Below are 115,343 nucleotides of genomic sequence, written 5' to 3' on the forward strand. Positions count from 1 at the left end.
TCAAACCATTATTTGGACTCTTGAACTTATGGGGTAATTTTCAAGAGTCCAAATAATGCTGCCTTAAATGGTTGGTTTAATCGTAACTAGTTCAATACCATACAAAATTTGTAATCACTAAACACAAATTTCGTCCAAAGTCTAAAATGATTATGAAGATTGATTTTATACAGGAATTTAAACAATATTACCTCTCTTAAAATATTTGACAACCACTTCACCAATCAATATAAGTTGGCATAATTATTGAAATATTTTCAATAAAACCAAAAGAATAAACATATAATACACCAGTAAAATATTATATGCTTAATTCTATTTTTTATGAACACGCCCATTAGAATACTTATATTATTACTATTTTCGTATTTAGTACCTGATACTTTATATGGTAAGGGAATAAATTTTATCACTGGAAGTTGGAGTGATATTCAGACCCTTGCTTTACAAAGCGAAAAACCTATTTTTGTTAAGGTTCATACTGATTGGTGTATTCCTTGCAAGGATATGGATTCAGCAATTTTCTCAGAAAATGAAGTTGGTACTTATTATAACGAACACTTTATTAACTTCATTATTGATGTTGATAGTCCAACAGGAACTCAGTTTAAAAATCAATATGAGGTTAATTTCATACCTGATTTATTATTTTTTGCACCTAATGGAACATTATTGTTTAGAAATAATAACCTGAATAATAAGATTCAATTACTTACTCTTGCTTATAGCGTTTTGCATCAATTCTCAATTAATAAAGAATTAAATGAGGGTTCCTCTAATATTGCAGAAAAGCCCCCTACTGCAATGAGTATCGAAATAATGCAAAAGCAGTTTGATTCAGGCTTTCAGGCTCAAAGTTTTTTACATGACTTTGCTTATGCCCTTGAAAATCATGCACTTCCTTATGAAGATGTCGTAAATAAATACCTATATAAAGAGCGAAAGAAAAAAAGCTTACTATCTGCTAAAAATCAAAAATTTATTTTTCACTTCTCAGAAAATGTACAAGTCCAAGCGTTGGATATATTGTTGCAGAACAAGTTATTTTTTGCAAAAACCTATGGGCTTCAAAATATTAATAGCAAAATTAAAAATACTTTATTCAATTCTACTTTACAGGCTGCATATAGTAAAAACTATCGTTTGTTTAAAAGAATAAAGTTATTAGCTAAAAAGGCATCTTTTAGTGATGAAACTAAATTTCTCTATATGCTTGATTCTAAATATTTTGAGTATTTAAAGGATTGGAAAAACTATATTGAAGTAACGTATAATTTCATGAATAAATATGATGATGACGATCCTATTTTCCTCAATAATCAAGCAATTTCAATACTTAAGATAACTGAAAATAAGGGAACATTGAAGGAAGCAAAAAAATGGACTGAAAAATCCATTTTTATAAATCCACAGGATTACAACTATCAAACCTATGCCTATATACTTTATAAACTGGGAGAAGTAAAGGCTGCTAAAGCAGCAGCTTATCGGGCTTCAAAGTTTAACCGAGGTAATCAACAAATAGAAAAAAAGGTAGTAATGCCTAAAACAGCTATCCCTAACACAAAGAATTACGTGAAAACTTAGCGGTTCTGTTTATTCTCATTAACACAACAGTCGGATAGTAGTATAGAATTTCTGGTTTCAGTTACTACCTGACTCATTTCTTTATATTCTGTATTTCAAATTGTTCAGGGTTTCTATAAATGCTTTCTTTTTTCGAGCAGATACATACACTTCTGAACCATCGCTTAGTTCTACAACTCCTTCCTTTTTGTATTTTGCAATATGTTTTAAATTAATTAGATGACTTCCATGTATTCGATAAAAATTAGAATTTACTAAAAGATCCTCGTAATACTTCAATGTCTTGGTGACTAGAATTTTTTTTCTATTTACTGTATGAAATACCGTACAATTGCCATCGGCTTCACACCTGATTATCTCTGAAATATCTACAAATGTGAGTCCATCGATACTCGGAAGTCCCAATTTTTGAAAGGCTTGTGTAGGTTTTGGAAGATTTTTAATAGCCACTGCATCGGAATTTCCCCTTCTTTTGAGATAGCGGTTCACCGCTTTTTGCAGTTCTAAAATATTAATTGGTTTCAACAAATAGTCTAATGCAGAAAATTTAATCGCTCTAATTGCATATTCATCGTAGGAAGTGGTGAATATCACTGCAAACTGTATATCTTCTATGCTTTCAAGGAGTTGGAAACCTTCATCAGCTGCGGGCATCCGTATGTCTAAGAAGACCAATTCTGGTTGATATTCCAGAATCATTTTTAAGCCTTTGGCAGGGGAATCTGCCAATCCAACTATTTCTACTTGTGGGCAATATTCGTTCAATAAATTTCGAAGGGTGTGGCGACTTCCCTCTTCATCATCTACAATTAAACTCCTAATCTGAGTCATGGAAATATTTTTTTTTGGTAACTATATTTTAAATATTTGTGCGGTGTTATAATCGAGGTTTGTACCCTGCTTTTTGCAGAAATACTTGTCCATCTTGCAGTTTCATTAATTCTGCAACCGTAATATCTGGATTTTTTTCCATAAACTTTCGTACTATTTGCCACCCGACCCATATAGCTGTCTTACCTGGAGATTCTGGGGGCATACCACTTGTAGTAGGGGCTTCGTTGAGAAATTTTTGAAATTCTCGGTATTTTGGGCTAAAAAGCCAGTCACCTTCTACAAAGAAATTCCACATCATGGGTTCACTTCCTTTACACCATTTTAATTGCTCTTGTGAATAACCAATTTTTAAACTATCGGGAGTATCGGGAAGCACTATGTCTAATAGATATAGCATTTTACCTTCTTGAATCATAAAATCAATCAAGAGGTTGTACTCATTTGATTGTGGATACAATTCCTGAAAGTATGCTTTTAGTGTATTTGGAATGATGTAAGGCTCTTCAAAACGCTGAGATAGATAGGTAGGGATACCAATGGACTTATAATAGGGGTAGTCTTTACCAAAATACATGTCCAAATTAATCGCCAAAATATTGCTGCCGTAAGTTGCTGCGGCAGGACCGAATTCTGCTATATGGGTATAGACTGTGGGGATTTGAACTTCTGGTAAATAATATTTTGTATATTGAAATGCTGTTGTAAATTCTTTTTTTAAACCTTCTAAATTTGGATACTTTACCATTGCAGTGTCATAAAGGCTTTGAATGTCTTTATTTTTTAGAAAAGGAATCATGGCATTTTGGTAACTTCTCGCACTATCTATTGCACCAAAGTTCATTAGCTTTTCCACATAAAAATTGAAGTAATTAGGGTATTTTTGGGACAATTCATCTAAACCCTTTTCATAATTTGTGGTGTCTATGTTAAACAAATCTTGCTCAAATCGTTTAAATGATAGGTTTACATCGATATTGGAAATATCAGGTTTTTCTTTGGTAGTTTGGCAAGCATTGAAGAAAACAGTAAAAATCAACAAACATATTAATAAGAAAAAATTGATGCTTGCTAAAACAGGCTTATAGGCATTTATACTCATGTAGAAATGTAATTTTAGTAATTAATGAATATTTTTAAGTCTAAACAAAACCAATATTTCATTTGAATAGTTGATTGAACATATTTAAACCATAAAAAAGATGCTATGAAAAAAATGACTTTCTTCTTTGTAGGTATTTTACTATTATTTAGCAATGTTCTTAACGCACAAAATTGGCGTTTTGGTTTAACATTGGCTCCTACGACCAACTGGCTTACCAATGAGAACAAAGATATTGAAACCAGTTCTAAGTTGAGTTTAGGTTATGGATTAATTGCAGATTACCAGTTTGATGAACGATATGCAGTTTCTACGGGTTTCTTTTTCAACAAGGCTGCGGCAAAGTTTACTCCTGAACCCCCAACCATTGGAGATACGAGTGAAATCAGCCTCAAAGTGCAATATGTGGAAATCCCATTGACTTTGAAGTTGAAAACCAATGAGTTTGGTTATCTGACTTATTTTGCCCAAGTGGGTTTGACTCCAGGTTTGGCATTGAATAGTCGCTACGACCAAGAAATTTCGGGAGGCGAAGACATCGTGAATGAGAAAGCAAAAAAGTTTGTAAATAACATCAATTTATCTGCAACGATTGGCGGTGGCTTGGAATATTCTATTTCAGAAACTACTTCTTTATTCGCAGGTTTATTTTTTCAAAATGGATTGCTCAATGTGATTGAAGACAATGATGGTGATAGGATGTCTTTTGGTAGTCTAAGTTTGCGGTTGGGAATATTCTTCTAATATTGCTGAGAAAATAACTTTACATTTTTTTGAAAACCTCTCTTTTCTCACCTTTTAAAAGAAAGACAAAGATTGTAAAGTTATTTTTTCTTTTGGACTTTGGACGAAAGAAGTAGGAAGCAAGATGCGAGATATAAAAAATTGATAATCAAAATCTTAACCTAATGATACAATTGATTGCAAATAATTGATTATCAATTAATTAAGTTTTTACTTTCTATATCTTTACCCCTTCGCTCAAAGTCTAATTTCCTTGTTCCTTGATGTATTTTTAAGTAAATGTTTTCCAGCCATTTAATTCAATTCCCCTTCTTACTCATACCTCAATTTCAATAAATTTCCAATTATTTCTCTTTGTCCAGAACTTTTTCTTCAATCTTAGTGTATAACTAACAATAAGTCTATTTTACAAGCAAACTCGTAACAATAAATATATGCGAATAGCGATTGCCCAGCAAAACTACCACATTGGCAACTTTGAAGCCAATTACCAAAAAATTCGTCAAGCAGTTCAAGCTGCAAAAGCACAAGGAGCGGATATCGTAGCCTTTCCAGAATTGGCAGTATGTGGTTATCCTCCTCGTGATTTTTTGGAGTTTCGAGATTTTATCAATAAGTGCCAAGGAGTTATTGAGAAATTGAAGGCAGATAGTGAGGGAATTGCAATTGTCGTTGGTGCGCCAAGTATCAATCCTGTGATTGAAGGAAAAGACCTCTTCAATTCGGCCTATTTTATTGCAGATGGTGAAGTACAGCACATTGCAAACAAGGCATTGCTACCAACCTACGATATTTTTGACGAGTATCGCTACTTTGAACCTGCCCATGAATTTTCGGTGGTAGAATACAAGGGCAAAAGAATTGCACTGACGATTTGTGAAGATATTTGGAATATTGCGAATGAAAATCCATTGTACAAAGTTTGCCCTATGGATAAATTGATTGGGCAAAAACCTGATTTTATGCTCAATATATCCGCATCTCCTTTTGCCTACAACCATTCTGAAGAACGCAGATTGGTAGTCGCTGCAAATGTGGAACGCTATAAGATTCCGATGATTTATGTCAATATGGTGGGCGCACAAACGGAGGTGATTTTTGATGGTGGTTCTTTGGTGATTGATGATGCGGGCAATACAATTGATGAAATGCCTTTCTTTGAAGAATGTATGCGGGTGTATGAACTTGCCCCTCTTTTCAATGCCAAGCGTGATGAGGCAAAGGACAAACTTCAAGTCAAAGAAAAAATGGACTTGATTCACCGTGCCTTGCTCTTGGGAATTCGTGATTATTTCGGAAAGTTGGGCTTCAAAAAGGCGATTTTGGGATTGTCGGGGGGCATTGATTCAGCACTAACCTTGGCTTTGGCGGCTGAGGCTTTGGGCAGTGAAAATGTGTATGCAGTGATGATGCCTTCCAAATTTTCTTCTGATCATTCCATCAGCGATTCGGAACAACTGGTGAAAAACCTGGGCTGCAAAGCTGACATCATTTCGATTGAAGATGCTTTCAATGCTTTTACCAAAACCCTTCAACCTCAGTTTGGCGATTTGCCCTTCAATGTAGCGGAAGAGAACATTCAGGCTCGTTCGAGAGCAGTGATTTTGATGGCTTTGTCGAATAAATTTGGCTATATTCTACTGAATACTTCGAATAAGAGTGAGGCAGCAGTGGGCTATGGCACATTGTATGGTGATATGGCTGGTGGTTTGTCGGTCATTGGCGATGTCTATAAAACAGATGTTTTTGCATTGTGTCACTACCTCAATCGAAACGGAGAAATCATTCCCGAAAACATCATCACCAAACCTCCTTCTGCCGAACTTCGACCCAACCAAAAAGATTCGGATTCTCTGCCTGACTACGATATTTTGGATGAAATTTTGTACCAATACATTGAAGAACGCCAAGGCCCGAATGAATTGATAGCAATGGGTTTTGATGAAAAACTAGTGCGCCGTATTTTGAAGCTCGTCAATACGAATGAATACAAACGCTACCAAACTCCTCCAATGCTTCGTGTTTCTTCAAAGGCATTTGGTATGGGAAGACGGATGCCGATTGTAGGGAAATATTTGTCGTGAAATGGCTGAATGGCTATACAACAGAACCATTCAACCAATAAATGGTTGTATTTGTCGCTTGAACCTACGAAGTCATTTTGCTTTCACAAAACCTCAACCATTCAACAATGAAACACCCTTTCACCGAGTACCTCCTTCAATGGGCAAAAGAAAATCCCCGAAACCTTCCGTGGAAAGACACCAAAGACCCCTACAAAATTTGGCTTTCTGAAATCATTCTCCAACAAACAAGAGTAGCACAGGGGAAACCATATTACGAAAAATTTGCTGCAACTTACCCAAAAGTAGAAGACTTGGCGAATGCTCCCGAAGATGAGGTGATGCGGATGTGGGAGGGTTTGGGTTATTATTCTAGGGCGAGAAATATGCACGCTGCTGCAAAGTATATTGCCTACGAATTGAAGGGAAAATTTCCTGATTCTCACAAAGAGATTCTGCAACTGAAAGGCGTAGGTGCTTACACGGCTGCTGCAATTGCTTCTTTTGCATTTGACCTACCGCATCCTGTAGTGGACGGCAATGTGTATCGAGTTTTATCGAGAAGGTTTGGTATCGAAACTCCAATTGACAGCACCGAAGGCAAAAAAGAATTTGCGCTATTGGCAGAAGAACTGCTGGACAAAGAAAATCCAAGTGTTTACAATCAAGCCATTATGGACTTTGGTTCACTTCAATGCACACCCAACAATCCCAACTGTGGCAACTGCCCATTGCAGGAAAACTGTGTGGCTTTTCACAAAGGTTTGATTTCCAAATTGCCGATTAAAGGCAATAAATTGAAGAAGACAACTCGTTATTTTCACTATTTGATGCTGCAATTGCCCAACGAAAAGTTTTTACTGCAAAAGCGGGTAGGAAAAGGTATTTGGAGAAACTTGTATCAATTCCCACTAATTGAAGGAAATCAACTCCTAGATTTGGAGGAATTAAGACAAACCGAAGAATGGAATCAGCTATTTATCAATCAAAAAACTACGGTTAAAAAAGCCTCCAAAACTTACAAACACTTATTAACCCACCAAACTATCTTCCTTCAATTTTTTGAGCTGCAATTGAAGGAAAGTCCTCCTACCCTATCGGATTGTATTGAAGTAGATGCTGCTGACTTTGACAACTATGCTTTTCCGAGAGTGATGAATCGTTTTTTGGAGGATAGGGAAAATCGAGAGTTGGGGCAGTTGGATATGTTTTCATAAAAAAACCCAACGTTCACAAACAATTACCTGCTATGGTGGTTATGACTCCTCAAATCCAATTTATATTTTCATGCACCTATCAAAAACCGACATCCAAAATACTCCTCGCATCAAGCGACTGAATATCATTAACTCCATTACTGGTGTAAAACCTGCAAACCTAATTGGTAGTATTTCCAATGACGGTCAGACCAATTTAGCCATTTTCAGTTCTGTGATACACTTGGGTAGCAATCCTGCACTTTTGGGATTCATTTCCAGACCTTCGGGAGATGTTCGCAGACATACACACGAAAATATTATCGCCAATGGATTTTATACCATCAATCATGTTCACCCTCATTTCATTGAAAAGGCACACTATACTTCTGTCAAATTTGAAGCCGAAGAATCGGAATTTAAAAAATGTCAGTTAACCGAAGAATGTTTATTTGACTTCAAAGCTCCTTTTGTAAAAGAGAGCAGGCTGAAAATAGGCATGAAATTTTTGGAGGAAATTCCTATCAAAGCCAACAATACTATTTTGGTAGTTGGAGAAGTTCAACACATTGTAGTTCAGGAGGAAGCGGTGGACAAAAAAGGTCATATTGATTTGAATCAATTGGATAGCGTAGGGATTTCTGGTCTGAACAGTTACTACAGATTGGAAAAGTTAGCCCAACTTCCTTATGCACGAATAGCAGAATTACCTGATTTTCAGTAATTTTCTGTTCACAGAATAATTATCAGCCAACAACCAGCACCCATTCTGTTCCTACTTTTCCTTCAATGTACAATGCGGCATCTGTCAAGTAAATATCATCGACTTCAAAATAATTCAAAACGCCATTCAAATTGGCGTAATCTTCAAAGTCAATATTTTTCATTTCACGCTCCAAAAAAGCAGGTAATTGTTGGAGTAGGTGATTCGCACCTTGTTCCATTTTTTCGTGAAGGAAATGTTCAAGGCTTTTTTTTGCCAAACGACTTCCCATTTGCAGCCACCTATCGTCCGACTCCAAGGAATAAGAAAAATCATTGATAGTTAGTTTTTTAGCAGCTTTGTCATACATAGGAACAAGTTGTAGATAAGCAACGCCTGCCAGTTTTTTGCTGAACATACCCCATTTTACATACGCATTGATTTTGGATTCTGCTACCAAGACATTGTTATCAGTTCCAAAACGAATGTAATCAATCGTCAGCCATTGTTTACCACCGTCAAACTCGAAATGTTTGTTTTCAAGGAGTTTAGACATGGCTTCAAAACCTATAATAGCAGTCGCATTTTCACGTTTTGGCAGGACTTGTAAATAGTTGTTAATCAAAAAATCAGGCAAAATACGAGTTCCTTCATAGCGGCTTTGGGCAGGCGCTCCAAAAATGGCTTCTGGTTGGACAGGTAAATTGAGGGTAATCTCTATATGATTGGTGGCAACCATAAACGATCCTACTTCCACTTTGTCTGCCTCCAATTTTACATCCAACCATGTATCAAAATCATCGTGCAAACTGATAGGTTCTCTGAGTATTTTCCACGCATCCTCCACATAAGAATGTACATTTAGTTCTTTTGCAACCCATTGATCTATCGAGTTTGCAAAGGTATTGACCTGATCCTGAATGAAAGGACTTAAAATTCCTGCCAAACCTATTTTTACCAAGACGACCTCCATAAAAGGTTTATGTGTCCATTCAAAAGTACCCGTCGTTTGGGTAAACAACTGCCAACCATTGTTTAAAATAGGCTTGAGACGGTAGTTTACTTCAATGTCAAACTCTGTTTTGTCGACTTGCGGTGTGTAAATATCAAAAACACCCAATAGTTGCTTTTTGAGTTTCATTTTTGCCCATACATGCAGGTGGGCTGTCAGCAACAAAAAACCATCTTGCCCTACGACTTTGATAGGAGCAGTTTTCGTTACCTTCAAATCAACCATATTGCCGCCCTGTTCGTCGTGCAAAAGTGTTTCTTGAAAATAGGCATTTGCCTGTTTTTCAACAACTTCAATAGGAACTTTGATTTGTAGATTCAATGGGCGTACATTTGATGGTGATTCGTCAATAGCAATTTGCAGATGGGATAATCAGCTTTTCCTCATAAAGTAAAAGCAAAAACCTTAGTCTCCCTACTAAAAACTTAGATGAACTCAAAGTTAAAAATAAAGGGCATTTTGGAGGCTATATTGTTGAAAAACTAATTGCTATCTAACTAATCACAAGTTCTGGTATAACTATAACATTGCCAAAAATTCTTCCTCACTCAAAATGGTAATCGTGTCAATCGTCTGTGCTTTCTTCAATTTCGAGCCTGCTTTTTCGCCTACTACCAGATAATTCAGCTTATTGCTGACGCTACTAATCAACTTACCACCATTGTCTTCCACCATTTTATGGGCATCACTTCGGGTAAACTGTTGAAGTGATCCTGTAAACAAAAATGTTTTTCCCTCCAATTTACCACCTACCGCTTTCACCTCTGTTTGCAGCTTTTTGGTGTTCACTCCAAAAGATTTGAGTGTTTCAATCAATTGCAAATTTTGCTCATTTTGAAAAAACTCGACAATATTGGCAGCTACTTTAGGGCCAATATCAGGAAGTTCCTGCAATTTTTCAATACTCCAATCCTTCAATTCCTCCACATCGTTGATGACTTCTGCCAACATTCGAGTAGTACTTCGCCCCACTTCACGAATCCCCAAACCAATCATCAAACGGTAAATTGGTTGATTTTTGGAGGCTTCAATACTGGCTTTCAAATTTTCGACCGAACGCTCGCCCCATTTATCCAATTGAAGAATACGGTCATAATCCAGTGTGTAAATACCTTCAATGTTTTGCAGTAAACCCTCTGCTACAAAACGCTTTACAATATCTTTTCCAAGTCCACGAATGTCCATTGCACTTTTAGAAACATAGTGAATGATGCGTTCTTCGACCTGTGCAGGACATTCTAAATTGATACACCGCCAAATGGCATCACCTTCGGGCTTCACCAATTTTGTACCACAAGAAGGGCAATTTTCGGGAAACAGAACAGGCTGTTCGCTGCCATTGCGGTCTTTTTCGACCACACCTGCAATGTATGGAATCACATCTCCTGCTCGTTGGACAATCACTGTATCTCCAATGCGAATGTCTTTTTCGGTGATATAATCCTCATTATGTAGAGAAGCATTGGAGATATTCGCCCCTGCCACATTTACGGTTTCCAATTTGGCAACGGGAGTTATTGCACCCGTCCTACCTACCTGATATTCAACATTCAATAATTTAGTTGTAGCAGCTTTGGCTTCAAATTTGAGCGCAATCGCCCAGCGAGGATGATGCCCTGTTGCACCCAGACGGTCTTGCAGTTTGTAGTCATTCACTTTGATGACCATTCCATCAATTTCATACGGATACGCATCTCGTTTTTCTCCCCATTCATTGCAGTAGGCCACCACGTCTTCAATATTTTGAAAAACATGGCTTTTGTCTTTTTCGTCCTTCAATGCGGTTTTGAAGCCCAGTTTATAAAGCAACCTCATGCTATCATCGTGGTTTTTCAAATCACCCAAATTTCCCAAAGCGTCTAAGCCGTCTGCTTTTGTTGCCAAACCTACTTGATAAATGAACCCTTCGAGTTTGCGCTCCATAACTTTTGAAGAATGTTTTTGACGAAGCGCACCTGCCGCCGAGTTTCGAGGATTTGCCAACAAATCTTCCCCATCGGCAGCCCGTTTTTCGTTGATTTCTTTGAATCGTTCTTTGTGAATGACTACTTCACCTCTCACTTCTGCTCGCACAATGCCGTATTGCGAAAAAGCTGCGGATAGAGGAATCGTGGGAATAGTACGAATGTTGTTGGTGATATCGTCTCCTGCTACGCCATTTCCACGAGTTGCGCCACGAACCAACTGATCGTTTTCATAGATGACGGCAATGCTCGCTCCATCAAATTTAGGTTCTACCGAATATTCAATTTGTTCTTCTTGAGCTAATTTCTTTACTGTTTCATCCCAATCCAGCAAATCCTGACTGCTGTATGCTTTGGCGAGTGAAAGCATGGGAATGAGGTGGTTGACGGTCGTGAAATCATCGGACAAACCTTGTGCTACTCTTTGGGTGGGTGAATCAGCAACAATGAGTTCGGGATAGTTGTCTTCAATGGCTTTGAGATAGTCAAACAAATAATCGTAGTCGGTGTCGGGAATAATGGAGGCTGCTTTGACGTAGTAGAGCCAATCGTGGTATTGTATGACTTCTCTGAGTTCTACTGCAATTCCAAACGCAACTTCTTGTTCGGGAATGGAGGATTTGTTGTGTTGTAGTAATTTTTGGGTAAGGTTTTGGAGTGCTTGGGTTTGTTTGGTATCGTACATATTTTTGTATTGTTGTTTTTTGTTTTGGTGTGTTGAGGTGTTAATATTTTGGGGTTTTCTATTGGATTTTTCAAAAAAAATAGCGTATTGCTATATAACTTATTTTTTTACTAAAACGTTCCTTTTCGTATTTCTTTTTTTGGAGAACGATTTGCTAACAAAAATACGGTTTTTCACTTCAAAATGCTATATTTAACTTTCAATCAAGGATATGAAAAAAAACAATAAATCAGTAGTTGTTGAAGAAATTCCTGCTTTGGGTTTGATATTTGCAGATGTGTTGGCAGTCGGAATATTGATTGGTTTGCTATTGCTTGCCTATTCTTTTTTCTTCAAATCTTCTCATTTACAGATGCTTAATACCCGTGCATATCAAAACATCTTGCTCAATGAATTTGAAGATGCTTTTGGAGCAGAGATAGCTTCTGGAAGTATTCACAATGAAATGGATGGAAATCAAATTCGATGGGGATTTCATTCTGATTTACTGTATGCAAATGGTTCGGAAGTATTGTCAGATGGAGGCAGGAGGATTTTGAATCTTTGCAGTAAGGCCTTACTGCAAATTCCTGATAGTTTGTATCAGCAGATTCAAGTGATTAGCTTTACAAAGGGTGGGCAATTACCTCAAGAAAGTTTACTCAGGAAAGGCGGTATGAATGACTATTTTGACTTGGCTGCAAAGCGGGCAAAGAATATATCAGGCTATTTGGTGGCAAATACAACAGGTGTTTCGGCTACACGCTTCAATAGTTCTATGCAGAGAATTGATTCCAATGCTTTGGATGACAGAAAAACAGAAATAGTGATTTATTTGCACTAATTTTCTTTCTTGCAGATGGTGAAGTAGAAGGTAGTGCCTTTATTGAGTTCGGATTCTAACCAAATTTTTCCGCCATGTTGCTCTACTATTTTTTTGCAAGTAGCCAAACCAATACCTGTACCTCCATATTCATACTTACTGTGTAGTTTTTTGAATAGCAAAAATATTTTATCGTTATGCTCAGGGGCTATGCCTATTCCATTGTCTGATACCGAAAATTGCCAGTGAGTGCCAAAATCGATTGCTGATATTTTTATAATTGGGGAAACGTTTGGATTTCGAAACTTAATGGCGTTGACAATTAAGTTTTGAAATAATTGAATCATCTTGGTTTGGTTGGCTGTAAAGTTTTGAGGAATATCTGAACATTCGATTATTGCATTTTGCTGATCAATTGATTGTTGAAGTCCTTGTATTATTTTTTGAAGCAATACGTCCATATCAAAAGTTGCCGCAGTATGAACTTGGGTATTTACCCGAGAATAATTCAGTAAATCATTGATTAGCAATTCCATATTCATTACAGATTGTTTAATAAATTGTAAAAATGAAAGTGCTTCCTCGTTTAAGTCTTCTGAATAACTCTCGGTTAGGACTTCAATCAGCCCCATAATGGTAAGCAATGGTTCTCGGAGGTCATGTGAAGCGATGTAGGCAAAATTTTCTAATTGTAAATTTGAATCAATGTATTTTTGCAGTTCTTTGTTTTTTTCGTCTAATTCTTTCGCTTTCTCCTTTAAGTCTAAGAGTGCTTTTTTCTTTTCCGTAATATCCTGAATCATTAACACTCGGTATCTTGCCTCGCCTAATTCATTTCTCACTGCAGCTAAAGACACATTCGCCCATATTATTGAGCCATCTTTGGTGATGTATCTTTTTTCAAAACTAGAATCTTTGCTATTTTGATGTTCAACATCCTTGAAACTTTCGGTGTGCTTTTGTGTATCCTCAGGATGCGTAATGTACATTGCGCTCATATTCTTCAATTCTTCAATTGAATATTGAAGCATTCGAGAGAATTTTTTATTTACGTGTGCCAGCAGGTATTCACCTGAATAATCATCAATTACTATACCTATGGGGCTTTCTTCAAATAAACTTCTAAACAAAGATTCGCTTCTCCGCAGTTCGGTTTCTGCTTTTATGCGTTTGGTAACATCCCTAAAACTCCAAACACGCCCTACTATTTTAGTTCCTATTCTTTGTGGCTGTGAATATCTTTCAAATATTCTTCCATCTTTAAAGTATAAAACATCAAAACTAATGGCTTCTGGATTGTCATACAGTTCCCTTACTTTGGAAATAAATTGTTCGGGATCTTTCAATTGAGAAAGTACATACGTCAAACCATCGGCTTCGTTTTTACCAAAAGCCAGCCCCAATGGCATCTTCCACATTTTGACAAACTGTTGGTTGAAGCGAACCATTTTTCCATGTCCATCTGCAATTAACAAACCATCGGCAGTACATTCAATAGTTGCTTCTAAAAGAGATAGAGATTGCGCTAGTCTTTCTGTTTGAATTCTATTTTCCTGCTCACGTTGCCTAATAAGCTCATCATTTATTGCACGTTCAAGTTCTGCCTCTACTCTATTGGCGCATACCTTCAATACCGTTGTAACTAAATCAATATTTTCTAAAGGAAGGGTATCTAAAACGGCAATATGACCAATACACATTTTTTTATCATTAAACAAAGGGATTCCGACATAACTTTGTATCCCCCACTTTACTAAGTCAATATCTTTGGGATAGAGTGTTTGTACTCTTTCAGGAAAAATTTTTATTCCTTGCGATAAGACGTGTTCACACGGAGTATGAAGTATTTCATATTCATAGTCTTTCACCAGTCCATCTGCTGCCCACAACGACTTGGCTCTCACACGATAGCTATCTCTTAGAAATTCACCAATTAGCACATATTTTGATCCAATATTTTTTGAAATACTTTCTACAACTGCATCAAAAAAACCAGCACCCTGTGCAAGGGCAATTTCATACAGGATATCAAACAATACATTTTTATCTGTATTTGACAACGAATCGAAAGAATTGGTAGATTGAAGCATAATTGATGTGTGTTAGATAACAAGAATTTGCAAGTATTATGCCACAATGAAAAGAAACATTCAATCTATGACATAACCGTTGAGCATAAAACGATTGCTTTGACTTAATGGATAATAAACATTTGTAGATAAAGGTCTAATCAATAATTCGTCCGCCACAATATCTTCTGCAATCAAAACAATTCTAATAGGATTATCCGCATTTTGAAGGGTAAATACATGGTCAGCACGCACCCAATCTTTGTAAATATCCAATCTTTCTTTGGGGTCAAAATATACTTGATCTACTTCTGCATTGTCAAGATTGAATTGTTTGTAACTAAAATCTGGAAATGCGGCGTATTTATCATCCGATTTTACCCAAACTGAGGCAATGTATTGCTGCCCTTCTTTGGCATTTGGAAGTTTTCCTTCAAAAAGCATCAATTCTCCTTTGGTTTCATGTATGGCTTTGTCGCCAAACAATGCGCCTGAGAAATTACCGTCCTCAAAACCTTGAATTACAACATTGTTCACACTATCTGTACTCCAATATTCTTGAGGTGTATTGAAGTGAAAAAGACTATCTTTTTGCGTTTCAAATATTTGCTTGGCATTTGATAGTTCATTATCAAATGCACTTAGCGGCAATTCATACAATGTTTCATTATCATTTTGGTAAATGAGTTTCGCCTTTTGAAGCAATCGCTGTTCGTCAGGCATAAAATTTTTGCCATGAGTGACAAGCAATAAGGGCTTATCATTTGGATATTCCTTCAAAATTTGTTTTTCAATAAGAGGATTGCTCATCAACTGCCCCATCTTCAATGATTGAAGAATAGAATACCTTCCCACAAAAATACTGTTCATGGGTAAGCCTGTTTGGTAGGACACTTTGCAGCCAAAGTACAATCCACCTGCGCCTCTTTCGCTTACATACAGTTTTTCAGAACCAATATTGAAGTAAGGAAAAACCATCATTGCCTGAAAGTCACTTACCTGATGACCTTTTTCTATCAAAATATCTTTGTAGTTGATTGTTTTGCCATAAAAATCATGGTTTTCTACATTGGTTTCTCTTGTATATTTTTGTTTACTTTTAATCAAATAATATCCTTCCATTGCCCATATCCCAAACGCTAAAAAAAGCATTGTTGCGGCAATCGTTTTAACTCCCTTGATGCTCATTCGCCTGAAAATCAAAAAGAAATAAAAAGCAGTATACACTGTAAAAACATAATAGAACACCCATGCAAACCTTCCTAATGAACGAAATTGTCGAAGTTGGGGCAGATAGTCCAATAAAAAAGCAAATCCTTGCTCAAATGGAATACACATTGAGTAGAGTAGCACAATCACCGAAGCCCAAATAGCAGTGGACAAATTGGCGGGCAAAACAGGGCGGAGCATTTTCGCCCATTGTCTTTTTACCACATATTTGAAGCCCTTGATAAGTGTGAATAGAACGGCCAAAACACTGATGAATCCTATATAGACATATCCTTCAAATTTAGGAGGATGGTTTTTGTAAAACAATTTCCAAAATTCCCCCAAAGGAGGATCTGTAGAAAATAAGATACTTCGGGGTTCGGCATGATAGAAAAAGAAACCAAACGGGGATGTATGTAAATCAGTTGTTGGGTCAGTGACTATTTGGAAAACTTTGAAGACTACAATGGGTACAATAGCACTGAGTATTAAAGAAACGAAGTGAGAAAGTTGGAGTTGTTTTCTAAAATATTTTTGGAGAAAATAAACAAGAGCATAGGCCAGTATAAATACTGCATCAATGAGTAGATAATAAGCATGTATGAATGCAAAAAACAATAGTGCGATTATCTGCAATACTGCCCATCGGTAAGGGTGTTTTGAATTTTCTTGCCGCAACAAAATATACCAGGAAAGCGGTATAACTGTCAAAATAGCAAGTGCATAATGCCCTAAAAAACGATGAAACTGAGGAGATAGGTGTGCAATTAATAACGCCGTTATCATGGCATACCATACAGGAAGTCGGTAATGACGCAAAATGAGGAATAAAAATAAAATACAAGGTATAATAGAGAAAATCATACACCAATTGACAATACCAATGGTATAACCTTCAATATTGACAATAGACTCATTGATCCAATGTAAGGGCATTGCTATCGAAGGCATTGCATCAACATACATCAAATAACTACCGAATGGATATCCCATTCCATTGAAATTCCACCTCCCACCATATTTAACATAATAAGCTGGGCCATAATAATTTTTGATCCCATCTCCATAGGGCGCAAAAAGATAGTCATTAGCATTCCAAATAATATCGCCCCAAAGCAGGAATGTGACTGCGAAAGAGCATAAGAGGAGAATGGAAATAGGATACTTTTCGAGTAGTTTCATAAAAAAAATGGTACCAAATAATTTTGAAGCTAAATTAGAAGCCAGATTTGGCAAGCAAGTTAAATAAAAAAGCGCATTTCCGAATTACGAAAATGCGCTTTTTTATCATCTATCAGATTCGATTATCCGATTGCTAGTCTTTTGAAGCCAGTAACTTTCAAACCTTTAGAAACTGATTGAAGGTATTCGCCAACAGTTTTGCTATTGTCCTTCACGAATTTTTGGTGAACCAAAGTATTGTCTTGATAGAATTTTTGGAGTTTTCCTTGAGCAATTCTATCCAATATTTTATCTGGTTTTCCTTCTGCACGAGCCTGTTCTCTACCAATTTCGAGTTCTTTTGCTTTGGTTTCCTCGTCTACATCACTTTCATCTACTGCAATGGGCTTCATCGCTGCTACTTGCATTGCCACATCTTTAGCTGCTCCAATGATATCCTCATTGCCAGTTTGATTCAACCCTACTAATACACCAATTTTGTTACCTGCATGGATGTAAGGCACTACCAAATCCGCTGATAGTTTTTCATAGTTAGAAACTTCAATTTTCTCCCCTATTTTACCTATTTGGTCAGTAAGGTTTTCTGCAATAGTTAAATTATTGAGAGATAAACTTAGCAATTCTTCAGTATTTGAAGGTGTATTCGCCAATGCTATATCAGCAATTTTGTTTGCAAAACTAACGAAGTCGTCATTTTTTGCTACAAAATCAGTTTCACAACTTAATACCAAAGTAATTCCTGATGTTCCATCATCTGAAACTTTAGCGATGGCAACACCTTCCGTAGCTTGACGGTCAGATCTTTTTGCAGCTACTTTTTGTCCTTGTTTACGAAGAACCTCAATAGCTACATCAAAGTCACCTCCTGCCTCTACTAGGGCTTTCTTACAATCCATCATACCAGCACCAGTCTGTTGTCTCAATTTATTGACATCTGATGCAGAGATCTTAACACCACTCATGGTTTGTTTCGATTTTATATTGATAAATATTATTTTCTATTGTAAAAGACTACATGATTTAGTCTTTCTTTTTTCTGCGTCCTCTTGTTCTTCTTCTTCTTGCTGAGTCTTGCTCACTAGCATCTCCACCAGATGAAGTTACAGAATCTTGTTCTCTATCACGCTCCAATAATCCTTCTCTAATTTTTTCTACGATATAGGAAATGATAACATTCACAGACTTAGAAGCATCATCGTTGGCAGGAATAGCGAAGTCAACAGTTGTTGGATCAGAGTTGGTATCAACCATGGCGAAAGTACTCAAGTTCAGCTTATGTGCTTCTGCTAAAGCGATGTGTTCGTGGCTAATATCAACAATAAAAAGTGCACTTGGAACACGATTCAAATTCGCAATACCACCCAATACACGCTCCAACTTATCTTTTTGTCTGCCCAACATTAAGCGTTCTTTCTTAGTCAATGCCTCAGCATTCTCAGTAAGTGTACGTTCAATGCCTTGCATTTTTTTGATGGACTTCTTGATAGTGGCAAAGTTGGTAAGCATACCTCCTAGCCATCTTTCAGTCACAAAAGGCATTTCAACACTTCGAGCAGCTTCTGCTACGATGTCTTTTGCCTGTTTTTTAGTGGCAACAAACAATATTTTTCTACCTGAGCGAGCAATAGATTTCACTGCTTTACCCGTTGCTATTAAAGCTTCGTTGGTCTTGTTCAGGTCAATAATGTGAATACCCTTGCGTTCCATAAAGATGTAAGGAAGCATTTTGGGATTCCACTTCTTTTTCAAATGTCCGAAGTGGACACCCGCATCCAACATTTGTTCATTAGGAATACCTTGCATAGTATATCTTGGATTTTATCGTTTACTAAATTGTGCTCTTTTACGTGCTTTTCGAAGACCTGGTTTTTTACGCTCAACTATGCGCGCATCTCTGGTCATCATATCTTCTGCTTTCAGTGCTGGTTTACAATCAGCATTTTCTTTAACTAAGGCACGAGAAATACTTAAAGCAATCGCTTCTGCTTGCCCTTTTACACCACCACCACGAACCGTGATTTTGAAATCGAATTTACCTTCTGTATTTGTCAATTTAAAAGGCACTACGATTAAATCCGATAAGTGAGGAACAGTAATGTATTCTTTATAGTCTTTGCCGTTGATAATAACCTTACCTGTACCATGTGATAAAAAAGCACGTGAAACAGACGATTTTCTTCGACCTACTGCATTTATCTGGCTCATAAAATATTGATTATTTACATTTTGAAATGGGTTAAATAAAATATCTTGACCATTTCAAATTGCTTGATTTAATGTTTAAAAAGTCATTTCTTTTGGTTGCTGTGCTTGGTGTGGATGTTCGGCATCTGTATAAATGAATAATTTCTTAATCATTTGACGACCAAGACGATTTTTCGGCAACATACCTCTGACCGCTTTTTCCATTACATCAGTAGGTTTGTGTTGCAACATTTCTTTGGCGGTGCGTCTTCTTTGTCCACCAGGATAGCCGCTATGTCTAATGTACTCTTTGGCGTTCATCTTATTACCTGTAAATCGAATTTTATCCGCATTCACAATAATCACATAATCACCATCATCAATATGAGGAGTATAAGAGGGTTTGTGTTTACCACGTAAAATAGTAGCAATACGAGTAGCCAAACGACCAACAATCATATCTTCTGCATCTACTATATACCACTCTCGTGTTACGTCCTCTTTTCGGGTTGAAACTGTTTTATAACTCAGTGTATTCACCGCATTCTATTTTTTGCTGTGAGAAAAATCTTTTTCTTAAAAATTGAGCGCAAAGATACTATTATAGCTCAAGATAAACAAGCATTCTTTATAAATTTATGTTGAATCAATTATTAAAACATTGGTTTACAGTCAAAATTTCGCACAGAAATTTTAGCCCCCTTGAAAAAAGGTTAAACATACTATTGTCATAGTTTATGCGTTTTATCAAAGTGCATTAAACCATGATTTAGTTGCATTATCAAACCATACTGATAGTACTAAAACCAAATGAATATTATGATACCTTTTCTCTACTTAAGTAACAAAGAAAAGTTAATTTTACAATCAATTGGCTATTTTTGAAACAAAGGGGAAGGCTAAATAAAGTGTGAGATTATTTTTCTTCATCACTCATTGTAGAAACCTTTTTACCCACTTATGCTTTATTTAGAAGTATTTTTTTTCAAAACCTTATTTTCTGTTTTAAACGATTCTAATGCTATGGCACGAAAAATCATTGTGTGCACACTTTGCTTAATAGTCACTAGTTCACTTGCTTTTGCTCAAAAAAAATGGATCCCCACTGATGTCCAGACATCTACTATCTTGGTTGAGCGGTTTAAATATCAAGACCCTAGTAATACTCTAACTGACATTGATGAGTTTTTTGAAGACGATAGAGATGATTTCATAGAAGAAACCAATGAAAATTTGGAAGCTTACAATGAAAAATTAGAGCCTGTTTTTAAAAAATATAAATACGGTTATAAACTAGTTGCAGTAGGAAAGATTGATGAGTTGTATCCAGACAAAAATGAATATCGCTACATCCTTCGAAGAGAAGCTTTTTTTGGAAACAAAAAAACCTTAAATCTTGACACAAAAAAAGTAGAAGACGATTCTTATTTTGCTTATCGATATTATTTCTATGATAGAAAAACAAAAGAATCTTATCCTTACTATTATTTTTCAGGTGACCAGTGGGAACAGTTGAAAAGAATTGTACATTGGCTCAATAAATCTGATAATCAGACTGTTTCAGGTCAGTAGGAATATTGAAGGAAAAATCAAATAACTAAATTTGTTTTGATTTCTCCCCATTTAAACTAAGAAGAATTAAAACCTCCAATTTTAGAAACCGTCCTCAAACAATCATTTCGAGGACGGTTTTATTTTTGTACTTTGTTAAGCCGAAACGCTATAATTTGGAGCTTCTTTCGTAATCTGAACATCATGTGGGTGGCTCTCCCGCAAACCTGCACTGGTAATTCTAATAAATCGAGCATCTTCTCGCAAGTTTTCAATAGTAGCCGTACCACAATATCCCATTCCTTGCTGCAAACCACCAATTAATTGAAATACAGTATCTTCCAATTTCCCTTTATATGCTACCCTGCCTTCAATACCTTCAGGTACTAACTTTTTAGCTCCTTCTTGAAAATACCTGTCTTTACTCCCTTTTTGCATTGCTCCAATAGAACCCATACCTCTGTAAACCTTATATTTACGTCCTTGATATAGTTCCGTAGCACCGGGGCTTTCCTCACAACCTGCAAAAATACTTCCCATCATACACGTTGCTGCACCCGCTGCAATCGCTTTCACCAAATCACCAGAATATTTGATACCTCCATCTGCAATGACAGGTATACCATAAGGTTTAGCCGCTTCAGCACAATCATATATAGCCGTAATTTGTGGAACACCTACACCTGCCACTATTCTCGTTGTGCAGATGGAACCAGGTCCAATGCCTACTTTCACTGCATCAGCCCCAGCTTCAATAAGCGCAACTGTACCGCTTGCCGTAGCCACATTCCCTGCAATCACTTGTAAGTCTGGAAAAGTATCTTTTACCTCCCTCACTGTTTGTAGTACTCCTTCTGAATGTCCATGTGCCGTATCTATCACAATTACATCTGCCTGTGATTCTGCTAATTTGGCAACGTGGTGTAAGGTATTTTTTCCTACTCCTACTGCTGCACCAACGAGCAAACGCCCATAAACATCTTTTGCAGCATGAGGATACTGAATTGCTTTTTCGATATCCTTAATGGTAATCAAGCCTTTGAGCTTCCCATTTTTATCTACAATCGGCAATTTCTCAATTTTATGCCGCATCAAAATACCCTTTGCTTCTTCTAAAGTAGTCCCTGCAGGTGCAGTAATGAGATGCTTGCTCGTCATTGCTTCTTGAATACTTTTGTTGTGGTCAGTTTCGAAGCGGATGTCTCGATTGGTGATAATGCCTACCAATATACCATTTTCATCGGTGATAGGTACGCCTGAAATTTTGTATTTGGCCATCAAATCATCAGCCTCAAATACTTTATGACTTGGCGACAGAAAGAATGGATCATTGATAACCACATTCTGGGAGCGTTTGACCATATCTATCTGCTCTGTTTGCGACTCAATAGACATATTTTTGTGTATAATACCAATACCTCCTTGTCGTGCCATTGCTACCGCCATTCGTGCCTCGGTGACAGTGTCCATACCTGCACTAATAATAGGTATGTTCAGACGAATTTTTGGAGTAAGCCACGTAGAAAGTTGGACATCTTTGGGGAGAACATGGGAGTGATCAGGAAGTAGTAAAACATCATCGAAGGTGAGTCCTTCTTTTATTAACTTGTACATCATTGTGAATTTTTTCAGCGATTTGCAAAAAAAATTCGTGCAAAGATAATAGATTTTTTGCCAATGAAAATCGAAATAACAGTGAAAATGAAAATTATAGCCAATAATTGTGCTTCTCTTGCTTCAATATCCAATAATTCTCAAAAAAACTAGAACTTCGCAACACAAACATGATTCAACAATATCAACAATTCAACAAATGAACCAAAAACAGAGTGGCTTAGACATAAATTTGGGAAATGAGTGTTCTAAAAATGCTTACAACTGGTCAAAAAAGACTTTTGAGAATAGAAAAGGAAAGGCTGGAGATTTGGCTTTAGACATTGAAGGTGGTTTTGCGAATATGCTACAATTTGGTAAAATGAGGATTGGGATTGCTTCTGATGGCATTGGCACAAAAATAGAATTAGCAGAACGCAGCCGTATATACGATACACTTGGCTACGATTTATTGGCAATGGTGGCCGATGACTTGGTAGCAGGTGGCTTTGAACCTACCAATATTTCTAATATCATTGATGTGGATTTACTCGATTATGACACAATTGATGCGCTTATGAAAGGTCTACACGATGCGTGTAATTTTGCAGGAGTAGCCATCTCAGGGGGTGAGATTGCAGAACTGGGCAATCGCATAAGTGGATATGGTGAGGGGATGCACTTTAATTGGTGTTCGACTGCTGTTGGAGTTTTGCATGAAAGTTTGCAGAAACCAATTGATGGCCAAAATATTGAAGTGGGTGATGCGGTGATTAGCTTGCAAAGTCGAGGCTTTCGCAGCAATGGTTTTTCGCTGATTCGTAGAATTATGCAACAGACCTATGGTGATTTGTGGCATGTTCAATCTTATGACGAGCAAACAACTTGGGGCGAAAAACTGCTAACTCCTTCTTTGGTTTTTTCACCTGCTATTATGAGTTTACTCAATGCGGGTTTCCAATTAAATGGAATTGCTCATATTACTGGTGGAGGCATTGCGGATAATTTTCAAAGGGTATTGAAAAAAGCAGGAGTAGGCGCAGAATTAGATAATTTGTTTCCTCCTCATTTGGTAATGCAAAGGCTTCAAAAATTGGGTGATGTCGATACGAACAAAGCTTATTTGTATTGGAATATGGGTAATGGGATGTTGATTGTCTTGCCACAAACTTCTGCGGATGAGGCTTTTTCTTTGCTGGGGGATAGTGGTTATAACGCACGCATTGCAGGACAAATCGTTGAAGGTAAATTCGTTCACATTGTTACGGATAGTGTCGATTTGAAGGAAACTTATTGAAAGGCAAATATTGATTTTCCATACCTTTGCAAACCAAAAGCAATCATTGGTTGTTTAAGCAATGTTGTTTATCTGATACAAAAAAATACATAGTAATGATAGGTTCAAAAAGAGTGGTAAGCATTTACACCGAAGCAACACCGAATCCAGAAACCATGAAATTCGTGTTGAATAAGATGTTGTATGCTCAAAATAGTGCTGATTTTCCTACTCGTGAGGATGCAGAGGGAGCTTCTGATTTGGCAATTGGCTTGTTTGATGAATTTCCGTATGTCAAAGGTGTTTTTATTATGAACAACTTTGTAACGGTTACGAAAACACCTACTACTGAATGGTTTGAGGTGGTTCCCGATATTCGAGAATATATCCGTCAATATGTAGAAGAGGAGGGTCATATAATTGATGAAAATGTACTTCGACAAAAACTAGCGGACAAACCAGGTGGCGACCCAAATGAAGTGAGTGTGGACGATTCTGAAATAGAAGTAAAAATCAAAGAATTGATTAAAACGTATGTGCAACCTGCGGTAGAAATGGACGGCGGCAGTATTGTATTTCGGTCTTACAATGAAGGCATCGTTTACTTGGGAATGCAGGGTTCTTGTAGTGGCTGCCCTTCTTCTACGGTAACACTCAAGGCGGGCATTGAAGGTCTGATGAAACGCATGATTCCAGAAATCATATCGGTCGAAGCTGAAATGATGTAATCAACAAATCCATTTTGAATGATAGAATGAGTGGATTTTGAAAAAAAATGAGCTCCACTCATTCATCATTAATACAAACAACCTTATGAACCCCAAAAAAGTAAAGATATTGATTGTTGATGATGAAGCGGATGTATTGGAATTTATGCGCTATAATCTCAAAAAAGAAGGATTCCAAGTATTTATTGCACCTGATGGCGTTGAGGCCATTAAGATTGCACAAAAAGAAATTCCGCATTTAGTTGTTTTGGATATTATGATGCCTGAAATGGACGGACTGCAAGCTTGTAAGGAATTACGGGCATTGCCAGAACTTCAACATACATTGATTACTTTTTTAACAGCTCGTAGCGAAGAGTTTACTCAAGTGATGGGTTTAGAAATCGGAGCAGATGATTACATTACCAAACCTGTAAAACCGAGATTGTTTATCAGCAAAGTAAAGTCACTCTTACGCCGTTATTCCAAGCAAGACACAGAAGATGTCATTGTTGTCAATGACATAGAAATTAATCGAGATACATTCACTATCAAAAAAGGAGATGAGATAATAGAACTGCCCCGCAAAGAATTTAAGTTGATTTATTTGCTTGCTTCTAAACCAGGCAAAGTTTTCACTCGTGAAAAAATTCTAACGAGTGTATGGGGAACAGATGTAATTGTCAATGACCGAACTATTGATGTACATATCAGAAAACTTCGTGAAAAAATCGGCAATGAATACATCAAAACTATCAAAGGAATAGGCTATAAATTTGAACTATAAGTATAAAATAAATCTCTCCAAACTAATATTTCCTCCCTTTATACTACCATTTGACAGGACAAATTGCATATATTTACGAGTCAAAGAGATTAACTTCAAATATATATAAAAGATAACTCCTTAGGTATGAAAACAATCAAGGGTCCTGCCATTTTTTTAGCACAATTTGTAGGTGATAAATCACCATTTGATACATTGGAAGGAATGTGTCGGTGGGCATCGGACTTGGGTTTTAAAGGTATTCAAATTCCCACTTGGGAAAAACACCTGATTGACCTACAATTGGCAGCTGAAAGCAAAACTTACTGCGATGAGTTAAAAGGTAAAGTGGCAGAGCATGGATTGGAAATCACCGAATTATCTACTCATCTTCAAGGACAGTTAATAGCTGTTCATCCTGCTTACAATGAAATGTTCGATGGTTTTGCAGACCCTTCTGTGCGAAATAATCCAAAGGCTCGGACTGAATGGGCAAAGCAACAACTCCTATGGGCAGCAAAAGCAAGTCAAAATTTAGGACTATATGCTCATGTAACCTTTTCGGGTTCATTGCTTTGGCATACTATATATCCTTGGCCTCAACGTCCCGCAGGTTTGGTAGAAACAGGCTTCAAAGAATTGGCGAATCGCTGGACACCTATCCTCAATACTTTTGACGAAGTTGGAGTAGATCTCTGTTATGAGTTGCATCCGGGTGAAGATCTGCACGATGGCATCACATTTGAGCGATTTTTAGAAGTCACCAACAACCATCCTCGTGCCAATATTCTATACGATCCGAGCCATTTTGTATTGCAGCAACTGGATTATTTGGCATTTATAGATATATACCATGAACGCATCAAGATGTTTCATGTCAAAGATGCTGAATTTAATCCTTCTGGAAGAGCAGGCGTATATGGAGGATACGAAAGTTGGATCAATCGCCCAGGACGTTTTCGTTCCTTAGGTGACGGACAGGTTGATTTTGTAGGCATATTTAGCAAACTAACCCAATATGATTTTGACGGATGGGCTGTAATGGAATGGGAATGTTGTTTGAAACATCCCGAAGATGGAGCAACAGAAGGAGCCATTTTTATTGCAGACCACATCATTCGTGTGACAGAAAGAGCCTTTGATGACTTTGCAGGCACGGGAGCGGATGAAGCAATAAATAAGAGAATATTAGGGATATAATAGTGATTAAATGAAAATGCAAGATGATTTCTACATAGGTTGGCAGCCCAAATCTCCTCATTCTTATACAAAAGCTATGAGTTTGTTTATTGGTTTTTTGCTCATTGTCGTACCTTTATCGGCGTTTTTATTGGTTAACAGTCAAAATAATTTTTCTACTGCCCGTTTTGAGTTTGGTAAAACGACTGAAATTGAAGGAATTTTGGTTAAAGATCCAGTTCCAATGTTAAAATTAGAGGCAAGCAAAACTTCTGATGGAAAAACCCATTATCAAAATATATTGTTGGTGGCTTTTGGAAAGCGAGGAGCTAAAGGTGATATCAGGAAGATGGAGCAAGAAAATGGCGATTTGCAGGGGAAACTTGTCCGACTAAAAGGAACGTTGATTTATGGAGATGGTAAAACTTTGTTGGAGTTGACTGAAGGAAAGGAGGCATTGTTGGATGTAAAAACAGTAGCAAACATCTTTATTTCGCAAGAAGAAAAATATGGTACAACCACATTGAAAGGTGAAATTATTGATCCAAAGTGTTATTTTGGTGTGATGAAACCTGGTGAGGGAAAAATACACCGTTCTTGTGCCATTCGCTGCATTTCGGGAGGTATTCCACCTGTATTGAGAATCAAAGATACCGAAGGAAATACGGATTATTGTCTTTTGGTGGGAAGCAACGGCGAGAACATAAATGATAAGATATTGGAGTACGTGGCAAGCCCAATTGAAATTAGCGGTCAGTTGTCAAAATTAGACGATTGGCTGCTGTTTAGAGTAGATTTTGATGCTGGTTTTAAACTTTTGTACTAAAAAAAAGCTTTAATTAGCATTGACGTTTAAATGACAAAATATAGATGATGTTGTTAAACCCATTCAATAGCACAAAAGTCTAACCAAAGTAGAAACAATATTTTTCTATCAAATTAAAAATAATAATCATTAACCAATAAACCTTTTAAAATATGTCAACAATCTTCAAACGTTTTCAGATATTTTCTTCGCTACTACTTGTAGCATGTTTGGCAATGTTCTTCAATGCTTGTGATACAACTACGGGTACAGACCCATGTGAAACAGTTAATTGTATCAATGGTGATTGTCTAGTTAGCGCAACAGGCGATCCTTTCTGTAATTGTAACCCTGGATTCAGTGGTCCTACTTGCGAAACAGTAGATGACCCTTGTTCTGCCGTTCAATGTCCGTCCAACGCTACTTGTTTGATAGACAGTGTCACAGGAGAGGCTTACTGTGAGTGTGACTTAGGCTATGAAGGGGATAATTGTGATGTTGAAATCAGAAGTAAATTCTTAGGTACTTACACAGGGAAAGTAACTTATACAGATGGAGATATTTTCACCGATTTTGCGCAAAGCGTCACCGTCACCGCAGACCCAAGCAATATTGAGCAGTTTTTCATCAACAATTTTGAAGACTACTCTATTCCTTCAGCCGAGCGTTTTTCTTTCTTGTCAAAAGTTAGACCGATTGACCAAAAAGCAAATACCTTTGAGATATTAAACAGCTACACCAAAGATTATATATTGGATGGCGTTCAATACAGAGTAAGATATAGTGGCACAGGTTTAGGAACAAGAAACGAGGCCAATGGACATATGGTCATTGAATACAAAGTAGAGGACATTAATCCATCTACAAATGTAGTGATTTCGTCTCTTACCAATATCTTGACTTTGACACCTCAATAAACAGTCGAAAGACTTTAGATAAAAAACAGTCGAAAGACTTTAGATAAAAGACAAAAGAAAGTGGATGTGTTTTCAATAACGCATCCACTTTTTTGTGGGTGTTAATGTTCAAAAAGTCAGTAAATAATAGCATATATTTTGTTAAAATGGTAAATTTGCTCATTGCTAACCAATTACTCTTTGAAATATGGCAACGACATCAAAACAATTTCAAATTTCAGCTATTTTAACATTCCTAATTGGCAGTATGCTGTTCTTCAATGCCTGCAAAAAAGATACAAATCCCTGCGAAGATGCAATATGTATAAACGGCAATTGTGCCGTAAACGCAGCAGGTGAAGCTGTTTGCAATTGCAACGAAGGATTTACTGGGCCAACCTGTGAGGAAATAGTTGATCCATGTTTGGACTTAACGTGTGTCAATGGGAACTGTGTAGTTGATTCTCAGGGCATGGCTTCCTGCAATTGCAACGAAGGATTTACTGGACCAACCTGTGAGGAAATAGTTGATCCATGTTTGGACTTAACGTGTGTCAATGGGAACTGTATAGTTGATTCTCAGGGCGTGGCTTCCTGCAATTGCGATGAAGGATTTACTGGACCAACCTGTGAGGAAATAGTTGATCCATGTTTGGACTTAACGTGTGTCAATGGGAACTGTGTAGTTGATTCTCAAGGCGTGGCTTCCTGCAATTGCGATGAAGGATTTACTGGACCAACCTGTGAGGAAATAGTTGATCCATGTTTGGACTTAACGTGTGTCAATGGGAACTGTATAGTTGATTCTCAGGGCGTGGCTTCCTGCAATTGCGATGAAGGATTTACTGGACCAACCTGTGAGGAAATAGTTGATCCATGTTTGACAGTTCAATGTCCTGATAATTCAACTTGTGAGATAGATAATGTAACAGGGAAGCCTATTGTATATGTAATATTGGGTATCAAGGGAATAACTGCGATATTGAAATCCGAAACAAATTCTTGGCGCTTACACAGGTAAAGTAAATTATACCAACGGAGATATTTTCACAGATTTCACTCAGAGTATAACTGTTACCACTGACCCAAGCAATATTGAGCAGTTTTTCATCAACAATTTCGAAGACTATTCTATTCCTTCTGCCGAGCGTTTTTCTTTTTTGGCAAAAGTCAGACCGATTGACCAAAAAGCAAATACCTTTGAGATATTAAACAGCTACACCAAAGATTATATATTGGATGGCGTTCAATACAGAGTAAGATATAGTGGCACAGGTTTAGGAACAAAAAACGAGACCAATGGACATATGGTCATTGAATACAAAGTAGAAGACATCAACCTAAGTACAGGTGCAGTGATTTCGTCTCTTACCAATATCTTGACTTTGACACCTCAATAAACAGTCGAAAGACTTTAGATAAAAGACAAAAGAAAGTGGATGTGTTTTTAATAGCGCATCCACTTTTTTTATTTTTCAGCTTCTTTCATATATGCCAAGTACTTTTTCACCGCTTTCTTTGCCTCGCCAAAGGTCATATATTCCACTCCATTTCGATGTTGGTAATAACTAATTTCATAGATTACTTTCCATTGCTTATACAAATCTTTATAAGCTTGCACCACCGAATAATTGGGATCATAAATATGAGCAGGTTCAGCCGCAACACCATTGATCTCAAGAATTTTAAAATTTTTACCTTTCTTCAAATCAATCATATTTTGGCACTTCAAATCGTAGCGACAAAAACTTATACCCTTCAATTGTAAACTAATCTGATCGAACACCTTTCGCAACTCATCGTCTATCAAATTATTGCCGTTTAAAAACATTGCACCTTTGCAGTGATTTCCAATTGCGCTCAACTCTACCTTTTCTCCTTTCAAAGGAATGGAATTAAGCAGCCCCTTTTCAGCTAAACTAGGTGACAATCTCTCAATTTGCAGTTTTGCACGAGGTTTTTTTTTCATCAACTCCAATACCGTACTTTGCCCATCTCCTTCAATCGTTAAAAACTCCTTGAGACAAATAGAACTCACCACACCTTGCGATTGATGTGGGTAACGATAGTGTAAAATAGCAGCTTCAATAGGATAGTCCACAAACTCTTGAATCAAAAAATCCAATTGATTCTTGTGGTGGTACTGCTGCAAGTCTTCATTGGAAACCAATTTTTCAACCAACAAACCACGCTCCCCCACATCGGGTTTGGCAATCAACGGAAACTCCAACTGTGCAGTGGTCAACCATTGCAGCACATCGGCGAAAGGCGTTTTTTGAGGAACAAAAACAGTAATAGGTCTATATTTCTCAGGAATTTGACGAATGATTTTGATTTTAGATTCCCCCAAAACACCGCCTGTTTCTATGGCAGGATTAGCGGCACTGAAAAAAAACAGTGATCTTGCCTTAATAGAAAAAAACAGCCAAAAAAAGACTACTGGAATATTAGTGAGATAAGCGGGATAATACTCCCAACTCGACCAACGAATGTAGAATAGAGAATTTTTGAAGCGTTGCCACATCGGTTTTTTCATTTTAACTGCGAATATTACGCTTTTTTTGAACTTTCTTTGCCTAAACATTGTAGTATTACCAGCAAGAAATTATCTTTGTGGTAGTTCTTACAACTGTTAGGAAATTGAGTTTATCCTAAACTCGTGCTTCACAGTTGGGCCCATAGCTCAGTTGGTTAGTAGCATCTGACTCATAATCAGAGGGTCCTAGGTTCGAGCCCTAGTGGGCCCACTCCTTTGATGAGTATATCCCCAAACTATTTTTCAAAAACAGTTTGGGGATTTTTTTTTTAGTAGCCCAAATCGCCCTACTCCCAACTTACCTCCATAAGTATATCATACACATCTACTTCAAAGTTTAGCCTGTTTGGTTTTTCCACTTCAAAATCATGAGGGCAGAAGGTAGTATATTTTATGGAACGACGGTAAAGGTTTTGTTTGTTCAGACAAAGCAATAAATACGCATCCTCATTCTTCACGCTTTTAGGCAGTCGTTCCGTCCAAGAATAAGCCCCTTGTTGCTGGTGATGTCCAAGATAACCTGTTCGACTGTTATAGATTTTACTGCCATCTCTAATACGAGAAATTTCAATGTAAATGTCTTTTGTGCCAACATCTGAATCATTACAAGTCGTTTGTATGTGTGTGATAATCATAACTGTAGTAGTATAGTTGCTATTCTAAATTTTTCTAACCGTAAGGTACGATTGCTAAAAATTGAAAGGAAGGATGTAATATTAAAGAAAAAAACGTACATCTCGAAATTTCTAAAGACACATATTAGGTACTTTTATTCACCCCATAATTTACCTAAATTTGTAGAGTAATAAATGCAACCCTATTTTCATTTTTTTAATCCAAAACCTTGATATCATATGAAAATCTTATCCCTTCTAATCACTTGTCTTAGTATATGGATACTCAACGCATCCGAGAGCTGCAATGCCAAACGAGAAGCAGAAGCTTCTAATAAAGTCAAGACTGAAGAAACAATAGATACAGCCAAAGACTGCATTGACAAATCAAAAATAGATAAAAATGGTTTGTGTACAATGGACTATACACCTGTTTGTGGCTGTGACCAAAAGACTTATTCCAATGCATGTGTAGCAGACAAAAACGGCGTAACTTCTTGGACATCGGGCGAATGTGGCAGTCTCAAAACAAGCGACTGTATTGACGAATCTAATATCGAAAAAAACGCCCCTTGTACCAAAGAATACCGCCCTGTTTGTGGATGCGACAACAAAACCTACTCTAATACTTGTATGGCTGAAAAATCGGGTCTATTGTCATGGATAGAAGGGGAATGTGGACAAAAAAAGGAGGATGAAGCCAATACCAAAGAATGTATTGACGAGTCGAAGATTGACAAGACCCGCCCTTGCACCAAAGAGTACCGCCCTGTTTGTGGCTGTGACGGTAAAACCTATCCTAATAAGTGCATAGCAGATAAAGCAGGTCTAATAAGATGGATAAATGGCCCTTGTAGTAAGTAATTGTGGGATAGCATTATGGTAAGCAAATAACCATATCACACATACAATTCTGCAATCTTACTTCACCTTGATATTTCGGGTATTTCTTTTTTCTTTGATCATCTCTTTGCCACGATTAAAAGCAACATAAATACCATAGGCTACAATACAAAGTAAGCCGAGGTAAAAGAGAGGAGTTAAAATTTTAAGAAAAATGACCATCACTACAATGATAACGCCGATATACAACAGTTTTTTAGATTCCATTTTTGTTTGTTGAAGGTTGTTAAGTTTATCCAAAGTATTTTGCAGCATTTCTTCCAATACTTCTACCTAAATAAATAACTATTCTCGAAATAAAGTTCCCATTTTTACTAAAAAAGCCTATCTTTTGAATTTATCTCTTTTTTGAACCTATGGAAGGACATGAAAACAAGTAAAATACAGCTTCAACTTGCTATAGAATACAAAGAAAAGTCTTCAAAGTTACAGTACCAAGCTGACTATCTATCGAGTCTAAAATTTTTGGATGAAGCAGCAGCAATTTTTCTTCAATACGAACAATGGGAAAGCTACATATCCACATTGGTTGATAGAGCTGGAGTCCATTTAAAGCTAATAAATACCCAAGATGCTTGGGAGGATTTAGAGGCGGCTTTGGTTATAAGCACTTCCAAGATAAGTCCAAAACATGAAATATTGAGAGATGTGTATAATGGCTATGGGGATCATTATTGTTATTTAGATAACTATCGAGTTGGACTTGATTATTATAACAAAGCTCTGGAAATAAGTGAATTTTGTCAGAAAAGAGATTTTGACCATCTTAGAATTTATGCAAATATTGGTACTTGTTGGGGATATGCAGGGCAATATCGAAAACAATTGGAAAACCTATACAATGCCCTTGATTTTATAGAAAACTTCCTTTCCCCTACCGAACAAAAAACACTCAAAGTACAGCAGGCATTTGCTCAACTTTACAACAATATCGCTTGGGTTCATGGTGAATTGGGTGATTTTGAGCAAAATTTAGAGTTTCACAAAAAAGCATTGGCGCTTAGAAAAATCATTCTACCTAAAAACCATCCTGAAATTGCCGCAAGTTATAGCAACATTGGAGGGTGTTATATGCTTATAAATGATTTTGAAAAACAACTTTTGTATTTTCAACAGGCACTTCGAATGTATAAAGAAGTTTTTGGTGACAACCATTACGATGTAGGGCGAATGTACAACAATTTAGGTGGCACCTACCAATCCGTAGAAGACTATGACAGGCAATTGTATTATTATCGCAAAGCCTTGAATATATACCTCCATCTTTTTGGTGAACAACATCCTTTCGTGGCAAGGTGTTACAGTAATATAGGGTACAATTATATCAACAAAGAGGAATACGAAAAAGCACTCCAAAACCTATTGAAAGCCAAACAAATTCGTACTGAATTGTTGGGTGCAGAACACTTCGAGATGGCAGCAATATATGATAAACTTGGTGAATGTTATAATGGTCTGAAGGAATGGGAAAAGAGTTGGGAATGTTACCAACAAGCCATTTACATCAAAGAAAAAACTGTTGGAAAACAGCACCCTATATTAGCGGAAACATATAACTTACTCGGAAATCATTATTTACAACAACAGGATTTCTCAAAAGCAATTCAACACTTTCAAGAGTCCATTGATAATCTGAGTGTTGGAAATTCAGGTAATAGCAAAAATATTGCTGATTTTCGACAACACCGTTTCAGCAAATTATTCCTTAGAGTGATTGTCAAGAAAGGAAAGACTTACTATAAGAAATACTTTCATGACAGCAATGACATCAATGATTTAAGAAGAGGAATTAAAACGCTAAAAATAGGGGTTCAATTACTGGATTATATTCGCACTAATTTTCAAATAGAATATTCTAAACTGGTAATATCCAAAAACGCCAATGAGATTTGTGAATACGCTCTTCAATCTGCCTTCATACTTTGGAAACAAACTGGCAACGGTGAGTATCTTGAAGAATGCTTTTATTTTTCTGAAAAAAATAGGGCAATGGTTTTATTGGAAGCATTGAAGGATACACAAGCAAAGTTGACTGCAAATATTCCTGCTGAATTATTAGAAGAAGAGAAAAATATTCGCATTGCATTGACTTTTGTAGAAAAAAAATTGCAGCAACTTCAATCAAAAACCAAACCCAATCAAACTGCAATCGTCCAATTACAGGAGCAGCTATTTAATCATCACCAAGTGTATGAAGACTTACTCGAAAAATATGAAACTGTCTATCCTGCATATTTCCAATTGAAGTTTAATATTGAAACAAGTAGCATTTCAGCAATTCAAAAGCATTTAAAAATTAAAAATACACTTATCCAATATTTTGTGGGGGAACAAGAAATATTCATTTTTTGCCTACAAAAAAATAGTGTTGGTCTAAAAACCGTTGCAAAACCTGCTCATTTTAAACACTTGATTGAACAACTACAACATTCAGTGGTATGGTCAGATGAAGATATATTTGTGGATACTGCAATAGAACTCTATAAATTATTAATTCAACCTATTGAAGACCAAATATCTAATTGCAGTCAATTGACAATTATTCGGAATGACACCCTTCATTTATTACCCTTCGATTTATTGATTTCACCTTCAATGCTACAACAAAGAAAATTCAATAAACTACCTTACCTAATCTGTAAGTATGAAATTATCTATCACTATTCTGCAACAACTTGGTTGTATTGTTTGCAAAAGCAGGCGCAGAGCATTATCCTCACAGACAATTTTTTAGGTCTTGCTCCGGTAAATTTTCATGAAGCAGAAAATATAGGACTTGCGATGGATACAAGCAAAGGAAAAAGTCAAATACTCAGAAGTTCTTCAGGACAGGAAGATTTGGTGAGTCTACCTAATACTGCTATTGAGGTAAAGGAAGTTTATAATTTATTTCACTACAGAAAACTGGATGCCAAAGCTTTTCTTTATAACGCTGCCTCCAAACAAATTTTATTCAAAGAAGCTCCAAACTATAAATATTTGTTGATTTCAACTCATGGTTTTGTACACAATAGTCGAAGTAATTTGTCAGGAATTTACCTATCAAAAAATTCAAATACCGAAAATATACAAGATGAAAATATATTAACAATTTCAGAAGCCTACAATTTGGATTTATCCGCTGATTTGGTGGTATTGAGTAGTTGTAGCAGCGGAGTAGGGGCATTTCAACAAGGAGAGGGCATCATGGCAATGAATCGAGGCTTTTTGTATGCAGGTGCTAATAATATAATTTTCACCCAATTCGATATTCCAGACGAAGCTAGTAGCCAATTAGTAAAACTACTATTTGAAGAAATATTAGCAGGGAAGTCTTATGCAAATGCATTGCGAAAAGCGAAGTTGACATTACTAAAAGAAGAAAATAACAGCCCGCAAGATTGGGCAGGATTTTCCTTGATTGGGTTATGATTGTATTCAATGATTGTTAAGAATCATTCAAATATGCATAGTTTTTCATTAGAAAATAGTAGCATCCATAAAAAAAACCAAAACTGCAAATTGCAGCTTTGGCTTTCATATTTCATAGACTAAAGAAAGTTATACCTTTGCAGGTTCTTTTCTAGTATAAGCAGATTTCATCTTCTCATACTCTTCTTTAGATCCAACTATGTTATCTTGGAATTCGATGCTGCCTGTACCTGCGGGAATCAAATGTCCTACAATTACATTTTCTTTCAATCCCTCCAAATTATCTTGTCTTGCAGCAATAGAAGCAGCACTCAAGACCTTAGTTGTTTCTTGGAAAGAAGCAGCAGATATCCAGCTGCTTGTACCCAATGAAGCTCTAGTAATACCTTGTAATACAGGTTTGGCAGTTGCCGCAATTGCATCTCGGTATTTCACTAAATCAAGGTCATTTCTTCGCAGATAAGAGTTTTCTTCTCTCAATTGACGCAGGGTAACAATTTGACCTGGTTTCAAACGATTGGATTTACCTGAGTCAGTCACGAATTTTTTATCAAAAATTCGGTCATTTTCTGCAATGAACTCAAACTTATCTACCGCTGTATTTTCCAAGAATCGAGTATCACCTGGATCCATGATGTTTACTTTACGCATCATTTGACGCACAATTACTTCAATGTGTTTATCGTTGATTCCCACACCTTGTAATCGGTAAACTTCTTGTACTTCGTTTACAATGTATTCCTGTACTGCAAAAGGACCTTTGATATTCAAAATATCAGCAGGAGTAATAGAACCATCCGAAAGTGGTGTACCTGCTCTTACAAAGTCATTTTCTTGAACAAGAATATGTTTTGATAACGAAACCATGTATTTCCGCTTCTGACCTTCTCGGGAAGTAATAATTACCTCTCGATTACCACGCTTGATTTTACCGAATGTAACTGCTCCGTCAATTTCGGAAACAACAGCAGGATTAGAAGGGTTACGCGCTTCAAACAATTCTGTTACTCTCGGAAGACCTCCCGTAATATCCTTCACTTTACTCAGTGTACGTGGTATTTTTACCAAAACCTTGCCTTTGTAAACAGGTTCATCGTTATTTACACTGATGTGTGAGCCTACTGGCAGGTTGTATGTTTTAACTTCATCACCATGAGCATGTTCTACTTGAATAGAAGGTATTTTTCGTTTATCCTTCGAATCAATAATTACTTTCTCTTTGTGTCCAGTTTGCTCATCAGCTTCCTCTCGAAAAGTAACCCCTTCGATAATATCTTCGAATATTACTTTACCTGCAAACTCCGATACAATTACCGCATTATAAGGGTCCCATTCACAAACAAGGTCATCTTTAGCGATTGTCTGTCCATCCTTTACAAAAAGTAATGCCCCATAAGGAATATTGTAATTAATCAATTGTTTGCCTGTTTCGGGATGTAGTATGCGAATTTCGCCTGTACGTCCCAACACAGTTGTTTTGGTCACTCCTCCTTCACTCACATATTCTACTGTTCGTACTTCGTCAAACTGTATAATACCACCAAACTTAGCAGCAAGGCGAGATTCGGTAGCGGTTGCTTTTGCAATACCACCAACGTGAAAAGTACGAAGTGTAAGCTGTGTACCAGGTTCTCCAATGGATTGTGCGGCAATAATTCCTACGGCATCTCCTCTTTGAGCAACTCGATTGTTTGCTAAGTTTCGACCATAACATTTCACACAAACACCTCTTGCAGTTTCACAAGTTAAAACCGAGCGAATTTCGATAGATTCTATACCCGTTTTTTCTTCGATATATTGAGCAATGTTTTCAGTGATATCTTCACCAGCTGTTACAATCAATCTTTCAGTAATTGGGTCATAAACATCATTCAATGCTACACGTCCCAAAATACGATCGTATAAAGGTTCTACAATATCTTCGTTGTCTTTCAATGCAGATATTTCAATTCCTCTCAATGTACCACAATCTTCTTCTGTGATAACAACATCCTGTGCCACATCCACCAAACGACGAGTCAAATATCCTGCATCTGCCGTTTTCAAAGCTGTATCAGCCAAACCTTTTCTTGCACCGTGTGTAGAGATAAAATATTCAAGTACAGATAATCCTTCCTTGAAATTAGCCAAAATTGGGTTCTCTACAATTTCTGGTCCTGCCGCACCTGATTTTCGAGGTTTGGCCATTAATCCCCTCAAACCCGCTAGCTGTCGAATCTGCTCTTTGGACCCCCTTGCTCCTGAGTGCATCATCATATACACTGCATTAAAACCTTGGTTATCAGAAGCCAGCTCATTCATCAAGCGACCACTTATTTGTGTTGTCAGACGTGTCCAAATATCAATTACCTGATTGTATCGTTCATTGTTGGTAATCAATCCCATCTCGTAATTCATCGCAACCTCATCCACTTCAGATTGAGCATTGTCAACCATTTTGGGCTTGCCAGTTGGATCTATTAAGTCTTTTATTCCGAATGATAGTCCACCTTTGAAAGACCATTGAAATCCCATACTTTTGATATTGTCTAGGAAATCGGCAGTTCGAGCAATACCAACAATACTCAATACACGATTAATAATCTTTCTTAGTGCTTTCTTGGTAAGCAATTCATCTACATATCCTACTTCCTCGGGAACTACTTGGTTGAATAAAACTCTTCCTACACTTGTTTCCACAAGTTGGTGTTTCATACTACCATTGCTTTGACGAATAGGTACCTTGACCTTAATTGCAGCATGTAATTCAACTGCTTGTTCATTGAAAGCAATGATTACTTCTTCTGGTGAATAAAAGGATTTTCCTTGTCCTTTTACAATTCTTTCAGGTGTAGTTGTACGAATTTTGGAGATGTAGTACAATCCTAATACCATATCTTGTGAAGGCACAGCAATGGTAGTACCACTTTGTGGATTCAAGATATTATGAGAAGACAACATTAGTAATTGAGCCTCTAAAATAGCGGCATTACTAAGCGGCACGTGTACCGCCATTTGGTCTCCATCAAAGTCAGCATTGAAGGCTGAACACACAAGTGGATGTAATCGAATTGCCTTACCTTCCACTAATTTAGGTTGAAATGCTTGTATAGATAACCTGTGCAAAGTTGGCGCACGGTTAAGCATTACAGGGTGTCCACGTAAAGTATTTTCTAATATATCCCAAATTGCAGGGTCTTTTTTATCTACTAGCTTTTTAGCAGATTTCACTGTTTTTACAATACCTCTTTCAATCAGTTTTCGGATTACAAATGGCTTGAACAATTCAGCCGCCATATCTTTAGGCAAGCCACATTCGTGCATCTTCAACTCAGGGCCTACTACAATTACAGAACGTCCTGAATAATCAACCCTTTTACCTAAAAGATTTTGACGAAATCGTCCTTGCTTACCTTTCAATACATCACTCAACGATTTAAGCGCACGACCACCTTCAGCTTTGACAGCATTTGACTTACGAGAGTTGTCAAAGAGCGAATCTACCGCCTCTTGCAACATTCTTTTCTCATTTCTCAAAATCACTTCCGGTGCTTTGATTTCAATCAGACGTTTCAAACGATTATTTCTAATGATAACCCGTCGATACAAATCATTCAAGTCAGAACTTGCAAAACGTCCGCCGTCCAAAGGCACCAATGGACGTAACTCAGGTGGAATAACAGGCAAATACTGAACAATCATCCATTCCGGAGAATTTTGCCTTTGTTCATTTGCATCTCGAAATGCCTCTACTACGCTTAATCTTTTGAGTGCCTCTGCTTTTCTTTGTTGAGAAGTTTCATTTGCAGCTTGATGTCTAAGATCATAAGACATTTTATCCAAATCAAGATTGGTCAACAAATCTTTAATTGCAGTTGCACCCATTTTGGCCACAAACTTTTCAGGATCGTGATCCTCTAAAAGTTGATTTTCTCTTGGAAGACTTTCTACATAATCTAGGTATTCTTCTTCAGTTAGCAAGTCCATTTTTTCAACTTGTCCTTCTAAAGCCCCTGGATTGATGACTATATATCTTTCATAATAAACAACGCTTTCCAATTTTTTGGAAGACAAACCTAATAAATAACCAATTTTATTAGGCAATGCCTTGAAATACCATATGTGTACTACAGGGACTACCAGCTTGATATGACCCATTCGCTCTCTTCTTACCTTCTTCTCCGTTACTTCTACGCCACATCTATCACACACAATTCCCTTATATCGAATTCGCTTATATTTTCCACAATAACATTCGTAATCTTTTACGGGGCCGAAAATTCGTTCGCAAAAGAGACCGTCTCTCTCAGGTTTATAAGTTCGATAATTAATCGTTTCTGGCTTCAACACTTCACCATACGAGCGTTCGAGTATCGTGTCAGGAGAAGATAAGCAGATGGTAATTGTCGAAAAATTACTTTTAATTTTGTGATCCTTTTTAAAGGGCATATTGCAAACCTCCGTTTTATATAGTTAATTCAAACTGTTTTCTAAAAAAAAATTATTCAAAGATAAGGTCAAGTGCCAAACCTCTCAATTCGTGTAACAGTACATTGAAGGATTCTGGGATACTTGGAGTTGGTAGATTATCTCCTTTTACTATTGCTTCATAAGCCTTCGCTCTACCTACAATATCATCTGATTTAATTGTAAGTAATTCTTGCAATATATGTGCTGCACCAAATGCTTCCAAAGCCCATACCTCCATTTCTCCAAAACGCTGACCTCCAAATTGTGCTTTACCACCCAAAGGTTGTTGTGTAATGAGAGAATAAGGACCTATTGAACGAGCGTGCATCTTATCATCCACCATATGTGCTAGTTTGAGCATATAAATTACTCCTACAGTAGCTTCTTGATGAAAACGATCACCAGTTTCACCATCATAAAGATGTGTCATACCAAATTCTGGTAAGCCTGCTTGTGTGATTTCATCACTAATCGTATCAACAGTTGGTCCATCAAAAATTGGACAAGCATATTTTTTACCCAATTTTAGACCTGCCCAGCCTAATACAGTTTCATATATTTGGCCAATATTCATCCTTGAAGGTACTCCCAATGGATTCAATACAATATCCATCGGTGTTCCATCCTCTAAAAATGGCATATCTTCAAGGCGAACTATTTTAGATACGATCCCCTTATTACCATGACGACCTGCCAATTTATCTCCAACCTTCAATTTGCGTTTTTTAGCCAAATAAACTTTAGCCAATTTCAATACACCTGCGGGTAATTCATCTCCTACACTTATGTTGAACTTCTCTCTTCTATAGCGTCCTACTTCTTCACTTACTTTAATGCTGTAGTTGTTCAACAACACCTTGATGTGATTATTAAGCTCTTCATCTTCTGTCCACCCCTCTGCCTTCACTTGAGAATAATCTAATCCTTTTAAAACAAGAGGAGTAAACTTTACACCTTCTTTAATGATTATCTCATTGTAAACATCTTTTACACCTGCTGAACGATAATTATTTAAGAGTGAGCTTATCTTGTCAAGCAATAAATCCTTCAATTTTGAAAGATGCTCTTTATGCTCTGTATCTAATTTGGTTATCGCTTCTTTTTCTCTTACTTTACTTTCCTTGGTCTTTTTCGCTCTTGCGAATAAACGTTTGTTAATAACTACTCCTTTTGTAGAAGGCGGTAGTTTAAGAGAAGCATCTTTTACGTCTCCTGCTTTATCCCCAAATATTGCTCTTAATAATTTTTCTTCAGGCGTTGGATCTGATTCTCCTTTAGGGGTAATCTTACCAATCAAGATATCCCCTTCCTTCACATTTGCACCGATACGGATAATACCATTTTCATCCAAATCTTTGGTTGCTTCTTCACTCACATTCGGAATATCATTGGTTAGTTCTTCTTCTCCTAACTTCGTATCCCTTACATCCATATCATACTCTTCAATATGAATAGAAGTGAATAAATCTTCTTTAACAACTCGCTCAGAAATCACAATTGCATCCTCAAAGTTATATCCTTTCCAAGGCATAAACGCAACCAATAAATTGCGTCCTAATGCCAACTCTCCTTGCTGCGTAGCATATCCTTCACAAAGAATTTGCCCAGAAACAACCTTGTCACCTTTTCTAACAATCGGTTTGAGATTGATACAAGTACCTTGATTTGTTCTTTTAAACTTAGTCAAATTGTAAGTGATAGAATCATCAGTAAAACTAATTAACCTATCAGTATCATTTCTATCATATCGGATAACAACCTTATTTGCATCTACATATTCTACAATACCATGCCCCTCTGCATTAATTAACATCCTAGAATCTTGAGCTACTTTTGCCTCCAATCCTGTTCCAACAATCGGGGCATCTGTTCGCAACAATGGCACTGCTTGACGTTGCATATTCGATCCCATCAAAGCACGGTTCGCATCATCGTTTTCCAAAAATGGAATTAGAGACGCAGAAACCCCTACAATTTGATTAGAAGCTACGTCAATATACTGCAATTGGTCAGGAGGTAGAACTGGGAATTCCCCCTGATGACGAGATTTAATTCTATCTTGGTTAAACTGCCCTTCTTCATCAAAACTTGAAGTAGCTTGACCAATAATTTTAGTATCTTCTTCTTCTGCCGATAGATAATCTACATCTTTCCTACCCATTCTTACATTTCCTTCCTCTACTCTTCTATATGGAGTCTCTAAAAACCCCATCTTGTTTACCTTAGCATGTACACATAGAGTAGAAATCAGCCCAATATTTGGTCCTTCTGGAGTTTCAATTGTACACAATCGTCCATAATGAGAATAGTGAACATCCCTAACTTCAAATCCTGCTCTCTCTCTTGATAAACCACCTGGTCCTAACGCAGAAATACGTCTTTTATGAGTAATTTCAGACAACGGATTAGTTTGGTCAAGAAATTGAGATAATTGACTTGTACCAAAAAACGAGTTAATAACAGATGACAAAGTACGAGCATTTATCAAATCCACAGGTGTAAACACCTCGTTATCTCGAACATTCATACGTTCACGAATCGTACGAGCCATACGTGCCAAACCAACACTAAACTGGCTATACAACTGTTCTCCAACTGTTCTTACCCTTCTATTACTTAAATGGTCAATATCATCAATATCCGCTTTTTGGTTGGTTAAGCGAATAAGATATTTAACCATTTCAATAATGTCCTCCTTAGTCAAAACACGGAGATCATTATTAGCCATATCTATCTTGAGCTTTCTATTGATTTTATATCGCCCTACTTCACCTAAATCATAGCGTTTGTCGGAGAAAAAGAGTTTATCAATAATTCCTCTAGCAGTTTCCTCATCTGGGGGATCAGAGCCTCTTAATTGTCGATAAATATGTTGAACCGCTTCAATTTCAGAGTTTGAAGTGTCCTTGTGCAACGTATTGTAAATAATCGCAAAGTCAGCTGATTTAGCTTCTTTTTGCAATACGATGGATTTCACTTCTGTTTCTAAAATATCTTCAATATTGTACTCATCTAAAATAGTATCTCTTTCAAGAATAACTTCATTTCTTTCTATAGAAACTACTTCACCAGTATCTTCATCAACAAAATCCTCAATCCAGCTTTTCAACACACGAGCGGCAAGCTTTCGACCTATGTTCGCTTCAAGTACATCTCGGCTTACTTCCACTTGGTCGGCAAGGTCAAATAACTCTAAAATAGCTTTATCTGTGTCGTACCCTATTGCTCTCAATAAGGTTGTTACTGGAAACTTTTTCTTTCTATCAATATACGCATACATTACGTTATTGATATCTGTTGCAAATTCTATCCATGCTCCCTTGAAAGGAATTACACGTGCAGAATACAACCGAGTTCCATTAGGATGCATACTTTGACTGAAGAATACGCCTGGCGATCGATGCAATTGTGAAACGACTATTCTTTCTGCACCATTTACCACAAAAGTTCCCTTTGGTGTCATGTAAGGGATATTTCCCAAGAAAACTTCTTGCTCAATTGTTTCAAAATCTACGTGTTCTTCATCATTACATGACAAACGTAACTTTGCCTTCAAAGGAACACTATAGGTTAATCCACGTTGCATACATTCTTCAATGCTATAACGGGGAGGATCTATATGGTAATCCAAAAATTTTAAATCAAAAATATTACGAGCATCACTAATAGGAAAGTTATCAGTAAATACCCGATACAGACCTTCGGAATTACGATCACCAGGAGCCGTTTCTAGTTGAAAAAATTCTTGAAAAGACTTTACCTGAATTTCAAGCAAGTCTGGATTTTCATGAGTTTGCTTGATTCTACCAAAATTAATGCGCTCTGTATAGGCAGTTATGGCTGAGGTCATATAAAAGGAACTTTACTTATGTTATGTGTTAATGTTGATAAAACACAAAAAAGGCATAGGGATTATGCACAATAATCCCAATGCCTATCTAAAGAAAATAGAATGAGAAAAGATATATGTCACTTTATCAATAAATTGAAATTTCCTTGTGAGAAAAGTGTGATAATATAACAAATTTGCATGGTTTTTGTTGTGACAAAAACCATGCAAAAATATATCAAGTGATTATTTAATTAAATTAAATAAAACACTACTTAACTTCTACTTCTGCACCAGCTTCTTCTAACTGTGCCTTTAAATCGGCAGCTTCTTCTTTAGAAACTCCTTCTTTAAGCGTTTGAGGTGCGCCATCAACTAAATCTTTGGCTTCTTTTAAACCCAATCCAGTTAGTGTTTTAACTAACTTCACCACGTTCAATTTTTTACCTCCAGCAGATTTAAGTATTACATCAAACTCTGTTTGCTCAGGAGCTGCTTCCCCTTCTCCACCACCACTTGGAGCTGCCATCGCCACTGCTGCTGCGGCAGGCTCAATACCGTATTCAGTTTTTAGAATACCTGCTAGTTCGTTTACTTCCTTCACAGTTAGGTTCACCAACTGCTCAGCAAATGCTTTTAAATCCGCCATTTTATTATATTTTTATGAAATTTCAAAAATTAAGATGATGTGCGTAACAATACAATATATATTAAAAATTGGAAGCTCTTATCCTTCTTTCTCTGAAAGTGTTTCGAGTATGCCCATAAGTTTCTGTCCTCCTGACTGCAATGCACCAATAACATTTTTTGCAGGAGACTGCAAAAGTCCAATAATCTCACCAAGTAACTCATCCTTAGATTTAAGTTTTGAAAGTGCATCTAGAGAATCATCTCCCATGAATATTGAACTATCAATATATGCTCCTTTCAAAATAGGACGTTCAGATGTTTTTCTAAATTCTTGAATAACTTTTGCAGGCAGATTAGAAACATCAGAGAAAAATAAGGCTGTAGGACCCTTCAAAGCATCATACAAACCTTCATATTGTTTTTCATTATCTCCTACTTGCTCCAATGCTTTTCGAATGAGTGTATTTTTAGCTACCTTCATTTCTATACCTCTCTCAAAACACAACCTTCGGAGATTATTTACTTCTTCTACAGATAAAGTTGAAGAATCAGCAACGTAGAAAAATGGTAATTCTTCAAACTTAGCCTTCAACAACTCTATTACTGCTGATTTATTTTTTTTTGTCATGACTTATACACCTTTTATAGATTTTACATCAACTGGAACACCAAGACCCATGGTGCTAGCCATATATATGCTCCTGAAATAAATACCTTTTGCAGTAGAAGGCTTCATTTTTGACAAAGTTTTGAGAACCTCAGAAGCATTTTCAGCCAATTTTTCTGGACTGAAAGAAACCCTTCCTATAGATGAATGAATGATTCCAAACTTATCTACTCTAAAAGATATTTTACCTTTTTTTACTTCTCCTACAGCTTCTCCTACATTCATGGTAATGGTTCCAGTTTTAGGGTTAGGCATTAAGCCTCTAGGCCCTAACACTCGTCCTAACTTACCTACTTTCGCCATTACATTAGGAGTAGCAATAACTACATCAAAATCAGTCCACCCACTTTGAATTTTATCGACATATTCATCTAACCCACAGTAATCTGCACCTGCTTGGTTAGCCTCTTCTTCTTTATCAGGAGAACACAATACTATAACTGTTTTGGATTTACCCGTTCCGTGAGGTAATGTTACTGTTCCTCTTAAAGCTTGATCTGGTTTCCGAGGATCTATTCCCAAACGAACATGAAGATCAATAGAAGAGTCAAATTTTGTAGTAGATACCTCTCTTACTAAGCTAGCCGCCTCTTGAATAGTATATAACTTATCATTTTCCAGCTTATCAAGAATCTGCTTTCTTTTTTTTGTGAGTTTCACGTCTAACTTTGATTATATAAATAATTATTAATTGTCTTTTTTAACCATTTTGACATACAATAAATGCATTGTCTTACTGGTTTTAATTCCTTAGGTTATTGTCTAATTAAGCTTCCCAAGGAGGAGTACCTTCGATTGTAATTCCCATACTCCTAGCTGTTCCTGCTACCATTTTCATAGCAGATTCAACTTTAAAAGCATTCAAATCAGGCATCTTAGTTTCTGCAATTTGCTTTACTTGATCCCAACTAACCTTACCGACCTTGTTTCTATTAGATTGAGCAGATCCGCTCTTTAGTCCTGCCGCCTCCAATAATAATATTGGAGCAGGTGGAGTCTTTACAATAAAATCAAAGGATTTATCTTTATAAACACTAATCACCACAGGCACAATCTGTCCCATCAAATCTTTTGTTCTAGCATTGAATGCTTTACAGAACATCATGATGTTAACCCCCTTAGAACCAAGTGCTGGTCCTACTGGAGGTGCGGGGTTAGCTTGTCCTCCTTTTATTTGTAATTTTATGAAAGTCTCTACTTGCTTTGCCATTATCTAAGATTGTTTTTCTACCTGACCAAAATTAAGTTCTACAGGCGTTCTTCTACCAAAAATTTTAACTATAACCTTCAACTTCTTTTTATCATCATATATCTCTTCAATCGCACCATTGAATCCATTGAAGGGTCCATCAATAATTTTAACAGTCTCTCCGACCAAGAAAGGTTCGTTCAACCTTTCACCTGCTTCCTGCATTTCATCTACTTTACCTAGAATCTTATTTACTTCTGATTTTCTAAGTGGAACAGGGTTTTCCTTTCCTAAAAAATGTATCACCCCATTCATACTTCTTACCGATTGTATAACATCTGAATTCAATTTAAATTCATCTGCCTCAAGAAGCATATATCCTGGATAAAAATTTCGTTCTGTAATTATTTTTTTGCCATTTCTAATCTGGTACACTTTTTCGGTAGGTACGAGCACTTGAATAATAACATCTTCCCATCCTGAGCGAATTATTTCGGCATCCAAATGCATTTTTATTTTGCGCTCTTTACCGCTAATAACTCTCAGCACATACCACTTTTTGTTACCTTTATTTTCCTCTGTGCTCATTATTTTGAAAGATGTTTGAAAAATTAGATTGGCGTTATAAGAATACAAAATATAAACAAAAGACAAATTCCCAACTATCCTTTGCCGATAGCAAAATTATCTGAAAATCTGATAAATGTAGTAAAGGATTCCATGGAAAAAGTTATTTTCAGGTTGAGCTCCAAAAATAAAGTCCATAAAAAATATCATGAATGCTACAATGAGCGAAGATATCAATACTACCATACTACTACTTTGCAATTCTTCCCAACTAGGCCATGTCACTTTATATAGTAACTCGTTAGCTGTTTCTTTAAAGTATGCTCTAACTTTTTCCATCAGAAAAGTAAATTTTGAAATAAAAGCACGGGCGGAAGGGCTCGAACCCTCGGCCTACGGTTTTGGAGACCGCCGCTCTACCAACTGAGCTACGCCCGTATCAGAAAAAATTTGGTAGTGCATAATAATAATGAAGCTACTTATTAGAAAGTACTTTCATTATTTATTATACACTACCAAGAAAAATATAACTTCATGAATGAAACAGCATAAAGCTATACCAATCAATATTATTTAATCAATGATTTCTGTTACCTGACCCGCACCTACAGTTCTACCACCTTCACGGATAGCGAAACGCAAGTTTAGTTCCATTGCAATAGGATAAATCAATTCTACTGTAATCGTGACATTATCACCAGGCATAACCATTTCTACACCTTCAGGAAGTGAGATTGAACCTGTTACATCCGTTGTTCTGAAGTAAAATTGAGGACGATAGTTGTTAAAAAATGGGGTATGACGCCCTCCCTCCTCTTTACTAAGCACATAAATTTCTGCTTTGAACTTAGTATGTGGTTTAACGCTACCAGGTTTGGCAATTACCATTCCTCTTTTTAACAGCTTCTTATCTATACCTCGCAACAGTAAGCCTGCATTATCACCAGCCTCACCTCTATCCAAAATTTTTCTAAACATCTCCACACCTGTACAAACAGTAGTCATAGGCTTAGTGTCTTTTGAAACCAAACCAACGATTTCAAGGGCATCTTGTGTATTTACCACACCTCTTTCAATTCTACCTGTTGCAACAGTTCCACGACCAGTGATAGAAAACACATCTTCGATAGGCATCAAGAATGGCAAATCAACTGCTCTTGGAGGTAAAGGTATATATTCGTCCACGGCAGCCATTAAAGCATTGATAGAGTCAATACCCTTAGCATCATCATTGAGTGCTGCTAAAGCAGATCCTTGAATAATTGGTGTTTCATCGCCATCAAATTGATAAAAATCTAATAACTCTCTTAATTCCATTTCTACCAATTCCAACAATTCTTCATCATCCACCAAATCCACTTTGTTCATAAACACAACAATCTTAGGCACTCCTACCTGACGTGCCAACAAGATGTGTTCACGGGTTTGAGGCATAGGACCGTCAGTAGCTGCACATACGAGAATAGCCCCGTCCATTTGAGCAGCACCTGTCACCATGTTTTTCACGTAGTCAGCGTGACCAGGACAATCAACGTGTGCGTAATGTCTATTCGCTGTTTGATACTCTACGTGAGCTGTATTAATTGTAATACCTCTCTCTTTTTCCTCAGGAGCCGCATCGATTGAATCATAATCTTTCACTTCAGCCAACCCTTGTGATGCCAGAACTTTAGTAATTGCAGCTGTTAAGGTAGTTTTTCCATGATCGACGTGTCCAATCGTACCAATATTTACGTGTGGCTTGCTACGGTCGAATTTTTCTTTAGCCATTTTTGATTCTCTTTTTTAAGAATTTTAAACCGAATTTATACAAACTTCTAAATATAGCAATTTACAAGAGCCAATGATGGGAATTGAACCCATGACCTCTTCCTTACCAAGGAAGCGCTCTACCCCTGAGCTACATCGGCAATTCAGTAAACTGAACAAAAAGAGCGGGAGACGAGACTCGAACCCGCGACCCTCAGCTTGGAAGGCTGATGCTCTACCAACTGAGCTACTCCCGCCTAATCGAAAAATTGAAATCTAATATTTCTAAAAAAGAATTTAGCTCTTTCAATCTCGAATTGTAAAGTTTTGAATGTGGGGAGAGCAGGATTCGAACCTACGTAGGCGTAGCCAACAGATTTACAGTCTGCCCCGTTTGACCGCTTCGGTATCCCCCCATTTGATGCCAAATAAAGTCAATGGGTTTTTTGCTTGCACAAAAAATCTCATTGACTTTATTTTCAGGTTATTAAGAATGCTTTTTAAAAGAACTGCTTTTATTTTATACCCTTTCTCTCGAAAAGGTGTGCAAAGATACAGAAACTTGAGCAAAAAAAACAAGTTTTATAAAAAAAACTTTCTCTTATTGTCCCCGCAGTTTTTCCTTATACCGTTTCAACTGCCTAGTGACGGACTCGATAGATAAATCTGCTGCCGTTTCAAATAATTTACTTCTTTCACTTGCGACTAATTGCATACGAGGTAAGTTTACCTTGATACGCACAACCTTATCTTTAATTTGACTACTTTTATTATCTAGAGTCAAATATACTTCTACATCTATAATCTGGTCATAAAAATGTTCTAATTTTGCAGTTTTCTTCTCAATAAACTCTATTAACTGCTCACTAGCTGTAAACTGAATTGCCTGAATGTGTATTCTCATAGGAATGTTTTTTATGAAAACTTCTGAAACGATTCATACTTTCCAAAACTATTTGATGATTGAATAAGTTCCAATATCAAAAAATATTGGAAAAAATGTACTTCTACCTTACAAGAAGTTTTCTAGTTAATTAAATAGGAAGATACATTGTTTGTGTTATTAAAATTATTTGACTATTCTCCTCGTGGATGCGCCATTTGATAGGCTCGTTTGAGTTTCTCAATCGAATTGTGTGTATAAATTTGTGTTGCTGCTAAACTTGAATGTCCTAATAATTCTTTTACCGCATACAAATCTGCCCCATTGTTCAGCAAATTTGTCGCAAATGAATGTCGCAACACGTGCGGACTTTTATGGGTATTAGTAACGATTGAAGACAAGTATTTGTTAACAAGATTGTAAACAAATTTAGGATAGAGTGCTTTACCTTTATCCGTGAGTAGAAGGATATTTTCTTGGCAATCAGGAAATTCTTTGATTCTGATTTGGAGATATTTTTGAAGCAAAGATTTGATTTCTTTACCAATTGGAAGCAAACGCTCTTTATTTCCTTTACCCAACACTTTTAACTGTTGATTGGGAAAATCTATTGCAGAAATGGTTAATCCAATTAATTCCGCTCTCCTCATACCTGTACCATATAATAGTTCAATAATTATATGATCTCTAATTTGATTAAATTCTGTAGCCTTACTTATCTTATTAAACAAGGATTGCATTTTTTCGTCTTCAACAAAGGAAGGGAGTCGGTGCGGAATTTTGGGGATTTGCACCCCTATACAGGGATTGCATTCTATGTATTCTTTTCTTTCCAAAAAATTATACATACTACTGACAGAACGCAGTTTACGGGTAATGCTGCTTGCTTTATAAGATTGATTAATCAGGGAAATAACCCAATATCTAATTTGTTTGTGTTGAACTTGAGTTAAATCTTCAATAGAATATTCTATTGTGAGAAAAGCGATAAATTGTTCAATATCTTTCTTATATGCTGTGAGGGTCAAAGAAGAACAACGTTTTTCGTATTCGAGATATTTTAGAAAATGGCTTTTGTGCATAAATGGGTATTTAGGATATTCTAAATTAAACAATAATTAGCATAATCACAACATTTTTTAAGTTGACATATCTCTTAATAAAAGGAAAAGCTAACTATATTCATATAATAGATTAATATTCAAACTCTTAATCTATTTTAAATTTTCATATCCCAACTACTTTAAAATCTCTCTCGAAATAACAATTTTCTGGATTTCAGAAGTTCCTTCTCCGATTGTACACAATTTTGAATCACGATAGAATTTTTCTACTGGAAACTCTTTTGTGTAACCATAACCTCCATAGATTTGGACTGCATCAGTAGCTACTTGAACCGCTACTTCCGAAGCATAGTACTTTGCCATTGCAGATTCAAGAGTTACTTTTTCATGTCTATTTTTCAGGTCGGCTGCTTGCATAATCAACAGTGCTGATGCTTCAATTTTGGTGGCCATATCTGCCAATTTGAAGGCAATGGCTTGAAAATTGGAAATCGGTTGCCCAAATTGATGCCGTTCTTTTGCATATTTTTTTGAAGCAAGGTAAGCTCCTTCTGCAATGCCTAATGACAAGGCCGCAATCGAAATTCGTCCACCATCCAATATCTTCATAGCTTGAACAAAGCCCTCACCTTCTTGACCTAACATACAGCTTTTATGGACTCTACAGTTGTCAAATATCACCTCTGCTGTTTCAGATGCCCTCATCCCCAACTTATTTTCTTTTTTTCCTCCAGATACGCCTGGAGTTGTTTTCTCAACAGCAAATGCGGTCATTCCATGTTTGTCTCCTACTTCACCTGTACGAACTATCACTACAATAATATCCGATGATTTTCCATGGGTTATCCAACATTTTGTACCGTTCAACACCCAATAATCACCATCCTTTACCGCAGTAGTTTTCATGCGAGCGGCATCAGAACCAGTATTAGGTTCAGTCAACCCCCAAGATCCTATCCATTCGGCAGTTGCTAACTTCGGCAACCATTTTTGTTTTTGCTCCTCATTGCCAAAAGTAAATATATGATTGGTACACAAAGAATTATGAGCAGCAACAGACAATCCAATAGATCCACAAACTTTCGAAACTTCTCGAATAACCGTTACATACTCAAAGTAACCCAAACCTGCCCCTCCGTATTCCTCCGGCACCAAGACTCCCATCATTCCCAACTCCCCCATACTTTTGAAAAGTTGAACAGGGAACTCTTGCGACTCGTCCCATTCCATTACATAAGGTCGAATATGTTTTTCACTAAAGTCGCGCACCATTGCTGCTATCATCTCCTGATTTTCGGATGGCGCAAAGTCTATCGAAGGTTGTTCTAATACTTCTTGCATATACATTCTATAATTGCTATATATTATTCAAATTCTGGACTATATAGTTCCACTGTTTCACATTGAAGAAACACAATTGGTAGTTGAGTAGTTTTGGAAATTGAATCGAAACTATATCATTTTATACAATTACAAACCAAATTCGTTCAATTTTGAATTAACGAACACTTAGATAAGGAGATAGTTTTTTGAACAAGGCATTATCCACCCCTGCAATATTCTGAATTTCATCAACTGATTGGAAATCACCTTTTTTTGTTCTTTTTTTAACAATATTGCTTGCCAATTTTTCGTCAATATAAGGATGCCGTTTCAGTGTAAACTCATCTGCAGTATTGATATTGATAGTAGTTATCTTTTCGGGAGAATTATTTGTCAAAAATCCCATTATCTCTACATACAAAATGGCATCCAATCCATATACTTCCTTCAATTGATCAGGATTCGTAAAACCACCCAACAAATCCCTATACTTCACAATTCGGCTGCTGAAAGAATTGCCAATTCCTTTTATTTTCTTCCAATCTTCAGCCGTTGCAGTATTGATATCAACAAGAACAGGCTCTTTCTCCTCAAATTGTTGGAAAGTCTTAGGACGTTCCTTTTTCTCGATACTTTCGTCCTTATTTGGTGCAATATCAGACGCTTGTTTTGCTTCAATTGTAATCAAATCCTCCAATCTTTCATAGTCATCTTCTGTAAAGCCATAGACCTTCTTAATATCCTCCTTTTCTCTAAAAACCATCCCTTTCTTCACAAAACCCACCAATGCTTTTGCAGCTTGGTGCGACAATCCCAATTGCCTGCCTTGTTCATAGCTTAATTTATTGGGATCAAAAGGAAATAATTTTACTTCAAACGTTTCTTTTGGATTATCAGATGGATTTTGATTATCCCATTTCTTCTCTTTTTTACCTTCAAAACCTTTACTGGATTCACCATCTCCTCTATCATTCACTTCTTCTTCAAAAATGGCAAAAGGAGCCAACCGCTTATAATCTTCGTCCGAAAAATCGTAAATCTTCTTCAAATCCTCCTTTTTCTTGAATCTTCCGCCCGCTTTTAGAAAGTTGGTTATCCGCAAGGCGATTTTATGACTCAATCCAAGTGTACGCCCCTGCTCATAAGTCAACTCATTAGGGTTAAAATCAAAAGAAGCTTTGGGGTATTCCTTTTCAGAAAAATGATTGCCATCTCCTTCCCATTCTCTCTTGCTACTATATTCACTATCATCTGATTGTGCCGCTACGGCAGCTTTAAACATGGCTATATCTGCCTGAAAATCCGAAAAATCTGTTGGCTCAGAATGAACAACATAAGGATAAGTATAGGGCAATAGCAACATAACCAAAATCAAGGACAACAATACCAACAAACCATTGCGTTCTCGTTTGGAAAAGGTAAAATAATCTTTGAGAAATTTTTTCATGGTCATTTTATTATTTACGCACTGCCTTCAATGCCTGTTCTACAACTTCCTTCAAATTCTCATATTCAAAAGAGCGTTCATAAAAGGCTTTGTAATTGGAGGGAGGATGTGAGAACAAGGTAGCAGGAATCGAACCCGTCCATTCTTCACTTACCTTGTCTATCCAACTGTTGGGATTACGTTCGTTCAACAGCCACACATCTTCACTCAAATCACGCTTAATCATGAAAGGCAATAACTTGGTAGAAAGCATATCTATAAAATCCAAGCTCACAAAAATGAGTTTTACCTTTTGATCAGCAAACTCATCGTGAACCTGCTCAAAATAAGGCATTTCCTTCACACAAGGCATACACCAAGTTGCCCAAAAATTGTAGATATACAAGGTATCATCAGTTGTTTTGATTCGTTCTTGAAATTCGGCAAAGTCCATCACCTCTGGCACTTTCATCGGTTTCTTTTTTCCAACCATCTCCGTTTTAGCATCTTCAGTTTTTGCAGATGTGGAATTATCGGGAGGAGTACAACCGTTCAATAGAGAAATACTGAAAAGTACACTAATGAGTAATCGTTTCATTCAATTTTATTTTTAATTTCAACAAAAATAAATAACCTTTGGTAAAACAAATCAATAACAAGCATAAATATGAATCAACGAAAGATTATTTTTATAACGGGAGCAACCGCAGGTATTGGAGAAGCAACTGCTCTACTTTTTGCCCAAAATGGTTGGGACTTAATCCTGACAGGACGGCGAAAGGAGCGTTTAGACAGTGTTGCACAAAAAATTGAAGCAACTTATGGCGTAAACGTTTTACCCTTGACTTTTGATGTGCGTGACAATACCGCTGTGCAGGATACTATTACAAATCTACCAAAAAAATGGCGCACTATTGATGTACTAGTCAACAATGCAGGTTTGGCAATGGGCAAAAGCAGTTTTGAAGAAGCAAACATTGAAGATTGGGAAATCATGATTGACACAAACATTAAGGGGCTTTTATACGTTAGTAGATTGATTAGTCCGATGATGATTCAAAACGGAAAAGGACACATCATCAACCTTAGTTCTACGGCAGGTTCACAGGTGTATGCAGGAGGGCATGTTTATTGTGCCACAAAACATGCTGTTGAAGCATTAAGTCAAGCAATGAGAATAGATTTATTGAAGCATGGTATCAAAGTAACCTCTATTCAACCAGGAATGGTCGAAACCGAGTTTTCAGTCGTGCGTTTCAAAGGAAATAAAGAACAAGCAGACGACGTCTACAAAAACTTAACACCCTTGGTAGCGGAAGACGTAGCAGAAACCATTTACTTCGCAGCAACTCGACCTGCCCATGTGAATATCAACGAAATCATGCTAACTTGCACCGCACAAGCCAACTCGTTTTACGTTCACAGAAAGCATTAATATTTTTTTTTCAAAAAAAAACAATTTATCTTTAAACTAAGAATCAAACTCAACATCTAAAAACGTAGATCATCAATACTAAACAAAAATTCAATTAACTTAAAAATCATAATACAATGAAAAAGATTTTGTCCATTTTAAGCGTATTTGCCATACTCTTTTCTACAAATATTTTCGCTCAAGATCAAGCATCTTCAACTGAAAAAGTATTTTTGCCTGGTAAAGTGAAAGTTTACAATGCTGCTGACTTCCAAATCAATCCTGAACAAGTTGCTCAAGAATTGACCAACATCATGACTACACAGCTATCCTTGAATGAACAGCAAAAACAAACTATTTACCAAATCAACTTGGAAACAGCTCAGGAAAGACTGACATTCAACAACCTACAAGATAATGACACCAATGCTTTTATAAGCGCAGTAATGGGTGTTTACCAAAATCGCAATGCTTCTATTGAAAGTGTACTGACGACCAAACAAAAATTGGACTTCAAACAAATGAAAGAAAGCATGATGTCGAGAAAAGTAGATGCTCAGTAAAGTACGATTTTAAACATATATTGAAAGGCTTTAACAGTTTTGAACTGTTAAAGCCTTTTTTCGTTTAATAAAAGAGTGTATTTTTAGCTTCTTCACTTCAAAATTTTTCATTTTTTCAACCTTAACATGCAGCCATTTATACCTCACTTCATTCAAGAACAGTATATCGCTCGTCACTTCAATGGTAGCATTGAAGGCTGTGTATTATTTGTCGACATATCAGGATTTACTCCTATGACCCAACAGCTCATGGACAAAGGACAAAAAGAAGGAGCAGAAATATTGTCCAATATCTTGAACTCCATTTTTGAAGTGATGGTCAAAGAAATCTACCATGCACAGGGTTTTATCACCCACTTTGCAGGAGATGCCTTCACCGCCATTTTTCCGATTCAAAAACCCAATACTCCAAAAAACACTGCCATTGCAGCCCTTCAATGCGCCCAAACTATTCAAGATTTTTTTCGAGAACATGGCAAACAATACTCCAAATATGGCCATTTTGATTTGCAGGTAAAAATCGGACTCTCTTACGGACAAACAGATTGGGGCATCGTAGGTGACGAATATATCATGGGGGTTCAGGCTTGCAAATTTTACTTCCGAGGCATTGCAATTAATCAAGCAACCTATGCCGAACAAAAGGCAAATAAAGGGGAAACCATACTGAGTCAAAATTTTAAGGCAACATTGAAGAAAACGCCTCTCATCGGTAGCTTTATTGAAGCCGATATTTTTCGTTTTGAAGGATTTGAAGGATTTGAAGGTCATAACAACACGATATTTTCTAAATCTCACCCACCCCAATTACCCGACATCAACAGCGATATTCTCGACCGATTCATTCCGAGTGAAATCATAACTTTTCGTGAGAAAGGAGAGTTCCGCAACATTATTTCCGTTTTTATTTCCTTCAAAAATATTCACACACATCAAGAACTCAACACCTTTGCTTCCATTGTGTTGAAGCACATCATTCGCTACAAAGGCGACCTCAAAGAAATTGACTTTGGGGATAAAGGAGCCTTAATGATAGGATTTTTTGGTGCACCAGTTGCCTACGAAAATGACCTTGCAAGAGCATTGCATTTTGTGGAAGAAGTCAAAAATGAAGTCAAGGAATGGGAAATTTTGAATAAGCTGCAATTTCGCATGGGCATCACCACAGGAAAAGTCTATGCGGGAATCATTGGTGGAAAATACCGATGTGAATATACTTGTTTGGGTGACATCGTGAACATGGCCGCTCGTATCACCATGCAAGCCCAATGGCAAGAAATTTGGGTTCAAGAAAACATTGCCGCACACCCCAATTTTACCTTTCGAAAAAAGGGTGTATTTTCCTACAAAGGATTTAACACCCCAATTGCAACCTACGAATATCTTGGAAGTGCCGAAAACAAAACTGTTCAACAAAACAATATGCCCATCATTGGACAGGGGGATACGTTGAAGTTACTGAGCAACCGAATTGCACCTATTTTTGAAAGGAAACCTAGTGGAATTACCTATATTTTTGGAGAAGCAGGAATCGGAAAAACCCGCTTGGCCTATGCTTTGAAGGAAAAAACATTTTCAACTACACAATGGATACACATCACAGCCGACCCCATTCTTCAAAAGCCTTTTCAGCCGTTCAAAGATATGCTTGCAGCACATTTTAGATTTCCAAAATCACAAAATCCATCAGCAAAAAAAGACCATTTTGATACCGCCATTCAGTCTTTAGTACTCCAACTCAACCAAAACATTGCATCTTTAGAGCTTCAAAATCAACCACACGAACCCTTATTTTACACACTCAATGATGCCAAAAGTGAATTATTGAGAACCAAATCTATTCTCGCATCACAAATTGGAATCACCTATTCAGAAGAAAACCTAATGCAGCAATTGGACGCAAAGGGTAGATACGAAAATACCATTTTAGCCATTCAAAATTTTCTCAAAGTCTTATCATTGCTTCAACCATTGGTGATACACTTAGAAGACAGTCAATGGCTGGATAATGATTCCATTGCTTTACTACAAAAACTGGTCAACAATTTGGAAAGTTACCCTATCGCCCTATTGAGTACAGCTCGCTACAAAGACGATGGAAGTCAGGCACTTTTACCCTTCAAAAACTTGTCAAATCACATTATAGAATTGACCTATTTGCAGCCCAAACAAGTGAAAGCCTTAGCCGAAACACAGTTGAACCAACACAACAACAATGGTTGGATTCCTTTGAGTAAGCCACTTTTGAAAGTATTGGTAGAACGCTCCAAAGGCAATCCTTTTTTTGTAGAACAGTTACTGCGGTTTTTTGGCGAAAACCAATGGCTGCAAAACCGTACTGGAACTTGGCAACTTACCCAACAGGTTGACAGTGTTCCAGATAGCATTCAAGCATTGCTGATGGCACGCATTGACCGCCTTTCCAAACAGGTAAAAGAAGTGACAAAAGTAGCTGCTGTTTTGGGGCGAGAGTTTGACATTCAGTTATTATCAGCCATACTTCATCGCAACGTTTTGGCAGAAACCAAAGTTGCCGAAACCGAACAAATATGGCATTTGTTACAAGGAGTAAAAGGCATTTTTAGGCATACCTTGTTGAGAGACATGGCGTATGATATGCAATTGAAGGAACGTTTACGGCAATTACATCAATTGGCAGCAGTGGCAATGGAAGGGCTTTACTCTAAGAATCATGAAGAAAAATATGCCGATATTGCTTTTCACTATGAAAAAGCCGAAACCACTATCAAATCCATTGAGTACCTCGAAAAAGCAGGTATGTACGCCCAAGAAAATTTTCAGAACCAACAGGCTTTAGACCTTTTTGAGCGTTTGTTGAAACAACTTCAAAATCTGAAAGACCCCGATTTGACATGGAAAATACTCTTGAAAAAAGCGGCGGTTCTTCGGACAATTGGCAAATGGGATGCCGCCCAAGAAGTCTATGAAGATGCAATGGAACTGGCAAGAATGTTCAAAAATGAAGCCTATATAATCGAAATTCAATTCAATCTTGCCCGAATTTTCAGTTTGCAGGGAAAGTATCAAACCTCATTGAATCTTTACCAACAAATCCTAACTGCCTATAAATCCACCAACAACAAAACACAGATTGCCAATACTATAGGCTATATGGGCGTGGTGCATATCAATCTTTCGGAGTATGAGAAAGCGGCCAAATGTTTTCAACAGCAAATTAGCTTGGCAAGTGAATTGGGCGATGAAAAAAACCATGCAACGGCTTTGGGAAACCTCGGCAGTCTTTTCAATCAAATTGGCAATCATGAAGCGGCAATGGACTGTTATCGAAAAAGCTACGAACTATTTGAAAAAATAGGCTCCCCACAAAATGCGGCCATGAATCTCGCCAATATGGGAACGATTGCCACGGTTAAGGATGATTATGATTCGGCAATGGATTACTACCAAAAAAGCCTCAAAAGATTCGAAAAAACTGGCTATCAACATGGAATAGCTTACACGATTGTTAACATCGGATATACATTTATGCAAAAAGGTTTGTACAATGAAGCTTTTTCCTATTATGAGAAAAGTTTGCGCCTATCTTTACAAATGAAAGACCGCCGATTGCAGGCTTTTGCAGAAGGAAATATAGGAATGGTGCATTACCATAAAAACAATTGCGAACTGGCCTTGCCCTATTTAGACAAAGCTATTGAAGGACATCACCACATTGGCTTCAAATATTCTCTAGCAGAATGGTACTGGGCAAAAGCATTGTGTTTGTATGAGTTGATGACATATTCACGGGCGTTGGATTGGGTGAAACAGTCTATAGATATCAGCCGAGAGATTACAAGAACGGACATGTTGTTTAAAGCACAATTATTGAAGGGAAAAATACACTTCAAAATGGGTGAACAAATCACTGCAACGGCACAATTGCAGACTCTGCTGGACAATAGTGAGGAAGAGGAAGAAAAGGCTTTTATTCATTTTGAACTTTGGCAAATGTATGAACAACAAGTTCTTCAACAAAAAAAGGCTTCCAAAGCAAGGAACACTTCGGAAGCCTCTAATCTAACCCACAAAGAAAAAAGTATGCTGTCAATAATGGCAGAAAACCACCATCAAAAAGCCCTACATTTGTTTCAGCAGTTGTTTGCAATCAAAGCCAAACAAGAATTTGAAGGAAAAATAAACCTGCTGAAAGCGTCCTAATTTGGGCGTTTTTCTTTGGAGTCTTTGATTTTTTGCGATTCTTTAGCCAATGCTTGGACATTGAGCATATCGCCAATGAGCAAAGGTTGATAATGCTCACTTTTGAGGGAATTTGGAGAAGGATAAAAATTATTGTTCAAAGAATTGAAAGAAGAGGTTATCATGAATTTTAAGGTTTGGTTTATGCTGACTAAGATACAATAATTTTGCGGATTTTGCAATAGTAAAAACGCAAAAATTGGTGCATTTCTAATTTTTTAGAAAATCCTCAATAACTGCTGCCAGTCTATCAGGTCGTGGACTAAAAATATCGTGGTCATTTTCCTCCAATATTTCAAGTCGCAAATCAGGCACTAGTTTTTGCATATAAGGGATGGCTTCGCTTGGAAAAAGACTGCCTTCTTTTCCTCCTTTCACCAACATCACTGGGCAGGTAATCTGCTCAAAATCACCAGCGGCCTCCGTATATTCTCCTTCATTCACCAATCCATCTATGGCAATTTCTGAAATGGCTCTATCTGCATGTTTTCGTACCATTACAGCCCAATTCTCATTGAATGGGGGGAAATAAGGTGCGTAATCACCCATAATTAGCCCTTTCACCTTGTCCTGTATAGTCGCAGCTACCCTGACTCCAACAGTACTCCCTATGGAGTAACCAAATAAATAACAATTGTTTATGTTCAGCTCACGCATTACTGCCAAAACATCGGAGGCATGGTCGTCCAATGTATAACCCGATTTTGGAGAATCACTTTTGCCTCGTCCTCTGAGACTTACAATGATATGATGGTGCAATAATTTTCCATATAGAGCCTCCTCAATTTCTTCGGCAGAATTAGTCGCACCGGGAATGATGATTAAGGGAATATTGTTTTCTTGACGGTTGAACTCAATGCAGTGGATTTTGGCATTTGTATTGTCGATAAAGTGTTCTTGTTTTGTCATGATTAAGAAGTTATTATAATTTTAGATGAGCTTTGTATTTCAGCACATTAACAGAGATGTGAAAAGAAAAGTTCCTTTTAGATACAATCCTTTCACAACCTTCAAGTCCTTTTCTCCACTTTCTTCAAACATCGAAAATTATGTAGGTTTTAGCATAGTGTAACTTTACGATAACTTAATGTAAGCTTAACCTTCATATCATAGCTTTTCTCTTACTTTGCACGTCTAATAAGCTGAATTACAATGACGATTTTTTTCTATCAATTGTAATAAGTTTATTTTGAATTATTTATTGAAATAAAATCATAAACATGAATTTTCACAAAAGGCTTTTAGTCCTTTTAATAGCCCTATTTTTCAGTGCTAATTGTTTTGCTCAAAAAGCTCATATTTCAGGAAAAGTAACCGAAAAAACGGCAGCGAACGAAGAAGCAGTTCCATTTGCAACGGTTTCTATTGCAGGAACAACATTGGGTAGCACTACTGACTTTGACGGTGCTTATTCCATTGAAGTTGATGCAGGCACACACCGAGTTGTTTTTAGTTTTGTAGGATTCAAACCCGACACTCTGAATATTACTGTTGCAGAAGGACAAAACCTCACTCTCAATCACGCTTTATCCCAAGAAAATATTCAAATCGAAACTGTGACAGTGAAAGAGAAGGCAAACCGAGAAAGTCAAACGATGAATTTGATTGACCGAAAAAATGCCACGGCTTTGACCCAAAACATTGGTGCAAAAGAGTTGAGTAAAAAAGGGGTGTCGAATGTAGTTGAAGGATTGAAAAAAGTAGCAGGTATTTCAGTTATCGGCAACAAGTATTTTTTGGTGCGAGGCATGGACGACCGATACAACAATGCGCTACTCAATGGACTACCGATTGCTTCCCCTGACCCTGATAAAAAGGTGATTCCTCTCGATATTTTCCCCACCGATATTGTCGAAAACCTTTCCATCTTCAAATCGTATTCACCTCAGTATTATGGAGACGTAGCTGGAGGAACAGTTGCCATCAAAACCAAAGAATATCCGAGTACAAAAACATTGAAGTTGGGCATTGGCGCAGGCTTCAATTCGGTGACAACAGGTAAAAACTTCTTGAGTTCGCCAAGTATTAGTGGCAGTTACTTGGGATTTAGCAAAGATGGACGACAAGCCCCTGCTTCAATTAGCGATATTGCTTCTTATGACAGCCGCAGAGATGGATTATCATTTGACAACAGCAGCAATGGCGTTTACAAAAAAGCCCCAGTAAGCAACAGTTTTGACTTGCTTTTTGGCAATTTCTTCTCCACTGGCAATGATTCTGGCTTGGGTGTTTTGTTGTCCGTAGCCTATGACAATGACTACAGCATCAAAGAAGGAATGTATCGTTTGGTGAACCGACAAGGAGACATTCGCATTGACTATGACTATATCAACTACAGTTTTTCGACCAATACTTCTGCATTGGCGAGCATGACCTATAAGTTCAACGACCGCCACAAAATCACCCTCAATGGGATTTTGGTGAACAGTTCTTCAGATAATTCAAGAGATGCCTATGGCAATCACTTCGATTATTCAAGTCCACTGTTTAGCCGCCGATTTACCTACAATCAAAACACCTTATTGACAGGTCAATTGGGAGGAACACATGATTTATTGAAGGGCAACCGTTTGAAATTGAATTGGTCACAAACCTACAATGTTGCCAAATCAGAAGAACCCGATAGACGACAATTTGTGTTTTTGGATACCGACAACAAAGGGCGAATCTTTAATGACATTGACGTAAACGAAAATCACCGATTTTACAGCAATTTAGAAGAAACTGAAATGGCGAGTAAAGTTGAAGCAGTGTATGATGTAATTCAATACGAAGGAACAGACAAAGCAAAATTGCAGGTGACATTGGGTGGAAACCTAAAATCAAAAGAAAGGGATTTTGACTACCGCCAATTCAACTACAACCTCAAAAACTTTGATCAAGGAGGTTTGGATGTAGATGCGGTTGATACGTACTTAAGTCAATCCAATCACAGTGATGGTGCTTTCTATCTTGACGAAAGAGATGACCCCGCTTCTGCCAATACTTCAAAACTGGATGTTTGGGCAGCCTACTTTTTGGGTGATTACGATTTGATTCCCAATCGCTTGAAGTTGTTGGCGGGTGCACGTTACGAAAGTGCAGAACAGAGCATTGAGTTTAAAAACCAGCAGCAGCCGAGCATCACCGAAAAACCAACCTTGAACGAAGCATACCTTTTGCCTTCTTTGAGCTTCAAATTTACACCAAGCGAAAAGCAAGTTTGGTGGCTTACTGCAAGTCAAACGATTTCACGCCCTGGCTTCAAAGAATTGGCTCCGTTTGAGTATGTAGAATTTTTTGCAGGAGAGCGTACAATTGGTAATCCACTTTTGCAGAACGGCAAAAACTACAATTTCGACTTGAGATATGAGTTGTATCCGACTCGTGGCGAATTGGTTTCGATTTCTGCTTTTGGGAAATACCTTCAAGACCCAATTGAACGCCTCAACATTGCCGCTTCAAGTGGTCGTTTGCAGTCTTTCACCAACATCGAAAGTGCAACTTTGGCGGGTGTTGAATTGGAGTTGAGCAAAAAACTGAACTTTTTGAGCAGCGAAGATTTTACCAATACTTGGACGGCTGGTTTAAATGCTACTTACTTGTATTCTCAAATCAAGATTAATGAAGCCAACAAACTCTTATTGCCTCAAGGTGAAGTAAGTGTGGTGGTGACAAATCCTGACCGAGCATTGCAGGGCGCATCTCCTTACTTGGTCAATTTTGACTTGAGTTACCAAAAACGCAGCGAAAAGTGGAATACAAATGCTACGCTTGTTTACAATGTATTCGGCAAACGTATTCACTCAGTGGGTGTAAAAGCTCCAAATTCAGATGGCGGTTTGGGTGATATTTATGAATTGCCTGTTCACCGATTGGATTTAATCGTGAAAAATGAACTCAATAAAAACATTGGGATTGACCTCAGTGTGAAAAACTTATTGAATCCAAGTACCCGATTGCAGCAAGATACAGATGCGGGTACAATTGAATTGGACAATTACAAAACAGGCATTTCGGCAGGCATCAAATTGTCATACAATTTTTAGAACAGATAAACATAAGTTATCGAACACCGTTTATACCAAGTGTTCGATAACTTATTTTATAACACAAAGTTTATATTCTCTTAACATTGAAAGTTTATTTTTGTGTGTCTTCATAAACATCACAAGACATTCACTCTCTAATATTTAGAATTACATTTTATTATTTTATTATCATAATTAAATTTTTAATTACAATGTTTACAAATAACAACTTTGTAACCAAATGGTCAGGTGTATTCTTGTTTCTCGCATTTTTGGCAGTGGGTTTCTCTGCCTGTACGAAAGAAGACGATACGCCAAGTACTAAAATTTCCGTTGCCTGTGGAGGCGATGTGACAAGTGCTACAAACAATGTCACGATTGCGATTCCCACCGTTTCGGGTGCTTCTGGTAATTTTACGATTACCAATGATGTAACCAATAGTAGTGATGCAAGTGGCGTATATGACAACGGTACCACAACAGTAACGTACACTGTAACAGACGATACTACTGGCGAAACTGCTACTTGTAGTTTTGATGTAACGATTGACAATGGCTTGACTATCACAGATGAAACTATCAATGGAACTTCTTTCCGCAAAGTAGTCGGTACATTGGCTGGCAATTTCACCATGACTGCCGATCAAAACTGGTTGATTTCTGGGGGTATTTTTGTTGACAATGGCGCAACTTTAAATATTGAAGCAGGTACAACTGTGTATGCTGCTGACGATGGCACTACTCCTTTTATTGCCATTCAAAGAGGTGGTAAAATCATGGCACAAGGCACAAAAACAGCTCCTATTGTATTGACTTCTATCAAAGACTTAAGCGGGATTGCTAGCCCTGGTGATTGGGGTGGTCTTATCGTAAATGGCTACGCTACTGTAAACATCGGTGAAGGTGTTGGTGAAGGTGGTACAGGTACGTATGGCTGTGACAACACCAACTGCAATGATGCGGATAACTCTGGTGTGATTCGCTATGTACGTGTAGAATATGCGGGTAAAATTTTGGGTACTGACAATGAATTGAACGGATTTTCCTTCAATGGTGTGGGTAGTGGTACAACCGTAGAGTATGTTCAAGCCTACAAAGGTTCTGATGATGGTTTTGAATTTTTTGGTGGTACAGTGAATGTAAAATATGCTGTTTCTTCAGGAAGTGAAGACGATTCTTTCGATTGGACATTCGGTTGGACAGGAAAAGGTCAGTTTTGGGTAGCCCATCAATTTGGTGTAGCTGGTGATAGAGGTCTTGAAGCAGACAATAATGGTGATGACAATGTTGCTTCTCCTTACTCCAACCCAACATTGTCGAATGTGACTCTTGTTGGTTTTGATGATGGTGATGCTTCAAACACAGGTATGCGTTTGCGTGAAGGTACAAAAGGTAAAATCTACAATGCGATTGTAACAGGTTTCCCTAAATACGGTATTCGTGTATCGAACTCTGATAAAGATGCAGCAAGTACTGTCACTACTGACAACATGACAAATGGTTCATTGGTGGTCAAAAATTCTGTTTTGGCAGGCAATGGCACACCTTGGAAAGATGCTCCTGTTTTTGAAAACGATGCAACCAATACTGTTTTGGCAGGTATGGGTGGCTTGGTTGGCTATGTAGGAACAATTTCTGAAAACGCTAAAGATCCTGGCACTTTAGATTCTTGGTTTTCACCTGGTTCTTTTATTGGAGCGGTGAGAAGCACAGAAGATTGGACTGCGGGGTGGACAAGACAATAATAAGATACAAATCACTTCTTCAACTTGGTTGAGAGAAGAAAAAAAGTACTTTCACTAACCCCAAAATAAATGCGAGTTGCCTTTGATTAGGTGGCTCGCATTTTTTTTATTTCGTTAAGCTTTGAACAAGAAGGTTTAATGAAAAAGAAGCTTGTATTGTGTGAAAATTTGGATTTCGCTATTACTCAACAAAGTCAAGTGTACTTCCTTTCAATTGTGAGTTCTTGTTCAAAGCTACAAAATAAGGATTCACCATCTTCAATTCCGTTTCAGGGTGTAGATGGCTTTAGGTTTATTCCTTTTTGTCAAATTGGAGTATCATTTTCTTCTTGATAATCAGGATTGGGCATCTTCAACTCAATTAGTTGAGTAGTCCAGTCGCTTGTAGAATCTGGCCGTTTTAGTTTTCTTGTAGGAGGAACACCTCTTGTATCTTCACCTCCTCTTGTCCTTCGAGTAGAAGGCATAGGCAGTTCATCTTGCCTCAATATTTGAACCTCAAAAGTGTGGGTGCTGATAATGAGTTGTAGATAATGCGTTTCGGCTTTCCAGTTGTAGTGCTGAATAAAAGCAGATTGGGTATCAGGTATATGTTGACCGCCAACTGCAAAAACCGATTGACCAGCAGGCAATTCCACAACCCCTCCCTCCAAAAATTCAGGCTCTATGCTGAAATCCTGCGCCAAATAGACCAAAGCACAGTAATAATCCCTGTTTGTATTGTTTTGAAGGCGAATACGAATTTCTGCCATACGGTCATTGGTCCCATTCTCTCTTCCCGTGTAATCAATTTGCACCTTGCCATCTTTTACCTCTAAACTTTCTTCTGAACCATCTGCTTGTTTGCTAAAAATCTCTACTTCAAAAGGCGGATTTGGTTGAATATTGCTGTGTGGATTCTCCAAATTTTTGATAGCAGTCCATCGGGCAATGTATTTCAAATAACTGAGTAGCTGTTCTATAGCCGTTTCATCGTATCCTTCAATGTTGGCGGTAATCGGTAAATCATTGAAGGGAAGGCGAATGGCAAAACTATGGTTGCACACATTCACAAAATAATCTGCAAAGTGAGGTTCGTCCACCCATTGCAGAAAAGAAAAATCGTTGTCAGCCGCATGGACATATTCCTTCAATGCTGCAATAACCGTTTCCTCTCCCATACAATAGACATTCAAAGGATTGGCAATCAAACCTGTGACTTTGACCTTGTAGGTGAACAATTCATCCAATTGCATTGTTTCTGAAAAACTGAGTTTGGTATAATCCAACTGCACATCGTGAATTTGAGCCTGTTCGATGGCTTTTTCCTCCACATTCAACAGTTCGATTTTAAGGTGTGGATTGCTTGCCGAAATACCATTGATAGCTCCCTTACCCAATATCCAACTGTACTCATGCACGTTGTAAACAATTGAATCATACTCTTTTTGATGCTGGGTAATGCCTCCCAAAAAAGACTGAAAAGCAAGACCATTTCCGAGTTCATTTCCTTTGGTGTATAGTTGAGGCGTTTGTTTGTAACTGCCCTGAATCTTCAATCGCAACACACTTATCAACTCTTGGTAGCTGATGTCGCCCTTCGTTTGGCGCAACAAAGCCACCAAACCGCTCGTGAAAATCCCCTTCGTTTCTCCGTTACCCCTCACCTCATAGGCAGACTGTTTGTTTTCGCAAGCCGCCAACTGAATGTGATTGCCCTGCGGCAAGACTTCTCCCAAAGCTGCGGCATTTCGGACAGATTCCTCCGAGGTGGTTTCTGCAAAAAGAAAGTCTTCCCATTCTCTGCTGCCAATATCGGCTGCCCGCCTAAAGCTACGAGCAGTGAGTTTGTCCCTTGTGTTGGTGCCTGAATTGCAACAATCAAAAATGGTGATGATTTGTGCCTTGGTTTTTTGGTAGAGTTGGTGAATCATGTAGCGCAGTTCTTTGTCTGCCAAAAAACTACTGGGCTGACTGACCCGACTTTCATGACACACCAAGACTTCCAATTTGTTGTCTTCTTCATGTAGTCTGAAAGCAGGGTGAGCGTCTTCTTGTGCGCCGTGTCCCGAGAAGTAAAAAAGGCAGATGTCGTTTTCGGTGGCTTGACCCAAATGTTCGTTGAAGCGTTGGACAATGTTTTCTTTGGTGGCATTTTCATTGTGTAGTTCTTCAACGCACAATTTGCGGTTTTGTGCTTCTGCAGCTTCGGTGAGGTAGCCTTGTAGGTTGTTGGCATCGTTGATGCAGCCGTTTAGTCCTCTGATGTAGGCGTAGTTGTTGATGGCGACAAATAGGGCATAGATGGAGATGGTTTGGTTTGGCATTTGTTTGACTGTTTTTTTAATGAGTTTTTAAGTGTTTATTTAATTTTCTTGCCATTGTTGAAAGCTCCTGAAAAACAACAATCTAAAACCAATAGCAGATGTTTACAAGACAAAGTCTCAAGGGCTGCATAGAGTTCATTCATGGAGATGAATGCTTGCGCTATCTCGTTTTCATCTGCATCGGCAGGGAGTAAATATCCCTGTGGTAAATCTTCTTCATTGTCAATTGCCACACCATACCCTGCAATAGTAGAAGAAGACTCTATCGTTTTCTCCTACTATTGCAGGTAGTTCACCCAACAAGGTTCTCAATTCATGGACTTTGGCATTTGGGTAGATTGAAGTTTTCTGATTGTAACGTTTTGCTGTGATAATAAAAAAGCCACTGAAAAAGCTTATGTTTAAAGTACGAACCAAACAAGTGCAAATTCAATGGCATCTCAAATTAACAAAAATTGTACGATTGTATTACCGATTTTGGAAAATAAATACGATTCATTTTTAAACGACCCAAAAATAGCTCGCCAAATAATTAGCGAAATATGGGCAACAAGCCCCGAGTTATTTCCTGCACAAATGACTAAAGGTTATGTGCTTAACGGCAAAACTCGGCCGTCGAAAAAAATGAATATCCAAATGCGAAAAATAAAAGTAGCGGGACAAAATTATCAAATACGCCCAAGTTTCATTCTGCCTTATTGCAGAGCGAAGACGTATATAGCTTCTAAAGGCTTGTTCTTAAAGCGGTTCGGTGTTCCTTTCTGGGCATTGGCATTTGCTTTTGGATACAATGCGATGTGGTGGTACCGCCTCTATAATTGTTTTAGTGATTATAGCATTGTAGGCACAACCATCCATGACCCAGAAAAATTACCTTCCGATATTTTAGCAGATGAACACCATGTAAAAATACAAGGTAAAAAAGCTTATGTGGCTACAACTGTGGGACAAAACTGTTTTTTAGGTATGGAAGTTTCTTCTGGCGCAGATGCGGATTCTTTGGAAGAAGCTTATGGTGTATTCAAACAAGAAGCAGAGGATGTGTCATCTGACTACCAACCTAATACAGTAAATACAGATGGGTGGACAGCTACACAGAACGCATGGCAAAAACTCTATCCAAATATTCAAGTCATTGAATGTTTCTTACACGCCTTTCTAAAAATTAGAGACAGAGCTACAAAAAAGATTCAAGACTATTTCAATACAGCAGCAGATAAGGTGTGGGAGGCTTATCGAACTACTTCAAAAAGACAATTCGCACAACATATAAGAAGGCTTCGGGAATGGACAGCTAAGAATGTGCCTTCCTGCCCCATGAAAGATAATATTCTTAAACTCTGTAAAAAGAAAAACAAGTGGTTAGCACATTTTGACTTTCCCAAAGCACACAAAACCTCCAACATGATAGATAGTGCTTGAACGATAAGGCACAAATATTTGATATTGATTAAAATAAAGAGCTTTTTTTGCTTGAATTTTATAGTAGAAATTATTATCTTAGCAATTGCAATATTTGTATAATGTTAATTACGAATCAAATGATGATTTGTCTGTCTATGAGATTCGTGTAAAAAAGTATTACTATCTGATGCGTAAAGAATTTGAAGCACAATTACAATTGGATTCGATTCCTATTGGAGAGGTAGAAATAGATATGCGAAGCCGTCATGAGCTACCTCAACTATTAGCAGGATTACAGCATATTTTCACGAATGAAGCACTTCGAACAGCCGTTCTGAAAGTTTTATCTGAGGCTATTTTGTCAGAAAAAAAAAGCGACGGGTCGTTTGGGAATGAGTTTATGGGAATTATTTGTTTTGGGTTGTTGCCGTCTAAATTTAAATATAGATTATGATAATCTACATGATTTATCGAATAATCACCATTCACTTCGAGGGATATTAGGTGTAGCAACGAGAGGTTATCTACCGAATGTAAAACATTATTGTTTGCAAACAATTAAAGATAATGTTGGTTTCTTACTGAAGATAACCTTAATGAAATCAATAAAATAATAGTTAATGAAGGTCATCAATTAAAAAAAAAGGAAGGTAAAATTTTAGAGTTGAATCTCAAAGCAGATTCGTTTGTAGTAGAACGTCATATTCATTTTCCAACCGATATCCGTTTATTGTGGGATTGTGTACATAAATGTATTGGTTTTATAAAGCTGTTAAAAAGCGTAGTAGACATATCAGGATTACGTAATTATAAATCAATACGTAAAAAAATAAAAAGATTATATACGCTTACAGCAAGAATACATAAACGAAAAGGTAATAATTATATAAAACGCCTTCAAGATTCGACAGAGGAGTATTTGGCAGCAACCTATCCTTTATTAAAGAAAGTGAATGATTTAGTAGAAGCTTTGAGTGAAATAATTGATTCAAAACCTCACTTAGCAACAAAGTTAGAAAGCTTGAAATATTATCGAGATATGTTAAAAAAACATATCGATTTGGTGGATAGACGTATTCTACAAGGCGAACAAATTCCTCATTCGGAAAAGGTATTTTCCATTTTTGAACCTGAAACGGAGTGGTTGAAGAAGGGCAAGGCGCACCCAAATGTAGAATTGGGGCATAATGTGTTGATTGTAACTGACCAATTTCACTTTATTGTTTATCACAAAGTAGCTGTAAAAGAACAAGATAAGGATTTAGTGATTCCATTAGGGAAGGAATTACAGGAACGCTTCAAAGAAAAGTGCAAATTGTATAGTATTAGTTTTGATAAAGGTTTCTGGCTGAAATCAAATAAGGAAGCGATGGAAAAAATATTCGATATAGTTGTGATGCCTAAAAAAGGAAAACCAACTATTGCTGAGAAAGAGGCGTACCATAGATAACTACAAAACTTATAAGCGTAAACATAGTGCAGTAGAATCAAATATTAATGAATTGGAACAGGGTGGTTTGGATAAAGTAGCGGATAAGGGCTTGGATGGCTTCAAGAAATATGTGGCATGGGGAGTATTGGCTTACAATTTAAAGCGATTGGGCAGATTGTGCATGGAGCAGCAAAAAGCGAAAGCCAAGAAACTGCAAAAAGCGAAAAAACGAAAGCTCAAAAAAGCCTCTTGAGTTTCAAAATAGGCTTTTCTTTATAAATTGTTGATAAATAAGATTTTAACGTATTTCATAGGGGATTGTCTGCTCCGAAATGAGCGCAATGCAATGTATATCAGTAATTTAGAAAGAAATTGCCTCAAAACTCAAAAAAACATTCTCATAGATGTTTTTTTTTAATCTGTTTTTAATAAAAAAGCCTGTTTTCGTTCAGGCACTAGATAGATCCATGAGGGCAATGAATAGACATGCCAACAACTCCCAAATGTTTCATGGAGATATACTTAGCACTACTCATAATTTCAGAGCTTTTGCCCTTCTTCATAATTTTTCACCCTCTTGTTTACAGGCTTGGGATGAATCAGCTGTCTTAATCAGTCCTGCGGCAAGACTCAACGGATTTGTCTATCATCATGACTGGTTACAGAATTTGTTAATCGCGGCTTCGTTAGGAGGATATCGAAATCACAGCAATCCGTTATAATCAGGAAGTTTTATAGCCATGAACTTTTTGATTCAAGACCTCTGCCAATATAGTGGCATCATCGACAGCCGTTTGAAGTGGCGTAACGTGTTGATAGTCGTTGATACCGATGATGAAGGCGTGGGAGGTGGTGAAATTGGGCATTGGTGGTCTATTTTTTTGAATGATAGCTCACTAGCGGTGGGTTTCGAAACCCACCGCTAGTGAGCAGTTAGGTAGTAGATGTCACCGAACCTTCCAGGTGTCGGCGAATCGTATCGCTTGTTTCTAAACTGTCGTCACATAATGTCCATGCACATATTCGGTATCGGTGATTTTTAGCCAATCCCCCACTTTCTCCAAAACTTTCACACGATTGCCTCTATCCAATTGACGACTAACATCATAATCCATGCTTGGCCCTGTTCTGACATTGAGGCGGTTGGCATTGATGATGCCTTGTTCATTGTTGAGGATGGTGAGGTAATTGGCGTGAACAAAACGCTCTGTACCGATTTCCGCCCAGCGGTCGTGCCAACGGTAAATCAGCACTTTATTGCCTTCTGAAAGTGTGTCAACTTTCGCATAAGCGGTGCTTGGTCCACTCCGCACATTGAGTTTTTGGGCATTGACAGTGGCTTCGAGAATTGGCGGTGGTGGCGGTGGTGGAATGCCTGCAATGCTTACGGCTTTGAGCGCATTCACCCGCCCATGTCCCATTTTTTTAGAATGTCCGTTTACATAACCTTCAAGGTCTAAATTGAGGTCGGTTACTTTGTCGGTAGTCAATTGAAGTATGTTTTTTACATCTTTGGCAGTCAGATTGTTGTTGGCTGTCAATAGCAATCCACAAATCCCAGCAATCAATGGGCAGGAACTCGATGTGCCACCAAACCATGAGGTATAGTGATGACCTTCGGGAAGGGTGAAAACTTGTGAGGGGTTTTCGTTGAGGTCGGGAGCAACGGAGGCTGTGGTAATGGTGGCAAAACCATCGCCTCCACTTGAAGGAGCTGCAATGCTTACGTTTTTGCCGTAGAAAGAATAGTTGGCGGGAGTGTCTAAACTCGTTGAAGCTGCTACACATATCACATTGGGGTCTGCTGCAAAATTGCTTACCTCAACGGCTCTCCAACTTGTATGCGGATTGGCATTGCCCGCTGCAAAACAGACAATACACCCTTTGCCATTGCGCCCATTGGTGCTAACTTCTCTCAGTGTATTTTGCATCAAAGTGCTGATATTGAAGCCTGCGGGCCAACCCCAACTGCAACTGATAATGTCTGCGCCGTTGTTCATCGCATATTCAAACCATTTTTTTGCATCCAAATCCGAAACCACTCTTGACCACTGAATGGGCATCAAGCGGGCATTGGGGCAAGCACCCAATGCTCCAAAACTATTGAGTGCGCCTACTGCCACACCTGCACAGGAGGTGCCGTGTGTTTCGCCTAAAAAACGGGCAGTTGGGTCTGCATCGTTGTTGTTGAAGTCGTAGGGGTTTCTGATTTTTGTGCCATCTCCTTTAAGGTTGGGATGTTGGAGATCAAAAGCTCCATCAATCACTGCAATAACAATGTTTTTATCCCCCAAAGCGGGTTTTCCAATTTTGTCTAAATATGCCCATGCTTCGACTACTTTGGCATCTGCTCCTTTTTTGAAGTAAGTTTGGGAGAAGATACCTACACCGCCATTTGCCCAATAGTAGCGGTCAGGGCCTTCATTTTCTAAGTGCCATTGTTCTTTGAAGAGTTTTGAAGTGGGAGGAACAAAAGCATGTTCTACCAATTCCTTCAAAAAATCGGGTTCGGCTACGGCTACTTCTGCTTCGTTTTGTAGGGCAAGGGCAACTTTTAGGGGATTGGCAGATGCTGGGGTAAGTTGGGTGATGAACTCATTGTCTGCAATGGTTTCGATGATGTTGAGGTGATGCGATTCGAGGAGGACGAGATTGGAGGCTTTATCGGAATCAGTCGAGAAAATAACGTGTACAACGCCTGTGGGAATCAAAGGACTTTTTGCCTCGTTTACATAGAACACATGTGTTCCTACGCTGACATTTGGTGTTTGTCGGGCTTCATCTAATGCTGCTTCTACATCGTTTGATACACCTCTTGAAGCGGGCTCTGGGCTAACTTCAACAAGGGTAAAAGCTCCCATTTTTTCAGTTTTGGGAGCATCTACATTTCGACTTTTGGGCAATTCTTCGCCATTTTTTGTTTTGACGGCATAAGTTGTTAGGCTTTTTTGGAAGGTGACGGGCTGTCCTCCGTAGTTTAAGGTTAGTTCGTTCATTTATTTTTATGGTTGTTTAGTGGTTTTTGATTGTATGGATGGTTTTAGATTGATTGAATTAATTTTATAGGTTAAGTAAATCAATGAAGTTATCAATTCCTTCCTACAACCTCAGGTAGCCTCAGACCAGCAAATGCCAGTCTTAAAAGCTACCCAAGCATAGGAGGCAATCAGCCATAATAATTACTAACAGATTTTTCATCAATATGTGTGGCTGTAAATATCTTATTCTCTTACTGCAAACCTAAAGCAAATAACATTCTCTGTCAATATAACTTTAGTTACTATTTGCTATACATACTTCCAGTACTTATTGATGGCTTCAGTGCGGTTATTGACCTTCAACTTCCTGTAAATGCGGTGAATGTGTTGTTTGACCGTTCCCTCGCTAATTTGAGGCTTCAATTGATTCGCAATTTCTTTGTATAAAAGCCCTTGTGACAAAAGATGCAATATTTGCCGTTCCCTGTTAGAGATTTTTTCCATCAAGCTATCTGCAGGTTGAAAGCTTCTCGTTATTTTTCGGGCAATGTTGCGACTCATTGGAGAACCACCTGCTATCAGCTCTCGGACTCCTTCAATGACCCCTTCTGTACCTTCATTTTTGAGGATATAACCCAATGCGCCTCCTTTTAAGGATGCAAATACAAATTTTGAATTTTCGTGATTCGTGAACATTAAAAAAGGGATGTGAGGTGCTTTTTGGCGTAGCTGTACCATGCAATCAATGCCATTCATCTGCGGCAATTCAATTCCCATCACAACTACATCAGGTGAATCCTTCCATAGTTTTTGCAGAGCATTTTCTGCATTCGTATAGGTGCTCACCAATTGAAGGTCACTTGTGTTGTAAACGGCTTTGGTCAAGCTGTTCATCCAGTTATTTGTGTGTTCTACAATGCTGATTTTTATAGTGTTGTTTACCATAGTAGTATATTTTTTTTCTGTTTGACCATTGGTTGGGTGGTCAAATAGGGTAAAGTGATTGGAATAGTCGTGTGTATGCATCTTGCTTATGGATAAAGACGCTTCTCCGTATTGTTCTATAGTTTACAGTCGCTTAATTGCAGGTTATGTTGTGTGTGTGTGCAATTTTTTAGTGTAATGTTATGAGCTTTTTCTTCTTCCATTTTATAGCTACAATACATACGGGTTTTCAAGTATTTTCCGTAAGTCTGGCATCACACCGATATGCCCTGTCATGCCATTCCCTTGTGGAGTACCTGTTGAAGGATTGCTTAGTAAAAAGCGTACTTCGTATGAAGAAAGCGTGCGCCGTCTTTTGCGCTTATAATAGCATTGCAGAAGAATGGCAGCTCCTGCAATGATGGCAGAGGCAGCACTTGTTCCCCCAAAAGCTGTGGTGAAATCATCGGCTGCGGTAAAGGAGTCTCGTCCAGAAAGCCTTCCGTCTCCGCCTGTAGTAGCCACATTCTCTCCCCAAGCATAGCAGTCCACTCGATTGCCAAAATTGCTAGAGCCTTTCCTGTCATGCTCGTCATAAGCAGGAGGCTCTGCTCTCGCTGCACCTACTATGATGGCTCCTGAGTCTTCAAAATGAAAGCGGTGTGCTTGATTGAGTCTATGGCAGCCCGATGAATCGTGCCATTCATCTAGGTCATACCCTCCGTTTCCTGCTGCTTCTACCACCACTATTCCCAAATCGCAGGCAAGTTGAATGGCGCAAAAATCGGAATCATCTACTTCTACGGGATAGTCACCTCGTTGTACTTCTAATAACAGCACATCTCCTTTCCTTATTTTTCCATCATGCAGTTCTTCCAGTACCTTGCCAATCGCATCTGCTACATATCCAGGTTCTCCCGAATGATAGTGAGAAGCCAGCTTGACATATTGAAGAGAAGGAGCTATCCCGACTATTCCCATCGCATTATCGGCTGCTGCTACAACTCCCAATGTGTTTGTACCATGTGCGCCTTGATACCCATTGATGCCATCTGCATTTGTATGAACGATAAGACTGGGATGGGCTGCAGATAAATCTTGGTGGGGAAGTTTCCAACCCTGCTCTAAATCTATAAGCCCAACTCCCTGACCTTCAATTTTTTCTATTTCCCATACCCATTTAGCGTCAATTCCTTTTGGCGCAGCATCCCAATACAATTGTTTGGCATAATGGGGATCATTGCGGTAATATACCTCTGCATCATACGCCAAGAGTTCTTTGTAGGCTAAATCCACCTCTTGAAGTTCGCCAAACAATCCCGCTATTTTGGTCAAATCCTGTTTGGTGTTTTTGTAGTCCAATCGCCAATAATTAGACAAACTTCTCAGAGGTTTTAGTCCCGACCTTTGGACGATGAAGGGCGGAAGTTTTACTTCTTTGGCTCTATCCTCCAGCTGTTTTAGCTTATCCATTGAGATGCTACTTACCTGTCTTTGTATAGATTTGGGCTTGTATTCTCCTGTCAATAAATCATACAATCCCTTTAGTTGGTATTTTTGGGCAAAATCAAGTAAATTGTTTCCTTCAAAATACGCATATTCGTAAGCAAATCTTAGGATAATGCAACCGCTAAAAGGTCTGCTTTTTAGTGCTTTTGATTTTAGAGGAGTCTTGGAGCGAAGATATTTTTTTTTCATTGTGGTTGATTTTTGGATATGTGAATGGGTTGATAGGATTAATTGACAGTGATGCTTAGATACCCAGTGGCAGAATTAGACCAGCAGTCACATTCTGTGCCTTTCACTTGAAATACAAACCGATACAATGTAGTACCTTGATTTTCATTGGGGCCAGCACTCACTTCAATGTACCTTTGCTGACTGCCAATAGCAGCTAAAGGATTGGAGGAACCAATATAGGTTTGAAGGTCTATTAAATCTAAGGAATCAACAGGAGGCAAATTGGGGTCGTTGGGCAGGCCGCTTATAATTGCCAAGGAAGTCTCTTCAATTGCAACATGGCTTATTAACCCGCTAAAGGCCCAATATTGCTCCAAATCTATCTTACCTGTTTTCCCCCTACTGATTTCGGTCGAAACATTGGCATCAATCGCAATAAATTTGTCTTTTTCAGTAGGGTCAAAACCCGAATCAGGAGTCTGTGCAGAGTTGATAGGCAATTCGTCCAATTTCTTTTCTACTTTTTCGAGCATTTCTTTTACTTCTTCAATTGCCTTATTGGACTCACTAATGGATGTTTGCGATTTTTGAAGGAAAAATAAGGTGATAAAAAGTAAAAGTACGATGGCGATAAAAGGGGTTTTTGAATTCATCGGTAAATAAATTTAATGATTGTATGAATGTTGATGATGGTTCAAAGCTATTATTAAATCTATTTTCTATCAATAAGATGTTTTTGTATTTATCAAGTTTTGCTTACCTTGTAAAGAAAATTAAATAAAATACAAATATCTAAAAATCAATTAATTGGACAAAAAACCTATTTGCATGTAGTCAAGAAAATCATTATTTCATTTTATAATTTTTTTTTCAATGAACAGCAGTCGCCTCATTCAATTACTAGAAGACCTTAGCAGAAAAGAATTACGAGAATTGCAACAATTCATTCATTGTGAGTTTTTTCACTCCAATAGAAGGCAATATGAAAAGGTACTGCAGCTTTTTCTATCACTTATTTCTCCAAGATTTAAAATACTAAAGCCTGATAGAAGGGAATTGGCTGTTGAGTTATTTGGAGAAAGTGACGATAGCGATAGAAATTTGAGCCTCCATATTTCTCAGGCAATTGATTTGGTTCAAAAATACATGGTTCAAAAATAGACTTGTTCGGCTCGATAATCAGTGAATAATAAATTATTGAAAATATTTAATGATTTATTATTTTATGCTTAAAACACTCATAAACAAATGTTTTGAAAAAGAGTCCTATATTTTGATTATAACAAATGTTTTTCAAGAGGAAAATAATTGCACACAACAAATCACTTTTCACATAACTCTATCATAATCAAATCCGTACAAGTCTAATACCAAAGTCAAGACACGACGAGGTTTGAATCAGCTTTACTGAATACCTTAGAGAATAGAGGTTTATCTGGTCTTTTTGATCAATTGAAGTCTAAACTACAGCGGGATTTATCCAGAGAAACAAAAAAAGGTGGCCGCCATTTTTACACCAGCTTCCACATTGCGGATATCAGCTTGGAGGTCAAACGCATACGCGACAAAACATTGACATACAACAATGTGGACTTAGAAGTAGCCATATCCAATTTGGATTTGTTTTTTCTAATCAATCAATTGAATTATGCCTGCAATGTGGTAAATACCCGCCGTATTCTACAAGCACCCAAATACGAATTTCCACTTTTGGAAAAAATTGTAGATAAGCTGCCCAGTACGCCTTATTTCGACTTACCCCTTATTGAAGTATATTGGAATAGTTACAAAATGTTGTTTACAGACAATAAAGCTTATTATTCTACTCTCAAACTACTCTTATTCAATCATTACCATGTTTTGATCAAATACCATCAAATCAATTTATTCAATCACTTACAAAACTACTGTATCCAAAAAATAAACAGTGGAGACTCTACCTACTATGCTGAACTTTGGGAAATATCCATCTTCCGTTTAGAAAACGGTCTGATAAAAGAACTCTCTCCTGCTTCCTACAAAAACCTCATTACAACAGGGGTCATGCTCGCTTTGCAACAAGAAAATACAGATTTTGCAGCCGTTCTTCAATTTATCGAAAACTATACTGAAAAACTTCCTATAGAATATCGAGAAGAAGCTCAAACCTATGCCCAATCTTACATCGCTTTTTACCAAAATCATTTTCAAGTAGTTCCTCAAAAACTAATTGTCAACCAAGAACCGCTTACCCTCTATAAATTTGAAGATATTTTTTATCAAATAGACGCTCGGCGGTTGTTAGTTATGACCTATTTCTGCTTAGAGGAAGAAGATAACTTTGATAAATTATGCAGCAATCAAAGCGTATTTTTGAGTGAACGTAGAGAATTAATTCCAGAATTGGAATTGGAAAAAAACCGCCAATTCCTTGTAATCATCAAAAGACTTTTTTGGATTCATGGCAGTCGAATGGAAAGAACAGAACAGTTGCAACAGCTAAAAAAGGAAATAGAAGAAGCTGAAAATATCTCGGATAGAATTTGGCTGCTGAAGCAAGTAGAGGCGAAATCGAAATAGTCACTTTACAACTATTTTGCCCCCAGCCAATTCTCCACAATCTTCACCCCATGTTCCGTCAAAACCGATTCGGGGTGAAACTGTACCCCCCTCACATCATACTCCCGATGCCGAATACCCATTACCCGATTTTCATCATCCACCGCTGTCACCTTCAATTCCTCCGTCACCGTTTCGGCATCAATCATCCACGAATGATAGCGGGCAACTGTAAACCGATTCGGAACACCTTCAAAAAGTAATTCATCTTCATCCTTCACAATATTCGGAGTCGCAATACCATGCAAAACTTCATCCATGTTCACCAACTTTGCCCCAAACACTTCGCCAATCGCCTGATGCCCCAAACATACACCCATAATACTTTTGGTCGGTGCATATTTCCGAATCAAATCCATCATAATTCCCGCTTCTTCGGGAATACCAGGACCAGGCGACAACAAAATTTTATCGTATTGGACTACTTCCTCCAATTCGATTTTGTCATTGCGGACGATGTCCATATCACCACCATATCCCAAAGCTCGAATGATGTGAACGAGATTGTAAACAAAAGAATCGTAATTGTCCAATACCAAGATTTTCATGCTTTTTTGTTTTGAATTTGAACTTAAAATTTGAACTTGAATTTTTCAAATCCCCTCCGCCATCACAATTGCCTTCCGCAAAGCTCCCAATTTGTTGTTCACCTCCTCCAATTCCTTTTGCGGCACAGATTTCGTGACAATCCCTGCCCCAGCTTGATAATACAAATGATTGTTTTTGCTCAAAAAAGAGCGAATCATAATGGCTTGATTGAAGCTACCATTGAAGCCCATAAAACCGATGCAGCCTCCATAATAACCTCGATTGTTACCCTCATATCGGTCGATCAATTCCATTGCCTTGTGTTTGGGCGCACCCGAAAGCGTACCTGCGGGAAATGTGTCTGCCACCAATTGAAGGGAAGTCGTACCAGGATGAATTTTGGCAGTGACTTTGGAAACCAAGTGAATAACGTGCGAAAAATACTGTACTTCCTTGTAGGTTTCTACCGTCACCTCATCCCCATTTCTACTCAAATCGTTTCTCGCCAAATCCACCAACATGACGTGTTCCGAATTTTCCTTTGGGTCTTCTAATAAGCGCAAAGCCGCCTCTGCATCTGCTGCATCGTCACCTGTGCGTTTGAACGTACCTGCAATTGGGTGAATTTCGGCAGTATCGTTGTGAATCACCAATTGCGCTTCGGGTGATGAACCAAAAATTTTGAAGCTACCATAGTCGAAGTAAAACAGGTAAGGGGAAGGATTGATAGACCGCAAGGCTCTATACACATTGAATTCATCCCCCCTAAATCCCTGAGAAAATCGGCGAGACAAAACGATTTGAAAAACATCACCTCTTTGGCAATGATCTTTGCCTTTTTGTATGATATCCAAAAATTCGGCATCCGTCAAATTCACCCCCTCCTCAGCATGTGTATTGAAGCCAAAGTAGGGAATGTTTTGGTTTTTGATGATAGACTGTACTTCCTTCAATTGAGAAGGTACGTTTTTATCGTATTGATGCTCAAAAATATACAGTTCGTTTTTGAAGTGATTGATGGCAATGACTACTTGATAAACTTGGTACAATACATCAGGTATGCTTCGGCTATCACCTTTAAAACTCCCAATTTCGATGTCTTCAAAATAACGCACCGCATCGTAGCTGCAATACCCAAAAATGCCGTTGGTAATAAAATCATACTGATTTTCAACATGTTCAAAACTGTTCACAAAACCATCTAACAAACCCACCAAAGTTTCACGCTCGGCTGCAACGGTTTGACTGCTCCCATCGGGAAATGCCTGTGTCACCTGCCCTTCTCCCACTTCAAATCGTGCGATGGGCTGACAGCAGATGTACGAAAAACTGTTTTCTTTGGCATGATAATCCGTACTTTCCAACAACAAACTATTGGCATAACGATCCCGCAATCTGAGGTAAATACTCACAGGTGTTACCGTATCTGCCAACATTTGAATATGGGTAGTTTTGGCTTTGAAGATTTTTTTGGTTGACATAATTTTTTGATTTTTTTTTTTGAACACAGTGGCACGAAGGCACAGAGATTTTTAATCACTTGGTTTTGAAAATACAAACGTTAGTAACAGTCCAAAAGTAAGTTTTGGACTGTTGTCTTTCTACTTATGTCTTTCGTCCAAAGTCCAAATTGTTTGTTGCCAATAATTCTAAAATCTTGCTTCTTGCATCTTGCATCTTGCTTCTTGCATCTTGCATCTTGCATCTTGCATCTAAAGTCTAATAAACCAATTTCTGCAAACCTGCAATATCTCTCACCTCCATCAAGGTTTTTTGTGCTTCCTTTCGAATGTTAGCAGAAGCTGCAAAAATTTGCGCTACAACTTCCGCTCGATTGGCCTCCAATTCTGCTTTGCGGTTTTTGACATCGTTGGTAAGTTGAACAACTACATCCGCCACTGCATTTTTGAGATCACCATATCGCCGATTGCCGCTGTTGTAGAGGTCAAGGTAGTGGGCGTACGTTTCAGTTGCACCCGAAGCCTTCATCAGTTCAAAAAGGTTTTTCACTCCTGCGCTCATTTCTTCTCCCATTCCGTCACCTGTATCTGTCACCGCCGAGCGAATCTTTTTGCGGATAGACTTTTCGGGTTCGAGCATGGCGATGTAGTGTTTCTCACCCAAACTTTTGCTCATTTTTTTGGTCGGGTCTGCCAAAGAAAGCAGCTTGGGTACTTCGGTAAACAAAGGCTCTGGCGGATAGAAATAGCGTTTTTTGAGGCGTTTGTTGAAGCGAATCGCAATGTTTCTAGACAACTCCAAATGCTGTTCTTGGTCCTTACCGACAGGAACCAATTGTGCTTTGTAAATGAGAATATCCGCCGCCTGCAAAACTGGATAATTAAACAAACCTGCCGAAACAAATGCTTCTTTGTCTGTATCGCCCAATTGTTGTGTTTTGTCTTTGAACTGTGTCATTCGGCTCAACTCACCATAGGAGGTGAAATTGCTCAAAATCCAGCACAATTCGGTGTGTTCAGGAATGAGCGACTGAATGAATACATTGTTGATATTCACCCCACACGCTATCAGATCCATACACAAATTGATGGTACGGTCGTGCAGCTCTTTAGCTTTGTAGGGCATCGTCATAGCATGATAATCAACAACTCCATAAAAACATTGGTAGTTTTCTTGAAGTTTGATCCAGTTTTGAACTGCTCCAAAATAGTTCCCCAAATGAATATCGCCTGTGGGTTGGATGCAGGACAATATTCGCTTTTTGGTTTCTGTACCTTCCTTTGAAGGAGGATTTTCTGTTGTTTGCGTTTTAGTGGACATTGTTTATATTTTTTGATTTTAGTTATTTTTTTTGCAACCAGATGAAATAAAAAAGGCTCGTTGTGGGAACAACGAGCCTTTCGGATCTACATCAAACAATACATAAGACGTTGGTTCACACAGTTATTGAAGTCTGTATGTGCCACCACCAAGTATTATTTGTATTTTGTATCATCGATTTTTTTTTATTTTGTGCTGCAATAATAAGCGATTTTCAGTAAAGCAACAAATTTTTTTACCGATTCAGTTCCCGCCTACAAGAAAGGTTGTTTGACAAAATCTGTGAAATGGGACTTCATTAGTTTATCGTCTGAAAAGATTACATCCGCATTTTATTGAAGATTAATTTTTTACGAAATTATCCAAGTCTTTTATAGAATCCACAAAAATTGTAAAAAAAGCAAAAAAAGAAGGCACCTCCCCTTGCGGAAAGATGCCTTATAAATATGCAACCACTCACTCTTTTTTGTTGTTAAAAAACCAGAAAGGTGTATTTTCTTTTTGTGTGTTCTCTCTGATTTTCGTTTTGCAGCAAAACTTGTTTTGTATTGCTGCCGTTTGATAGTTTGGACTATGGGCTTCAATGGGCGTTTAAAAAGAATTAATTTTTTTTTTGAAAAGATTGTATTTCGTCAATTGTAGCCATTACTTGCTCTTTTACTATTCATTATACAATGAATTTAAAAAAAGTAATTTAAGCAGTGTTACTTATCTTTGTTGGCTTTTTCACCTAATACAAACAATTATCATGTTCAACTGGTTTTTTCGCCTCGTATTCAGACTTTTTGGTTGGAAAGTAGACCCCAACTTACCCGAAGGTGCACACAATTCGGTGATGCTTGCTGCTCCACACACCAGCAATTGGGACTTTCCGTTTACCATTGCAGCTTTCGACATCTTGAATGTGGCAGTGCGATTTACGGTCAAAAAAGAATTGAATTTCTTCCCTCTTGGATGGATACTCAATTCACTGGGAGCAATATGGGTCGATCGAAGTCCGAAGAAAGAAGGGGAAAAACGCCGCAGTATGGTAGATGTCATGACAGAACTTTTTGAAGACAGGGATAAGTTGGTTGTTTTAGTGACTCCCGAAGGCACTCGAAGCAAACAAACTATGTGGAAAACAGGGTTTTACCATGTAGCCATGAACGCCAACGTGCCAATTGCGCTCGGATATATCGATTTCAAAACAAAGATTGCAGGAGTTGGAAAGGTCATTTATCCGAGTGGCAATATGGAAAAAGACATGCGTGAAATCATGGAGTTTTACAACACCATTAACCCAAAAATCCCTGCAAATTTCAGTGTAGATGTTCGGTATTTTGGAGAAGGAGAAAGAGTTGCTGCTCAATAAAAAACTATGCAAAAGATTTCAATATACCAACACCAAACCTCCAATAGAAAGTCCCGCTCCCGTTCCAACCAACAATAGCTTGTCTCCCCTCACAATTCGCTTGGATTCAATGGCATCGTACAATGCCATCGGAATACTTGCTGCAATGCAGTTGCCATGCGTTTCGAGGTGTGAAAAAAACTGACTATCCTTCAATTGCAGCAACCTACGTCCCATTTTTAGACCAGCTTTGCTTGCTTGATGTGGAATACATAGGTCAAGGTTTTTTACTTCAAAATCAAGCGGTTCAAATAAGTTTTTCACAAAAGGTGGAGTGATTTGCATCACCAATCGCAGCAATTCACGCCCTTTCATTTGGAAAGTAAACTGCTCGTCTGCAATGGTTTTGTTGCGCCCATGTGCCACATTGCCGCCCGCCCAGACGATAGTATTTTCCACCCCTTTCGCAAAGGTCTGCATATTGGCGTTCAAAATTGCAGAAGACTCTCCTTCAAGTGACAAACCTACAATGGCAGCCGCTGCGCCATCTCCGAGCAAAGTGGAACTTTCCCAGTCTTTGTAATTCAATGACTTGGATGCAATTTCACTGCTCACAATCGCAACTCGTCGGTAACGCTGACCATCTAACAAACAACTCACCACATCCAAAGCTGTGATAAAACTCAAGCAAGTCGAATCAATATCAAAACAAGGAATACCCGCCTCCAATTTCTCCATTTCCTTTGGAATCCAACAAGCTCGATGCGGAATCGGATAATCAAAAGATGCTCCTGCACTGACAATCAAATCCAAGTCTTCAAACACCAAATTCGCTTTCATCAATGCTTCCTGCAATGCCTGTACGCCCATATAAGCCCCTGTTTCAAAAGTAGCATAATGCCGATATTCAACGCCCGAATGTTTACAAATCCAGCCTTTTGGAATTTGATGTGCCTCCTCCAGTTCTGTAGCAGAAACTCGATGCGTGGGCAAATATTTACCCATTCCAAGAATTTTTAGGGGTTTTATCATGGTTTTTATTTACAGATTTTTTGGCTATTAAAATACAAAGTTTTTGTATTTTGTTAGGACTATGGAGCATTTTGATAAAACAACCATACACACCTTATCGTTCCCCGATACCTTCAATGGACAGTACGCCAAACGCTTGCTGCTGCCATTGATAGAGAAAGGAACACTTCCGTTTTTTGCCAATGTAGATGGTAAAATTGAGTTGTTGAAGGTAGCGGGTGAGTTCATTCCCATCAGTATCACCGAACCAAGGGCAAAGGTCAAAAATTCCTATGTTTGTTCACCCATTACCCACTACGTTGATTATGGTTTTCGAGAAATTGACATCGAATTTCCGAACCGTCCGATTCTCAATAAATGCTGTAAATCGGTGCTTTGGTGCTTCAAAACCGCATTTATTCGCCCAAGTTTTGACAAGGTGGTGATGGTCAACAACTGGCTGCTTTCGACCAATTTGTATCCCAATCTTTCGCCTGCTGACATTGAAGCCATCAACCAATTTTTGATAGCTCGTTTTCCTGAACATGCTATTATTTACCGCTCGGTCAATCCGTTTTTGAATGGAGAACTGTTGCAGACCTTATCGGATGCAGGTTTTGATAAAATTTTGAGCCGACAAGTGTATATGATTGACCCGAAAAAAGGGATTTACCGTAAAAAGAAAGCCTACAAAATTGACCTTGCTTTGCAGCGAAAAACTACTGACCTCCAATGGTTCGATGCTTCTCACATTTCCCTTCAAGACCTTCCCCGCATCAAGGCTTTGTATGACGACCTCTACCTCGAAAAATATGCTGAATACAATCCTCAATTGACACTTGATTTTTTTGAATCTGCATTGCAGCAAAAGTGGTTGAATATGTCGATATTGAAGGATAAAAATACCGATAAAATTGAAGCGGTGATAGGTTATTTCAATCGAAATGGGGTGATGACAACGCCTTTGATTGGCTACAACCGCAGTTTGCCCCAAAAAATAGGTTTGTACCGACTGATTACCCTGCAAATCATTGAAGAGGCGGTTCGTAATGGCTATTTGCTACACATGAGTTCGGGGGCTTCTCACTTCAAAAAAATAAGAGGTGGTGAACCTTTTTTGGAGTACAATATGGTTTATTCATTACATTTGCCCCTTGTTCGTCGTACACCGTGGAAAGCTTTTAAGGGGTTGACCAAATATTTGGCAGTGCCTATTTTTGAACGGTTTGAACTGTGATACCGTTGAAGTGTTGGTTCTAATTGTTAGAAAAATGGAGAATTGAGAAAAGATTATAGTGGTGAAGAAGATTACCTTAAATTGTGGTTAAAATCATAACAAGAAATTAAAATTAGCAAAATGAAACAATATAGAGACAATGGAGCGATAGGGGCTTTGTTGGATGAATACGAAAAGACTATTATTGACCTTCAAAAGGTGATTCGCCCCATTTCTAACGAATATTTGGTGGAGATTGTCGACCCTAACACAGATGATCCTGACTGCAAATCTATCCACACAATTTTGACGCATGTGGTGCGATCGGGTTATGGTTATGCTGTGACTATCAGGAGGTTTCTTGGAGAAAAAATTTCCATTGAATTACCTAAAGTTGATTCTATTGAAGGTTTTGAAATTGCACTGAACGATATGTTTCGGTACAACGAAAAACTATTTGAAGATTACCCCAATATCTCACTCTATGAACACGACAACGACAAAAAGATTTTGGTAAGTTGGGGACAACGTTTTGATGTCGAACAATTGTTTGAACACGCTATTGTTCATGTATTGAGACATAGAAGACAGATCGAAAGGTTTTTAATAAAACTATCCAATTAATACATAAATGGAAGATATAGAAAATATTGAGTTAACTTTTTTGAGTTTAAATGATTATCAAGAGCTGAAAGAAGCCATGATTGAATCTTATACGACTATGCCAAATTCCTATTGGGAACAGCATCAGATCAAATCATTGATCAGTCGTTTTCCTGAAGGACAAGTAGTGATTAAAATCAACCATCAAATTGCAGGATGTGCTTTGTCGATTATCGTGGATTACAGCAAATTTGATGACTACCACACTTATCAAGAAATAACGGGCAATGATACATTCAATACCCATGCGGCAAATGGTGATATACTGTATGGGATTGATATTTTTGTGAAACCAGAATTTCGAGGTTTGCGGCTGGGACGAAGGTTGTACGATTACCGAAAAGAACTATGCGAACGCCTCAATCTTAAAGGAGTAGCATTTGGAGGAAGGATACCGAATTACCACAAATATGCCCATGAACTTTCGCCTAAGCAGTATATTGAAAAAGTAAAAAGAAAGGAAATTCACGACCCTGTTTTGAATTTTCAAATATCCAATGATTTTCATCCTGCAAAAATTATCAAAAACTACCTCGAAGGAGATGCTTCTTCAAAGGACTACGCCGTATTACTAGAGTGGAAAAATATTTACTATGAAAAGCAGGTCAAAAAAGCCGCTATCACCAAAACCGTTGTGCGTTTGGGATTGATTCAATGGCAAATGCGTCCTTACAAAAACTTAGAGGATTTGCTGCAACAGGCCGAATTTTTTATTGATGCAGTGTCTGGCTATCGGTCTGATTTTGCCTTATTTCCAGAGTTTTTCAATGCTCCATTGATGGCAGAAAACAACCATTTGAGTGAGTCTGATGCCATTCGAGAACTTGCTCGTCACACTGAAAGTATTGTGCAGCAATTTTCAAAATTTGCCATCTCTTATAACATCAACATCATTACGGGAAGTATGCCTGAGATATCGAATGACCGCCTCTACAATGTCGGCTATTTGTGTAAAAGAGATGGCAGTGTAGAACGCTATGAAAAACTACACGTTACGCCCGATGAATCCAAAGTCTGGGGCATGGAAGGGGGTACAAAACTGCATACGTTTGATACCGACTGTGGAAAGATTGGCATTTTGATTTGTTATGATGTGGAGTTTCCCGAATTGAGTAGATTGCTTGCCGATGAGGGAATGGATATTTTGTTTGTGCCGTTTTTGACCGACACCCAAAATGGCTATTCTCGGGTTCGCAACTGCGCTCAAGCCAGAGCTATTGAAAATGAGTGTTATGTGGCCATTGCAGGAAGTGTGGGCAACTTGCCAAAGGTACACAATATGGATATTCAATTTGCTCAATCTATGGTGTTTACTCCTTGCGATTTTGCTTTTCCCGCCAATGGCATTAAAGCGGAAGCGACAACGAATACCGAAATGATTTTGATAGCAGATGTGGACATTGATTTGTTGAGGGAACTCAATCAGTTTGGCAGTGTTCGGAATTTGAAGGATAGACGCAAGGATATTTTTGAGTTGAAGAAGAGGTAAAATCAATTTTAGGTAGGTTTGTTGGATTACTTGAACAGCGATTGTTGGTTGTATGAGATATTTATCTAGCCCAATTGGACGAAACAGGTCAAATTGTGTGATCACAAAGTTATGGTGCAAGTGGCAATAGAGATGATGATAACGGTTCTTCTTTTGTCTATACCTCCGATAATCACTTACTGGTTTTTGCTCATACTTTCAACAATCCACTGGCTTATTACCCAGAATGGTTGCTGCTAAAAATCAATCTGGAAAGTGGAGATATAGTTTGGCAGAAACAAATAGGCGACGATGCCCATACAAGTTTCAAGATACTTGGTAGGGGACATATTGTGGACACAATATTATGGCGGAAATCTCAGCCATTTCACCTTGCTCAATGATGTGCTGGAATTGCCCGATGGAGGTTTGGCCATCACAGGAACGATTGTTCACCACAATTCAGAAGATATTTATTTGGTAAGAACAGATACCAATGGTCTCCTCACTTCAATCAACCCTCTCCAAAACCTTCAATTTAACTTCAATATTTTAACCAATCCCAACCAAGGTGTTTTCCAATTGAGCATTGCAGAAAATACAACTGAAGAATTAACCCTCACTATCTTTGATACCACAGGCAAAACCTTTTCAAAACAGACCATTCACCCACTTTCCAAAAACTTGGACTTGTCGCATTTGCCGAAAGGAATCTACTTTTTGCAGCTAAATGATGGGCTGCAATTTGGAGTGAAGCGGTTGGTGATAGATTAATAGAATTAAAAAAATACTGCATAAACAAAAACCTCGTTCAAAACAATCTCTTGTTTCGAAGGAGGTTTCTTTTTTCAATAGTAACAACTCTGTTTGGCAGTGTCTATTTTTCTCTCTCCTCTATTCGTTTCTCTATTCAAATTCCAAAATCCAGTAGAATAAAGAAAACTTCTGAGCTTCTGTGCCACCGTATTCAATCACTGCTCCAACTGTTGGCAAAGCTTCCACACAAAAAACTCTGCACCTCAGCGTCTCTGCGTTCAATTTCAAACCCTGTGCAGAAAAAATTCTCTGTGCCTACGAGTCTCTGTGTTCAATCACCGTTTGAACTGTTGTCAAAATTGGAAATTGTTGGCAAAGTTTTACACTTACTGCTTCACCACCTTAGCCCTCACATTACCTTCACCCGTTTCCATCGAAACAAAGTACCAACCTACAGGATAAGTCCTCAAATCCAATTGAGTCGTATTTTCTCCTTGTACTACCTCAATCGTTTGACGGTACAACATACGTCCACTGTAATCGTAAAGCACGATGTCAATTGTTTCGGATTGTGATTTGAAAAGGATATTCACAAAATCTTGGGTCGGAACGGGGAACATTCTCTGAACGGTCAATAAAGTAGATTCTCCGATAATTTGCGAACCCAAATCACCCTTTGCTCCGCCACCATTTGATAATACAGTTACAGCCTCATCATCTTCCACAGCCGAAGCACCATTTCCATTTTCAGGAGTAGAGTCAATATCGTTTTCATTGGCAGCAATTACCTCCGCATAAGCGGTTACGTCAGTACCAGAATTGAGTGTAAACAAGGTCAATTGAAGCGTAGCCGTTTCACCAGGCTGCAAAGTGCCGATGTTCCAAGTTTGAAACCAAAGATTGTAACTGCCTTTGCTTTCTATTTTGCTGGTAAACGCCATGCCTTGAGGTACAGAGAAATCAACGACTACGCCCGAGGCTGCTGCTGCGCCATTGTTGGCAATATCCAAAGTAAAAGTCACATTTGTCCACGGTGCAAGATTGTTGTTGCTTGCGGTCATCGTTGCCTCCAAATCAATGTCTGTACTTCCCGCCAAAATCAAAGTTGCTTTGGCCTCATCGTCTTCATTTGGCGTTTGATTGGTATTGTTGCCAGGCGTAGAGTCCGAATCATCTGGACTTGCAGTTTGAACCTGTGCAAAGTAGTTAATTGGAGTAGTGAAAGTACCTACCATTACATCAATGTTCAAAACAGCCGTTTCGCCACTATCCAAATTGCCGATAGACCAAGTACCATCGTTGTTGTATGTACCTTTTGCAGTAGTCGCTTCAATCAAAGTCAATTCACTTGGCATTTGGTCTTCAACGGTGACACCTATTGCATTGGCAACCCCTTTATTTACCACCGTAATCGTGTAAGTGCGTTGGTCGCCCGCTTCTGCGGTGCTGCTACTAAAGGTTGTACTCAGTTCAATATCCACATAATCAATAGTTGTGTCGGGTAAAATCACCACACTGTCTTCGTCGTCTTCTTGTGGAGTCGTTCCAGAATTGTTGTCGGGCGTAGAATCCACATCGTTTTCATTGGCGGTTTTGACCTGTGAGAAGTTGGTCATTGGCAATACAATCACATCTACGGTGACATTGATGGTCAAAGATGCTGTCACACCTACTCCCAAATTGCCGATGTTCCAAATTCCTGTTGCATTGTTGTAAGTTCCTTTTGAAGCCGTTGCACCTATGAAGGTTAGATTTGAAGGCAATATATCTTCAACTGTTACGCCTGTTGCTTGAACCGTTCCATTGTTTACAATCGTCAAGGTATAAGCAATGGCATCTCCTGCCTTTGCAGTGCTGACGCTTGCGGTTTTGCTGAGAGCCAAGTCAATATCGTTATTATTGCTTCCTGCGGGAATGATGGTCACAGAATCTTCGTCGTCTTCTATAGGGATACCTGCACTATTGTTGGGTGTAGAATCGAAGTCGTTTTCATTAACAGCTTTCACTTGTGCAAAGTTGGAAATCGCAGCACTGTTGTTCAAGACAAACAGGGTAATATCGACTGTCGCTGTGGCACCTGCATTGAGGTTTCCAACCGTCCAAACACCTGCCCACAAATTGAAGTTTCCTTGTGATTCGTTTTTGCTAGTAAACGCCATGCCACTCGGCAAAGAGTTAGCTACTTGAACGCCTGTTGCAGTTGCAGGGCCGTTGTTGGTGACAGTAATCGTGTAAGTTACATTTTGGTATAAATTAAATTCACTCACATTGCAGCTGATGTCCAGTTCTAAGTCAATGTCAGTAGGGGCTACGGTAGGCGAAATCGTCACGCTTGATTCATCGTCTTCGCTTGGTGTTTGACTGCTGTTATTACCAGGCGTAGAATCTATATCGTCAGGGCTGACAGTTTGAACTTGTGCAAAATAAGTGAGGGGTGTGACAATCGCATCTACGGTGATTTCCAAGATTAAAATGGCAGATTCACCACTCAATAACGTACCAACTGTCCATACACCACTTGCGTAAGAACCCGTTGCAGTAGAACTTCCCTGCAATGACAAACCACTCGGTAGTACATCTTCAACAGTAACGTTCAAAGCATCCGATGCACCATTATTTACAAGCGTCAAGGTCAAAGTCACAGCATCTCCCGCATCTGCAATGCTCACATTGGAGGCAACTGTCAATTCCAAATCAATCGGTGCGGGTGCAAGAGTCGTATAGGCTTCATCATCCTCATTATCAGTTTGACCGACATCATTGCCGGGTGTAGAATCGGGGTCATTATCGGGATTAGCGGTCATTACCTGTGCAAAATAAGACACTCCCCCTGCCAAGCCAAGTGTTGAAACAGTCAAAGTCAAAGTTGCTGTTTCGCCACTGTTCATATCACCCACTGTCCATACACCTTCTGTATAAGAGCCCATTGAAGCACTTGAAGCATTGAGAATCAAGCCAACAGGGAATACATCTTCTACCGCAATGCCTGTTGCATTGGCTGCTCCTGTATTTTCTAAGGTCAATTCTATTTCTTGAACATGAGGGTCAGAAGTAGCAAGGGTATTGACCGTCAATTCCATGTCGACCATTGGTTGAGTAATGATGATTCCTCCTTCGTCGTCTTCGTTTGGCGTTTGGTCGGTATTGTTGCCCGGTGTTGAATCGGCATCATTGTTAGGGTTGGCTGTTTGGACTTGTGCGAAATAGTTGATAGAGTTGGTGAAAATATCCACGATTACATCAATATTCAAAATTGCCGTTGCTCCACTGTCCAAATCTCCAACTGTCCAAGTTCCACCAGAATAAGAACCCACTACGGTCGTTGCTTCAACAAAGTTCAATTCACTGGGGAATACATCTGCAATGGTTACTCCCGTAGCGTCTGCATCCCCGTTGTTCGTAAGCGTTAAGGTCAAAGTCGCTGCATTTCCTGGGTTGGCACTACCAATGCTTGATTCAACCGTCAATTCCAAATCTACTGTTGGTTGGCTAATCGTTACCGCCGTTTCGTCGTCTTCATTGTCGCTTTGGTTGCTGTCATTGCCGGGCGTAGAATCGGTATCGCTTGGGCTTGCCGTTTCTATTTGAGCAAAATACGTAACAGGAGCAGTCAATGTTCCTACGGTTACGTCTATCTCCAAAGTCGCAAATTCTCCATTGTTCAAGTTGCCCACTGTCCAAGTATTGCCTGAATAAGAACCCATTGAAGGAGTTGCTCCTGCAAAGGTCAATCCACTCGGAAGTACATCTTCAATGGTAATCCCCGTTGCATTAGCAGGACCAGCATTCGCAACGGTCAGCGTCAAAGTCCGTGTATCACCAGCATTGGCCGACGGATTATCCACCACTGCGTTTAGCGTCAAATCTGCCACATTTGCCGTTCCATCAGTTGATATGGTCACGCTCGAAATATCGTCTTCATTTGGATCGTAGTTACTTGGAGTAGAATCAACATCGGGAACATTGGAGGTACGAGCCTCGCAGGTGTAGATATGTGTACCTGGTTGAATGACCGCAGCAGTAATTTCCATCGTTTGTGTTTCAAAAGGAGGAATATCACCAATTACCCAAACTCCCAAAGCATCCAAAAAATAGCCCATTGAGAGTGTACTACTTATGTAAGTAAACTCATTCACAGGAAGAATCGCTCTGATTTTGGTATTGTAGCCCACCGTAGGGCCTTTGTTTTCTACGTGCAGAATATACGTGACATTGCTGCCAACAGGAACAACGCTAGATTGGCCTGGTGCCAACTCTAAAAACAACTCTAAGTCTATTTGCAAACCTATCACATCTAAACTTTTCATGTCGTCTTCTGTCGTCACACCGTTGTCAGGCGTAGAGTCCACATCTGTTTGATTGGTGGCGATGACCTCCGCCGTTGCAGAAATAGTACCGCCCACAACCACTTCCACATTGATGAGCAAAGAACGGGTCACATTTTTGGCAAGGTTGCCGATGTTCCACACGCCTGTTACAGGGTTATAGGTAGTTTGGTCATTGGTATTGCTGACGTACTCCACATAATCTGTTGGCAATGGAAAATCAACTTTTACTCCTGTTGCATCTCCTGGCCCTTTGTTGGTGGCACTCAAAATATAGGAAAACTCTTGTCCAGCATTGGTTTCGGTGTGGTTGGCAGTAAGAGAAAGTTCGATATCGACATCTTGATTGGTGTTTCCGCCACCTCCACCTCCGCCGCCAGTGCTACCCGAACCGTAGGTAATAGTTACGCTTGCCTCATCGTCTTCTGCGGGAATCTGTGTGTTGTTGTTGGCAGGAGCAGAATCGATGTCTGTTTCATTGGCAGTTTCTACCTCTGCAAATAAGGTGAGGTCGATGTTCACATTCAGTACAAAAAGCGACAAAGTCAAAGTAGCACTTTGACCACTTCCCAATGTGCCTACATTCCACATGCTTGTCCACACCTCGTAGTTTCCTTGTGATGCTGTGGAACTCGTAAATGCCAAGCCGCTTGGAAAAGGAGCATAAACGGTGACACCTGTTGCTGCATCGGGCCCGTTGTTGGTAAGAGTTAAGGTAAAGTCGTTGTTGGTAAAAACCGTGTAGGCAGTTGGATTGGCGGTCATGCTCAGTTCCAAATCTATGCTATTCAACGCTGCAATGGGATTTGGGATAGGATTTACTGCATTGATTTGGTGTGTCATAAAAATCATTGCAACGATACACCACACACGGAGTACTTGAGTGAAAATAGAAGAGTGCTTCATGAACTTAGATTTAATAATATTTGAATAAAATTAAAATGTTAACAATTGTATTTTAACTTCAACTGTTAATTATGCTTTTGTATTCAAATCGGGAAAGTTCGTGTGGGGGCACTTACTAAGTGGATAAATTGGGGGTTGTTGGTCTTACTTTTTTTATGGTTGGTTTTCGAGCTACGGTTTGATGATGGAAAGGTTACAAATTTGTTGCCAAAGTGTGAGTACTTGACTAAATAGATTTGATTGAAGTAGAAGTTTAGTTGAAGATAAAACACAATTAACTTGGAATATCAAGATATGATTTTCATGTATTTGAAGGGAAATTGAAAAATATTATTTATGGAAAAAGAGGAGCACCATGCTCCAGATTCAAGTTCATTTGTTCTACACGAAATTTAATGGCTTCAATTGGTTCGGGATAACCAATAAAATAATGTTTCGTTTCATAATTTTCTACCAAATTTGCTCTATTGTTTTAACTTTTTAGTTGGTTGATTGGTTCAGCTTTGTTTCTATCAAAATGAATAATAGGCTGTATTTCAAAAGCGAAAACTTTTATATTCAATCCATTCCAACCGTTGCCAAAGTCTGCAACTGTTGGCAAGGTTTCCATTATAGCGAAAACTTTGGCAACGATTTCCAATCTTGCCAACAGTTGAAGCGGTCTGAAGTGGAAAAGGAACTTTGTGAATCTGTTTTTCCTATATGAAAGATGTGGGTTTAGTGTGTGTTTTAGCATTTTAATACAACAAACTAACAAACCCTGCTTTTTCCTTCAATATTCCACTACCTATTGTTTGATATTGAAAGAAATAGGCATAAATTCCCATCGGTTGAGTTTCAAAATCAAGCATTCCATCCCAAGATTGAAAGCTATCTGTGGTTTCAAATACCTTTTTGCCCCATCGGTTGTAAATAGTTAATTGAAGAAACTCAAAGCCTTTTCCTTCAATATGAAAAACATCGTTGTACCCATCTTGATTGGGGGTAAAAGCTGTGGGAATAGCGATTTGAATGGGAATAGGTAAAACTTCTACAAAAATAGCATTGATTTTAGTGCATCCATAGGCATCTGTTAGGGTGACTTCATACAAAGTGTTTTCTAAAGGACTTGCAGAAGGAGTTTGGAGTGATGGATTGTTGAGGGACTGCATTGGTGTCCATTGGTAGGAAATGGCATCTGAGGTGTTTAAGACAACCTGTTCGCCTATTTCAATAGTGATAGTATCTAATGAAAAATCATTTGTTCCGCACACCATTTCGTCTTCTATACAGATGTTAATAGGTGGGTTTATGCCCCCTACATCATTGGTGAGAATTCCTGGACTACCAATCCGTTGAGGGCTGTCAAAAGCTTCCAAATAAGATTGAAAATCTCCTTCTACTGTTTTTGTAGAAAATAAAATATCAGTAAAACTACAATCCGTCAATACTCCTTCATTATCGGTTTTAAGCAAAAATATGGAACTGCTCAAGTTATCTTCCTTTTGAGTTCCTACTAAAAAAATATCTCCATTTTGTGCTATTGAGAGAGAAGATGTCGTAGTAGCAGTCATTTGGTTGTGGAGTTGAGGATAGGCTTTTGCCCATAAAATATTTGCGTTGCTGTCTATTTTCATCAAAAATACATCTTGGTTTTTGGGTATCTGGCTAGAAGGGGATTCCATATAACCCGCTACAATGAAGCTTTCTTTATTGGCATCTGCAAAAAGAATATCCGTCGCTACTTCATGGTTTGGGGTGCTAAATGTTTTGGTGTGTTTTTCTCTCAATGGCTGAATAACAAAACTTAAAGAGGAGGAATCTTCAACTGTATTAATATAAATGTCTTTGCTACCATTTCCATAAGAAGTGCTATAACCTACATTAATATATAGAGAGGGTTTTTGAAAAGACGGTAAACCTATACTACGGTACAAAATATCTTCTCCTTCCCCCCCCATTACAACATAATCATTCCATCCCCAAATAAAAGCATCCATATTTTCGGGTTTCAATGGGTCATAAGTAGTACCTATACGGATAAAGTTTCTATCATCATCATTGATGAAACTACTAATTTTATAAAAATAAGGAATATCAAGGGAGGGGTTGTTATCTTGAAAAAAAAATGTCAAAGGAAAACCTGAGCCAGCAGTAAGTGGATTCCCTAAAGAATCTACATAAAAAGTAGCAGCAGTAAGATTGGGACCTTGGTAGTTTACTAAAGCAGTCATTCCTATTTTGGTAGTTTCATTAAAAGGACTATCACTAATGTCCATGACTTCTTCTTCGAAAATGCTTCCAAATATTTTTTCCCACAATATATTTCCATTTTTATCAGTGTTCAATACATAAGCATTTTTTAAAGTAACATCTTCCGTATTGAGGGCTTGGTGAGTAGTAGCACAAAGTATCAATTGATTTTCCGTCCTTTCCAATACGCCTACATTGGCTTCAGGCGCTATTAAACTGCCATATTTTTTCGTCCACAAGGTTTTGCCATCCATATTCGTTTTGATAACGATGATTTGGGTATTTCCTGTTGAGATATTTGTACTTGTACCTGTGATGATTAAATGATTGTCTGATGTGATAAGTAAACTGGTTCCTCTTTCTATTTCATTGGAGGAAAAAGTTCTAAAAAAAGTTTCTTGGGCGAAAAGAGAATAACTATTAGATATTAAACAAAATAACATTAAACAAAACAGATTATTAATCAAATACTTAGGATTATTTACTATTCTTTTTTGAAGGGATAAAAAGAGGTGAAAATTCACTGAGGTTAAAATTATTAATAAAAGAGTAATCATAGTAATTGGTTTTTCAAAAAGTTGTTTGCTTATGTCAAAAGGCAAAATAAGGAAGTGGTGCTGAAAAAGTATTTGTATGAGGCTTTTTATTCTTTGATTGGAACTGTGATATGATTGCTGAACATTCACCTTCTTCTATGCAAAATACTTGAAGTATATTTCACTCAACTTAGCATTATAGCTTTCCTTTAAGAACTTTCGGATAGCATCTTTGATATAATCAATCTTAGACAATGCTTTCAAAATTACTTCATCATTAAAAAACAATATCCATTCAGGTTTAAGTTCTCCTTCAAAATTCTCGGGGTCTAATATCCATTGAACTATAAGAGGTAAATCATTATTTTCAGTTAAAAAAGAATACTGTTTTTTACTTACATTATTGTAAAATATTATTCTTACCAAGAAATTGAGATAATTCCATGGGCGGAGGTCATTAGCCTTAAAAGGAAGCCCTAGTTCATTTAAATGTCCGTCATTAATATACTTAAAAGTCTTTTCACTATTCTCTAAAAAAAGAGAAAAGTAGTCATATTCTTGATATTCTATTGCCCCTAATTTAACTGCCATGAAATAAAATTCTCTATCAAAATTTTCTTTTAGTTCTTTATTGATATAATCTAAAAATAAGTGTTGATAATTTTTATGAATAATACTCCAAAAAGGTAGAATTTGAATTGCATAAGCTATACACTTTTCTCTTGGACTTATCCTTTCTAATATTCTTTTAATTAATTTTTCAGAAGTAATTCTGAAGGTGGGCTTTGATTTGATAATAGCTGAGCAGACTTGTTTAACAGGTTTTTCAATCCAAATGTTATCATTTATAGCAAACTCAATTAATCTACTAATATTATCCTCTGAAAATAAATACATTTGCTTTTTGAAAAAACTTATTGAATATTTATCTTGCTGTAAATGGACAGGGTCACTTACAGTAATATGGTCAAATATTGATTGGATTAATACATTTAGTTCTTTTTTATTAATAGTATCAAGTTTAGCATAAGATAAAATTAATAGTAAGGTTCGATACATATCTCTATACCTAAACTTAAAATACTGACTATTATTTATTTGTTCGTATAGAATTTCATTCTTGTAAATTTTTCTTCCCCAAAATTTAACTATTGTGTGGTTAGATTTAAAAAAGGTTTCACTATAATCGATTATTTTTTTCAACTCACCTTCCATAAAATTTAAGAAGACAACTTTATACCTCTCTAATAAGTCATATAAAGTCTCAGGATTAGTATGAAGTATAGCTGCAATTAGGTGCAAACTATGAAATTCATGAATTTTTTGTTCATATTTATTGTCTGTCATATAACTCACAATTAACCCTTCCCAATATTTTATTGCTATCTTTTTAAAATCAGATAATTCATCTTCAAAAAGTAGATTTGTCGTATAAAAAACAAATAATACAGAAAATGCTTCATCTATTTTTCCAATATTGTACGGACCTGATTCTGTACCTCCTCTTATATATCTCTCGTATGTATTTTTTACTTTGTCCAAATTATTATCTATGATATTGCTTGTCTCAACAAATAAATCTCTATTTTTAATACTAATTAAGACATCTTTTACTTGCTTCTCAACAGGTAATTTTTGAATAATCGCATCAATATCTATTTGATTTATTTCTTCTAATATTACATCTCTAATATCCTTGCCAACTTCACTTGTATAGAGCGTACCATTAACAAATCTTTTCAGTTTCACTATATTGTATTTGCAAATAAAATATAATATATAATTTTCTTCTAACCAACTATCTCTACTTAATTTTTTCAAAATAAAATAAGCCTCATTAAAATTTCCAACTTTAAAATGTCCATAAGATTCTCTCAAATCATGGTTATTAAAATGATTAGTAGCTAATTTTATAGAGAGGTTTTGTTTTAAATTGGTTAGCAAGTTATTAAAATCAAGGCGATAGTAAAGACATTTAATGCAATCACAAGTCTTATCAGAAAATAATACAACTCTATTATGATTCTCATTAGAATCATCGTTTTTTCTCCTAATGCAATGAATATTGCTATCATTTAAATGTTTGAATATTGATTTTATTTTCACTTCAAAAGACCTATCATTCTTTTTCATGCACTTTTCATATAGAGTATTTTTATATGTTATTCTGCCTTTTTTAGTTCCAACTTTTGTTAAAAATTCAATTAACTTTTCATTTTTAGTTTCTAAATGAAAACCTTCGGTATATTTAGCATATGAGTGTCTTGAAGTATTTCTTACTGTACCTTTGAATGGAGTTAATTGCACAAGAAATCTTGGAGGTATAGATGGCAAATATTTGAACCTTTGCAGAGAGGCGTACATACTATCATGTATATGTAGTTGGTTATTATCATCACTATACTTGTCGTAAAGACGAATTAATTCTAAAAAATTCAACGTTTGTTGCCCCTTACTATCTAAATTTTCTTTTCCATATTTTCCTATAAATTTTAAATATTCTTCAATTTCATTATTATACCGCAAAGGCTGTATCCCTTTATTTTTTAAATATTCTTTTCGTTGATAGGAAAGTTCGTCTAAACAGAGAAGATAGGCAGGCTGAAAATCTCCTTGTAAAATATGCCGTATTCGTTGAATAATTGTTTTTAGGTTATTATCACTGAATGAAAAACCTACAAACAATACAACTTTCGAAGCAAAAATGCCTCTAATAAAGCTTTCTATGAGTGGAAAATTTTTAGAGTAATCAATATAATCTTCTTCTGTTAAAACCATATTTAATTCCTCTAAATCTCCATGCATTTTTATAAGAAGATTTGAGGTCGCAGAATAGGGTAAGTCTTTATCTTTCTTAACAATATAATATGAAGAAGCATCCTCTTTTACTGCCTGTTCTAATAAATCATCATAATTAGTAGTTATAATATGCAAAGGGTTTAATTTCACAATAGCTTTGTGAATTGAGTTAAAGTGAGTTTGTTTATATTTTAGAATACTTCGGATTTTTTCATTGTATTCTTTTATAGTTCTATCATTTTTATACAATTGAGGAATCACTTGATAATCGTTTTCCCAATCTTCTATATCACTATCTTCTTTTAGTTCCTTAACCAATTCTCCCCACATAGGGACTCCTGAGTCTTTGGATATTCCAGCCCCAGCAAATATTACTAACTTACCGCTTAACTGTGCTTTTTGAAGTTTTTCAATACTTGATAAAAAACTCTTTCCCAACTGAGGAGGAGAATCGTAATATTTAATTTCCTGAATAATCCATTCTTGTTCTTTCTTCCATGCAGATTGCTCTAAACTATTCTTATTTAACCATTTCCAGTTCGTTTTTTGTTCAATTTGCTTATCAATAATTTCAATATCATCATCAAATAGAAAAACTTTATAAATGGTAGTGGCAGGTATTTCTGGTAACCAATCTGTTTCCTTTATAAAATCATAACTTGCTCTCTCTAAATTAATGTTAAAAGCTTTTTTTAATCCTTTTTTGAACTTATCGAATTCAAACCTTGCTCCAAATTTAGTCCACCAAAACTGACTCTTACCTTCATGCTCAATTACAAGGTATTTATCATTATTCTCTATAATTGCTATTCCTATATGTGACATATTCTAAAGTTTTTGTAAAAAATGAACCTTTACTTAGTGTAACTAATACACGAAGTAAAAGGTTCTATATTTGCTAACTTTTTTTTACAAAAACAAAAAAACTCCCTCAAAATGCTGTCACACTTCAAGGGAGTTCTTTCAATAAAATCATCATACTCTATCCGTTCCAACTGTTGTCAATATCTCCGACCGTTGACAAAGTTTCCACTCCAATCAAAAAATCTCTCCGCCTCCTCGTCTCTCCGTTCAAAATTCTACATCAAGTGCAGAAAAACACCTGACTCTGTCACCTCGAATTACTGCTTCACAATCTTCCCCCTCACACTCCCCTCCTCCGTCTCCAAAGAAACAAAGTAAGCCCCAACAGGAAAAGGAGTCAAATCCAAATCCGTTGTGTTATCGCCCTGTGCCACCTCACGAGTTTGGTGATAAAGGATGCGACCATTGTAGTCGTAGAGGTAAATGTCGACCGTTTCGGCTTTGGAGGTGAAGAGGATGTTGACCACGTCTGTCGTTGGGACGGGGTAGAGTCGGTAAACTGTAAGCAAAGAAGATTCGCCAACGATGTCTGCGACCAAATCGTTTTTGCCGCCTCCACCGCCGTTTGACAAAGTAGTGGCAGCCTCGTCATCTTCGACAGCCGACGAACCGTTGCCGTTGGCGGGCGTAGAATCAATGTCCGTTTCGTTGGCGGCAATCACTTCCGCAAAAGCGGTGATGTCGGTGCCAGGATTGAGCGTGAACAAGGTCAATTGAAGCATAGCCGTTTCGTTGGGTTGGAGGATGCCGATGTTCCATTCTTGCGTCCAAAGGTTGTAATTCCCGATGCTCTCGAATTTGGAGGTGAACGCCATGCCATTGGGGATTTGGAAGTCGACGACTACGCCCGAAGCTGCGGCTGCTCCGTTGTTGGTTACTTCTAAGGTAAAGTCCACGTTTGTCCACGGAACCACGTTGGGATTGCTTGCCGTTAAAGTGGCTTCTAAGTCAATGTCGGTACTGCCTTCAGGACTGATAGAAGTGCTGTCTTCGTCGTCTTCATTCGGTGTTTGATTCGAGTCATTGCCAGGCGTAGAATCCACATCATCGGGACTTGCGGTCATGACCTGTGCAAAGTTGGTAATCGTTGAAGGAATATTGTTGACGGTGGCGTTGATGTCCAAAGTTGCGGTTTCATTGGCGGCTACATTGCCGATAGTCCAAGTGCCGTTTGTGGAATTGTATGTGCCTTTTGAAGCCGTTGAAGTATTGAAGGTCAAGCCGCTGGGAAGTTGGTCGGCTACGGTTACACCGATGGCATCCGCAGGGCCTTTGTTGGTGACGCTGATGGTGTAAACGATTTGGTCGTTTACGCTTGCGGTACTTTTGCTGGCGGTTTGGGTCAATTCCAAATCCACAAAATTGCTACTGTTGTCGGGCAAGACCACCACGCTGTCCTCATCGTCCTCTTGTGGCGTTGTGCCGTTGTTGCTGTCGGGCGTAGAGTCCACATCGGTTTCGTTGGCGGTTTTGACCTGTGCGAAATTGGTCATTGGCAATGCGATGGCATCAACTGTAACGTTGATGTTGAGGGAAGCGGCTGCTCCGATTCCGAGCGAGCCAATATTCCAAATTCCCGTTCCATCGTTGTAGCTGCCTTTTGAAGCGGTCGAACTATTGAAGGTCAAATTGGAGGGCAAAATGTCTTCAACGGTTACACCTGTTGCAGCCGTTGTTCCGTTGTTTACGACCGTTATTTGATAGGTGAAATTGTCACCTGCTTGTGCCGAACTGACGCTTGCAGTTTTGCTCAATGCCAAGTCAATTTGGTTGTTGCTGCTGCCTGCAGGAATAATCGTTACAGAACCTTCGTCGTCTTCGGTCGGCACGCCTGAACTGTTGTTGGGCGTAGAATCGGAGTCGTTTTCGTTGGCGGCTTTCACCTGTGCAAAATTGGTAATAGCAGCACTGTTGTTCAGCGTAAACAATACAATGTCAAGGGTTGCAGTTGCCCCTGCATTGAGACTACCAACTGTCCAAAGTCCTCCCCAAAAATTGAAGTTCCCTTGTGATTCGGTTTTGCTGGTGAATGCCAAACCTGCGGGAAGTGCATTTGCTACCGTGATGCCTGTTGCAGTAGCGGGGCCCTTGTTGGTGACAGAAACCGTGTAGGTAATGTTTTGGTAGAGGTTGAATTCGCTGACGTTGCAGACAATATCGAGTTCTAAGTCAATGTTATTGCCTGTTGCTGGCGGATTGACTGTTGCAGCAGCTTCGTCGTCCTCGTTTGGCGTATTGTTGGTGTCATTTCCTACGGTCGAATCGGGGTCAGTTTTGTCGGAAGTTTCGACTTGTGCAAAGTTGGTGATGGCTGCGGCGATGTTGACTACGGTGACATTGATGGTCAAAGTTTCGCTACTGCCATTCGTGAGCGTGCCGATTGTCCAAAGTCCTGTATTGCTGTTGTAGCTTCCCAAACTTGCAGAAGAAGTATTGAAGGTCAAGCCACTCGGCAAGAGGTCTTCAACGCTTACATTTCCAGCATTGGCAGGACCATTGTTGGTAATCGTTAAAGTATAAGAAAAAGAATCTCCAATGTCTGCGTTCGCAACACTTGCAGTTTTGGTGAGCTGCAAGTCTGCAAAGTCGTTGTTGCCGCTTGGCAAAACGGTGACACTTGCCATATCGTCTTCACTCAATACGCCATTGTTAGGTGTAGAATCCACATCTGTTTGGGTCGTTGAAGTGACTTCTCCTGTCGCTGCAATCACGCCTTCTGCAATGACCTGCACATTGACCAACAAGGTTCGGGTAACATTGGCGTTGAGGTTGCCGATGTTCCATTCTCCTGTGTTGGCATTGTAGGTCGTTTGGTTGTTGGTGCTGTTCAAAAATTGAAGGAAAGCGGTTGGTATTGGAAAAGCCGCTTTTACATTGGTCGCATTGCCAGGGCCTTTGTTGGTGACATTGAGTGTATAGGAAAACTGGTCGCCTATTGCAGCTTCTGAAACGCTTGCATTCAAAGTGAGTTCGATGTCCACGTTTTGATTGCCGCCTACACCACTTGTGATGGTTGCAGCAGCTTCGTCGTCTTCAATTGGCGTTTGTGTGGTATTGTTGTCGGGAGTCGAATCCACATCTGTTTCATTTGCAGCTTTTACTTGCGCCAATAACGTGAGGTTTGCAGTGGTATTCAACACAAAAAGGTTCAAATCCAAAGTTGCACTTTCGCCACTCGGCAAGGTGCCGACATTCCAAATTTTCGTCCAAACGACATAATTTCCCTGCGATACAGTCGAACTCGTATAAGCCAATTGGCTTGGAAAAGGTACAGAAACGGTCACTCCCGTTGCAGTATCGTCGCCATTGTTGGTAAGTGTAAGTGTGAAAAGGTTGTTGGTAAAAATGGTGTACTGCAATGGGTTGGCGGTCATGCTCAATTCCAAGTCTATGCCATTTGAAGTGCCGTTGTTTACTTCAATGGAATAACTCGCTGTGCTTGCAATCGGATGTCCATCTCCATCACTCAAATCAACGGTGACATTGTAGTTATTGGCGGCATTGAAGGAGTGCGAAGGCATGGCATCTGTACTGGTATTTCCATCGCCAAAATCCCATAAGTAATTGACTTGTGGTGCGGTGGCAATGATAGGGTTGCTTGCCGTAAAAATCACATTTTGACCCACTGTGGCAGGGTTGGAACTTGCCGAAATGGTCGTAGCGGCTACGGTGCTGCAATCGGGCAAAACAGTAATGGAATCTCGTCCACTCAATCCGCTTGGGTCAGTGACGGTCAAAACAATCGCATAACCATAAAACTCACCGTCACAACCTACGGGCGTAACCGTTGTGGTGGTTGTAGGGTTGTTGTCTATAGGTTCAGGATGGCTATGGTTGGCGTGCAATAAGAAGGTTTGCCAAGCATAAGTCAGTTGGTTGTTGGAACTTTCGGCATCATTCACATTGGCAGCTAAGGTGTAAACCGTTGGTGCGGTCATCGAAAACAAAGAACCATCCGCAACGCTGGTAATCGCTACGTTTGGTGCAGTGTTGTTGATATTGATATTTGTCGTGGTTGAATTAGAGAGGTTTTGATTGTCTGTCACCATCAACTTTGCTGTGAAAGCCGTTGGAGTGGCAGAGGTGTAAGTGTGGTTAGGATTAGGGATAGTGCTGGCTCCGCCGTCACAGCCGAGTGCATAGGTGACGGCAGCGGTGAATAGTGTCCAGCTGGTTGTGGTTGCTTCTGAGGCAGTTGCATCTGAAAAGTAAAAACCTACTCGGCGTGCAGGGGCGGTTAGTCCTTGCATTTGGTCGCCAGCATTGTAGGCAAATATGACTGCTTGACTGCTATTGCCTACAATGGTGGCAATTTTTGAGGCAGTGGGTGCAGGCGTTCCCCACGTTAGGGTACTTGCAGCTTTGGCAATGGTTTGATTGCCAGTCAATGCAGATGCAATAAAATGGTTTGAGTTCGCAATGGTTAGTTGCGTTTGGTTATTGATTGAGCCATAGGTTGAAGTACTTGTGCTCGTCATTTTCATATCGTCAAACAAAAACGGCTCCCATACAAGGACGGGAACGGGGGTATCTCGAAATTTGGTGTTTACATCGGACGAATTGCAGGTAGAACTAATCACTACTAAGTTTTTGCCATTGGCATTGCTCGTTTGAGAAGTGGGTGCGCTAACAACAGTAACGGTATGTCCCAATGCTTCTAAACGTTTTTTTGCAGCAGCATCGCCATTGTTTAAACTAGTATTTCCGACTACAAACAAGATTTGTTTGCCTGTGCTGCAATTGTCATCTCCAAAAGTCCAATAATAGGATAATGGCCCATTTTCAGGGTCATTGGATTGATTGCCTGTGAACTGCACGTTCAATGGGCTGCTCCCATTACTTGGATTGGCGGATGCTATTGCAGTCGGTGGTAGGTTGATATTGCCTGTGTAGGTTATTTTTCGAATTTCACTTGGATAATTTACAAAGTACAAACTCCCATCAAACGGATGCGCTTCAATATCTACGAAAATGGGGCCATTCTCGTAGAAGTTTCTCGCATAAGTCGGCGTATTGTTGCCATCAAAATCGAAGTTCTTAATCCATCTTTTGCCATAATCGGCTTGAAAATAGGTGTTTTGGTATTCAACTGGAAATTGATTATCAGTGTACCACGCACCTCCAACGGCTGCATTTCCTCCAAAGGTTATGCTACCTCCAATCGGTGAACTTCCTGCATCCAAATTGGTTTCGGTAGCTGTATTTCCACTGAATGTTCCTGTTCTTGCAGGGCTGTTTCCATGTCGCCAATCTATTTTTGGACGGTCATGGAAAAAAGTAGGAACGTTGGTGATGTTTTGACCACTGTTGCAGGGATTCGCAAAATTGCCACTATTCGTTGGAGTTTCTTGTTTTATTAGGTTTTGGAAGTAGAAAAATTGTTGGGTGCAGCCTCCTGTTCCGTACAAAGGATTGGGTGCATCTTTGTTGGGAGTCAGAGCATTATTGTATCCACTGTGGTAGGTCAATCCTTCAAAAATAGGCCAGCCAAAATTTTGTCCCGCTTCGGTAGCTACATGCAAATCTTCCCATGTGGACCAACCCACATCTCCAATGTAGAGATGACCAGGATTGCCGTCAGCAGGATTCGTGCTGCCTGTGTTGGGGCGCAAAGTAAAGCGGAAGGGATTGCGTAGGCCCAAAGAATATACTTTGGATTTGGCAGAATTGGGGTTTCCCGCATCGTAAAATGGATTGCTCGGAATACCTGCACCTGTTGCAGGGTTTATCCTCAAAATTTTTCCATTGTAGCTGTTCACCATTTGCGAGCGAAATGCGCCTACGTTTTCTTCTGGTCGAATGATGCCGTCTGCAATGGCTTGACTCCAATAGGTTTCGGAGGCACTTCCCACATCGGTCGAGCTGTAACTTGCGCCATCTCCAGAGGAAATCAAGAGTGTTCCATCTTTGCCGAATACCAATGAACCTACGGTGTGTGATTCGTGGAGGCAGGGGATTCCTGTGGAGGCTGTTGCGCCCAAAATGACATTTCGACTGCCCGCAACGGTGGTGGTGAAATTGGTGGCGGAATTGGCGGTATAGCGGGTGACACGCATGATGGTGGCACTGTAATATTCGTTGGTTGTCGAACTGTAATTACCTGTTCCATAGTACTTCAAGTGGTGTCTGTCCACTAAATAATAGAGGTAAAAATATCCGTTGGTCAAGAAATTGGGGTCTAAGGCAAAACCATTCATTCCGTGGTCTCGCCAATTGCCGACTTCTTCTCCTATGTCTATTAAGGTACTGATAATGTTGCCACTGTTGTTAAACACATAGACTTTTCCGCCTTTTTCCCAAGCGAACATGCGTCCGTTGGCATCAAAGGCTACACCAACTACTTGGTTGAGACTACCATTGACGAGTTGGTCGGAGAAATCGGCTGGAAGTTGTGCCTGAATTGGTGGGGTAATGAAAATGGTTGAGAGTATAACTAAAACTAAAAACCAAGATTTGAAACTGAAATAGTAGTGTTGCTTCATGACTTCAGATTTGAGCACCTAATGAATTAATAAAATTAAAATCTAACAGTTGCCTGAAGATTTTTCTTCGATAGATATGGTAAAATGCTTTGTATCTGAAAAGTGGAGGTAGGTGATTGGTCTTATTTTCTGTGGTAGGTTGGTAAGTTACGGTTTTATGGTGGAAAGGTTACAAAATTGCTGCCAAGTTTTGGGGGGCTTGACTATGAAGGGGCGAGGTTTTCTGGACGAGGTTTCGCTTCAATTCGCTTCAAACGTTGGCGAACTTTTCAAGTGTCGCCAAGTTTTTCGCTGGGTTTGGGGATGTTGCCGAAGTTGATGTAACGGAAAACTCGCCAACATCTGAAAGATTTGGCGACGTTTGGAGTGGTGTTGCCGTTCAACTGTTGTGTCGAGTAGGTCGGGGGAATTTCACCCCCAGCCTCTCACAGAACCGTACGTGAACCTCTCGACTCATACGGCTCTTCTCATTCAGTCTAAATCGTATAGCCATGCCGCCAGTGAACAAATAGATTCGGTTGTCGTTTCTGCAATTGCTTTAAAGCTTTGTGAGCTTTGCGCCAACTGCCCTTAAACCGTTTGTAAGTGTTCCTTGCCCATCGTATTAGCCGAATATTGAGTACTGAGAATATTTTCCACATGACCGATTTTCGGTATCGACCATAGTAGTTTATCCAGCCTTCCAACTTTCTATTGAGCATTTTAGCAAGACCGTAGATAGTTGTACCCGTGCGCCTTTGTATTCCAAGTTGCCTGAGTTCTTTGATTATCCGCTGTTTTGCTTTGTTGCTGATAGCAGGTGTAAAACTGTAAAATACCCGATTATCTCGACTATTCTTACTTTTCCTCGCTTTGAAATCATAGCCCAGAAAAGTAAACTGCATGGGTTTGTCTGTTGATTGCTTGCGATTACTGTCTCGACAATACACTATCTTGGTTTTGTCGGGATGTAATTCAAGTTTACAGGCTTGTAGTCGTTCCCGAATTTGACTCAACACATATTCAGCTTGTCGCTCACTTTGACAGTGAACAATGATGTCATCTGCATATCTTTCAAATGATAAACTTGGGAATTGCTTTTCCATCCATTTATCAAATCCATAATGCAAATATAGATTGGCTAATAAGGGACTAATAACACCTCCTTGAGGTGTACCTTTCGTTCGCTCTCGCTTCGTGCCATCTTTTGTGATTACACTCGCCTTTAGCCATCTATCTATATACATCAACACCCATTTCTCGTCCGTATGACGATACAGTGCCTTAAACAACAGCTCATGATTCAGTTCATCAAAGAAACCCTTTATATCCAAGTCAATCACCCAATCTAATCTCCAACAATGCTCTTTAGCTACTCCAATCGCTGCATGTGCAGAGCGATTCGGGCGATAGCCATAAGAACTGTTGTGAAAACAAGGTTCTATCTTTGGTTCTAAATGGTCTTTAACTACCTGTTGGGCGATGCGGTCTAAAACCGTGGGTATACCCAACTTACGTGTTTTGCCATTTCCTTTCGGTATTTCCACCTCTTTGACAGGAGGTGGAAAGTAACTACCTGAGCTCAGTCGATTCCATAGTTTATACAGTTGGTTGGATAAGTCTGTCTCTAAATCAGATAAACTCATTCCATCCACTCCTGAACCGCCTTGATTCGTCTTCACTCGTTTATACGCTGCCCATACCATCTGTTTGGTAATAGGCTGTGACTTTGTTTTAACCATCCTAATCCTTCCTTTTTTTTTTTTTTGAGGTTGTTAAAATATTAAAACGTAAATGAGCTATGCCCTTCGCTCCAATCCCATTACAGAATCTTCAACACTACTATGACATAGTCCGACTCGAACATCTTACTCTTTCTCAGAGTATTGTCATAGATGTTCGTCTCTCCTGTTCCATCATTGAGCCTATATGAAAGTCCTGCCACTTATACACCGCTCACCCTTTAGCCAGTAAACAGGTTGCCGCTAAAGTTATCACGAAATGACCCTGATTTTCGCTTTTGACGAGGTCGGTTGGTTGTTTCGATGCTTCATCAGTGGTTCACTTGCGTTCAGCTCTTTCATACTTACCTGACTATTTAGCCAATAGCCTTTTCCTTCTGCGCTCAGTACCTTAACTTCACAGTTAAAGCACCCGAAGGTGGTTTGAAGGCGACTCCTGTAAGTAGCCTTCGGAGGGTCGTTTCCTCCATCTCAATGATAGCATTGCTCTATGAGCATTCAGGACACACCAAGGTCTGCGACCGTTGACAAAGTTTCACTAAGGAGGGGAAACTTTTATATTTATCTTCTTGTTTTTATTATAATTTTGTTTAAATCTAAAAAATTGTCTTATGCACTTCAATGTGCAATACATTACCAATCAATCGGGTGAAAAACAAGCAGTTTAGCCGACAACAAAAGGCAAATTTTTGTTGTTGGAAATACAATACAGAAAATAGATTTTTTTAAAAAAACGAAAGTAAAATGCTGATAAATAACACATTGTTCAATAAAAGGATTACAATTGACCCAAATATCTGTCATGGAAAACCCTGTATAAGGGGATTGAGATATCCTGTTGAAAATATATTGGAGTTATTGGCTTCGGGAATGACGCACAGCGAGATACTTGAAGATTACGAAGATTTGGAGGAGGAAGACCTCTATGCGAGTTTGCTTTTTGCGGCTGAATTATCAAAAGTTAAAAATATCAGTCGGTTAGTCGCATGAAATTTATCGTAGATGCACAGTTGCCGAAAAAACTATCTGCCTTTTTAGTTTCTCAAGGGTATGATAGCATACACACTTTGGATTTGCCCAAAAAAAACGCTACTTCAGATGAAGAAATAAATAATCTTTCAATGTCTGAAAATCGGATAGTCATATCAAAAGACTTTGATTTTTACAACCGCTATTTGGTGAAGGTAGAACCTTATAAATTACTACAAATATCGACAGGAAATATAAGTACCAACCAATTGATAGATTTGTTTGATAAAAACTTAGACAAGATTGTAGAGGAGATTTCTTATAATTTTGTTGTTGAAATTACTCGTAACTCATTGATTACTATTTTGTAATTTTTGTTTGAATCTAAAATTCCGTTGTCTTTGCCGCCGATGCGGCATCCGCCTCGCATCTTGCTTGCAAAGACCACTCCATTCCACTCTTTTCTTGCTCTACTTCTTCTTGGCTCAAAAAAGAGGATACCCTTATAAACTGTAGGCTAAGCGGAAGCCGCCGTAGCTGTCGTACCTGGAGTACGGATTGCCGTTGAACCGATTGGCAACACGACAAAACCCCGAAGAGTCGTCCCAGCTACCGCCTCGCAAAACACGATTCGAGCCACTTTCATTTGCAAAATAATCTGTAATTAAAGTGTCTTGTGGATAGTCTTCATACGAATCAAAACACCATTCCCATACATTTCCACTCATATCATATAGTCCTAATTCATTCTCCTTTTTAGCTCCAACAGGGTGCGTTCGACTTCCACTATTTCTATAATACCAAGCGACTTCTTCAATATTATCTCCTCCAGAATAAATTGTATTTTTTCCATTTTTTCCTCCTCTTGCAGCATATTCCCACTCTGCCTCGGTTGGCAGACGATAACCCTTTTTAGTCGGTATGTTTTTTGAAAAACTTGTTTGCCAAATAAGCAGGGTCGGTTTCGGTAGCATTGGGAATGGTCAGATAACGTTCGGCAATGTAGCTTAAATCGTTGATTTTGTCGGCTTCATAAGCGGTATCGTTTTCCTTCAATTTCTTCGCCAATTCATGCGAGAATCCAGTGGTCAGAGGCATTTCTTCACCGCCTTTCTGCATCGTGCTGATGCCTGGCCCTAAGAGCAAAATACATTCTCTTTGCTCAATTGCCTTTATGAGTTGTTGCCATTGGTCGCTGTTCATGGTGTATGGGTTTGTTTACCATGACAATATAGGAAAAATTGTGTGGGATATTTTTTGTTTGTTGATGGAAGTTTGGGGAATAAATTCTGTTTTACAATTTTGTGACATTATTTGTTTCGAAAACAACTGGAAGCACTCCGAAAACAAACCCTTCTTTACGATGATATTTCGGATAGTATGCGTGAGGCTGTACAGATGGAACAAAGCGAAAACCTCCTCAAACTTTAATGGAGTTTTTAGATTTTTACTAAATCATTCTCCAAACTCACTCCTCCAAATTTGCAACGTTTCCAAGGTCTTTTCATCCGCTTCAATATTTCTCAATTCACCCAAACTTGCAGGAATAATCATTCCTTTGATTTTAATTTTGACATAATATTCGCCTCCTTCAAAATCATCTTCGCTTGTTTCGTTTCCAATAACCTTTACTTTTTTCCAATGGCTTTTACCACTCCTTTTACGTACCCAATATTCGGCAGTAAATGGATAGTGAAGATTTTCTTCCATATAGATTACCCAGCCCATGTTGGCTTCATCTTTGGAGTAACAATCTACAACAATTTGGTAATCAATAATTTTTTGGATTTGTTCTGGTGTTAATTTCATTTTTTACGTTTTGATTTGCACAAATATAAAAATTTGAAAACAAAAAAACTCCCTCAAAACCATCCATAGGCTTCAAGGGAGTTTCTATCATATACTTCAACCGTTGTCAAAGCTCCAAGGAAAAAAATCTCTCCTCCTCCTCTCTCCGTTCAATTCCAAAATCCATTGAAGAAGAAAATTCCTCTGTGTTCAGCCTATTGCTTCAACACTTTTGTTCTTACGCTTCCTTCCTCCGTTTCCATCGAAACAAAATACCATCCAGCAGGGAAAGAAGTTAAATCCAATTGAGTTGTATTCGCTCCAGGAGCCACCTCCAACGTTTGATGGTAAATATTGCGCCCACTGTAATCATACAACATGATGTCAATCGTTTGTGCTTCTGAAGTGAAAAGGATATTCACCACATCACGAGTTGGAACAGGATAGAGGCGGTGAACCGTCAATAAAGTAGATTCGCCTACAACTTGCGAATCCAAATCTCCTTTTCCTCCACTGCTGCCATTCGCCAAGACCGTCACAGCAGCTTCATCATCCTCTACGACCGAAGAACCGTTTCCATTGTCGGGCGTAGAATCAAAGTCGTTTTCATTTGCAGCAGTCACCTCTGCATAAAGAGTCTTGTCATTGCTTTGATTGAGTACAAACAGGGTCAATTCCAATACTGCTGTTTCGTTGGGCTGCAAACTGCCAATCGACCATACTTTCGACCACAGGTTGTAACTGCCGATAGATACTGTTTTGCTGGTAAATGCCATGCCTAGCGGAATAGGGAACTCAGCAAGTACACCAGTAGCGGTTGTTGCCCCTTTGTTTGTTACCTCCAAAGTGAAAGTGACATTCGTGTAAATATTCAAATTGGGTTGGCTACTTGTCATAGTTGCCTCTAAGTCAATACTTGTACTGCCTGGAGGGAAGAAAACAGTTTTGGCTTCATCGTCTTCATCAGGAGTCTGGTCAGTATCATTCCCCGGAGTAGAATCCGAATCCTGGGGGCTAGCGGTCTGTACTTGTGCAAAAAAGACAACGGGCTCCGTGACAATATCCACAGTTCCTTGGTAAATAACACTTGCCGTTTCTCCACTTGCCAAATTGCCTACTGTCCAACCATCTGAAGTGAGTATTCCTTTAGAAACTACTTCGTATATACTGTAAAAGTATTGTGGAGAATCATAGGCTACGGTTACACCTACTGCGTCTGCGGGGCCATTATTGGTGACAGTAATGATCAGTGTTTCTGGATTACCAGCGGGTATTCCTGAGCCTGCTTCTACCGTCAATTCAATATCCACAAAATTGCCGCTTATATCGGGTAGAACCGTCACACTGTCTTCGTCGTCTTCTTGTGGAGTTGTAGTCGAATTATTGAAGGGCGTAGAATCCACATCTTCTTGAAAAGCAGATTTGACCTGTGCAAAATTGGTAATCGGCAATGCAATGGCATTTACTGTTGTGTTTATAACGAGTGTTACAGAACCTCCAATGCCAATAGTACCGATGAGCCAAGTACCTGATTCATTGTCATAATTTCCTTTTGAAGCGACTGAATTTACAATCGTTAAACTGGATGGCACTAGGTCTTCTACTTGAACACCTGTCGCTTGTGTTGTTCCATTGTTTACCACCACAATTGTGTATGCAATGGCATCTCCTACTTTTGCAGTGCTGACACTTGCGGTTTTACTCAAAGCCAAGTCAATCATATTGTTGGTACTGCCCGCAGGAATAATGGACACAGAAGCTTCATCATCCTCTATTGGCACACCTAAACTGTTGTTGTTCGGCGTAGAATCGGAATCGTCTTGATTGGCAGCTTTCACCTGAACGAAATTGGAGATAGTACCACTGTTGTTCAAGGTAAAGAGAACCATTTCAAGCGTTGCTGTTTCACCTGCATTGAGTTCTCCAACTGTCCACAATCCTACCCACAAATTGTAGCTACCTTTGGAGATGGTTTTGCTGGTAAATGCCATGCCTGAAGGCACAGCACTTGCTATTTTCACGCCTGTTGCAGTGACAGGCCCTTTGTTCGTGACTGCAATGGTATAGGTGATGTTTTCGTATAGATTGAACTCCATTTTATTAGCACTGATGTTCAACTCCAGATCAATGTCTGTACTGATTGGAGCGGGAGTTAAATCTATTTCTACTTCGTCATCTTCATTTGGAGTTTGGTCGCTGTCATTGCCTGGGGTAGAATCAAGGTCGTTTTGGTCGGAAGTTTGGATTTGTGCAAAATAATACACCGTTTCGGTCAAATCTCCTACCAATACTTCAATCTGCAACGTTGCCCCTTCACCATTTGTCAAATCGCCTACCTTCCAAATACCTGCATCGTAAGTTCCGATTGAAGGAGTGACCGTTTGAATGGTCAATTCAGAAGGAAGAACATCTGCAATACTTACACTTGTTGCATCGTCTGGCCCTTCGTTCAAAACATTCACCGTCAATGTATAGGTATCGCCAGCACTGACAATACCTCCGCTCGCTACAATCAAACGCAAATCGGCATTGGAGGTGACTACTGGCGAAAGAGTTGCCAATGCTTCATCGTCTTCATTGGGTGTTTGGTTGATGTCATTGCCTGGGTCAGAATCAGGGTCTGCTGTAGGATTAGCGTCTTGTACTTGTGCAAAGTAGGTGATGGGTTCAGTAAACGAGCCTACAGTTCCTTCAAAAGTTAAGGTCGCTGTTTCACCACTATTCAAATTTTCTATTGTCCAAAAAGTAGTGTAAATTCCTTTAGAAGTAGTTTGATTGGTTACGCTTAGGTATGCCGAAGGGAATTGATTTGTGACTATCACATTGGTTGCATCAGAAGGCCCATTGTTGGCGATGTTTACAGTTAACACATAAGAATCACCTACTGCTGCAACATCGCTGCTAAACTCTGCACTTACTTCTAAATCTGCACTTGGGTAAGGAGTTAATTCTATTTGTCTTTCGTCGTCCTCATTAGGTGATTGGTTGGTATCATTGCCAGGAGTAGAGTCAGTGTCTTCTTGGTCGGAAGTTTGTATCTGTGCAAAATAATAAATTGGGGCAATACTTGTAAAATTTTCTGCGACTGCTAATGCTGCAATCTGCAATGTTTCACTTTCACCATTCGCCAAATTGCCTACATTCCAAATACCTGCTGAGTAAGTTCCCATTGAAGGAGTAGCCGTTTGAAGGGCCAATTCAGCAGGGAGAACATCTGCAATGCTTACACCCGTTGCATCGTCTGGACCATCATTGATAATCGTAAGAGTGAAGGTGACAAGACCGCCTATTGTGATAAATTGGTCACTTGATGGCATCAAACGCAAGTCGGCTGTTTGTAAAACAACGCCACTCGTACTAATCGTCACACTCGAAATATCGTCTTCGTTCGGGTCGTAATTACTTGGAGTAGAATCCACATCTGGTACATTGGAGGTACGGGCTTCACAAGTATAGGTATGCGTGCCAGCCTTTATAACAGTGGCCGTAATTTCCATCGTTTGGGTGGCAAAAGGAGGAATATCACCAATTACCCAAACCCCTAAAGCATCCAAATAAGTACCCATTGATACCGTACTACTCACATAACTGAACACATCGGCAGCCAAAATCGCTCTAATTTTGGTATTGTAGCCTACCGTTGGCCCTTTGTTTTCTACATGCAGAAGATAGGTGACATTGCCACCAACAGGTACGACACTGGATTGACCAGGAGCGAGTTCTAAAAACAACTCCAAATCTATCTGCAATCCCAATACATCAACACTTACCATATCATCCTCAGTTATCACACCATTGTTGGGTGTAGAATCCACATCGGTTTCGTTGGTAGCAGTTACCTCTGCCGTTGCAGAAATGTTTCCGCCCACCAATACTTCCACATTGACGAGCAAAGTTCGGGTCACATTTTTATTGAGGTTGCCAATGCTCCAAAGTCCAGTCGCAGGATTGTAGGTAGTTTGGTCACTGATATGGCTGGCATAAGTGACAAAAGCTGGTGGCAGTGAAAAATTGACTTGCACACCTGTTGCATGAGCTGGACCATTATTAGTAATCGTCAAAATATAAGAAAACTGCTGCCCTACGTTGGTTTCGTCATGATTGGAAATGATTGACAACTGTATATCCACATCATCTTCTGGAGGCAGTAAACTTTCTGCAATGGCTACAAAATTCAGGCTGGTATTCAATGTCGACGCATTGAGGTAAGTGAGGTGAGAGAGTGTGAAAATCATTGCGAGTAAACACAACAATCCCCCACGATTTAAGTGATAAGATTTCTCCATGACTTTAAATTTAAACGTTTAATAAATTAAAATATTTAAACGGGTCTGAAGTTCTTTG

86 protein-coding genes and 5 tRNA genes are annotated in these 115,343 nt (G+C 38.5%); 38 read left to right on the top strand and 53 right to left on the bottom strand.

Features of this window, described 5'->3' with window-relative positions; genetic code table 11:
• Positions 1 to 324: 324 nt before the first annotated feature.
• Positions 325 to 1,587 carry a thioredoxin family protein gene (locus R3E32_17665; protein MEZ4886564.1) on the top strand — a complete coding sequence of 421 codons (1,263 nt, stop codon included), beginning with the start codon at positions 325 to 327 and terminating at the stop codon, positions 1,585 to 1,587.
• Positions 1,588 to 1,668: 81 nt separating this feature from the next.
• Here the strand turns inward: R3E32_17665 and R3E32_17670 are convergent, their stop codons facing one another.
• Together R3E32_17670 and R3E32_17675 are read right to left on the bottom strand one after the other, a co-directional pair.
• On the bottom strand, positions 1,669 to 2,418 hold the full coding sequence (locus R3E32_17670; protein ID MEZ4886565.1) for a LytTR family DNA-binding domain-containing protein: 750 nt from the start codon (positions 2,416 to 2,418) through the stop codon (positions 1,669 to 1,671).
• Positions 2,419 to 2,464: 46 nt separating this feature from the next.
• Positions 2,465 to 3,520, bottom strand: coding sequence for a hypothetical protein (locus tag R3E32_17675; protein MEZ4886566.1), 1,056 nt, complete (start codon positions 3,518 to 3,520; stop codon positions 2,465 to 2,467).
• A 105-nt stretch (positions 3,521 to 3,625) separates the two neighbouring features.
• Between R3E32_17675 and R3E32_17680 the strand changes: the two genes are divergently transcribed.
• From R3E32_17680 to R3E32_17695, 4 genes are all read left to right on the top strand, one after another.
• Positions 3,626 to 4,264 (top strand): porin family protein, encoded by a 639-nt coding sequence (locus R3E32_17680; GenBank protein ID MEZ4886567.1) that lies wholly within the window; start codon positions 3,626 to 3,628, stop codon positions 4,262 to 4,264.
• A gap of 434 nt (positions 4,265 to 4,698) precedes the next feature.
• Positions 4,699 to 6,348, top strand: a complete 1,650-nt coding sequence (locus R3E32_17685) for an NAD+ synthase (GenBank protein ID MEZ4886568.1) — start codon at positions 4,699 to 4,701, stop codon at positions 6,346 to 6,348.
• Positions 6,349 to 6,455: 107 nt separating this feature from the next.
• On the top strand, positions 6,456 to 7,544 hold the full coding sequence (mutY, locus tag R3E32_17690; GenBank protein MEZ4886569.1) for an A/G-specific adenine glycosylase: 1,089 nt from the start codon (positions 6,456 to 6,458) through the stop codon (positions 7,542 to 7,544).
• 70 nt (positions 7,545 to 7,614) lie between these two features.
• Entirely contained in the window at positions 7,615 to 8,247 is a 633-nt protein-coding gene (locus R3E32_17695) for a flavin reductase (protein ID MEZ4886570.1), read from the top strand.
• 22 nt (positions 8,248 to 8,269) lie between these two features.
• On the opposite strand, the gene R3E32_17700 is transcribed toward R3E32_17695, so the two are convergent.
• Together R3E32_17700 and ligA are read right to left on the bottom strand one after the other, a co-directional pair.
• On the bottom strand, positions 8,270 to 9,559 hold the full coding sequence (locus tag R3E32_17700) for a DUF4403 family protein (GenBank protein ID MEZ4886571.1): 1,290 nt from the start codon (positions 9,557 to 9,559) through the stop codon (positions 8,270 to 8,272).
• A gap of 198 nt (positions 9,560 to 9,757) precedes the next feature.
• Positions 9,758 to 11,887 (bottom strand): NAD-dependent DNA ligase LigA, encoded by a 2,130-nt coding sequence (ligA, locus tag R3E32_17705; protein ID MEZ4886572.1) that lies wholly within the window; start codon positions 11,885 to 11,887, stop codon positions 9,758 to 9,760.
• A gap of 211 nt (positions 11,888 to 12,098) precedes the next feature.
• On the opposite strand from ligA, the gene R3E32_17710 reads away from it, so the two are divergent.
• Complete coding sequence (locus R3E32_17710; protein MEZ4886573.1) at positions 12,099 to 12,710, top strand: hypothetical protein; 612 nt, start codon at positions 12,099 to 12,101, stop codon at positions 12,708 to 12,710.
• On the opposite strand, the gene R3E32_17715 is transcribed toward R3E32_17710, so the two are convergent.
• The 6 genes from R3E32_17715 to rplM form a co-directional block, all read right to left on the bottom strand.
• Positions 12,707 to 14,779 (bottom strand): PAS domain S-box protein, encoded by a 2,073-nt coding sequence (locus R3E32_17715; protein ID MEZ4886574.1) that lies wholly within the window; start codon positions 14,777 to 14,779, stop codon positions 12,707 to 12,709. The genes R3E32_17710 and R3E32_17715 overlap by 4 nt on opposite strands.
• A gap of 60 nt (positions 14,780 to 14,839) precedes the next feature.
• Positions 14,840 to 17,149, bottom strand: coding sequence for a hypothetical protein (locus tag R3E32_17720; protein MEZ4886575.1), 2,310 nt, complete (start codon positions 17,147 to 17,149; stop codon positions 14,840 to 14,842).
• Between the two features lie 122 nt (positions 17,150 to 17,271).
• Positions 17,272 to 18,111, bottom strand: a complete 840-nt coding sequence (gene tsf, locus R3E32_17725) for a translation elongation factor Ts (GenBank protein MEZ4886576.1) — start codon at positions 18,109 to 18,111, stop codon at positions 17,272 to 17,274.
• A gap of 58 nt (positions 18,112 to 18,169) precedes the next feature.
• Positions 18,170 to 18,952: a 30S ribosomal protein S2 gene (gene rpsB, locus R3E32_17730; protein ID MEZ4886577.1), complete on the bottom strand. Its 783-nt coding sequence runs from the start codon at positions 18,950 to 18,952 to the stop codon at positions 18,170 to 18,172.
• 15 nt (positions 18,953 to 18,967) lie between these two features.
• Entirely contained in the window at positions 18,968 to 19,354 is a 387-nt protein-coding gene (gene rpsI, locus R3E32_17735) for a 30S ribosomal protein S9 (protein MEZ4886578.1), read from the bottom strand.
• Between the two features lie 75 nt (positions 19,355 to 19,429).
• Positions 19,430 to 19,873 (bottom strand): 50S ribosomal protein L13, encoded by a 444-nt coding sequence (gene rplM, locus R3E32_17740; GenBank protein MEZ4886579.1) that lies wholly within the window; start codon positions 19,871 to 19,873, stop codon positions 19,430 to 19,432.
• Positions 19,874 to 20,293: 420 nt separating this feature from the next.
• Between rplM and R3E32_17745 the strand changes: the two genes are divergently transcribed.
• Positions 20,294 to 20,905, top strand: coding sequence for a hypothetical protein (locus R3E32_17745; GenBank protein MEZ4886580.1), 612 nt, complete (start codon positions 20,294 to 20,296; stop codon positions 20,903 to 20,905).
• A gap of 135 nt (positions 20,906 to 21,040) precedes the next feature.
• On the opposite strand, the gene guaB is transcribed toward R3E32_17745, so the two are convergent.
• Complete coding sequence (guaB, locus tag R3E32_17750; GenBank protein ID MEZ4886581.1) at positions 21,041 to 22,498, bottom strand: IMP dehydrogenase; 1,458 nt, start codon at positions 22,496 to 22,498, stop codon at positions 21,041 to 21,043.
• Between the two features lie 199 nt (positions 22,499 to 22,697).
• Between guaB and R3E32_17755 the strand changes: the two genes are divergently transcribed.
• The 8 genes from R3E32_17755 (at position 22,698) to R3E32_17790 (ending at position 29,506) form a co-directional block, all read left to right on the top strand.
• The gene (locus R3E32_17755) at positions 22,698 to 23,774 is read left to right on the top strand and encodes an AIR synthase-related protein (GenBank protein ID MEZ4886582.1); all 1,077 of its coding nucleotides are present in this window, start codon (positions 22,698 to 22,700) and stop codon (positions 23,772 to 23,774) included.
• A 95-nt stretch (positions 23,775 to 23,869) separates the two neighbouring features.
• Entirely contained in the window at positions 23,870 to 24,481 is a 612-nt protein-coding gene (locus R3E32_17760; protein ID MEZ4886583.1) for a NifU family protein, read from the top strand.
• Between the two features lie 85 nt (positions 24,482 to 24,566).
• Positions 24,567 to 25,247: a response regulator transcription factor gene (locus tag R3E32_17765; GenBank protein MEZ4886584.1), complete on the top strand. Its 681-nt coding sequence runs from the start codon at positions 24,567 to 24,569 to the stop codon at positions 25,245 to 25,247.
• A 126-nt stretch (positions 25,248 to 25,373) separates the two neighbouring features.
• Positions 25,374 to 26,426, top strand: coding sequence for a sugar phosphate isomerase/epimerase (locus R3E32_17770; protein MEZ4886585.1), 1,053 nt, complete (start codon positions 25,374 to 25,376; stop codon positions 26,424 to 26,426).
• 10 nt (positions 26,427 to 26,436) lie between these two features.
• Positions 26,437 to 27,231 (top strand): hypothetical protein, encoded by a 795-nt coding sequence (locus R3E32_17775; GenBank protein ID MEZ4886586.1) that lies wholly within the window; start codon positions 26,437 to 26,439, stop codon positions 27,229 to 27,231.
• Positions 27,232 to 27,383: 152 nt separating this feature from the next.
• The gene (locus R3E32_17780) at positions 27,384 to 28,127 is read left to right on the top strand and encodes a hypothetical protein (protein ID MEZ4886587.1); all 744 of its coding nucleotides are present in this window, start codon (positions 27,384 to 27,386) and stop codon (positions 28,125 to 28,127) included.
• Between the two features lie 187 nt (positions 28,128 to 28,314).
• Positions 28,315 to 29,127, top strand: coding sequence for a hypothetical protein (locus R3E32_17785; protein ID MEZ4886588.1), 813 nt, complete (start codon positions 28,315 to 28,317; stop codon positions 29,125 to 29,127).
• A gap of 139 nt (positions 29,128 to 29,266) precedes the next feature.
• A complete protein-coding gene (locus R3E32_17790) occupies positions 29,267 to 29,506 on the top strand; it encodes a hypothetical protein (protein MEZ4886589.1) in 240 nt (79 codons plus the stop codon).
• Between the two features lie 68 nt (positions 29,507 to 29,574).
• On the opposite strand, the gene R3E32_17795 is transcribed toward R3E32_17790, so the two are convergent.
• Positions 29,575 to 30,642: a hypothetical protein gene (locus tag R3E32_17795; protein MEZ4886590.1), complete on the bottom strand. Its 1,068-nt coding sequence runs from the start codon at positions 30,640 to 30,642 to the stop codon at positions 29,575 to 29,577.
• Positions 30,643 to 30,778: 136 nt separating this feature from the next.
• On the opposite strand from R3E32_17795, the gene R3E32_17800 reads away from it, so the two are divergent.
• Positions 30,779 to 30,853, top strand: a tRNA-Ile gene (locus R3E32_17800).
• A gap of 76 nt (positions 30,854 to 30,929) precedes the next feature.
• Here R3E32_17800 and R3E32_17805 read toward each other — a convergent pair.
• A complete protein-coding gene (locus tag R3E32_17805) occupies positions 30,930 to 31,277 on the bottom strand; it encodes a hypothetical protein (GenBank protein MEZ4886591.1) in 348 nt (115 codons plus the stop codon).
• 219 nt (positions 31,278 to 31,496) lie between these two features.
• Here R3E32_17805 and R3E32_17810 point away from each other — a divergent pair, with 219 nt between their 5' ends.
• Positions 31,497 to 32,120 (top strand): Kazal-type serine protease inhibitor domain-containing protein, encoded by a 624-nt coding sequence (locus R3E32_17810; GenBank protein ID MEZ4886592.1) that lies wholly within the window; start codon positions 31,497 to 31,499, stop codon positions 32,118 to 32,120.
• Between the two features lie 57 nt (positions 32,121 to 32,177).
• On the opposite strand, the gene R3E32_17815 is transcribed toward R3E32_17810, so the two are convergent.
• The gene (locus tag R3E32_17815; GenBank protein MEZ4886593.1) at positions 32,178 to 32,366 is read right to left on the bottom strand and encodes a hypothetical protein; all 189 of its coding nucleotides are present in this window, start codon (positions 32,364 to 32,366) and stop codon (positions 32,178 to 32,180) included.
• Positions 32,367 to 32,525: 159 nt separating this feature from the next.
• On the opposite strand from R3E32_17815, the gene R3E32_17820 reads away from it, so the two are divergent.
• Entirely contained in the window at positions 32,526 to 35,570 is a 3,045-nt protein-coding gene (locus tag R3E32_17820) for a CHAT domain-containing tetratricopeptide repeat protein (GenBank protein MEZ4886594.1), read from the top strand.
• 129 nt (positions 35,571 to 35,699) lie between these two features.
• Here R3E32_17820 and rpoC read toward each other — a convergent pair whose 3' ends face one another.
• From rpoC to R3E32_17910, 18 genes are all read right to left on the bottom strand, one after another.
• Complete coding sequence (gene rpoC / locus R3E32_17825; GenBank protein MEZ4886595.1) at positions 35,700 to 39,998, bottom strand: DNA-directed RNA polymerase subunit beta'; 4,299 nt, start codon at positions 39,996 to 39,998, stop codon at positions 35,700 to 35,702.
• Positions 39,999 to 40,050: 52 nt separating this feature from the next.
• Entirely contained in the window at positions 40,051 to 43,869 is a 3,819-nt protein-coding gene (gene rpoB / locus R3E32_17830) for a DNA-directed RNA polymerase subunit beta (GenBank protein MEZ4886596.1), read from the bottom strand.
• Positions 43,870 to 44,119: 250 nt separating this feature from the next.
• Entirely contained in the window at positions 44,120 to 44,497 is a 378-nt protein-coding gene (gene rplL, locus R3E32_17835; protein MEZ4886597.1) for a 50S ribosomal protein L7/L12, read from the bottom strand.
• A 78-nt stretch (positions 44,498 to 44,575) separates the two neighbouring features.
• Entirely contained in the window at positions 44,576 to 45,106 is a 531-nt protein-coding gene (gene rplJ / locus R3E32_17840; protein ID MEZ4886598.1) for a 50S ribosomal protein L10, read from the bottom strand.
• Positions 45,107 to 45,109: 3 nt separating this feature from the next.
• Complete coding sequence (gene rplA, locus R3E32_17845) at positions 45,110 to 45,805, bottom strand: 50S ribosomal protein L1 (GenBank protein MEZ4886599.1); 696 nt, start codon at positions 45,803 to 45,805, stop codon at positions 45,110 to 45,112.
• A 106-nt stretch (positions 45,806 to 45,911) separates the two neighbouring features.
• Positions 45,912 to 46,355 carry a 50S ribosomal protein L11 gene (rplK, locus tag R3E32_17850; protein MEZ4886600.1) on the bottom strand — a complete coding sequence of 148 codons (444 nt, stop codon included), beginning with the start codon at positions 46,353 to 46,355 and terminating at the stop codon, positions 45,912 to 45,914.
• A 3-nt stretch (positions 46,356 to 46,358) separates the two neighbouring features.
• Positions 46,359 to 46,922 (bottom strand): transcription termination/antitermination protein NusG, encoded by a 564-nt coding sequence (gene nusG / locus R3E32_17855; protein MEZ4886601.1) that lies wholly within the window; start codon positions 46,920 to 46,922, stop codon positions 46,359 to 46,361.
• Between the two features lie 96 nt (positions 46,923 to 47,018).
• The gene (secE, locus tag R3E32_17860) at positions 47,019 to 47,240 is read right to left on the bottom strand and encodes a preprotein translocase subunit SecE (GenBank protein MEZ4886602.1); all 222 of its coding nucleotides are present in this window, start codon (positions 47,238 to 47,240) and stop codon (positions 47,019 to 47,021) included.
• A 26-nt stretch (positions 47,241 to 47,266) separates the two neighbouring features.
• A tRNA-Trp gene (locus R3E32_17865) sits at positions 47,267 to 47,339 on the bottom strand.
• Between the two features lie 135 nt (positions 47,340 to 47,474).
• A complete protein-coding gene (gene tuf / locus R3E32_17870; protein ID MEZ4886603.1) occupies positions 47,475 to 48,671 on the bottom strand; it encodes an elongation factor Tu in 1,197 nt (398 codons plus the stop codon).
• 68 nt (positions 48,672 to 48,739) lie between these two features.
• Positions 48,740 to 48,811: transfer RNA gene (locus R3E32_17875), tRNA-Thr, on the bottom strand.
• A 23-nt stretch (positions 48,812 to 48,834) separates the two neighbouring features.
• A tRNA-Gly gene (locus R3E32_17880) sits at positions 48,835 to 48,907 on the bottom strand.
• 77 nt (positions 48,908 to 48,984) lie between these two features.
• Positions 48,985 to 49,066 (bottom strand) — tRNA-Tyr (locus R3E32_17885).
• A 185-nt stretch (positions 49,067 to 49,251) separates the two neighbouring features.
• Entirely contained in the window at positions 49,252 to 49,554 is a 303-nt protein-coding gene (raiA, locus tag R3E32_17890) for a ribosome-associated translation inhibitor RaiA (protein MEZ4886604.1), read from the bottom strand.
• A gap of 173 nt (positions 49,555 to 49,727) precedes the next feature.
• On the bottom strand, positions 49,728 to 50,648 hold the full coding sequence (locus R3E32_17895; GenBank protein MEZ4886605.1) for a tyrosine-type recombinase/integrase: 921 nt from the start codon (positions 50,646 to 50,648) through the stop codon (positions 49,728 to 49,730).
• Between the two features lie 123 nt (positions 50,649 to 50,771).
• Positions 50,772 to 51,938 carry an acyl-CoA dehydrogenase family protein gene (locus R3E32_17900; protein ID MEZ4886606.1) on the bottom strand — a complete coding sequence of 389 codons (1,167 nt, stop codon included), beginning with the start codon at positions 51,936 to 51,938 and terminating at the stop codon, positions 50,772 to 50,774.
• 157 nt (positions 51,939 to 52,095) lie between these two features.
• Entirely contained in the window at positions 52,096 to 53,367 is a 1,272-nt protein-coding gene (locus R3E32_17905; GenBank protein ID MEZ4886607.1) for a helix-hairpin-helix domain-containing protein, read from the bottom strand.
• A gap of 10 nt (positions 53,368 to 53,377) precedes the next feature.
• Positions 53,378 to 53,944, bottom strand: coding sequence for a TlpA family protein disulfide reductase (locus R3E32_17910; GenBank protein ID MEZ4886608.1), 567 nt, complete (start codon positions 53,942 to 53,944; stop codon positions 53,378 to 53,380).
• A gap of 69 nt (positions 53,945 to 54,013) precedes the next feature.
• On the opposite strand from R3E32_17910, the gene R3E32_17915 reads away from it, so the two are divergent.
• The 3 genes from R3E32_17915 to R3E32_17925 all read left to right on the top strand — a co-directional run bounded on the left by R3E32_17915 (position 54,014) and on the right by R3E32_17925 (position 59,505).
• The gene (locus R3E32_17915) at positions 54,014 to 54,781 is read left to right on the top strand and encodes an SDR family NAD(P)-dependent oxidoreductase (GenBank protein MEZ4886609.1); all 768 of its coding nucleotides are present in this window, start codon (positions 54,014 to 54,016) and stop codon (positions 54,779 to 54,781) included.
• Between the two features lie 116 nt (positions 54,782 to 54,897).
• Positions 54,898 to 55,323 carry a hypothetical protein gene (locus R3E32_17920; GenBank protein ID MEZ4886610.1) on the top strand — a complete coding sequence of 142 codons (426 nt, stop codon included), beginning with the start codon at positions 54,898 to 54,900 and terminating at the stop codon, positions 55,321 to 55,323.
• A 126-nt stretch (positions 55,324 to 55,449) separates the two neighbouring features.
• Positions 55,450 to 59,505, top strand: coding sequence for a tetratricopeptide repeat protein (locus tag R3E32_17925; protein ID MEZ4886611.1), 4,056 nt, complete (start codon positions 55,450 to 55,452; stop codon positions 59,503 to 59,505).
• Here R3E32_17925 and R3E32_17930 read toward each other — a convergent pair.
• On the bottom strand, positions 59,502 to 59,669 hold the full coding sequence (locus R3E32_17930; GenBank protein ID MEZ4886612.1) for a hypothetical protein: 168 nt from the start codon (positions 59,667 to 59,669) through the stop codon (positions 59,502 to 59,504). The genes R3E32_17925 and R3E32_17930 overlap by 4 nt on opposite strands.
• An 85-nt stretch (positions 59,670 to 59,754) precedes the next feature.
• Entirely contained in the window at positions 59,755 to 60,453 is a 699-nt protein-coding gene (locus R3E32_17935; protein MEZ4886613.1) for an alpha/beta hydrolase, read from the bottom strand.
• Between the two features lie 311 nt (positions 60,454 to 60,764).
• Between R3E32_17935 and R3E32_17940 the strand changes: the two genes are divergently transcribed.
• Positions 60,765 to 63,572, top strand: a complete 2,808-nt coding sequence (locus R3E32_17940; protein ID MEZ4886614.1) for a carboxypeptidase-like regulatory domain-containing protein — start codon at positions 60,765 to 60,767, stop codon at positions 63,570 to 63,572.
• Positions 63,573 to 63,766: 194 nt separating this feature from the next.
• Positions 63,767 to 65,299: a hypothetical protein gene (locus tag R3E32_17945; GenBank protein ID MEZ4886615.1), complete on the top strand. Its 1,533-nt coding sequence runs from the start codon at positions 63,767 to 63,769 to the stop codon at positions 65,297 to 65,299.
• Between the two features lie 305 nt (positions 65,300 to 65,604).
• Here the strand turns inward: R3E32_17945 and R3E32_17950 are convergent, their stop codons facing one another.
• Entirely contained in the window at positions 65,605 to 67,605 is a 2,001-nt protein-coding gene (locus R3E32_17950) for a caspase family protein (protein ID MEZ4886616.1), read from the bottom strand.
• A gap of 432 nt (positions 67,606 to 68,037) precedes the next feature.
• On the opposite strand from R3E32_17950, the gene R3E32_17955 reads away from it, so the two are divergent.
• The 5 genes from R3E32_17955 to R3E32_17975 all read left to right on the top strand — a co-directional run bounded on the left by R3E32_17955 (position 68,038) and on the right by R3E32_17975 (position 71,163).
• Positions 68,038 to 69,027, top strand: a complete 990-nt coding sequence (locus tag R3E32_17955; GenBank protein ID MEZ4886617.1) for a hypothetical protein — start codon at positions 68,038 to 68,040, stop codon at positions 69,025 to 69,027.
• A 169-nt stretch (positions 69,028 to 69,196) separates the two neighbouring features.
• Positions 69,197 to 69,463 (top strand): hypothetical protein, encoded by a 267-nt coding sequence (locus tag R3E32_17960; GenBank protein ID MEZ4886618.1) that lies wholly within the window; start codon positions 69,197 to 69,199, stop codon positions 69,461 to 69,463.
• Between the two features lie 210 nt (positions 69,464 to 69,673).
• Positions 69,674 to 70,459, top strand: coding sequence for a hypothetical protein (locus R3E32_17965; protein ID MEZ4886619.1), 786 nt, complete (start codon positions 69,674 to 69,676; stop codon positions 70,457 to 70,459).
• Positions 70,460 to 70,511: 52 nt separating this feature from the next.
• Complete coding sequence (locus R3E32_17970; protein MEZ4886620.1) at positions 70,512 to 70,694, top strand: hypothetical protein; 183 nt, start codon at positions 70,512 to 70,514, stop codon at positions 70,692 to 70,694.
• Between the two features lie 223 nt (positions 70,695 to 70,917).
• Positions 70,918 to 71,163 (top strand): hypothetical protein, encoded by a 246-nt coding sequence (locus R3E32_17975; GenBank protein MEZ4886621.1) that lies wholly within the window; start codon positions 70,918 to 70,920, stop codon positions 71,161 to 71,163.
• Here the strand turns inward: R3E32_17975 and R3E32_17980 are convergent, their stop codons facing one another.
• The 5 genes from R3E32_17980 to R3E32_18000 form a co-directional block, all read right to left on the bottom strand.
• Complete coding sequence (locus R3E32_17980; GenBank protein MEZ4886622.1) at positions 71,164 to 71,307, bottom strand: hypothetical protein; 144 nt, start codon at positions 71,305 to 71,307, stop codon at positions 71,164 to 71,166.
• 123 nt (positions 71,308 to 71,430) lie between these two features.
• Positions 71,431 to 73,437, bottom strand: a complete 2,007-nt coding sequence (locus tag R3E32_17985; protein ID MEZ4886623.1) for a S8 family serine peptidase — start codon at positions 73,435 to 73,437, stop codon at positions 71,431 to 71,433.
• Between the two features lie 291 nt (positions 73,438 to 73,728).
• Positions 73,729 to 74,364, bottom strand: a complete 636-nt coding sequence (locus tag R3E32_17990) for a response regulator transcription factor (GenBank protein MEZ4886624.1) — start codon at positions 74,362 to 74,364, stop codon at positions 73,729 to 73,731.
• Positions 74,365 to 74,574: 210 nt separating this feature from the next.
• Positions 74,575 to 76,041 (bottom strand): S8 family serine peptidase, encoded by a 1,467-nt coding sequence (locus R3E32_17995; GenBank protein ID MEZ4886625.1) that lies wholly within the window; start codon positions 76,039 to 76,041, stop codon positions 74,575 to 74,577.
• A gap of 38 nt (positions 76,042 to 76,079) precedes the next feature.
• Positions 76,080 to 76,676 (bottom strand): hypothetical protein, encoded by a 597-nt coding sequence (locus R3E32_18000; protein MEZ4886626.1) that lies wholly within the window; start codon positions 76,674 to 76,676, stop codon positions 76,080 to 76,082.
• A 220-nt stretch (positions 76,677 to 76,896) separates the two neighbouring features.
• Between R3E32_18000 and R3E32_18005 the strand changes: the two genes are divergently transcribed.
• Both R3E32_18005 and R3E32_18010 read left to right on the top strand, forming a co-directional pair.
• Positions 76,897 to 77,184 carry a hypothetical protein gene (locus R3E32_18005; protein MEZ4886627.1) on the top strand — a complete coding sequence of 96 codons (288 nt, stop codon included), beginning with the start codon at positions 76,897 to 76,899 and terminating at the stop codon, positions 77,182 to 77,184.
• A 291-nt stretch (positions 77,185 to 77,475) separates the two neighbouring features.
• On the top strand, positions 77,476 to 78,582 hold the full coding sequence (locus R3E32_18010; GenBank protein MEZ4886628.1) for a hypothetical protein: 1,107 nt from the start codon (positions 77,476 to 77,478) through the stop codon (positions 78,580 to 78,582).
• Between the two features lie 11 nt (positions 78,583 to 78,593).
• Here the strand turns inward: R3E32_18010 and R3E32_18015 are convergent, their stop codons facing one another.
• The 3 genes from R3E32_18015 to trpS form a co-directional block, all read right to left on the bottom strand.
• Positions 78,594 to 79,169 (bottom strand): aminodeoxychorismate/anthranilate synthase component II, encoded by a 576-nt coding sequence (locus R3E32_18015; protein ID MEZ4886629.1) that lies wholly within the window; start codon positions 79,167 to 79,169, stop codon positions 78,594 to 78,596.
• Positions 79,170 to 79,214: 45 nt separating this feature from the next.
• Positions 79,215 to 80,630 (bottom strand): anthranilate synthase component I family protein, encoded by a 1,416-nt coding sequence (locus tag R3E32_18020; protein MEZ4886630.1) that lies wholly within the window; start codon positions 80,628 to 80,630, stop codon positions 79,215 to 79,217.
• Between the two features lie 238 nt (positions 80,631 to 80,868).
• Entirely contained in the window at positions 80,869 to 81,930 is a 1,062-nt protein-coding gene (trpS, locus tag R3E32_18025) for a tryptophan--tRNA ligase (GenBank protein ID MEZ4886631.1), read from the bottom strand.
• 748 nt (positions 81,931 to 82,678) lie between these two features.
• On the opposite strand from trpS, the gene R3E32_18030 reads away from it, so the two are divergent.
• Complete coding sequence (locus tag R3E32_18030) at positions 82,679 to 83,284, top strand: 1-acyl-sn-glycerol-3-phosphate acyltransferase (protein ID MEZ4886632.1); 606 nt, start codon at positions 82,679 to 82,681, stop codon at positions 83,282 to 83,284.
• 18 nt (positions 83,285 to 83,302) lie between these two features.
• Here the strand turns inward: R3E32_18030 and R3E32_18035 are convergent, their stop codons facing one another.
• Positions 83,303 to 84,268, bottom strand: a complete 966-nt coding sequence (locus R3E32_18035; GenBank protein ID MEZ4886633.1) for a 3-oxoacyl-[acyl-carrier-protein] synthase III C-terminal domain-containing protein — start codon at positions 84,266 to 84,268, stop codon at positions 83,303 to 83,305.
• A gap of 88 nt (positions 84,269 to 84,356) precedes the next feature.
• Between R3E32_18035 and R3E32_18040 the strand changes: the two genes are divergently transcribed.
• The 4 genes from R3E32_18040 to R3E32_18055 all read left to right on the top strand — a co-directional run bounded on the left by R3E32_18040 (position 84,357) and on the right by R3E32_18055 (position 88,395).
• Positions 84,357 to 85,511, top strand: coding sequence for a hypothetical protein (locus R3E32_18040; GenBank protein MEZ4886634.1), 1,155 nt, complete (start codon positions 84,357 to 84,359; stop codon positions 85,509 to 85,511).
• A 120-nt stretch (positions 85,512 to 85,631) separates the two neighbouring features.
• A complete protein-coding gene (locus R3E32_18045; protein MEZ4886635.1) occupies positions 85,632 to 86,114 on the top strand; it encodes a DinB family protein in 483 nt (160 codons plus the stop codon).
• 7 nt (positions 86,115 to 86,121) lie between these two features.
• Complete coding sequence (locus tag R3E32_18050; protein MEZ4886636.1) at positions 86,122 to 87,642, top strand: bifunctional GNAT family N-acetyltransferase/carbon-nitrogen hydrolase family protein; 1,521 nt, start codon at positions 86,122 to 86,124, stop codon at positions 87,640 to 87,642.
• Positions 87,643 to 87,933: 291 nt separating this feature from the next.
• A complete protein-coding gene (locus tag R3E32_18055) occupies positions 87,934 to 88,395 on the top strand; it encodes a T9SS type A sorting domain-containing protein (GenBank protein MEZ4886637.1) in 462 nt (153 codons plus the stop codon).
• 368 nt (positions 88,396 to 88,763) lie between these two features.
• Here R3E32_18055 and R3E32_18060 read toward each other — a convergent pair whose 3' ends face one another.
• From R3E32_18060 to R3E32_18075, 4 genes are all read right to left on the bottom strand, one after another.
• Positions 88,764 to 93,608 (bottom strand): CARDB domain-containing protein, encoded by a 4,845-nt coding sequence (locus R3E32_18060; GenBank protein MEZ4886638.1) that lies wholly within the window; start codon positions 93,606 to 93,608, stop codon positions 88,764 to 88,766.
• 737 nt (positions 93,609 to 94,345) lie between these two features.
• On the bottom strand, positions 94,346 to 96,283 hold the full coding sequence (locus R3E32_18065) for a gliding motility-associated C-terminal domain-containing protein (GenBank protein ID MEZ4886639.1): 1,938 nt from the start codon (positions 96,281 to 96,283) through the stop codon (positions 94,346 to 94,348).
• A gap of 249 nt (positions 96,284 to 96,532) precedes the next feature.
• A complete protein-coding gene (locus tag R3E32_18070; protein ID MEZ4886640.1) occupies positions 96,533 to 100,000 on the bottom strand; it encodes an SIR2 family protein in 3,468 nt (1,155 codons plus the stop codon).
• A gap of 296 nt (positions 100,001 to 100,296) precedes the next feature.
• Positions 100,297 to 106,521, bottom strand: a complete 6,225-nt coding sequence (locus tag R3E32_18075) for a PQQ-dependent sugar dehydrogenase (GenBank protein ID MEZ4886641.1) — start codon at positions 106,519 to 106,521, stop codon at positions 100,297 to 100,299.
• Between the two features lie 177 nt (positions 106,522 to 106,698).
• Here R3E32_18075 and R3E32_18080 point away from each other — a divergent pair, with 177 nt between their 5' ends.
• Positions 106,699 to 106,845 carry a hypothetical protein gene (locus tag R3E32_18080; GenBank protein ID MEZ4886642.1) on the top strand — a complete coding sequence of 49 codons (147 nt, stop codon included), beginning with the start codon at positions 106,699 to 106,701 and terminating at the stop codon, positions 106,843 to 106,845.
• 152 nt (positions 106,846 to 106,997) lie between these two features.
• On the opposite strand, the gene ltrA is transcribed toward R3E32_18080, so the two are convergent.
• Complete coding sequence (gene ltrA, locus R3E32_18085) at positions 106,998 to 108,242, bottom strand: group II intron reverse transcriptase/maturase (GenBank protein MEZ4886643.1); 1,245 nt, start codon at positions 108,240 to 108,242, stop codon at positions 106,998 to 107,000.
• Positions 108,243 to 108,986: 744 nt separating this feature from the next.
• On the opposite strand from ltrA, the gene R3E32_18090 reads away from it, so the two are divergent.
• Entirely contained in the window at positions 108,987 to 109,232 is a 246-nt protein-coding gene (locus tag R3E32_18090; GenBank protein MEZ4886644.1) for a DUF433 domain-containing protein, read from the top strand.
• Positions 109,229 to 109,582 carry a DUF5615 family PIN-like protein gene (locus tag R3E32_18095; protein MEZ4886645.1) on the top strand — a complete coding sequence of 118 codons (354 nt, stop codon included), beginning with the start codon at positions 109,229 to 109,231 and terminating at the stop codon, positions 109,580 to 109,582. The genes R3E32_18090 and R3E32_18095 overlap by 4 nt, the downstream gene beginning before the upstream one ends.
• A 132-nt stretch (positions 109,583 to 109,714) precedes the next feature.
• Here R3E32_18095 and R3E32_18100 read toward each other — a convergent pair whose 3' ends face one another.
• From R3E32_18100 to R3E32_18115, 4 genes are all read right to left on the bottom strand, one after another.
• Positions 109,715 to 110,185: an SUMF1/EgtB/PvdO family nonheme iron enzyme gene (locus tag R3E32_18100; GenBank protein MEZ4886646.1), complete on the bottom strand. Its 471-nt coding sequence runs from the start codon at positions 110,183 to 110,185 to the stop codon at positions 109,715 to 109,717.
• On the bottom strand, positions 110,124 to 110,414 hold the full coding sequence (locus R3E32_18105; GenBank protein MEZ4886647.1) for a hypothetical protein: 291 nt from the start codon (positions 110,412 to 110,414) through the stop codon (positions 110,124 to 110,126). Before R3E32_18105 ends, R3E32_18100 begins: the two co-directional genes overlap by 62 nt.
• Before the next feature lie 252 nt (positions 110,415 to 110,666).
• The gene (locus R3E32_18110; GenBank protein MEZ4886648.1) at positions 110,667 to 111,020 is read right to left on the bottom strand and encodes a calcium-binding protein; all 354 of its coding nucleotides are present in this window, start codon (positions 111,018 to 111,020) and stop codon (positions 110,667 to 110,669) included.
• A gap of 194 nt (positions 111,021 to 111,214) precedes the next feature.
• Positions 111,215 to 115,285: a T9SS type A sorting domain-containing protein gene (locus tag R3E32_18115; protein MEZ4886649.1), complete on the bottom strand. Its 4,071-nt coding sequence runs from the start codon at positions 115,283 to 115,285 to the stop codon at positions 111,215 to 111,217.
• Between the last annotated feature and the right edge of the window lie 58 nt (positions 115,286 to 115,343).

This window comes from Chitinophagales bacterium (assembly GCA_041392475.1).
In the GTDB taxonomy this organism is placed as follows: domain Bacteria; phylum Bacteroidota; class Bacteroidia; order Chitinophagales; family UBA2359; genus JAUHXA01.

Coding starts and splice junctions, on each gene's coding strand:
- R3E32_17665 (MEZ4886564.1), top strand. CDS start 325: ATGAACACGCCCATTAGAATACTTATATTATTACTATTTTCGTATTTA.
- R3E32_17670 (MEZ4886565.1), bottom strand. CDS start 2,418: ATGACTCAGATTAGGAGTTTAATTGTAGATGATGAAGAGGGAAGTCGC.
- R3E32_17675 (MEZ4886566.1), bottom strand. CDS start 3,520: ATGAGTATAAATGCCTATAAGCCTGTTTTAGCAAGCATCAATTTTTTC.
- R3E32_17680 (MEZ4886567.1), top strand. CDS start 3,626: ATGAAAAAAATGACTTTCTTCTTTGTAGGTATTTTACTATTATTTAGC.
- R3E32_17685 (MEZ4886568.1), top strand. CDS start 4,699: ATGCGAATAGCGATTGCCCAGCAAAACTACCACATTGGCAACTTTGAA.
- mutY (MEZ4886569.1), top strand. CDS start 6,456: ATGAAACACCCTTTCACCGAGTACCTCCTTCAATGGGCAAAAGAAAAT.
- R3E32_17695 (MEZ4886570.1), top strand. CDS start 7,615: ATGCACCTATCAAAAACCGACATCCAAAATACTCCTCGCATCAAGCGA.
- ligA (MEZ4886572.1), bottom strand. CDS start 11,887: ATGTACGATACCAAACAAACCCAAGCACTCCAAAACCTTACCCAAAAA.
- R3E32_17710 (MEZ4886573.1), top strand. CDS start 12,099: ATGAAAAAAAACAATAAATCAGTAGTTGTTGAAGAAATTCCTGCTTTG.
- R3E32_17715 (MEZ4886574.1), bottom strand. CDS start 14,779: ATGCTTCAATCTACCAATTCTTTCGATTCGTTGTCAAATACAGATAAA.
- R3E32_17720 (MEZ4886575.1), bottom strand. CDS start 17,149: ATGAAACTACTCGAAAAGTATCCTATTTCCATTCTCCTCTTATGCTCT.
- tsf (MEZ4886576.1), bottom strand. CDS start 18,111: ATGAGTGGTGTTAAGATCTCTGCATCAGATGTCAATAAATTGAGACAA.
- rpsB (MEZ4886577.1), bottom strand. CDS start 18,952: ATGCAAGGTATTCCTAATGAACAAATGTTGGATGCGGGTGTCCACTTC.
- rpsI (MEZ4886578.1), bottom strand. CDS start 19,354: ATGAGCCAGATAAATGCAGTAGGTCGAAGAAAATCGTCTGTTTCACGT.
- R3E32_17745 (MEZ4886580.1), top strand. CDS start 20,294: ATGCTTTATTTAGAAGTATTTTTTTTCAAAACCTTATTTTCTGTTTTA.
- guaB (MEZ4886581.1), bottom strand. CDS start 22,498: ATGTACAAGTTAATAAAAGAAGGACTCACCTTCGATGATGTTTTACTA.
- R3E32_17755 (MEZ4886582.1), top strand. CDS start 22,698: ATGAACCAAAAACAGAGTGGCTTAGACATAAATTTGGGAAATGAGTGT.
- R3E32_17760 (MEZ4886583.1), top strand. CDS start 23,870: ATGATAGGTTCAAAAAGAGTGGTAAGCATTTACACCGAAGCAACACCG.
- R3E32_17765 (MEZ4886584.1), top strand. CDS start 24,567: ATGAACCCCAAAAAAGTAAAGATATTGATTGTTGATGATGAAGCGGAT.
- R3E32_17770 (MEZ4886585.1), top strand. CDS start 25,374: ATGAAAACAATCAAGGGTCCTGCCATTTTTTTAGCACAATTTGTAGGT.
- R3E32_17775 (MEZ4886586.1), top strand. CDS start 26,437: ATGAAAATGCAAGATGATTTCTACATAGGTTGGCAGCCCAAATCTCCT.
- R3E32_17780 (MEZ4886587.1), top strand. CDS start 27,384: ATGTCAACAATCTTCAAACGTTTTCAGATATTTTCTTCGCTACTACTT.
- R3E32_17785 (MEZ4886588.1), top strand. CDS start 28,315: ATGGCAACGACATCAAAACAATTTCAAATTTCAGCTATTTTAACATTC.
- R3E32_17795 (MEZ4886590.1), bottom strand. CDS start 30,642: ATGAAAAAACCGATGTGGCAACGCTTCAAAAATTCTCTATTCTACATT.
- R3E32_17805 (MEZ4886591.1), bottom strand. CDS start 31,277: ATGATTATCACACACATACAAACGACTTGTAATGATTCAGATGTTGGC.
- R3E32_17810 (MEZ4886592.1), top strand. CDS start 31,497: ATGAAAATCTTATCCCTTCTAATCACTTGTCTTAGTATATGGATACTC.
- R3E32_17815 (MEZ4886593.1), bottom strand. CDS start 32,366: ATGGAATCTAAAAAACTGTTGTATATCGGCGTTATCATTGTAGTGATG.
- R3E32_17820 (MEZ4886594.1), top strand. CDS start 32,526: ATGAAAACAAGTAAAATACAGCTTCAACTTGCTATAGAATACAAAGAA.
- rpoC (MEZ4886595.1), bottom strand. CDS start 39,998: ATGCCCTTTAAAAAGGATCACAAAATTAAAAGTAATTTTTCGACAATT.
- rpoB (MEZ4886596.1), bottom strand. CDS start 43,869: ATGACCTCAGCCATAACTGCCTATACAGAGCGCATTAATTTTGGTAGA.
- rplL (MEZ4886597.1), bottom strand. CDS start 44,497: ATGGCGGATTTAAAAGCATTTGCTGAGCAGTTGGTGAACCTAACTGTG.
- rplJ (MEZ4886598.1), bottom strand. CDS start 45,106: ATGACAAAAAAAAATAAATCAGCAGTAATAGAGTTGTTGAAGGCTAAG.
- rplK (MEZ4886600.1), bottom strand. CDS start 46,355: ATGGCAAAGCAAGTAGAGACTTTCATAAAATTACAAATAAAAGGAGGA.
- nusG (MEZ4886601.1), bottom strand. CDS start 46,922: ATGAGCACAGAGGAAAATAAAGGTAACAAAAAGTGGTATGTGCTGAGA.
- secE (MEZ4886602.1), bottom strand. CDS start 47,240: ATGGAAAAAGTTAGAGCATACTTTAAAGAAACAGCTAACGAGTTACTA.
- tuf (MEZ4886603.1), bottom strand. CDS start 48,671: ATGGCTAAAGAAAAATTCGACCGTAGCAAGCCACACGTAAATATTGGT.
- raiA (MEZ4886604.1), bottom strand. CDS start 49,554: ATGAGAATACACATTCAGGCAATTCAGTTTACAGCTAGTGAGCAGTTA.
- R3E32_17900 (MEZ4886606.1), bottom strand. CDS start 51,938: ATGCAAGAAGTATTAGAACAACCTTCGATAGACTTTGCGCCATCCGAA.
- R3E32_17905 (MEZ4886607.1), bottom strand. CDS start 53,367: ATGAAAAAATTTCTCAAAGATTATTTTACCTTTTCCAAACGAGAACGC.
- R3E32_17910 (MEZ4886608.1), bottom strand. CDS start 53,944: ATGAAACGATTACTCATTAGTGTACTTTTCAGTATTTCTCTATTGAAC.
- R3E32_17915 (MEZ4886609.1), top strand. CDS start 54,014: ATGAATCAACGAAAGATTATTTTTATAACGGGAGCAACCGCAGGTATT.
- R3E32_17920 (MEZ4886610.1), top strand. CDS start 54,898: ATGAAAAAGATTTTGTCCATTTTAAGCGTATTTGCCATACTCTTTTCT.
- R3E32_17925 (MEZ4886611.1), top strand. CDS start 55,450: ATGCAGCCATTTATACCTCACTTCATTCAAGAACAGTATATCGCTCGT.
- R3E32_17930 (MEZ4886612.1), bottom strand. CDS start 59,669: ATGATAACCTCTTCTTTCAATTCTTTGAACAATAATTTTTATCCTTCT.
- R3E32_17935 (MEZ4886613.1), bottom strand. CDS start 60,453: ATGACAAAACAAGAACACTTTATCGACAATACAAATGCCAAAATCCAC.
- R3E32_17940 (MEZ4886614.1), top strand. CDS start 60,765: ATGAATTTTCACAAAAGGCTTTTAGTCCTTTTAATAGCCCTATTTTTC.
- R3E32_17945 (MEZ4886615.1), top strand. CDS start 63,767: ATGTTTACAAATAACAACTTTGTAACCAAATGGTCAGGTGTATTCTTG.
- R3E32_17950 (MEZ4886616.1), bottom strand. CDS start 67,605: ATGCCAAACCAAACCATCTCCATCTATGCCCTATTTGTCGCCATCAAC.
- R3E32_17955 (MEZ4886617.1), top strand. CDS start 68,038: ATGGCATCTCAAATTAACAAAAATTGTACGATTGTATTACCGATTTTG.
- R3E32_17960 (MEZ4886618.1), top strand. CDS start 69,197: ATGCGTAAAGAATTTGAAGCACAATTACAATTGGATTCGATTCCTATT.
- R3E32_17975 (MEZ4886621.1), top strand. CDS start 70,918: ATGAATAGACATGCCAACAACTCCCAAATGTTTCATGGAGATATACTT.
- R3E32_17980 (MEZ4886622.1), bottom strand. CDS start 71,307: ATGCCCAATTTCACCACCTCCCACGCCTTCATCATCGGTATCAACGAC.
- R3E32_17985 (MEZ4886623.1), bottom strand. CDS start 73,437: ATGAACGAACTAACCTTAAACTACGGAGGACAGCCCGTCACCTTCCAA.
- R3E32_17990 (MEZ4886624.1), bottom strand. CDS start 74,364: ATGGTAAACAACACTATAAAAATCAGCATTGTAGAACACACAAATAAC.
- R3E32_17995 (MEZ4886625.1), bottom strand. CDS start 76,041: ATGAAAAAAAAATATCTTCGCTCCAAGACTCCTCTAAAATCAAAAGCA.
- R3E32_18000 (MEZ4886626.1), bottom strand. CDS start 76,676: ATGAATTCAAAAACCCCTTTTATCGCCATCGTACTTTTACTTTTTATC.
- R3E32_18005 (MEZ4886627.1), top strand. CDS start 76,897: ATGAACAGCAGTCGCCTCATTCAATTACTAGAAGACCTTAGCAGAAAA.
- R3E32_18015 (MEZ4886629.1), bottom strand. CDS start 79,169: ATGAAAATCTTGGTATTGGACAATTACGATTCTTTTGTTTACAATCTC.
- R3E32_18020 (MEZ4886630.1), bottom strand. CDS start 80,630: ATGTCAACCAAAAAAATCTTCAAAGCCAAAACTACCCATATTCAAATG.
- trpS (MEZ4886631.1), bottom strand. CDS start 81,930: ATGTCCACTAAAACGCAAACAACAGAAAATCCTCCTTCAAAGGAAGGT.
- R3E32_18030 (MEZ4886632.1), top strand. CDS start 82,679: ATGTTCAACTGGTTTTTTCGCCTCGTATTCAGACTTTTTGGTTGGAAA.
- R3E32_18035 (MEZ4886633.1), bottom strand. CDS start 84,268: ATGGGTAAATATTTGCCCACGCATCGAGTTTCTGCTACAGAACTGGAG.
- R3E32_18040 (MEZ4886634.1), top strand. CDS start 84,357: ATGGAGCATTTTGATAAAACAACCATACACACCTTATCGTTCCCCGAT.
- R3E32_18045 (MEZ4886635.1), top strand. CDS start 85,632: ATGAAACAATATAGAGACAATGGAGCGATAGGGGCTTTGTTGGATGAA.
- R3E32_18050 (MEZ4886636.1), top strand. CDS start 86,122: ATGGAAGATATAGAAAATATTGAGTTAACTTTTTTGAGTTTAAATGAT.
- R3E32_18055 (MEZ4886637.1), top strand. CDS start 87,934: ATGCCCATACAAGTTTCAAGATACTTGGTAGGGGACATATTGTGGACA.
- R3E32_18060 (MEZ4886638.1), bottom strand. CDS start 93,608: ATGAAGCACTCTTCTATTTTCACTCAAGTACTCCGTGTGTGGTGTATC.
- R3E32_18065 (MEZ4886639.1), bottom strand. CDS start 96,283: ATGTTATTTTGTTTAATATCTAATAGTTATTCTCTTTTCGCCCAAGAA.
- R3E32_18070 (MEZ4886640.1), bottom strand. CDS start 100,000: ATGTCACATATAGGAATAGCAATTATAGAGAATAATGATAAATACCTT.
- R3E32_18075 (MEZ4886641.1), bottom strand. CDS start 106,521: ATGAAGCAACACTACTATTTCAGTTTCAAATCTTGGTTTTTAGTTTTA.
- ltrA (MEZ4886643.1), bottom strand. CDS start 108,242: ATGGTTAAAACAAAGTCACAGCCTATTACCAAACAGATGGTATGGGCA.
- R3E32_18090 (MEZ4886644.1), top strand. CDS start 108,987: ATGCTGATAAATAACACATTGTTCAATAAAAGGATTACAATTGACCCA.
- R3E32_18095 (MEZ4886645.1), top strand. CDS start 109,229: ATGAAATTTATCGTAGATGCACAGTTGCCGAAAAAACTATCTGCCTTT.
- R3E32_18100 (MEZ4886646.1), bottom strand. CDS start 110,185: ATGCTACCGAAACCGACCCTGCTTATTTGGCAAACAAGTTTTTCAAAA.
- R3E32_18105 (MEZ4886647.1), bottom strand. CDS start 110,414: ATGAACAGCGACCAATGGCAACAACTCATAAAGGCAATTGAGCAAAGA.
- R3E32_18110 (MEZ4886648.1), bottom strand. CDS start 111,020: ATGAAATTAACACCAGAACAAATCCAAAAAATTATTGATTACCAAATT.
- R3E32_18115 (MEZ4886649.1), bottom strand. CDS start 115,285: ATGGAGAAATCTTATCACTTAAATCGTGGGGGATTGTTGTGTTTACTC.